The following is an 84,380-nucleotide window of genomic DNA, read 5'->3' as shown; positions in this document are numbered from 1 at the left end:
GTCTCACCTGACGAAGTACTTCAAAAAGCAGAAAACCTGAAAAACGATGGTTTCGAATTTTTATCGTTCATAACCGCCGTGGACTATCAGGATAAACTTGACGTGATATACCAAGTACACTCCATTAACACTGGCGAGGATAGAATTTTTAAGGTCAGAGTTGATCCCTCGAACCCTGTGTTACCATCTATAACTCCAATATACAAGGGTGCAAACTGGCATGAACGAGAGGTATATGATCTCTTTGGTGTTAATTTTACAGGTCACCCCGATCTCAGAAGAATTCTTCTCCCTGACTATTGGGAGGGACACCCATTGAAAAAGGACTATGCCATGGATACCTCAAGGCTGCCGTACCGTCCGCTAAGAAAGGAGTATGAAGCTTGGAAGGAAATGTTGAAGAAAGGATAATAGAGCGCGAATTCGGTGAACTGGCCCTTAACATGGGCCCTCAACACCCTGCGACCCATGGTGTCTTCAGGTTGAAACTACACCTGAGGGGAGAAACCGTTTTAAATGTCGTGCCGGATATAGGGTACCTGCATCGTGGAGTGGAAAAGCTCTCGGAGACACTCGATTATGACATGCTACCCCCTATCTACGAAAGGGATGACTATCTTTGCCCCACCGCAAATTCTCTTGCCTTTGTACTCGCTGTTGAAAAGCTCGCAACCGTAGTGGTTCCAAGGCGCGCTAGCTATCTCAGGGTCATCACGGCTGAGCTACAGAGGATAGCCTCACACCTCGTCGCAATAGGTACTTTCGGGCTCGATTTAGGAGGGTCAATGGGTGGGGGGACGACGCTATTTCTATACTGCTTCAGGGATAGGGAGAAGGTTCTTGACCTGATGGAATCCCTAACAGGCACGAGGTTTCATACAAACATGAACCAAATCGGGGGGGTGAGGTACGATGTATATCCAGATTTTGCTAAGGAGGTTATGGGCCTAAAACAATATCTGGAGAAACTGGTAGACGACTATAGATCTATGCTTGAGACCAACCCCATCTTCCTCGAGCGTACCAGGGGTATTGGTATAGTTACGCAAGAGCTGGCAAAAGAAGTAGGAGCCAGTGGTCCTGTGATCAGGGCCACGGGGATACCTTATGATATCAGAAGGAACAAGCCATATTCAGCATACGACGAATTTGAATTCAATATTCCCGTTGGAACCATGGGCGATGTCTTCGACAGGTATCTCGTAAGAATACTTGAAATCTCCGAATCATTGTCAATCGTTTCTCAAGCCTTAGAAGGCCTTCCTGAAGGACCAATAAATTCCAGAAAACCCCTTAAGAGCGCCCTCCTCTTGAAGCCACCAAAGGGGGCAGAGGCATATGCTGCCGTTGAATCACCTCGTGGCGAGCTCGGGGTTTTCGTCGTATCCGACGGGACTTCGAAGCCTTACAGGTTAAAACTGCGCTCACCATCTTTCTCGAATCTCGCGCTTATTTCGGAGATTCTACCTGGGAACCTCGTGGCGGACGCAGTGGCTATTCTTGGCTCCCTAGATCCCGTATTCGGAGACGTAGACAGATGATTTTCATAAAGGGATTTCTGGAGAGTGCAATACTATTGGGTGCTGTAATAGGTATTGTAGCATATCTAACCTGGCTTGAGAGAAAGTTTGCCGGGCGCATTCAGTCTCGCATCGGCCCTTATCTGGTTGGCCGACCCCACGGCTGGCTTCAGCCAATTGCAGATGGTTTAAAACTGATTGCAAAAGAAGACATCGTGCCTGCAAAGGCAGACGGGCTACTATTTAACTTTGCACCCGCATGGATCCTAGTCGTTAGCCTTCTGGGTTTCGCTTTTCTTCCAATCACAGCAAATTGGGTCCTAGTAAATATGGATCTCGGACTTCTTTACTTTACAGCTATCGGCTCGCTGATCGTCATTGGTGTATTTTCCTCTGGTTGGGCTTCCAATAATAAATATGCATTACTTTCCTCTCTGAGATCAGCGGCACAAATTGTAGCCTACGAGATACCGTTACTGTTTTCGCTACTGGTGCCTGCGATACTCGCCGGGTCGCTTGATTTTATGGATATAATACAGGCCCAAAAAAGTTACTGGTTCATTACCTTTCCGGTTATCGGACAGATGTCCTTCCTTATCTTGCTCCTCGCAGCACTTGCGGAGAGCAACCGCATGCCATTTGATCTGTCGGAGGCAGAGTCTGAACTCGTCGCAGGTTTCAGCATAGAGTATTCGGGCATGAAGTTCGCATACTTTTATTTGGGTGAATATGTTCATCTTCTGGCCGTGTCGCTGCTCGTGAGCATACTCTTTTTCGGGGGCCCTCTAGGCCCTATTCTTCCCGGTTGGCTATGGATGACAATTAAGACCATGGCTGTTTTTCTGGGTATCTTATGGATAAGGTGGAGTTTTTTAAGGGTTAGAATAGACCAGCTGATGATGTTTAACTGGAAGATTCTAACGCCTTTAAGCTTTATAATACTTCTTTTGGCAGGTCTATGGGTAAGCCTAAAGGCAGGAATGTAAACGATATGTCGAAGAAGGTAAGCAAGATCAGATTAGTTGAGGCCATAATGTTCTCATTGTGGATAACTCTCAAAAACATCTTTAAAAGGCCTGTTACCGTACAGTATCCAATCGAGAAGAGGCCCATTCCCGAAAGATGGAGAGCAGGAACATTCGCCTTAACTACTGATAGGGAAACCGGAGAAGAAAATTGTATTGGGTGTAAGCTTTGTGAGAGAATTTGCCCATCGGACATTATCATAGTTGAATTAGAAAAGCATAGTGGTCGAGGATGGGCAAAGAGCTTTATTTTAGACCTCCAAGCCTGTATCCAATGTGAATTGTGCGTTCAGGTTTGTCCTACAGACGCGATAGTAATGCTTCGCGGAATGGCAACCCCCGTTGTCCTAAGAGAAGATTTTATACTTGATAAAAAGAGACTTATGGAAAATGAAAAGTTATTTGAAGCGGCGTGGGCGACCGGGATAAAATTGCAAAAATTACACGAGCCCAAGAAAGCCGAGGTCAAATTGTGAAGTAAGAAAGGGTACTCTACAGGATGCATGATACATGATGCAGGATGCAGGATGGAGATAGAAATCCGGATCGTGGATCATGAATCGTGCATCTTATTATTCGTATTTTGAAGGTTAAGATATAATCCGACATTAGAGTTAACGTAAGATGAGGAGGATGGATTCGACAAAATGTCTGGGCAAAGCATAATCTTTTTTATACTCGCTCTGGGCCTATTATTTTCTTCCGTAGCGTCTGTGTCCTCAAGGCGTATTCTGAGGAGTGCTATCTTTTTGGCTGTGGCATTAATATTCACAGCCTTACTTTACCTTTTGCTAGGTGCGGAACTCCTAGCTGGGATACAGATACTTCTATACGTGGGTGGAATAATTACGTTGATAATCTTCGCGCTTCTTATATCTGAAAAATTGGGTAACGACCAATCAGAACCAACGCATCGTAATATTATTCCTGCAGCAATTGCTTCTGCTGTCCTGCTTTTTATTCTTCTTTTTTTCACATACAAATCGCATAGGATTAGTACCTTATCAACGTCAAGTCCCTTGGGTGAATTCGGTGCTTCAGGAAAGCTTTCAGAATTAATTTTTAAAGATTGGGTTCTTCCGCTGGAAGTGCTATCACTACTCTTACTTGCAGCAATCATCGGGGCGTTGGTTATTGCGCGTCGAGAACAAAAACAGGAGCGTCAGCAATAACCATGACGCTCTATCACATATTGTTTCTGTCATATCTTGTTTTTTCTATCGGTCTCTTTGGAGTACTGAGTAGAAGGCATGTTGTTGGAATACTCATTGGCATTGAACTGATGTTCAATGCCGCAAACCTTGCCATTGTCGGCATCGCATGGACTATGGGGTTATTAACAGGTCAAATAATAGCACTTTTTGGAATAGCTATAACCGCAGCAGAAATAGCTGTGGGACTAGCACTTTTCTTGCTCGCCGAGCGCCTTAGTAAAACTGTTTATGCCGACGAAATTGACTTGATGAAAGGATAAAAAATGCTTTCTCAGCCACAAATCCTGTTAATTTTAGTTCTTCTCCCGCCATTCATTTCCTTTGCGCTTAATGCATTAATCCCTCCCTTGAGGAGGAATAGAAATGTATCTTCCGGTCTGAGTATTATTGCAGTACTTATCTCTACGCTATCCTCTGTAGTCTTGCTTAAGATTAATCCAAGGGCTGAGTTTATATTCGAATGGATTCCATTAAATATCTTTTCAAAAATTGAATTCGGCTTCTTTACCGATCCTGTTGTATTAATAATGTTCTTTATTGTTTCCCTCGTTTCTCTGGTCGTACAGGTATATTCACTTGGCTACATGAGTGAAGAATCTCCCCCAAGCCTGGGCAGGTACTATACCTTCCATTCCCTTTTCACATTCTCGATGCTCGGGTTCGTGGCTTCTTTAAACCTCTTACAAATTTATATCTTCTGGGAACTGGTCGGGCTTTGCTCCTACCTTCTCATAGGCTTCTGGTACACTAGGCCAGAAGCCTCAAGGGCAGCTGTAAAGGCCTTCTGGGTCACCAGGTTCGGGGATGTTGGGTTTGCTATTGGCATGGTATTGCTATGGGGAGCTACGGGCACCTTCTTCCTCCCAGAACTCTTTGTAAAAGCCCCAGATATTTCAAAGCAATTAATTACGGTATGCATGTTTCTAATTCTTTTGGGGGCCATCGGGAAAAGCGCTCAGTTCCCGCTTCATGTATGGCTTCCAGATGCGATGGAGGGACCAACCCCTGTGTCTGCTCTTATACACGCCGCGACAATGGTTGTGGCCGGTATTTATCTAGTGCTGCGTCTCTTTCCACTGTTTGAATTGACACCAGATGTCCTCGTTTCCGTACTATGGATAGGAACAATAACCTCCCTACTGGGTGCGAGTCTTGCTCTTGTTCAAAATGATATTAAACGAATTTTAGCATATTCAACGGTTTCGCAGATTGGCTATATGTTTGCTTCCCTTGGCACAGGTGGAAAGGGTATAGCATTCTTTCATCTTTTTACACACGCCTTTTTCAAGGCCCTGCTTTTCCTTGCTGCAGGATGCATAATCCACGCAGTCCATGCGAATAACATATGGGAGATGGGCAAGTTGAGTAAAAGGATGCCACATATAGCCATTCTATTTCTCATAGGCTCATTGTCTTTGTCTGGAGTATTCCCCTTCGCAGGCCATTTTTCAAAAGATGAGATTCTTATGTGGATGCATATAAAGGGCTTTGATATACACTTTTTTATCCTTCTTATAACAGCCTTTCTTACTGCGTTTTATATGTTTCGTGCCTTTTTTGTTGTTTTCTTTGGAAATAGAGAATCCTCACAAGAGAGTTTGAGCAAAACACCATGGATAATGAGCCTCCCTATGTGGATTCTTGCTATTCTAACAATGTTCGCCGGTTTTGGAGCGTCCACATTCTTTAATTTTTTGGGTTACAGACTCGAGGAACACCATACCCTGCTGGAATATCTCCCCCTCATAGTCTCAATCTCAGGAATTGTTTTAGCATGGTCCTTTTATCAGGTGGGTTATTTTAGCCCCGCCCGTGTCTACAGCATACTATCACCGTTTGCATTGGCGTTGGAAAGAAAATTTTGGATAGACGACACCTACGTGTGGATCTATCGAAACATTTTGGATGGTCTATCGAGCTTATGCGGATGGTTCGACAGGTATATTGTAGATGGTTTTGTAAACCTTATAGCATATTCCGCCAAATTGACCTCACAAAGATTAAGAACTATACAAACAGGCCGTACTCAAGATTATCTTTATGGGATTATAATAGCGATCATATTGTTTTTCATCTTGTCGCTATTGACACCATACATTGGGAGAACCCTAACCGAAAAAGAGAGTTATAAAGAAATTCAAGGCCCGACCATCATAAGAGGATGGGGGGAATATGACAACTGAATCCATTCCGATATTGTCAATTATAGTACTCTCCCCGCTAATCGGGGCCATCATTCTTATCTTTCTGCCCGATAGGTTTCAACTTGGTGTAAGGCTGACAACACTGTTCTTTTGTTCCATTTCCCTTTTGGCATGCCTCTATACCTTCGGGACCTACAATGAATCTACAGGCGGCTTTCAATTCATCGAGCAGTTACCGATAGTGCCAAGCATTGGTTTTTCTTATTATCTGGCCGTAGACGGGATCAGTCTGTCTCTGGTCCTTTTAACTTCTATAATTCTTATCACCGGATTTTTCGCTTCCTGGAACATACCCATGAGGAGAAAAGAATTTTATATATTGTTGCTCCTTCTAGCCACCGGGGTTTTTGGTGTATTTGTATCATTTGACCTGCTCTTATTTTTTCTCTTCTATGAACTAGCGGTACTTCCCATGTATTTGTTGATAGGGATTTGGGGGACCTCTGCCAAGGTTATTCCGAAAGGTATTTTTGCAAATGCAATAAAGATGACTGGGCTAGGGAGCAAGGAATACGGCGCGATGAAGCTTACCCTTTATCTACTCTTAGGCTCCGCATTTATCCTCGTTGGATTTTTTGGACTCTATATTTTCTCAGGGCTCCAAACATTCAACTACACCATACTGGCGGATTTCGGTTTCAGTAAGACAGCACAAAATTGGGTACTGATCCTTTTCTATATCGGATTTGGAACGCTTGCAGGGGTATGGCCCATTCATACCTGGTCCCCGGATGGACATGCGGCCGCACCAACAGCTGTATCGATGATGCATGCAGGTGTGCTCATGAAACTAGGTGCTTACGGGATAATCCGCATAGGAATGGGCTTACTCCCTGACGCTGCGGAAACGTTTTCTCCATTGATTGGGACGATAGCAGTGATAAACATTGTCTACGGCGCCTTTGGAGCAATGTGGCAAAGAGACCTCAAATATGTCGTGGCATACTCATCCGTATCCCACATGGGCATAGTATTACTTGGTGCGGCAACCCTGAATGAAATGGGTCTCAATGGATCCATCTTTCAAATGTTCTCGCATGGAATAATGACAGGACTTTTGTTTGCTCTCGTCGGGCTAATCTATGAAAAAGCTCATAGTAGAGAAATCTTAAAGATGGGGGGTTTTGCAACGGCCATGCCTGGAATTGCCACTTTCTTTTTGATTGGTGCATTAACCTCATTGGGGTTGCCTGGTCTGAGTGGCTTCGTTGCCGAAATACTCGTATTCTTAGGAGCCTGGAAGTCTATATACTCGTGGTGGCTCGTTCCGGCCGTGCTGGGTGCTTTCATCACTGCGGTGTATGTGTTGAGGGTTTCGAAGTGGATATTTTTCGGACCGGCAAGGGAAATTGGATCACTTAAAGATGCAGTTGGTTTTGAGTGGATTGCTCCGACTGTTCTTTCGGGGGTTCTGATATTACTCGGGATATATCCTAAACTGCTTCTAGATCCGATAAACAAGAGCATTATACAGTTTCTAGATATTTTTGCGAAGTAAAAATATAAGGATGGCGTAAATGTTTAAACCATTGCTTTTGGAATCTATTCTAACTTTTGGAATCCTATTGATCTTTTTTTTGGACCTATTCTTACCAAGGGACAGGAAATTGATTTTAGGTGTCTCAACACTCATCTTATCATTAATCGCATTCGTGCTTAGCCTTTCACTAGATCTCCAAGGGACAATCTTATCACAAACCTTTATCAACGATTCATTTGCTATATCCCTAAAACAGATCTTTCTTATCTCAACCATAATAGCGGTCCTGGGTTCAATTGACCATGTTTCAAAATCCCAAATGGGAAGGGAGGGTGAATATTTTCTGCTCCTGTTATTTTCCCTTGTTGGCATGATGATAGTCGTTTCTTCAAGGGAACTGCTTTTGTTATTTGTAGGATTCGAGCTAATGAGTATCCCACTATATGTACTCGCTGGTTTTTCAAAAGAAAACCCAAGGAGCGCAGAGGGAGCAATAAAGATATTTTTATTTGGAACAGTATCATCTGCGCTGTTACTTTTGGGAATTGGTATTTTCTATGCACTCGCCGGAACCACATCTTGGTCTACTCCGGGTTCGTCAATGGTCATTGCGGATTCGATGGGATCACTTGCCCTGATACTTTTATTTTCTGGTTTTGGATTTAAAATAGCCGCATTCCCCTTCCAGTTCTGGGTTCCTGATACATATGAGGGTTCCCCAACCCCTTTTGTCGCATTTCTTTCAGTTGCACCAAAGATCGCAGGATTTGGAATACTATTTCGTTTCTTATTCGAAGCTCTGGATCCCCTTTCCCACAGCTGGACCATGTATGCATTCTGGATTGCTGCATTCACCATGATAATAGGGAATATGCTCGCGTTGCCTCAAAAAAATATAAAACGGCTGCTAGCATACTCAGGAATCGCACATATCGGCTATATACTCTTGGGATTAGCCACCGGGACATTGCTTGGTCTGGAAATGAGTGTTTTCTATTTTGTATCGTACCTATTTGCAAATATGGGTGCTTTCCTCGTGGTTGAAGTTGTAAATCGATCCGATGGAAATGACGAAATTGACTCCTTTAAAAACCTTTCTCGTCGTTCACCCTTTTTATCTCTCGCAATGATAATATTTTTACTTTCACTTGGAGGAATTCCTTTCGTTGTAGGTTTTTGGGCGAAGCTCTACATATTCTTAGCTGCAGCCAGGGCGGGCTACTTAACCCTCGTATTCCTGGGTGCACTCATGACTGTTATAGCGCTTTTCTACTATCTAAACATCGCTAGAAAGATGTACATAGATGAAGGTGACACAAAAATGAATTCACCCATACCAATACCGATTAATCTGTTATTAAGCATTGGCATCTGCGTGGTTTTTGTAGTGTTACTTGGTTTCTTTCCTCAAGGGGTCGTTCTGTTCTCAAAAAAAGCTGTCTCTTCTTTCGCCAGTTCAGGCAATATAGTCGACCACACCCTCCGTCAGGTCCTTTCCTCTATTGGGATGTAATCCCTTCTGGCGCGGCCGAGATATATCTGCCGAGGTCTTGCAATCTTTCTATCTTCATCCTGGAGCATCTCCTTCCATTGAGCCAACCAACCGGATGTACGTGCTATTGCGAATAGAACTGTAAACATGCTTGTTGGAAGTCCCATGCTCTGATATATCAATCCAGAATAGAAATCCACATTAGGATAGAGCTTTCGTTTCACAAAGTATTCGTCTTCAAGGGCTATTCTTTCCAACTCCAATGCGATGTCAAGCAATGGATTCTTACCAGTAACTTCAAAGACCTCATGGGCTATCTGTTTGATTATTCTTGCTCTCGGATCATAAGACTTGTAAATCCGATGTCCAAACCCCATTAATCTGAACTCACCTTCCTTAGCCCTTTTTATGTATTGTGGAATTTTATCTTTAGATCCTATCTCTTGCAGCATATTGAGAACTTCCTCATTCGCACCACCATGTAGTGGCCCATAGAGTGCAGCGATCGCAGCCGCAGTAGAGGAATAAGGATCTGGAAGCGAGCTCCCTACACCTCGCATGGCACTTGTACTACAGTTTTGTTCATGATCTGCATGAAGAATAAACAATATATCTATGGCTCTTTCTATTACGGGATTCGGCTTATATTTTGTTTCAGTCATCTTAAACATCATATTCAAGAAATTGCCCGTATAACTGAGGTCGTTGTCTGGATACACGTATGGTTGGCCTACTGTGTGTCGATAGCAGAATGCAGCAATCGTCGGCATCTTTGCAATTAATCTGTGAAGCTGGATCTCCCTCAATTTAGGATCGAATATTTCTTTTGCCTCAGGATAAAAGGTTGAAAGTCCGCCAACCGTTCCCAAGAGCATGCCCATAGGATGCGCGTCGTAGCGGAAACCATCCATGAATTTCTTTATATTTTCATGTATGAACGTGTGATGTGTTATGTTATAGACCCACTCTTCGTATTCTGACGTCGAAGGAAGCTCCCCGTGAAGAAGCAAATATGCGACCTCCAAATAATTGCTTTTTTCCGCCAGTTGCTCAATCGGATACCCACGATATGATAGAATTCCTCTATCTCCATCTATGAAAGTTATCGTGCTCTTACAAGAGGCGGTATTACTAAAAGCCGGATCGTAACTCATCATGCCAAAGTCCCCCTCTGAAACCTTAATTTGGCGAAGATCGATTGCCCTAATAGTATCCTGTTCTATGGGAATCTCGTAAGTTTGACCCGTCCTATTATCGGTGATAGTTAGAGTTTCTTTAGACACTTGTCTTCCTCCTTCTGACGTGCGATTTATTAACTGAAATCACATATCCACTGACTCAACACCCATGTCGTCATGAAAATTGATACGAATGCCAGCTGACTAATGAAGTAAAGAAAATACCTAAAATTATTGAATTTTCAATCCTTTCAAAAAAACTTTAAGTCATTCAATTCATCAAGCAACTAGCCACTAAATCCTTATAGGCATAGGAGTAAAACAGCCAATGAATATAAACAAAGCAATCAGGCTGAAAAACTTTCTCTTTCCATCAAGCTGAATGTCGTCATACATTGTCGGAGGATGCTTTGTGCCCATGAACGTCAAAAGAACCGCCCACATTAACCATCCCGCCCATCCCTCGAAGTCAAATATATCTTTGTAGTTATACAGAGTTGTAGCATTTAAATCAGACTGAAAATATTGAATTATCGGCTTTGTGCCTATACCGAACAAAAGAAGGACTAGGATAATAATGATCGAGGTTCTCTGGTGCCACTTTTTCGAGAAAATAGAGTACATAATATGTCCACCGTCAAGCTGTCCGGCAGGTATTAAATTAAGCGCAGTTACAAATAGACCGATCCAACCCGCAAAGGCCACCGGATGAAGAAGAAGATCATAACCCTCCGGAATTTTACCGATTATACTGTCTGAAATTAAAGAAAATATCAGAGGAGAACCAAGCGTAAGTCCATGGTCTAACGATTTGCTGGTTGTCTCAACCACTGTTGATAGCTTTATGCCGACAATAATAATGGGAATAGCCGCGATTATTCCAGCCAGCGGTCCGGCTATTCCTATATCAAACAATGCTCTTTTTGTAGATATAGGAGATTTGATCTTTATGAAAGCACCAAATGTACCGATGGGAGATATAAAGGGCGGAGCAGGGATAAAATAAGGCGGGGTGATATTGACTCCATATTTCCTTCCATACAAAAAGTGCCCCATCTCATGTGTACCAAGAATGAAAATAAGGGCTGCAGAAAACGATATCCCGCTAGATATACTTCCACCCTGAAAAAATCCGGAAATGAAAGTCGTAACAAGGGTTACAAAAAACAATATTACATGTACTTTCTTGATCATGATTTTATTTTAAGAAGTGATGAGAGTTTGAAAATTTACTGGTCGTAAATATAACTAAATCGTTTCAAATTTTAAAGATACATACTGTATAAAATGAAATTTTAATTAAAGAATACTAAAACTCCAACAAGGCTGGATCGATCGATTCAACTATATCACTCAAGTAACCCTTAATCTCACTTAATTTCCTCTCGCCTAGTATCTTAGATCGCACATCCACTAAAAGACCTTTATTTATTCCTTTAGATAAAAATCTTATGACCGGTGCACGAGAAGGAGAAACGCTGAGATTACTATAACCGAGCGAAACCAATGCCAGTGCACCGGTAGGCGTTCCTGCCATCTCTCCGCAGATTGAGGTCTCCTTTCCCATGGACGCCAAGTTCTGAAAAATATCGTCGAGCATCCTCAGAACTGAAGGATGAAATTCAGAATACAAGTGGCCAACTACATTCGAGTTTCTGTCTACGGCCAAAAGGTATTGGATTAAATCGTTAGTGCCAACAGACACAAAATCAATCAAGTCTTTGTAATCATTAAATTGATAAAGCATGCCGGGTACTTCCATCATCACCCCCAGCTTAGGTAATTCCGAACTAATTATTCCAACTTCACTGCCTATCTCTTCAATCAGACTCCTTGCTGTTTCGACCTCCCATATGTTAGATATCATGGGAAGAAGAATTTTGATGACGTGACCTTTTTTTGCAGTTAATAAAATCGCTCTGATCTGTTCGCGAAAATGTTCAAGGTATTCCATTGAGAATCTTATCGCTCTAAGACCAAGCAGCGGGTTTTCTTCTTTTGGAAAATCAAAATATGATACGGTCTTATCAGCACCGATATCAAGTGTTCTGATCGTTATGTAACCCTCAAAATGTTTTGCTATATTTTCATAGATACCTATCTGCTCCTCCACCATTGGCCATTTTTTAAACTGGGCAAATGTAAATTCTGTTCTATAAAGACCAACATCTCGCATTTTGTGCTGCTTGGCTATTTCTACATCAATCGGAAACGCTATATTCGCAGAAAGTTTTATGGGGAAATGATCACTATCACTGCTTGCCCCCTCCCTTTCAATTAATTGTTTTAAGCTGATGAGCTTTCGATAATTGTTCTCATATTCAGTTATGAGACTATCGTCAGGGTTTGAGAAGATAAATCCCGTTTTTCCGTCCACAATGAGCCTGTCGCCCGGTTTTAGCAGGTTACAGATATTGTCAATCCCCACGACGGCGGGAATCCCAAAAGACTTTGCAATAATAACAGCATGGGAAGTCTCCCCTCCCTTTTCAGTGATTATTGCCGAAACCTTATCTTTACCTAGCATTGCCAGGAATGAGGGACCGAGATCATGTGCAACGATTATAGAACCATCACTGATTCCATGTGATAAATGTTCTTCTCCCTTTGACTTCATAAGATCATGTAGAATCTTTTCTCCGATGTCACGAAAGTCTTGAGCTCGTTCCTTTAGGTATCTATCGTCAAGCTTTTCAAAGTGCTCTGCTATCGATTCTATTCCTTCTACAACAGCTTGCTCGGCTGTGATCTGTTTCCCCTCGAGCTTTTCTAAGATAGTGTTTCTAAATTTAGAATCCTTCAGTATCAATAACTGAGCCTTGAATATATCTATCTCACTATCAGATAATATGCTTTTTGCTTTAAGATCGTTTATGAGGGTCTTCAAATCATTCTCTACATTTAAAAACGCTTTTAGCAGACGTGATCTTTCTTCTCGTACGGAAGAAGAGGGTAGCTTATCGGTTTGTAAATGTTGAAAAAGGCCTCTAAAAATGTACGCTTTCCCATAAGCGAATCCACCGGAAACACCCTTCCCCTGATAAGTGATCGTTTCATGTTTAATCATGGAAGGTGGTTTAATCCTTTCGAGTCTATCGGCAACTTCTAGGAGTCCCGCAAGCCTTGAAGCGATGATCTGAAATAGTGTCTCTTCCGCTGGATTTATTAGCCTCTTCTCTTTTGTCTGACCCACTAAAACACCCAAACACTTGTTTTGAAGAATGATCGGAACACCTATGAAACTTTCAAATTCTTCCTCGCCAATTTCTTCAAAATATTTATAACGAGGGTGTCCAGAGGCCGGCATGGCAATCAATGTTCTTCGTGTTTCGTAGACCAGTCCTGTAAGGCCCTCTTCGGGCTTTAAACTTACGGGATTCCCAGGATCTATATTCAAACCTCTGGTAGATCGTAATAATAGTTCTCTGTTGTTATCATCCCAAATGTAAACCGAGACAACATCGAAGTGAAGCGAATCGCTAATCTTATTGACGACACCATTTAGTATGGTGTTCAGTCCAACCGCTTGATTTACGAGATCGCTGATTTCATGAACAATTTTAAGATGGTAATCTGCCCTCTCGATTGCTATGTTTTCTTTCATAAGACTGTGACCCAAAATAAGACCCGATGACAAGTAATCTGCGATTCTACAAAAATATTATACCGAAAAGATTTATTTAATGTATCACATCCAAAACCACTGGGAGTGCACACAATAATAATTAACTAAAGTGCTAAAAGATGGAGATAACAAAAATCTGATACTCAAGAGAAAGTTGTAAAAAGCATTGACATATTTTAATAGGTGTTATAATTAACAAACCTCTTTTATCTATTGATTAATACACCGTTGTAAGATTCACTAAATAAATTTAACTCGTACAAGAACGGTGATCAATTATATATCAGCAGGGAGTATAGTATGTTCATCAATAAATTAACAGCAATAGTAATTGAGAAAACGATCATTACAGATGTTCTCATGGTGATTAAGATTAAACCGAATTCTTCGTTTGTTTATAGACCAGGCCAATATTGTACGGTTGGTGTTAACGGAACCGAAAGACCATATTCTATAGTTTCAGCACCATATGAAGAATACCTAGAGTTATTTGTTGAGTTAGTACCAGACGGCACTCTGACCCCAAATTTATGGAACGTCAACTCTGGGGACATGATTAACATCCGACCAAGGGCAAAGGGAATATTTACCCTTGAAAACAATTATGACAACCATTTCATGCTAGCAACAGTTACTGGAGTAGCTCCCATACTAAGTATGATAAGAGATTCATTACACCATGGCTTGAATTCACATAGATTTTATATAATTCATGGAGCAAGTTTCGAAAAAGAACTTGCATACAGGAGTGAACTGGAGAACCTATCAAGGATACACGATAATATCTTTTATATACCTACACTTAGCAGACCCCATGATCCCGAAAATAATCGTTGGCAGGGTGAGACAGGCAGGGTTAATACCATTTTTTATAAATACATAGATAAATTTTCTCTCGATCATGAGAATACGGTAATATACGCCTGCGGGCACCCCGGAATGATAGAGGATGTTAAGGCACAGGCAAGGGAGATAGGATTCAGGTTCAAAGAGGAGAAATACTGGAGGGATTAATTACTGATTATTAACATCTTGAGGAATTCACTAATAAGTTAAAGATTTAAAATAAATATCCCTGTAGCAAGCTATAGGGAATCATCAAGTTGAATTTGATAATCACCAATTTCCCATTGATTACCATACTAATTGATGCAAGTTTAAGCAACACACTTATCGAAACAACAGTAAATAATTCAGAAAAACTATCATAATTGCTTTCCGTTAATCATACTATCTTCGGGAGCAAAAAAACTTGCTTCCTTATCGGATCGGCCTTAACTACCGTTAGCTTCAACGGCTCTCCTTCGTTTAAAACGAACTCCGAACTAAGAGAGATCGGTACTTCCATAAGGTAATCCGGAAGATAAACAGAAGCACCGGAGCCAGTCACAGAGCTAATTATCCCCTTTATATTTTCTCCCTGAAGGCTTCTTATGTGTTTAAATACCCAGTACCTTTCTCTTGATTTTTCAACCATCTTTTTTTCACGAAGCCCAAACTCGATGAAATGGAATACGCTCTCGAGCTCTTCTATTGTGTAATACAACCCATTCCCGTCGAGATAGCTCGATAATTGCCTTTGCAAAACCAAATCGAGATATCTCCTGATGGGAGAGGTTACCTGCACATAGACGTCTAACCCCAGTAACATGTGCGGCTCCGGTGAGTTTCCAATTCTTGAGGACCTGAGAAATCTCACCGCCTTCAAAGGAAACAATGGATCTTCTTCGTCAAGTTCCCTAGCTTCTTGAGATATAGGATCTGGTTGCGAGCGAAAGATCGCAGGGATGTCATTTATCTTGAAGAACCTCGCCGCAAACCAATTCATAAGAATCATAAACTCGGTTACAACTCTATGGGCTGTCGTATTCATATAATTCTTTCTGATTTCTATATTACCATTCTCATATAACTTAATTTTCAGATCGGGAAGCTCCAGTATAAAGGCACCCGATTCCACTCTTCTTTTTCTGAGTTTAAAGGCTATATCGATTAGTTTGGAACCATGCTCATATCCGGATAAGGTTTCTTCCGCGTTTTTGTAACTGAGATTCCGTTTTACACGGATTTTCGATTTGGTAAACCTGTAATGCTTAATTTTTAAATTTTCGTCAAATAAGACTAGGAGTGAAATTGCTTTTTTCGGGGATCCCTCTGTAAGGCTGAATTTAGTTCTCACCAATTCAAGCGGGAACATGTGTATATCTCCTTCAGGAAGATAAATTGTTTCACCTCTACCCTTTGCCTCTTCATCTAAACGACTCCACCTGGGCACATAACTAGCAACGTCAGAAATGTGAACTCCAACAATAAATCCTTCAGAGACTCTCTGTATTGAAATAGCGTCGTCTATATCAAGCGTACCCTCATCATCAATAGTGAATGTTTCAAGACTAGTTAGATCCTCTCTTCCTTCAAAACCGGTATTATGATTTATTATCGCTGAAACTTCATCAGCTATCCGTTCTGAAAAACCGGACTTGAGACCCAGTCTCTCAATCAAAGGATCTTCATCTTCATTCCACTTTCCGGCTTTTATTAGAAATTCGACTGCGTCTTCTATACTTCTTATACCTATCTCGGAAAGAAATGATTTGGCGTCGGCAGATTTTTCGTATCTGTCAAGATACACTACATATCCCTTGATCAGCTCAAGGTATCTTTCAATATATTTCGGTTCCGCCCTTTCACCATCTAAGCCTTTTATGATACTCCTTGCCCATTTTACGGCGACTTCACGTTCAACAAGCTTCTTCTTCTCGGTCTCCTTACGCTGAACCGTATCTTCTACTTCCCCAGCTGTTCTGGGCGTATAACCGCCGCTGTCATTATTACTGAAATAAATGTCATCTTTTTCGAGTGCCCAAAAAAGCAGAAGTACCTCATCGTCACCAATGTTACCACTGTTACTTTCACCGAAATAAATATGGATGATTTCCTCCAAGGTTAAAGGATTTGATGATTCATAAACAAATTCCCAGAGTGTTCTTAAATCTACTGTTGCTTTGTGATCATCGAGCTGTTTCCTGATTGCCCTAAGTCTGAGTTTTTTTTCTGAAAGACTCGATTCATTCTCACACTTAATCCCGGTTGATAGTACTACCCTTTTCATATCAAGATCCAACTCATTTCCGTCTTCTGTAAGTACTGATAGCTTCTCGGCAACGTTTTTCCTTGCCAACCCCAATGAGAGATCCTTTCTTTTTCTGAATATAATCACTTCATTAACAACAGGCATCTTTCTAATCATCTTCCAATCTCATAACAATCATTTCTTGCTTATTGAACTAAGAAGATTCTTGTGCATAGAACATGTTGCACTTCAAATCTTAAAAAGAAAGTGAGGATTTATACTCTAATGCAACCCTTACAAAATCTCTAAAGAGGGGGCTTGGATTTATTGGTGTAGACTTGAATTCTGGGTGAAACTGACATCCCACAAACCAAGGGTGGTTGTGTAACTCTATTATTTCCACTAATTTTCCATCCGGGGAAAGACCACTAAGAACCATACCATTTTTCTCAAAAATTTCCCGGTATTCATTATTAACTTCGTACCTGTGTCTATGACGTTCAGATATCTCATCCGTCTGGTAAGCGCTGTGTGCCAGTGTCCCTGATTTTAACGAGCAAAGGTAAGCACCAAGCCTCATGGTACCACCTTTATCTCTTATAGACTTTTGTTGTTCCATGAGGTCGACCACCGGGAATGGTGTATCAGGAGCAAATTCTATCGTATGGGCACCAGCCAGCCCACATATATTTCTTGCATATTCAACTATCGCCATCTGCATACCTAGACAAATTCCGAAAAAGGGCACCCTGCGTTCTCTGGCAAACGTCACTGCCTGAATTTTACCTTCGAAGCCCCTCATACCGAATCCCCCAGGAACCAAAATTCCATGCACGTCACGAAGCAACGATTCGGTTCCATTTGATTCTATTTCCTCAGAGTCCACATATTTAATATTCACTCGTGAATCATTTGCTATACCACTGTGCGATAATGCCTCATGCAGACTCTTATAAGAATCATTATGACTTACATATTTACCTACAACCCCGATCGTAACATCGGACTTCGGGTTTTTGAGTTTTTCAACTATCTCCTTCCATCTTTTAATATCTGGCTTTCTGGTCCACATATTCAACGACTCAACTATTATTTCATCAAGTCCTTCCCTGTGAAAAATTAAGGGGACCTCGTAAATCGTATCAACATCTTTTGCAGTTATGACAGCTTGAATCTTTACATTGCAAAAGAGGGCTATCTTTTCTTTTATAACGTTTGGAAGAAATCTATCGGTTCTGCAGAGAAGGACATCCGGCTGAATTCCAATCTGAAGCAAGTCCTTTACACTATGCTGCGTTGGCTTGGTCTTCAGTTCTCCCGCTGGAGCGACAAAAGGCACATACGTAAGATGAACAAAGAGTGTATTCTCCCGTCCCAGGTCAGCCCTTAACTGCCTGACGGCTTCAAGAAACGGGAGACTTTCTATGTCTCCTACTGTTCCTCCAATTTCTACAATTACAACATCGACATCTATTGCTATATCCAGTATACTAGATTTTATTTCATCTGTTATATGTGGAATTACCTGAACGGTAGCACCTAGATATTTCCCTTCCCTTTCCTTGGTGATTACAGAATAATATATCTGCCCAGAAGTAAAATTGTTCTTCCTTGTGAGATTTGCATGAGTAAAACGCTGATAGTGTCCAAGGTCTAAATCTGTTTCTGCACCGTCATCGGTAACATAAACTTCGCCATGTTGTAACGGATTCATGGTACCCGGATCGATGTTCAGATAAGGATCAAGTTTTTGAAGTGTTACCCTCAATCCACGACTTTCAAGAAGAGCACCAATCGACGCTGCTGCGAGACCTTTCCCAAGGGAGGACATCACACCGCCAGTCACAAAAATAAATTTGGTCTTTTTCATAAGGCCTTATGCAAATAGTGAAGTAAACCGCCACCGTATAGAGTAACTAACATTAATATATTCAATACTAAAAAATCTTGCAAATCGGTATATTTGACCTGAATCAAATCACGATATATTCAAAACAGGATTGGAGATTAGAGACTATGTACATAAAAGCTTCTTGAGTTCTCTTACAGCCTGAGCCCTGTGGCTTATCTGATTTTTTTCATCTAAGGTGAGTTCAGCCATGGTTTTATTTAAATCTGATAAGAAGAAGACAGGATCGTAGCCAAACCCGCCAGTGCCTCTAGGCTTATGAAGAATCATTCCTTCGCACTTGCCTTCAGCTATCGCCTGTCTTCCATCTGGGAACACCAGAGCAAGGCTACATACGAACCAGGCCTTTCTATTGGGTTTATTGACCAGTTCCGAGAGCAGTTTCCCAATGTTTTCTTCATCGCTTGATCTGTCTCCTGCAAATCTTGACGAAAAAATCCCCGGCTTACCCTCAAGGGCGTCGACTTCAAGTCCGGAATCATCGGCCAGACATATTTTATTCGTGAGTATACTTATATGACGCGCTTTCTTAAGGGCATTCTCCGAGTATGTGTTCCCATTTTCGATTATATCGGATACAGAATCCAACTCACACAATGAGGACATTTTCTTCACGAGGCCTCTTAGTAGTATTTTGAATTCTTTGATCTTTCCTGCGTTTCTAGATGCAAGTATGACCTCATCCAGCATGATTGCAAATTTATCCGAAAGATTTCTCTCTCTACTGAGAAATAACCTCTTTCTGTCTTGTAATGATCCTTTTAATACCCTTTCCTGCAAGATTCAACATTATATCCAACTGCTCTTTGCTAAATGGGCCTTTTTCTGCTGTACCCTGAATCTCGACTATTTCCCCCGAGCCAGTCATTACGATATTCATATCTACCTCAGCAATTGAATCTTCCTCATAGCAAAGATCTAGTATAGGTTTACTATTCAGCAAACCCACACTTACGGCAGCCATAAAATCATTAATTGGGTTTTCACTTATGAGACCCTGTTTTAATAAATGAAAAATTGCATATGTGAGAGCAACAAAGGCACCGTTTATCGAAGCAGTTCGTGTTCCGCCGTCAGCCTGAACCACGTCGCAATCGAGTATAATCGATCTTTCTCCGAGCTTATTAAGATCTACGACCGCTCTGATCGACCTTCCTATTATCCTCTGAATCTCCTGTGATCTACCACCCACCCTGCCCCTAACAGAATCCCGGATTGTCCTCGTTTTTGTGGCTCTAGGCAACATCGAGTATTCGGTAGTTATCCACCCGGTACCCGTTCCTTTGAGAAAATTTGGAACCCCTTCCTCTACAGATGCCGAACACAACACCTTTGTATCTCCCATTTCGATAAATACCTCACCTTCTGCGTACTTCATATTTCCTCTAGTTATTCTTAAGGGCCTTATTTCATTCCACTTTCTTTTATCTGGCCGCATGATTCTATATTCCCTTTTACACGATATAACTTGTTCTAAATCATAACATATTAGTCTGGCACACATCATAATATCTGTGTGTTTGTAGTATTCGTAATCAAGGCACAGACGCACGATTTCGCGTCTCTACAAGAGATTAATTAATATAATAATCATGCCCCTGGGAACTTCTAATAAATAGATAAAAGTACGAGATTAGTGCTGGTGGAGGCGCTGGGAATCGAACCCAGGTCCGAGAAAGAGCTTCACCCAGCTTCTACATGTTTAGCCCAGCCTTATATTCTCAAAGTGAAATCTCCGATGGGCAGGATTTTCACTTCCAGCTTGAGAATTTGTTTCGTCAGTTTATGTCTCAAGCACCAACAACCAACTAACCCGTCTATTCGGCGCCTCATAAAAACCCAACGGGTGAGGTTTTTAGAGACGTCACAGCTCTATTTAGGCTGCGAGTGCATTAATTGGTTCGGCACTTTTACGTGCTCTGCCAGTTTTACGAGTTAACAGAAGCTCGACATGCAGCTCAAGCTATCCCATTCCCCGTCGAAGCCATTTCGCCCCCATTTCAATGATCCATGATACAGGACAAGAAACCTTAACTAATCTTACATCTTGTATCGAGCATCCTGCATCAAAATATTTCCATTTATGCTAATTAATATTCTACCTAATTACTTGAAGAATAAACAACTTCAGTAGCGTCTCTTTAAAGCTTTTTCAACTTCTCTTTCTGCGTCGCGGCGTTTTATATCCTCACGTCTGTCAAACGATTTTTTCCCTTTTGCAAGGGCTAATTCTACCTTAGCAAGACCATTAGTAAAATACATCTTAACCGGTATCAATGTATAACCTCTTATCTGTGTTTTTCCGATGAGACGATTGATCTCGCCTCTATGAAGTAGCAATTTCCTATCCCTCTCCGGTTCGTGATTAAATCTGTTTGCACTTTCGTAGGGAGCTATATAACTGTTGATTAAAAACAATTCTTCGCCCCTTACGATTGCAAAGCTCTCCTTAATACTCGCCTTTCCATCGCGTAGAGATTTGACCTCTGAACCCTTTAGTTCTATTCCGGTTTCATAGCTTTCCTCAAGAAAGAAATCTCTATGCGCTTTGGGATTCTTACAAACAATTTTTTGCATAACACTAATATAATGATTGGATTCTTGAATTCAATTTATCGATTTTTCGGCGACTTGAATATCACACCTATCGAGAAAAATACTATCTATGAAAGACCGGTTTTTAAAAGCCAGAGTTAAAATGCAGATGTGTTCCCGGAACGTACTAAACGGCCTTTTCATTAAAAATGGTAATGTTTCATTCCTGATTCATTACATAACAGCCCATACAAGGATCAGCCACTCCATTTGCTAGTATAGCAATATTAACAGCGAGTTACAAATATAAACTAATGTATATTCTTAGATATTAGTCGAATCAAAAAACCTTGTTACTATCCAATAACAACGTGACGGGCCCTGAATTTATCAGATTTACATCCATAACCGCCCCGAATCTACCTGTTTCGACCCTCAACCCCTTTTCTTTTATTTTTTCTACAAAAAGATCATAGAGATTCATTGCCAGTCCCATAGGAGCGGCTTCATCAAAAGATGGTCTCCTCCCCTTCCTGCAGTCACCATACAACGTAAATTGGGAGACCACCAAAATCTCACCCCCTTTATCCATAATTGACAGGTTCATTTTTCCCGCATGATCTTCAAAAATCCTTAAACCCAAAACCTTCTCGACCAGGTATTCGACGTCCTCAATTGAATCACTACTCTTAACCCCCAATAGCAGAAGTAATCCCTCCCTGATCTTTCCCACTAGTTCCCCGCCGACTTCTACTCGAGCCTGTTTAACCCTCTGAACAACCAGTCGCATGTAGTTACACCTGATTGAATAGGAGTAGAATATCCAGATAAGAAAGCTTAATTAGCACATAAGATATCAGTTTCACGATATTTTCATATCTATTGTTCGCCCTCTCTAACGATATTTAATAGTTTCTCAACGCTTCCATCAGTCGCTACAGATGATAGATAAGATAATATTTCGGAAAGCCTATCTGAACTTTTAAACCTCAATCGAATTTCTAGATCATTACCCTCATAAAATGGTGAATGAAATATTCCGATATCCTTAGGAAGATTAAATCCCGATAAACATGTCTTATAGTTTTCTTCAACCTTACTCAAGGTAGGGTATCTCAATGATCTAAGTACATGCCTAAACTCGTTCTTTCCTCCGGATCCGCCTATTTCAGATAAGATGTGGTCAATTACGTCACCTACGGACGTTTTGTCCCTTGAAGCCACCGCCAGTAGCTCTCGAATTATTTCTCTCGTCTCATTGTTGTTAAGTTTAAACCTATCGAAAATACTCCCAAAAATTTCTAGTCTTTGATTCCCCTCCACTTCAGTCAGCAAGACTACCTGCTCTAAAGAGACCTTTTGCGCATAGTAAGCTTCCCTAATTTCACTCTCTAGCCCAGTCAAAGACATGTATCCTTCTAGATTTTTCCTTGTAGCTCCGATTCCGATCATTGGAAGGACTTTCCGAATTATGTAATCATCATTCAAACCGCACAAGTATTTAAATTTGAAAATTAATTCGGCTTTATCGATATCAGTGAATCTTTGTTGATTGTCATAAAACACAAATTTTAGACAATCCTCACAGGACAATTCATCCATCTCATATACACCGGATGGAATTTCATCATATCCAAGCCGCTTACAAACGTTAATCCTTTTCCATCCGCATATAATTTGATATTTGTCCCCATTCCTTCTTAATGACGGCGGATTTATTACCCGAAGTTCCTTAATTGAATGTTGGATATTTGTGTGATCTTCTGAAGAACCAATCCAGAACGTCTTATCGTGAAAGTCTAACGCTGTTAATTGGACGGCTTCAAACTTCATTTAAAAGAGTGTGATGACACCTATAGAAGTTCCTATTATACTCAGCGGAGCCAAATCTACGGCAGTGTCTACTCCCTTATCAACCTTTTTAAGTGTATTCTGCGCATCAAAGTACAGGGATTCGTCGTTTACAAGCTTACCCAACGTCCCCTGTCCACTATTAATCTTTTTCAAAACTGAGTTAAGATTCGTAGCAGCTTCATTAGCCTGATTATAGAGCGAGTCGTCATTGAGCAATTTCCCTAACGTACCCTTTGAAGTGCTCAAGCTATCACTGAGCTTGGCGAGGTTTGACATTGCTGACTTGGTTTCATCAAAGAGAGATGGGTCAGTCACAAGTTTTCCCAAAGTCCCCTTTCCTTCCTTTACGGATGATGAAATGTCATTGATATTAGCTAAAGCCCCTTTCGCTTCTTCATAAAGGGAATCATCTTTCAAGAGCTTCCCAAGTGTTCCTTTCCCCTCTGACAGATCTGCGAGGACTGAATCAACATTATTTATGATCTTGGTAATCTGTTCCTTGTTTTCACCTAATACATCAAACGCTGCAAATGCCGAATCCAAAGAGCTAACAGCGGACTCCACCTTTACGAGGATCTCATTGATATCTGCCGGTTCCTGACTCGCTATAACTGATCCAGGGACGGCCACAGGGCTTTCGGGAGACCCGAATGAAACGTTAACATAGCTAGTTCCAAGAAGACCTGTGAGTCTTATTGTCGCTACAGAATCTTCTTTAATAACAACCCCTTTTTTAACACTCATAATAACCTCTATCCTGTTATCTGCTATTTTGATCTTTGAGACAGTACCGATGTCAACCCCGTTAAGCTTAACAGGATTATCTTCCCTGAGCTCGTCTACCGATTGAAAATATGTTTTGAGTGTGTACTCACCGCCCAGAAACGGTATCCCTCCAATGAATTCAAATACTGCTAGAAGAATCAGCAAACCTACTACGAAAAAGACGCCCACCTTAAACTCTGTACTCATGACTTATTACCTCCCTGTGGTCTTTCAAACTGCTCTCTTGTAAATGTTTGAACTATCGGATTTGTACTCTTTTCTATATCCTCAGGTGACCCCACCGCTATTATCTGCCCTTCACTTATGAGAGCGATTCTATCCGCGATATGAAAAGCTAAATCAATATTATGTGTGACAACTATCTGAGTAACCTCCACGTGCTCTCTAAGATTCAAAATAACATCACCAATGGTTCTGGTCATCATCGGGTCAAGCCCAGTCGTAGGTTCATCATATAGAATAAGTTCAGGATTCATCACTAAAGCTCGAGCTATAGCAACCCTTCTTTTCATACCCCCACTTAACTCATTAGGCATACTGGTTTCCTTACCGTCTAAACCAACAATTGATAGAGAATCAGAAACGATTTTATCTATCTTGTCCTCATCCCTGAATATCTTATGTTCCCTAAGATAAAGGGCAACATTCTCTTTTACCGAAAGTGAATTAAAAAGTGCAGAAGACTGAAAAACCATCGCTATCCTGTGTTTTTTACTGAAATCTGGGCTATTAATATCCTCGCCATTGATGTAGATGTTTCCAGAGTCGGGTTTCTCCAGTCCGATAATATGCCTGAGCAATATAGTTTTCCCCGCCCCACTCTTACCCAGGATAACAATAGTTTCTCCTGGTTTTATATCGAGGTCTATCCCCTTTAAAACATGGTTATCCGCAAACGATTTTTCTAACTTTGCTATTTTCACACCTACAGCTATGCTTCCTAAATATTGATGTAGAAAATTTTCATTCTCGTTCAATTCTTCAGCATCAGGAAGCTGTTGTTTTATTACCATTGTCTTTTAATGTTAATCTAATCCAACTGCGATTAAAAGCCTCGAAATAAAATAATCAGAAACCAAGATTGATATAAACGATAACACTACTGCTTTGGTAACCGAAGTCCCGATTTCCCTGGGCCCACCCTTTGTCTTAAGTCCAACATAACAACATACAATAGATATAATTACTCCAAATATCATTGCCTTAATTAAGCCATTAAATATATCTAACGGTTCTATTAGTTCAGAAAGATTTCTATAATAGATCTTGAAAGAAATGTTTATCTCTGGATTTACTGCCGCAACTATGGCTCCACCAAACCAGCCTATAAGATCCATATATATCACTAATATGGGAAGAGCGATCATACTCGCAAGAAATCTCGGCATCACTAGAAAACGCACGGGGTTAATGTCCATGGTTTTGAGGGCGTCAATTTCTTCGTAAACACTCATAGAACCTATCTCTGCAGTCATAGCGGATCCGACTCTACCCGCTACGAGAATTGAAGCCATTACTGGCCCCAATTCCTTCACCAGTGACAGACCAACCAAACCGCCGATGTTTTCTTGAACACCAAACTGCGCCAGGGTTGGTCCTGTTTGTAAAGCGAGAACAGCCCCAATAAAAAGGGCAATTAGCGCTGCTACGGGAAGGGTATGATTTCCTATCTCGCGAATTTGAGCGAATACCTTTTCACGATTACCTATAGCAGCTTTGCACCAAAAGAGGCTTTCTATAAAAAGTGTGAGAATTTCACCTGTGGTTTGAAAAAAGGTAGTTATACTGTTCACTTATTTCCTCCGATTTATTTTCCTCTTTCTCCCCTGAACTAATAGTGATTGGAACGAATAGAAACTTTAATTTCCTTTTCAGACCCATATTTTGATAGCCAAAAAGACCGCCAAAAAAATGTGTTTTAGATCCTTCTACTGCACGAGTATAAGAGAATATCGGGATGATTGGCTGTAAAATTACGTTAGTACTTTCCTTGTTGTATTCTGTTCTGAACGTATTCCACAGAAAAGAAGTGACAGTCCTCCCATCACTATATTTTCTCCATTCAAAAAAGCGCCAGAGACGTGAATAATTTCTTTCCAGCCCGTCGACACCAAAAACCAAGGGTTCCAATAGTGAAATAATCTGGAGTGATCGATTTCCGTCTTTATCTCTTCTATAGCTGAAAAGGGGCCAGAGATCGATTCTCCTACCACCCGTACCACCCTCAATTATTGGCTCATCTTTAATATCCTTGTAAAGAATCAATAAAACGGATTTACTGTCTCTTCTATAATCTTCAAGTGTTACCGAACTGTACCTATAAAGTGGCCAAAGTATAAATCCATCACTGTCCTGATAACCTTCGGCTCTTGATTCCTTTTTGTTCTCCGAATAGAACGGAACTACTCTTCCACTCCCTCTTTCTCCAATGTAATTGGCATAAAAGGGGAAGAATCTATTCCCCTCCCTTGTACCCCTTGTGAACCCGATAAATGGCCAAGGTGCACTTAATTGTGTGAACCCCTTTTTTTTATCTTCAACATAATTGAAAAAAGGCCAAAAGTAAGTCTTATTCGTGAAATCAGGTGATTCAAAGCTTGTATAAAAAGGAAAGATTGAAAATGTATTTCTCTCCTCGCCATAAAAAACCCTTTTTCTAGAGATAATGAAGGGCCAAAGTGCAAACTTCTCGTCCAGCTTTTCCTCCTTTTTTCTATAACCAAAAAGAGGCCAGAATCTGAACCCGCTTTGTCCGCCACCTTTATAATAGGCAAAAAAAGGCCAAAGAAAACTACTGTTAATCTCCTCACCCTCTCTGGTCTGCAGAAATAAAGGGAAGAGAACAAATCTGATCTCATCCTTATAAAATTTGTTTTTCATATTTCCAAAAAATGGGAAAAATGCAAAGTAACTATTCTCTTTATTTTCAGCCCACTTTGAGAATATAAATGGGAATAGATTAAATTCTTTCTCATTAAATCCATTCTTTGTTTTTTCAGATTCGAGATAAAACAAGTACACAAGAAGCTGGAATCTCCAATTATCGTCCCTCCTATCATATGTTGCGATGGGATAAACTATATCAAACTCGCTTGAATTCTTTTCTCTATTGTTAATAGAATAAAAAAAGGGACGAAATCCAAACTCTGTCGCTTCTTCATTTTGCCTTGATGTTATAAACGGTCCTAGAGCATTTGTCTCTTGGGTATGAGTTTCTGGATCACTTTCGATACTTAATAACGGACCTAAATGAATGCCTTCAACACAAAAAGAAATATCAGCAAAAACAGATAAGGATAACAATTGCAATGATAGAATGATAAACCGTTCGAAAACTTTATTAACCCTCGGCATTTTAAAATTGTGTTAATTTGTAAGATAATCCCCATCAAAAAAATTTATACATAAACACGAGGGACTCTTTTACCAGTTATTGACAAAATTTCATATGAAATTGTCCCAGCCCACCGTGCCACGTCTTCAACCGTTACCGACTCATCTCCAAAAAGAATGACTTCATCGTCTTCTTTGATTCCAGGTACATCCGTTACATCTATGATTGTGAGATCCATACATACCTTCCCCACCACAGGGGCACTATAGCCTTTTGTTGATACCTTAGCACGATTAGAAAGGGCCCTCATATAACCATCGGCATAACCAATTGGTAATATGGCAATAACTGTAGGCCTCTTTGTAACAAATGTACCACCGTAGCTTATAGGGACGCCAGGTGGAACCTGTTTTATCTGCATCACCCTCGTCTTTAACTTCATGACAGGGCTTAATTTAACCTTTTGATTAATGCCGGAACCATATAGCATTATTCCCGGCCGCACAAGATTCAAGTGCGATGCAGGGAATCTCTGAATAGCCGAACTATTCGCTATATGAAGGTACTTCGGAAAAACACCTGCCTGATTTATGATGGAATGAATATCCTTAAAAATTCGTATCTGTCTCAGAGTGTACTCGACCAGTTCCATATCGGCATTTGAAAAGTGGCTAAATAGCCCTTCCATCTTTAAATTCTTCAAGCGAAGAATTTCATCCATGAAGCCATGAAGCTCGTCAATCCTTACTCCGAGCCTCGTCATTCCTGTATCTATCTTTAGATGATAGCCCAATCGTATACCTAGCTTGCTTGCGTACTCATTAAGGATAGATGCAATTTGGAGTGAATAGATAGTAGGCGTTAATTCACTCTTAACGACGTTTTCAGCTTCGTTTGGATCGATTCCAGCCAAGACTAATATGGGTGCTCTTATACCCGATTCCCTAAGCTCTAGAGCCTCATCGACCGTTGCCACACCAAACATTTGGGAACCACACAATTCGAACAGAGCTTTACTCACTGCTATCGCACCATGTCCATAAGCATCGGCTTTGACAATTGACACGATACTGGTCCCGTTACCAATAAGCTTTTTAACATGAAGAAAATTTGATTTGAGTGAATTAATATCAATTTCAGCCCAGGTCGGTCTCATAAAGTATTATCGGTATACACCAATTCCACTCTTAATAAGTTTGTTATCAGTCAAGGCTAATAAAAACTTCCTTAGCGTCTTTTGATGTAAGTCTTGATACTGTGGTAATAAGATCACTGAATCTCTTGAGCGTCTTTGGAGATTCCCTCCCCGTTAAATCTATCAGTACAGAATATATCTTAAATTTAAGCTTATGCTTTAATTCTAAGAATCCCTTTAACCAGTCCTCACCAACATCACACTCCCCATCCGTAATAAAGACAACATCACCTCTTTTGAATTTCGATAGATTTAAAAGCTCTGACGCCTTATCGAGTGGGTCCTGAAAATCAGTTCCCCCTCCAGGAAAATATTCAGCTAGTTCAATTATATCATTTTCCGACATTGCCCAGCCATCTCTCGCCCTTGACTCGAAATACCTTAGTGGCGATCCCTTCGATGAATATACTATTACTCTGAACTTTCTCCTCTGCCTCTTTGCAAAGTAGAGAAGTGTCACGCATACAGCCTTTGACCAAATCTCCTTGTCTCCAGACATTGACGAGCTCCCGTCTAAACAGACTATGAGAGGCCCCCTGCCTTTTTCTAATCTGAGATAATATTGAAGGAGCTTTTGTTCAATAAATCTTTTCATAAAATCTTTCCTGAGATGCTTATGACTTAATGTTAATAATTCGGAAGGTATTATACGACCAAGATCATACCCGTTGGAAACATTATAGACTTCACTACCTGTTTTTGACCAAACCTTAGTTCTAGAGGTCAACATTTCCTCCTTAAGGCTACCAACCATATTTGAAAGCTTTCTTAATTTCTCACTTTTAATTAATTTGGATGCGAGATCAATTTTTTCCCCTAAGGCTTTTTCTACCGGAATCCCCATCGAAGACCCCCACCCTTTTATTTCATCTTCAGCCTCTTCGACCCTATCGCTGGCAATAACCAGAGAGGATTGTATTTGTTTTTCAATTTTCTTATCGAGCTTAGCAAGTATATCCTTTTGCTCTTTAATGAGGTCTTTAAGCTCTCCCTCTATAGCATTGACCTTAAAATCGGCATTCTTTTTTTCATCCTTTAATTTCTTATTATTTATGTTTTTTAGAGATTTGGCTTTTTCAATTTCTTCCCATGTCTTCACCTGTTCTTCATAATCATTATGGCTTTGTACAGCTCTACTAATTTCCCACTCTCGGAGGAGTGTATTTTTTGAAATGCCTTCATCAGATTTAATCCATTTAATCAATTCCTCACCTAGTATTAAGGTCGCAGCTGCAGACTTAAATCCGTCAAGCACTGTTTCCTCCCTCAGATTTTTATAAGCTTCACTCGAATGAGCTATTTCAATTATCATTCTTCCCAATGTAAAACGTTCATTATCCACGTCTCGCGGTATTGTGAGTACATTTAGTTTGAAGAAGCTAGCAAACAGATCCAAAACCAGGGATCGAAAGTCAGGTAAGAGATTTGAACCACGATCAATCAGATTTTTTAGTTCTTTAGATGTACCCTCAAGCTCTGAAAATAATCTTCTATCATATGAGTCGGTTTCTATTATTTGCGATGACGTAAGATTATTCACTTGAAGTAAGGTAACACGGCAGCCTAGATGTATCAATAAAAATTAATCATGATAAAATAATGCGTCGATCGATAAATCCGATATTTGTTTGAATTTTCATGGAAATAAGTAACACAGAAATAAAGGCTGTAACCGTTATCAGCATGATAATGGGACTCCGGCTTTTGGGGATTTTCTTCATTCTACCCGTTTTTAGCGTATACACCATAAACTATCCGGAAGCAACCTTAACTCTTACAGGTATTGCATTTGGCATATATGCACTTTCGCAGAGCCTTTTGCAAATACCCTTTGGTTGGGCCAGCGATATTTTCGGGAGAAAACCCATTATCATAATAGGACTCTTATTGTTTTCTTTTGGTAGTCTTTTGTGTGCTATGGCTGCAAGCATAAATCAGTTGATTCTGGCGCGTGTGATACAGGGAAGTGGTGCAATTGGAGCTGTAGCAATCGCTGCGCTAGGTGATTCGACACGGCCTCAAATTCGAGCCGAGGCTTTTACAATCACTTCAATCATAATCGGGGCCTCCTTTATCGTTGGTCTGATATGTGGCCCTTTTGTTGCCGCTAAACTCGGCTTTAAGAGTCTTTTTTACACGCTTACACTGTTAGGTCTTATTGCTCTGATAGTTACAGTCTATTATTTTCCTAAAATCGATGACCATCCTGAAAATAAACAAAAACCAAGTATTTTAACACTTATTAACGAAATAGAGCTGCAAAGAATTTACCTTGCTTCATTTGTTAATTCGCTTATTTTAAATTTTTTCTTTTTTATTTACCCACTGAGTTGGATCTCACTTGGTCTAGAAAAATTAAAACTGTGGAAGATTTATCTTTTGATCCTTCTGCCAAGTGTTCTAATAATCTTCCCATATATCAGGCATGCTGAGAAAAAAGGCAAATTACAACTACCCACGAGACTCGGATGGGCCATATTGCTAATTAGCTTCTTATTATACCTATTCGCTGGAAATCATAACTGGATACTGTTCGTTTCAGGCACAGCACTTTTTTTTGGATATACACTTTATCAGTCTGTTCTTCCCGCCTTTTTAACAATGAGAGCAGCTCCGTCTAACCGTGGCGCAGCAAGCGGGTTTTACAATCTATCAAATTTTTTTGGAGCATCCCTAGGAGGAATGCTCGTCGGATATCTTTACCATATGAGTCAGTACATACCATTGGTTCTTGGTTTACTGATTATATTACTATGGGGATATATTGGGTTGCCCAACCAACCGTCTAAAATGAAGGATTAGATTTGACATTTAATTTTTTAATTTTCGAGAGCATGGATTATTCATTAGTTTTGAAACTGCATTCGCCTTTAACAAAATCACGGTATAATGGATTAATAAGATCTTAGCTATGATTGGCTGATGCTTAATTGACACCTTATATTATCCAATTAAACTAACATTCAAGATGCGAATCCTTAAAGTCTAATTTCCTGATTAAAGCCTACATTTTACTCGTATTCATAATATGACAGATTCAATCATCAATCTCAAACAATATAAATTCGAACAAGCTGCAAGAGATTTGAGATTAAAGCTAATAGATTTTTCTCATCGTACTCAGATACAGGCTCAGATCGGTGAGGCTTTCTACATCTGGAAGAATGACCCCGAGCTTATTGAACAAGATTACGAAGAAGAAGATATCAGCGACATCACATTCACTAAGTTCTTTGATTGGTTCATATACGATTTCAAACTAATAGATATTGGTAAAAGCGTAATCGAGCTTTTCTATGAACAGGAGGGTGATTCGCTATCCAATTTTGAAAAATCCATACTGAGAGATTGGTCAAAAAGCGCATTTAGTTATTATGATGTAGAACAGATAGCTACAAATGAAGGATGTAACATAAGAGACATATTTACTGATGAAGTTATATTTGTAATTGATAATTCTGCTTCCAAGCAGGTTAAGATCTCCGACATAGTCGGGGCAAGACTTATAACGACCGACAAAAATACTTATTTTTCGGGTGTATTATCAGTTTATCGCCAAACATTTAAATCGTTCATTATTGACTTTTATAATCGAGAATTTAAAGAGTTTAAAGAAACATTTGGAAAAAAATCTAGCCATTATGATTTCTTAAAAAATTGGGGCTTTCTCATTGGAAACTATTTAGAGCATATATTGGAGCATTCTCGTTTTCTAACCACTGATGGAGACGAGCTGGTTTTTGCACGGGCGGATTACAGTTTTGCTGATTTTAATCTCGTTGTATCAAAGATCAGGAAAGTCATGACGATACAAGAAATTAGTGGCGGGTCAGACGAACTAAGAGTTTTCGTTTTATCTAACATAGAGAAAAAAAATGTGAATACGATAATCGAGGTTGAAGTTGGAAAACTCGCAATTCAAGCACACTCTGTAGATTCTTTAGACAGAGCAAAAACATTCATAGAAAAAAAATTAAAGGGGCTAATTACGCATAAAGGTGATTCAACGAAACATCCAGATTCATTAATAAATGATAGCTGGTTGGTGACAGCTAAGCTTAAAAAATTACCATTCGGAGTCAGAAACAAGAAGAAAATGGATAGAATTCTCGACGAATACTACGAAGATTGGATTGATGAACCTATTGATGCCCTCAATGGCGAGTCCCCAAGAGAAGCATTAAAAACAAAATATGGAAGAAACAAATTAATCTCAATATTATCTGAACTCGAAAAACTGTATCAACATGCGAAAAAGATGGGTGAACCTTACTACGATGTTAAAAAACTACGAAATAAACTCAAGCTTTAAATTGTCTTAGATTGTTATCCTTCTCACTATAGAGAAAAACCAATACCAATACAAGTAAGGTTGCGAAAGAGATCTGAAGGACTATTACTGAACCTAATTTGAGATAGGCAAATAATGGACTGATGTACCGAATAAGCCACCCAGCAGCTATATCGCCAAAGGCTGAAATATACGATGCCACGATAATGATTAATTTCCACAAATTATTAATTTTCGAAAAGAGTATTAGATGATTGAGAGTAACCAGAATAATAGCCATCGAAAAGAAATGGAAATGAGACTCCTCTAATAACCCCAAATAGCTCTTTGGTTGTCTGAAACTCTCTTCTGATCCTCTATAATAATCAACTATCGATTCATAACTAAACCCGATTTTAAGATACAGAAGAAGATTGGTTAGCCAGAGAAAGAGAAAGAAGACCAAGGTTAGAACTACAATCAGCTTCAATAACGTGTTATTTCTTATGTCGTTGGAAATAAAAAATTTCATTTTAATTCCTTTCGCTTAACAGCCACCTCGAAGACTGCTAAAACCCTCCTAATCGAATTGAGGAGCGAATTCGATGTTATAGTTGCTCCGGTAATATTAGGTATGCCCTTTCCAATCCTAAGGGAGTCATTAAGAGGTTTATCTTGGAAGAGATCGATCCAATTTTTTCCAGGCATGTAATCAGGTGGTTCAAAAAAGGCCAATATCTCAGTCATTCTGTGAGTTCCGTCGGGATTAATAACAATTAGAACAGTCTCTGTCATTGTCCTTAAGCGATGGGTATCTATTACGGCATACCCTAGGGTTTCATCCCCCATTTTCCCCACATAAAAGACATAAAGTTTCGATTCCAGTTTTGTCTTTGCAATTGACTCGATTTCCAAAGTCTGTTCCTTATTTATAAAGATGTTTTTTTTAATTATCCGGTCTGCGGCCGGAAAGGCCAGTTTTAAGGCCTCCTCTCTTTTCATAAAAACCTTGGCAATTACAAAGGAATTAATTAAAAAGGTAAATAGGATCGAAAGTGGTAGAAGAGTGTTTAACATTTAATCAATGTTCAGGATTTTAGGAGGATTGGCCTATGATCTATTTCTCTCTTAACACCCGCTTAATTTAACCTGAATTAGAAAACATATCCAAGTCCTATATTAAATTGGTTATTGGCCGTACCTGCCTCGTTATCATTCCATTTATAGTCAGCTTTGATGACAACCCGTGGTATTGCCTTATAATTGATCCCAAAGGTTACATTCTGACGGTCATTGGCAGGGTCGTTGAAGAATTCGTTAGGAACTCTAAATTGGGTATTTAGTTTTTCATATCTGATAAAAGGGGCGAAGTATTGGAAATATTGCCCAAAATCGGCAAGGGATAAAATATTGTATGCCCCTACTATGTACCAACCCCATTGTTGGCTTCCAACGGATTCATCGCCCACAAAACCATTGTTTGCATTGATTAGAGCCGCATCATCTAGAAAAGTCCAAACCAGGAGGCTTCTTCCCTCAAATCCTCTATATTGGACTTGCACATCCCCTTCATACATCTGGAAAAACCCTTTAATTTCCCTTCCATTAAAGGGAGAATCGGGATTATTGACCGTCTGATTCTGACCTGTATTTCCGAGAAATATTGACCCACCAAACTTCAATCCAGGAAATGGATCATATTCAATCCTGCTTACGAACGCCACATTATTCGCAAGGGCCCTGTTACCATTCTGTCTTGCATCCCTGTTGCTCGAAGCGGTAAAACCCCTGGAATCGAAGCTGTTCATTACATAGGCCTTATATGTTAAACTCCCTGGTACAAACTCGCTCAATCCACCAAAGAGACCAACTCCCACCTCCCTCCAGGTAGTTGGGATTATAAACCTCTCGACGTCTGGCCTTAATACCCCGTAAAAAGTCGTTGGCTCGTGAACCTCATTGATTATACCAAAAGGAGCTAATACTAAACCTCCCCTTAGATTCGCCTGCTCAGTAAGGAGAAAATCCAGATAGGAAAATTCAACTGAAACTTCACCGGCCTGACCGTTTAGGTTTTCTTCTGTGCTACCATGCTCAAACTCTATCTCTGAGTTAAATATGATTCTGTCATTAAATTTATAACCGAAATAGAGCACGGCCCTTAGGGCATCGAGTGTGTTATCCCCGTCTCCCGGGAATTGACCAATTATTTCACCATAACCGCCGATTGAAATTCCCTGATTTGCTTTATAAACCTTAGAAGCGGCAGGCCCCATTCCAAACACCTGCTCATAAGTAGGCTCCTCGACAATAGCAGCGGATTTGATGTTATCTATTTCCTCGGCTAATACATTTAATCTCTCTTCAATCTCCTTTAGATTGGCATCACTTTCCCCCGTAGACTTGAGTTTTTGAACTTCCTCTGTAACGGACTTGAGCTTCTCCTCAAGCTCTTTTATTCTTTGATTCTGTGACGAATCCTCGGCAATGAGATCCAAGGAAAAAAGGAATAACAAAGCAATAAAAAGAGTAATAACCTTAGAAAATTGCGTATTCATATCCAATTATATGAACGCTTACCATGATTCTCCATACTTATATTGATAATCATTATCAAAATCACGTTATCATAATACACCTAATTGTCAATGCTTAAAAGGACCGGAAATACATTCTCGGATCTCGTTACTCCGTCGATAAACTAATTCATATTCATCGGAATGAAATTGCTGTACGTTTGCTATATTTAACATTTTGGATTCCAATACTCGATAAATACCGATTATCAAAACACCTCTTTTATGAACAGCAAAAGGAGAAATAATATCGGTAATCGGATTATGAGGTAGAGTTTTTCATTAATTATGTTAATGTTTTTCCATAACACTTAAGATAAAACACGATATATGCGCGTGATAGTAGCAAAGCCTAGGGGATTCTGCGCGGGGGTAGATCGGGCAATTGAAATAGTAGAGCAGGCACTCGATATATACGGTCCTCCTATATATGTGCGTCATGCAATAGTCCATAACAAGAGGGTAGTAGAATCTCTTAAAGAAAAAGGAGTCAGGTTTGTCGAAGACCTCGACGAGATTGAGGACGAAGACGCGCGAGTTATATTTAGCGCCCACGGTGTTAGTCCCTCCATATTAGAGGAGGCAAAAGAAAGACGACTGGAGGTCGTTGACGCAGTCTGTCCATTGGTGACAAAAGTTCACAATGAAGTAAAACACTATGCGGACTTGGGATACACGATTATCCTGATTGGACATAGAAATCATGTTGAGGTTATTGGAACAAGCGGTGAGGCCCCTGACAAAGTTGTAGTTGTGGATTCATTAGAGGAAGCAGAAGACCTTTCGGTACCCGATCCCGATAAAGTTGCTTATGTCACACAAACGACATTGAGTGTAGATGACACAAAGGATATTGTTGAAGCACTCAAGAGAAGGTTTCCTTATATAATAAGTCCGTCCAAACTTGATATATGTTACGCAACTCAGAATAGACAGGATGCTGTAAAAGAGCTTTCAAAACTCGCCGATATAATTTTCATTATGGGTTCTCCTGAGAGCTCCAATTCCAATCGACTCGTCGAAGTGGCAAAGTCAACTGGAGTCAAAGAAGCATATTTGATCGAAGGGGCGAATAATCTTAAACAGGACATGTTTCGAGATGATATGGTTGTCGGTCTAAGCTCAGGGGCTTCAACCCCTGAAACGGTTGTCCAGGAGGTCATTGAGCGTTTGGTGGAATTCGGTGCTGATAGTATTAGAGAACTCGATGGGAAGGAAGAACATACAAGATTCCCCTTTCCAGATTCATTAGAATTCAACTGATCCTTTAAAGCTCTAAAAAACAATAGATAGATAATATACAGTCAATTCAAATAACTATATTCAACACACCATATTCCCCACGGCTCTCATCTATATCTTTCAACTTGTCTTGTACTTTCAACCTGGAAGTCCCGGCGCGACTGTCATCTCAAGAATATTAAGGATTTCTGATTAAATTCATTCGAATTTTAAAAGGATATGGGATGCAAAAAGCTTTAAAAGGTAACATTTGCGGATATACAATGTGTTGAAATTAAAAGGATTTTGTTGATATACTTATGAAGTCAGTCGTTCAAATATGTGAATAAATCGAGGAGTAATATAACATAGAATGAAAACAGTAAAAATTATTTCATTTGTAATGATCTCGGTTATTCTTATGGTAACGTCTGTGTATTCACACCACGACTATTCATCTAATCTAGAAGTTGTTTTAGAGCCCACGTTTCATTGCGCAGCAGATCACCTTCATATTCCAGGAAAGGTTGAAAACAAATCAGATAAAGCTATAGGGAAAGTAAAAGTAGAAGGTAGAGCGTATGATAAAAATGGAAACGTTATTTCGTCAACTACTTCGTGGGTGATGAGCGACAGCATTTTGCCGGGAAAGTCTGCCCAATTTGATCTTGAATTCCTTGATATAACAGGTCCTGGGCACTACAAGGTGAAGAGTTATGACGTAAAAGTCATTGAAGTTCAATAGTCGTGTACTTTAAAATCATTATTTGGTGGAGGAAAGCTTTGCTAAAATAGTTTGGTTTATACTTCCCTCATTATATATTTATAAAATAGAACCTCTTCAACAACAACATTGGTTTGAAATCGTGAGCTTAAGGTGATGGCACCCGTAAATTAACTAGTGCATGACGAAAATTTTGGAATCTGACTGAATTACTACTCCTTTTAACTTGTCGTTAACTTAAAGAAAATGTGAAAAAATGAAATTAACGTTAAAGTTTTCTTAATCAAACATGGTCAATAAATTGTGTAGCTCAATCATGTTGTTCATTCTAGAAAACCACTGAAATGAAAAAAATAAGAATCGCTGCGGTCCAGATGTGCTCGAAACAGGATCGTAATAAGAATCTAGAATCCGCTTTAAAACTTATGGGGCAAGCCGTAATAGATGGCGCTCAACTAATTGCGTTACCCGAGAATTTCTCGTTCATAGGAAGTGAATCGGAGAAGATCAAAATGGCCGAGAATTACAAGAATGGACCCAGTGTTAAGTTTCTTGAGAAATTCGCCATCGAGCATGGTGTAGCAATAATTGGAGGCAGTATCCCCTTAAAGACAGCTAGTAAGTCAAGGGTTACAAATACGTGTATAGTATTTGATACGAAGGGGCGTGCCGTAGCTCGCTACGATAAGTTACATCTTTTTGACGTCTCACTGGATGATGAGAACACATTTGAAGAATCTCAATATATAAAATGCGGTGATAGTGAAGTAACTGTAGAATTGTTTGGTCGGATTATGGGTCTTAGTATCTGCTACGACCTGAGATTTCCAGAACTATATCGCGCTTTGGTGTTACGGGGTGCAGAAATTCTATTCGTACCTTCCGCATTCACCCTGTATACAGGTAAGGACCACTGGGAAGGCCTTCTACGTGCCCGTGCCATAGAAAACCAATGTTATGTCGTTGCCCCAGCACAATATGGTAAACATAGCTCGCGTCGTATATCTTATGGCAGAACAATGATCATAGATCCTTGGGGACAGATTCTATCACAGTGCCAGGATAGGGAAGATGTCATTACTTGCGAGATAGATTTTGATTTTTTAGATAACATTAGAAAAAGACTCCCATGTCTTGAGCATATACGCAGGAAAAAGTTCTTTTCACAGTAGATTGAAGAAGTAGTTCAAAAAAGCTATGAAATCCGAAACATAAATCGATGCTAAAAATATACAATGGAGAAGCAATGTTATAGACTATACGAAATTAAAGGCGAATGTATTGAGCGAAGATTTAACAAGTCAACTTAACGAGAAAGCAAACGAGCTGTTTGAAAATCTTATCACGCCTATTTTCAAAGAGCTTATCGAGGAGTATAACGGAGAAAATGGATTTGAAGTAAAGGTCGTACCCGATAGACCCGCAATAATGGGCATAAAAAAGCACAAGTCCATTATGATTAAGCATCCCGACGGAATGGAGATGATTGTTTGCCTTTATTGGGTTGAAGGGCATGACAAGATCGTTGCTGAAAACATCATGATGGTTACATTGAATAAGGCCTTTAACATCTATGAAGTGACAAAAGATGATCTGAAAGAGAAAATTAAATTTCTTGCGGGTTTGGAAGGATGATACGATTTCTATTTCTATATTATTATTGTAACCCAAGAAGGGATCGGTGAGCTCAAGCTTAGACGGGCTTAGCTGGAAAATCGCTTTAATCTAATCGAATAAGGATAGGCTAATCCATCTTGACACTATTTCCATGGTGAAAAGGGGTTATAAGACCTTTAATTCAAGTCAACTGTGTTTATATTAAAAATAGATAGGAGGTGATAATAATGACCAGATTAATGATAGAAAAAAAACATGGTAACATTCCTCACATGGAGTATTTCTTCGATGAAATAGCAGAAAAATTGGCCATCAGATGTCCAAACACAAACAATCTTGTTTATGTGGAAGCCATAAGAAGGGCTCACAGTGAACATAGCCCTTTCGTCGATGTCGTTTACTGTGAAGGTTGTGGGAATGTGATACAAGATGAAGAAGAGCATCTAAATCGCATAAACAAAATTTACTACCACCATTGATAATAATACAAATATTCGCTCAGTGAAGTGACTTCACGTGGGGTATTAGGCATTAGAGCTAAAAGCGTTTAATCCTTTTTTACCTGGAAGCGGAAAAATTCAAGAGAAAAATTTCAAACAACCTGATTATCGGGTTTTTCTAATTATCCATGCAACAACTACGTGTTACTCCATAAAATAAAAGGCCAGTTTTTCTGGCCTTTTGGGCAACCTCTCAATCTTGAGAAGGTTCTTGCCGCTTTTAACCCCATACCCAATAATAATATAGTCCTTCTTCAACTAATTTCCAGTCCTAAACAGTATTTTTATTAAATCAGGTACAAAATAGTTTGTGCACATTTTTAAGAGGAATCGATTGTCTACGATATTATTTTTTTACTATCAAATTTGACTGAAACAGCGAATATTCATTTAAGTTCCACAAGAACATTACTTCGGCGTTATTAACAATTTTAAATCCTCATATTATTTATCACTCATAGGGTACAATTTTGCATGGAGGACTTGATATGCACGAAATTCATTCACCTCTACCAAACCCACGGGATAAGTTTGTAACCTACCCTGGATACATATTCCAAATATCCAGGAAGTTCCTTTTGAAGCGTACTGTCCTCTAAGGCAGTCCGAACCACAATCAAAATAATTGATAAAACTGCTGGAATAAAAGCATCTGAGGCTTCGATTCCACCGCGTTCATCTTCAACTAATTTCATGTCCATTACATTAAGATCAAACCTCACCTCCACTATAAAAAAATCACCTTCCTCCATACTCTAGATTTTGAAAAAATTAGATTCATCAAGTCCCTACGACGGAATATAAGATATGTTAATCAACGATCAAGGTTTACCGTTTGCAACTATTTATTTGAAAAGAGAAGGCATAAGCCATGATTGATCAAAGATATTCTTTCGCTATCGTATCAAACAACTATCGGCATCGCAATAGTTCCTTTACTATCGTTTTTGGCATTGAAAGGGCACTCTAAGATAGTTTCGCCCTTAGTAACGACTGGAATCAATGTATTAAACCGTACCATGGGTTCTTTATTGGTTTGCGTAGGTATCCAATTCATAGTTCTAGGGATTTACGGCTTCCTTACGGATGAGACATATTCAAGGCTAATCATCGGATTAATTAAGAGGGTTTGGACTGGTTCTTCATCAAATTAGTACCTCAAAAAATCATAAGACCTAGATCCAATGACTATATTCACCCGATCTTTTTTGGTAAATATACGGTCATGCACCTGACCCTTTATAAATCACGATTGCCATATGATCACTGAAGTCTGAAACAGGCTTAGCCGAAATTCCATCTTCTTAAATTCAAAACGATTTTTCCTCGTCGCCTTTTGCGTCGAATCTTGCTTTTAGTCTATCTGAAGGTATTTTAAATGGTATAGGCAAATGGAAATATTGGCTCCCTTTTTTTTCTGTTTCTTCGTTATGGCTTTTGTATTGGTTCTTGTGCTTAATGCAAGGTAGACGCTTTCATGATAGCTACTACTGTTGTATTAAGTAACATAATATAGCTAGAAGAAAAGATGGTTAGCAGTACAGGAAAATTATACTGCATTTTTGCTGTCTAATTGTTAGTTAGCTGTCTCTACTGAAAGGAGGTGCGTAATGCCTGATATGTCTGGTGCTCCCATGTGGCCATTCGGGCCATTTATGATGCTAATTTTTGCAGTCTTAATCGTGATCCCGTTTTGGTTCATCTTTGGCAAAGCAGGTTACTCCAAGTGGCTAAGCCTTCTGATGGTGGTACCTGTCGTTAATATCATCACGCTGTATGTTGTTGCTTTCTCAGCGTGGCCCAGCCTCAGGAAGGAGTAGCTCGCATGCTTGCCTTTTATCTATAGTGGTTAAAGTTTAGTCAGACCTGTTCGTCCTGAAGCCCTGAGCTTTGTCGAAGGGCACTTTTAGGTCGGTGTGAACGTGATTATCCTTCGATGAACTCAGGATGATCAGATACTTGTCTTGTAAACAGCTTACTTCAGGGAGAGAAAATGCGGTATTTAGTTCTTAGATCGGTGTATGGATGTCCGATTGATCCACCGGATTAACCGGGATTATTTCTCCTGAAATCTCACAAGTATTTGCTACTGTATTGTAGATTGTTCCATATTTTTCGAGATTGCGGCGGAGAAGATCTATTCTTTGTGGTGATTCATTTGTATATAGAGTCAGTTCATATTTAATCGTAGTCAGACGTGGCGGAGGTTCCTCTCGTACACCGTGTACCTTTATAGAAGCTTTGTTATAGGCAAATTTTAGCCTCTCCGAGAAACGCTCGACGTTCTTCAAAATACATGCGGCAAATGCGCTCAGAAATAACTCAGCAGGGTTAAAGAGATACTCGCTTTGTCCGGGTGATGAATCGAAGTAGATTTGTGCCTCCTTAGTTCGCACCGTAGAGACGTTTGGCACCACCTGCTCTGCTTTTACTTCATATTCCATACCCATATTTTGAACCTCCTATGCTACCGCTGTCTAAAATAATCTGAAAACTCATCTTAATAAACATAACCTTCTGATATTAAAGAGTTGATATTGAAAAATTTTTATAATCTTGGACCCGGAGGATAAGTTGTGTGATTGTTTCGGGGATAGATTGATAATCGATATGTTTCCAGAAAGGATATTCATTATCATTGCATATCTAAAACGACAACAATCATACCAGAGAATGTCCCTATTATTAGAGTAAGTTACGCACATAAGTTTTTTTTCGTGTGTCAGAATGTATGATTTCCTGACGGTAGGTATTTCCGATCTGATCTGATTCCTTTTTAATTTCCTTCTTATATCGAAAATTTTTAAAATATAGTTTCAGCCTTTGCTTGAGGGAGGTTAAGCATAACCAAGTAACATAAGGACACTATTGCCTCACATAAAAATCTATTTGAAAGTTAATTCGTTGCCTCACCAGAAATATACTCTAAATCCTTTTCATTTTCTTCATTTTTGTAATTCTGTTTGTGATTTCTTTTTTTTAAATTTTCTTTTGCTGCCAACTTTCTGAGTTTAATTTGTAGTGTGGTTATCTGTCTTCTCAGTTCTGCCGGATTTAGTTTAGCATACTCTTGGTTTAACTTTTCCTTTTTTTCTTTCTCCCCCAGGGGTGCTTCTAACACCCTCTGGTATGGTGTCCTTGGCTGGTCATACCTCTTTTTCACCTTGCTTCCCACCCGAATCTTTTCCTCCAGTTTCATCACCGGCTGGAAGTAGTTAGTATATAGCCTTAAGCGGGAATACAGTTGGTTTAACAGTCGTAGTTGCTGGGGAGTATCGTAACGATGATAACCCACCCCACGCCTGACCACTGAGTAGTTCTTTTGCTCTACGTAGCAGTTATCATTCTTCCGATAAGCTCGGGCCCTGGTAAAAGTGATCTTCTCCTCCTCGCAATAACGATAGAGATGATCGTTTATAAACTCTGACCCATTGTCTGAATCTATTCCCAAGAGCTTAAAAGGTAAGCGCTTTCTTATTTCCTTAAGTGCCTCAAACACCCACACCCGGGCCTTGTTCTTAACCGCCTGGGTCTCAGTCCAACCGGTGCATACATCGGTCATATCCAGGGTCTGGATATAATCCCCACTGGGGTCTCCTCCCTCGTGCCCCACCAGGTCTATCTCTACAAAACCCGGTCTTTGCTCATCCCACTCAGAGAAGGTCCTTATCGGTATCTGATGCTTGAGTAATGTGCCCGGCTTAGTCCTGGCTCTTTGGCGAAGGGACCTTTTCTTACGCTCCGGAGCTAATACTCTGTCTATAGTGGCGGCAGAGATCTTAGACAATTTCTCTCTGACGGTCTTATCCAGCTCTATCTCCTTATACTTCTCCAAGACGGGAATGACCTCCTTCAAGGCTGGCTTAAGTCTCTTACCGCATATAAAACCCATGATCAGCCATACCCTCTTCAAAACCCTAACTACCTGCTCATCGTAGGTCCTGTCCCTGGTCCTCTTAACCCTCTTTCTACAGTCCCCCACCAAAACAGTGTTATTATTGATCCTCACTCTCCGGCCATGATTCCTTAACAAAAAAGCGGCGTAACAGCGATTATACACGGTCAGTTGTGTGTACTCTCCAAGGATGGTGCCTTTCTCCTTTTTAGTGGCTTTCTGATACCTCTTCGCCACTACTGCAGTGACCGATCTTCTTTCTTCCATGGTTAGCCTCATCTATGCCTCCCGTTATCTTTCTAGGGGGAGACTATTTTGAATAGATTCTTAGATGAGGCAACGATTCTTCTTCAAATAGATTTCTGATGAGTCAATGCGAGGACTTGACAATTTAGGAAGCGTAATTATAATTGGCATATGCTTATATTGGCATACAGGCATATAAGTTGGGGATAGGGATATATAAAATGATTCACGCTGATATTTTTAAATCATTGGGGGACGAAACCAGATTGAGGATCGTTAATCTTCTACTTGCATGTGATTCACTTTGTGTTTGCGAAATGGTAGATACTTTAAAAATTCCTCAATATCAAATATCCAAGCATCTCATGATTCTTAAGAATTCCGGTGTGGTTGATGTAAGAAGGAGAGGCACCTGGTCATATTATTGTCTAAAAAGAGACGGTGGGTTAAACAAGATGCTTTTCTCCTTCCTGAAAAAGTTCTTAAATAGTGAAGACCTGGAAAAAGATAAATCTAATCTTGAGTTTCGACTGTTGATACGTGAGGAGGGAAAGTGTGTTGTTGGTTTTGTTGCTCAGAAAGAACTATCGCGAATGATCGATAATAAAAGGAGAATTCTTCTGAAAACCTAAGGATGTATAGTGATTTTGTTTTGTATCCATAATGTCATTATGAATCAAATATGTCTTGAAAGTAAAGTTCATGGTCTTGTGATTGCATGTATTTCAGTAAATGGTAAGGCTCAGAAATAATAAGCTAATTGAATATTCAAGGAGGGTTAGTCATGACTGAAAATAAATCGATTTTGATAGAGATTTTCGATCCCCCTATGTGCTGCCCGGGCGGTCTTTGCGGGCCGACTATCGATCCGGCGTTACTCGATATGAATGAAGCCATTCTGAATATTTATAAAAAGTTTAACGGAAAGATAGAGGTAGAACGTTATCTGCTCTCGCAGCAAGGACCGAAGTTCATACAGAACCCGCAGATTCTTTCATTGCTAAAATCTGGAGGAGTTAATGTTTTACCTGTGACTTTGGTGAACGGAAAGGTGGTAAAGCAAAAGGAGTATCCTTCCTATGACGAGCTAGTCGAGTATGTTGGAGGGTAATTGAATGCGTAATACGGAATATATCTTTTTTTCAGGCAAGGGAGGTGTTGGAAAGACAACGATGGCCTGCGCTACAGCAGTCCATTATGCAGAAAGCGGTCTCAAAACCCTGATCATTACGACCGACCCCGCTTCGAATCTGGCTGATGTATTTGAAAGGGAAATCGGACATAAAATAACACCACTTGGAATACCAAATGTTTGGGGAATGGAAATTGACCCGGACAAAGCGACAGAAGAATACCGCGAGCGTATCCTCGCTCCTATGCGTCGGGTAATGCCTGACGATGTTATGAAAGTCCTGGAAGAGCAGTTCAACTCACCCTGTACTACGGAGATAGCCTCGTTTGACCGTTTCGTTGACTTTATAGCTGGTGACTCGTCTGAGGGAAATGGGAAATATGATGTTGTGATTTTTGATACTGCTCCTACCGGTCACACCATCCGTTTGCTTGAGCTTCCTTTGGATTGGAGCAGGCACATCGAGGAGAGTGCCAAAGGAAGCGGTAATACGTGTGTAGGACCTGTTGCGAATATTCAGGCAAACAAAAAGAAGTATGATGAGGCAATAAATCTTCTCGCTGACCCGAGCCGAACTAAATTCGTTTTTGTCTTGCAGCCAGATAAAACATCAATTTACGAGACAATAAGGTCCTCCGATGAGCTGAATACAATCGGTGTTAAAAATATCGAGCTTATTGTTAACGGAATCCTTCCAGAGGAAGTCTGTGAGAATGTCTTTTTTAATAAACGTTATGAAATGCAACAAAAACACCTCAAAAAAATCAATGAGATTTTCCCTGTGCCAAAAAAGCACGTTTATCAGAGAGATGGTGAGATAAAGGGAATTGCAAGACTTAAAAATATTTCAAACTCCCTCTACGAGTATGATAGGGATGTAGGCGGATTTTCCTTTGGGCATGAAAGCGGATCAGAGTTAAAAACAGGCTTTGATACTTTGGATTCAGAATCGGTGATGAATTTGATTACTCCTCAAGGCCAGACTAAATCGATCTTTTTTACGGGTAAGGGAGGTGTAGGTAAAACTACTATATCGTGCGTAACTGCTTTCCATCTGGCAAGCAGGGGACATAAAACACTTCTCCTTACTACTGATCCCGCTTCGCACATTGGCGAAGTTCTTGAGCAGAAAATTGAGGACACTGTCAAGAAGGTGGAAGGTGTTGGTAATCTCTGGGCTGTTATCATTGACCAGGAAAGGGCCGTAGAAGAATACAAGGAAAAAATTCTCGAAGACGCAAGTACGAAATACTCGGATGATATGTTGGTCGCAATTCGCGAGGAGCTGGAATCACCCTGTACGGAAGAGATGGCTGCATTTGATAAGTTCATGACTTATGCAGAGAGCGACGAGTACGATGTAATCGTATTTGATACCGCTCCGACCGGTCATACATTGAGGCTTCTTGAGCTTCCATTTGATTACAGCGAGCAGGTAGGTTTGATGGTGGCGACAACAGAGAAAAGCGAAGGGGTAAAAGGAGAGACACAGAAGCGTCTCAATCGCATCATAAACAGGATGAAGGATCCGAAGCGTTCGGTCTTCGCTTTTGTGTTTTATCCTGAGTCCACTCCTGTTATTGAAGCCTATCGTGCAATGAAGGATTTAAAAGAAGCGGGCATACCGACTCAGTTTGTTGTTGCCAATCAGGTTCTAATGCCTGAATACTGCACGAACGAATACTTCACTCGGCGCCGTATGATGCAGGAAAAATATATTTTCCATGCAGAGGAGCTCTTCAATTTGCCTATGATAATAATGCCGCTTGCCGATGATGAGATAAGAGGGATTGACAGTATTAAGCGTGCTGCCGAGGAATTATTTGGATCAAAGCCAGTTAAAAGAGACAAGGAGGCAGCAAAGTGATTTACGAATATGAATGTAATAATTGCGGAGAAACATTCGACGTGTGGGCTACACTCGCGGAGAAGGAAAAAGGAATCAAACCGGTATGTCCGAAGTGCAATTCTGACGATACTTATCAGGTATTGGGAAGTGTGAACGTTGGAATTGGCAGTAAATCTGGAGCTAGAGGGGGCGTGCCTCCCGGTTGTGGGCCATTATCGGGTGCGGGGTGCTGCTAGTTGTGGAGAATGACAGGATTGTAAAGGTTCGTATTTTCGCTTTTCCTATCGAGGGATGTGATGAATCCAAAACGTGGAAAGCCGCTTCTGAGATGCTTGCGAGGCGCCTGGATAAAAGATACGGACACCGTGTGGAAACAGAGTTTATTGAGATATTTTCTCCTGAATCCTTCGAATTTCCCGAGATTCTTGAATTAATACGGAAAGAACAGATTACTCCACCCATTATCACAATAAATGGCAAGCTTATTCATAGCGGTGGAAAGCTATCGGAAAGAGTGATCAGAGAAGGGCTTGAGAAACTGGGAATTTCTCAGGTTATGCCGATTGGGAGTAGAGGTTAAATTGAGTTTAGAGAGGACGACTTATCATGAGTGAAACAAGAAGATTTAATCTTGTAAAAGAGTTTGCAATATCGGTAGGGGATTCCACTCAGTTTCGGAGATATGAAGAAGCGATGAATCAGATTCGCAATGATAAGAATGCCTGGCGCATGCTTACAGAGTATGATAAAAAGCTTCAATCTTATCAGATGATCAGTTTGTGGAACGGAGCCTCTAGTGATGACCTTAAAGTTATTGAGCAAGTGAGAGTTGAGCTTCTTAGTAATCCTACCTTAAGAGAGTATTTCCAGGCACAGGAAGAATTGCTTCATATGCTTCGAGAGTTAAACGCCTTGATAAGCCGTAGACTAGGCTTTGATTTTGCCAGTATGATGCAATCGGGAGGCGGATGTTGTTAAAATCAGGGAGAAAGACTATGATTGACGAACGCCTAAAATCAGTTGTCGAAGAATTGATTGTCTACCTGGATAACTCTGATTCAGTTAAGGTATTTAATAACTCAAAAAGGGAATTCGAAACAAACCCAGCGCTCCTCCGACTGAGCAAGGAGTTTGCACGGTTATCACAAGAGTTCCATTCTAAGCAAGCACAGAAAACTCTCGCTCAGGAAGATATCGATAGGATCAGAGATCTTAGGCAGAAGATAAATTCCCACCCCGTCACACAACGTCAGGCTCAATCACAGCAAAAATTAATGGCCGAGCTTCTAGAATATAATAACCTAATCAGCAGCATCTTGGGGTTTGATTTTGCGGCAGCTATTTCGCCTAAATCCAGTTGTTCTTAGTTATAAACACACAAACCTACCTTGAGTTTCAAATCTTGAAAATCTAAATTCGGACTTATTGTTACTTGAAATAACGTCTGGAATCAGTTGAACATAGGAAATAAGGAATCTATGCGATAAGCAGAGCTAAGGCATCAAATCAAGTTTTCGGGAGTAGAACAAGGCTGTCTGGATTGTTTAAGCATAATTGCTTCTTAGTCCGATGGCCTTACAAATTTATGTTTTTTTGCGCCAACCCAAACCGGAAATCCATTTTCATTACAAAGTCTTAAAAACTCCTTGCCCCTTTTCACCTCGGTTGCAATTATAGACGTCCTTCCTTCACAATTAATTCTGGAACCTTTAACCTCAACTTTACCTTTTGGTTCAATCTTGATATCTTGCCTATCAATATACCATCCAGGACCCAAGTGAACAGAGATTATTTCGTTATCCGTTTTTACTGTCATATGTACCCCATGGAACATTTTCTTAATTAGAGTAATTCTCTCAATGCTTATCACTTCTCCACTAATGTTCTCCATTGTTTTGGGATCACACACCATGTTATTTTTAACTTCCATCTCTGCCTCGACCCAGTCATCCAGAGCTTTGCCATGTTCTTTACCTCTTTTTTCATAAATCTCGTATGCCTTTTTCTCGATCATTTCATGAAGAGTGCTTCTATCTAATTTAACTTTTCTCCTTGGATTATTAAGGTTTTCTTTTCCTGCCATGATAACACCTCCTTATCTTTAATTCTAGTTTATCACTGCATAGTTAACTTAGCCATAAATGGATACCATCCTCTACCACGAATCCAGATCAATATTCTTCCCAACCCATACATCTGGTTTATTTTGTAAGAAAAGATAACCAAAAACCATGCATAAAAAGAAGTGAAAACAAAATCGATCACTATGGATAAAGTAATTTATAAAACAAGCTTTTCTGTTCTCCACCCTACCCTCTTTTAATCCGTTAAATTTAAATATCACTTAATTACTGAAGACCCTAAGGTTCAGGACTAACTCTGTCAAACGCTGAAGTGGTTATATAATGAGCTTTTATTCTCATTACTTACCACATTTAAATTTATAATTTAAATTCTACCAATCAACCGGCGGATGCAACAAACAAAATGAAGTATTACCTATTATTTTTTCATTTTATGCTAAAATTCCCTGATAGTAAATAGAATTTTAATTTCAAAAATATCTGAAGGAGGACATGTGAGTTGAGTATACAAAAATTCAAGGCTATGGTCGTTAGAGAAACTCATGATAAAAAGTATATAAGAGAAATCACCGAAAAGTCTATAGATGAACTACCTGAAGGAGATGTATTGATCCAGGTTAAATATTCGTCTTTGAATTATAAAGATGCGCTTTCTGCGATTGGGAATAAAGGTGTTACAAAAAATTATCCACACACGCCGGGGGTTGATGCTTCTGGAATCGTCGAGAAGAGTAAGAGAACTGATTTTGAGCCTGGTGAAGAAGTCATTGTACATGGCTACGACTTGGGCATGGATACGTCGGGGGGGTTCGGGCAATACATAAGAGTTCCGGCTGATTGGATTGTGAAACTTCCAAGCGGGCTAACTTTAAAAGAAAGTATGGTTTATGGTACGGCCGGATTCACCGCAGCCCTTTCCGTTTTTAAGATTCAAGAACATGGGATCGATCCCGAAAGTGGGGAAATATTGGTTACAGGCGCAACGGGTGGAGTTGGTAGTATCGCAGTTGCCATCCTTGCTAAAGTCGGTTATCAGGCGGTTGCATCAACAGGTAAGTTAGACGAAAGGAATTTTCTTATGGACCTGGGAGCAAAAGAAGTAATAAGTAGAGATGAAGCAAGAGATACGACGAGTAGACCGCTTCTGAAGGGTCGCTGGGCGGGAGTCATCGACGCTGTGGGTGGAGACATTTTAGCAACTGCAATTAAATCTACTAAACCTGGAGGGATTGTCACGTGTTGCGGCAATGTTGCTTCTCATGAACTGAATACGAATGTGTACCCTTTTATTCTGAGAGGTATTAGCCTCGTGGGTATAGATTCTGCGAACTGTCCGATAGATTTGCGCAAGAAAGTGTGGCAAAAAATTGCAAACGAATGGAAACTGGAGAAGCTTAGTCAGCTGACTTCTGAGATTTCATTGGAGGAATTGGGCACTAATATAGAACTCATGTTGCAGGGAAAGCAAAAAGGAAGAGTTGTAGTAGACTTGTGGAGATGAAGTATAATGGCTATTGGAGTCGGTAGCTAGCTTTTTTATGATTAAAACTTCAAACGTGAAACTATTTTTGTAACACAAAATTAATATATATAAAGATCAAATTTGGAGGTAGGCGAATATGAAGAGATTGATAGCAATTCCGATAGTTAGCTTCTTCCCGATGCTCTCAATTCCACTTTTCAGCTTTGCGGATGATTTTCTATTTTCTAACGGTAGTCAATGGGGTTTCAGTACAAGTCCCAGCGCAATCCACTATAGCCTCAACCACGGCCACTACATAATACAGCAACATGGCAATCATCTCTTTGTACACAAATTAAATCAGGGACATCACGGACATCATTTTCAAAAAAATCATTTCAATAATCCTCACAACCGGAGACTTCATTTTTTCAATAATCGTTAAATATCATAGATAGGTTCCAGACATTTTAGCAAAGATGATGTCTTTCCCCTCTTTTTTAAACCCTCCATTTGTAAATCTACAGGTTCTTAGGTACACTTTATGTCTAAAGTCTATATAAAGTTGTCGGCTTCGTAGGTAAATAGTTTCTTCTTCTAGGGTAACCGGCATTACTCTCCAAACAAAAAGAAGACTTATTTTCCCCTCCTTGGACGAATAACTGAAAAGACAAAAAAATCATAAGTGTCCAGTTATTGGACCAAGTTGGAGGTTTAAGTTGAAGTTTGAAGAATTTTATTTATCAGAAGGCGTTTCCAAGGCAATAAGGGAGATTGGACTAAGCACTCCCACCCCTGTTCAGCAGGAATCAATTCCACAGCTTCTAAGTGGAAGGGATTTAATAGGCCAGGCTCAGACTGGCACCGGCAAGACGTTCGCCTTTGCCATACCGATTGTTGAAAAGATCAATCCTTCGGAAAAGGTGGTTCAGGCAATAGTGCTCACTCCGACCAGAGAGCTAGCGCTTCAGGTCGCAAAGGAATTTGAAAAAATAGGAAAACATAAGAAGACGTATGTAATTCCCGTTTATGGTGGTCAGCCTATAGGTAAACAGCTGGCTCAGCTCAGGAAAGGAGTTCATATCGTGGTGGGAACCCCCGGGAGGGTCATTGATCATATAAGGCGCGGTACGTTAAACCTCCAGTCCGTACGTTTTGCTGTACTGGATGAAGCGGACCGGATGCTCGATATGGGATTTATCGACGACATGAAGTTTATCCTTGCCCAAATCCCGAAAAACTGTCAGAGAATGATGTTCTCGGCCACAATTCCAGCAGAGATCTCTTGGCTGGCAAAACGTTATATGAAGGACCCGGTAGAGGTAAAGATCTCAAAAGATACGCCTACGGTTCCCCAAACCAGTCATAAGTTTTATGTTGTTACGGAGTTCGATAAGTTTAATGTCCTCTGCAGATTAATTGATTCAGAATTGGACGGGTTACTTCTTGTATTCCGTAAGACTAAGACAGGTGTAGATGATCTGGCGACTGCACTTAACAGAAAGGGTTATAAAGTCCGAGGGCTTCATGGGGATTATTCTCAAAGAGAGCGAGAAAAGGTTATGAGGCTCTTTAGAAACGGACAGGTTGATATTCTAATTGCCACCGATGTCGCTGCAAGAGGGCTCGACGTTAGTGGTATTACGCACGTAGTAAACTATGATATTCCTCAAGATCCCGAAAGCTATATACACAGAATAGGAAGAACAGGTAGAGCCGGTAAGGAAGGCATGGCCATCACCTTTATTACTCACTGGCAATATACCGAGTTTAAGAGAATACAAGCATTTTCAAAGGTTAAGATTGAGAAGGCAAACATTCCATCTGTTACAGATTACGATCGTGTTGCTAGAGCGTAAGGGTCTAAAGTAATTGAATTAGGTCAGAATTTTGATTGGCAGTTGCCTGAATAATTTCATCATTCACTAAGGGCACTCTAATACTTGCCTATATCCGTATATAGACTTCATCCCAAGGTAACCCTATTCCTGCCGAAAATTAAGCCTATTCCCGCTCCTCTTACGAAGTTGATCTAAGGTAGTATGGGAGTTCAGTCGTGTTATCAGTTATTGCCAAATCAATCTGTTCTTGTGTTACAACGTTTCATTTCATTTTCCGTTTCTCCAGTTTTTCCATCGCGATTTCTCGCATGCGAAACTTTTGGAGCTTACCGGTTACTGTCATGGGAAATTCCTCCACAAACCAGATATATTTAGGTATCTTGAAGTGAGCAATCTTACCCTTGCAAAATCCCCTCAGTTCATTCTCGGTTGCCGTTTGTCCCTCGTGTAGCTTAATCCATGCCATCACCTCTTCGCCGTAATATTCATCCGGCACCCCAAACACAGCAACTTCCGCCACTTTTGGGTGAGTAAAGATATAGTCTTCAATCTCTCTTGGATAGATATTTTCCCCCCCGCGAATAATCATTTCCTTCAACCTTCCTGTAATTTGCACGTAACCCTCGGAATCCAGTGTACCCAGATCACCGGAATGCAGCCAACCATGATCGTCAATGGCTTTACGGGTTGATTCCTCATCTCCATAATACCCGAGCATAACGTGGTACCCGCGGAAACAGATCTCACCAACCTCACCAAGTGGCAGGGTCCGTCCAGTATCAAGATCTACCACCTTGACCTCCTGATGCGGCAAGTTTCTACCTACGGTCTCAGTGCGCCGCTCTAATGTATCATCACGTGTGGTTAAATGCGTGATCGGTGAAGCCTCGGTTTCTCCATAACCTATAAGTATTTCACTGCAATGCATATCCTCCATAACACGCTTCATAAGGGCCGGCTGGCAAGGGGCACCCGCCATTATTCCAGTTCTGAGGCTAGATAGATCAAACTCTTTGAATTGGGGATCCTCCAGTTCGGCGATGAACATGGTCGGTACCCCGTGTATGGCCGTACACCTCTCCTGTTCTACCCCTCTGAGTACAGATAGCGCATCAAAATGCTCACTGGGGATCACGATGCAGCCGCCTACAGACAAACAAAGCAAATTGGCAAGTACCATGCCAAAGCAATGATAGAATGGAATGGGTACCACGAGACGGTCAGTCTCGGTAAAATGCATCGCAAGAGAGGAGAAATAAGCATTATTAAGGATGTTGTGATGGGTCAGGACAACAGCCTTGGGGAAACCGGTGGTACCCGATGTATACTGGATATTAATTGGGTCGTCGCGGTCAAGTAATTCTGTCGCCGCCCGAAGCCTCTCAATTGTTACCTTTCCGCCCTCGGCAAGCACTTCCCACCAGGTGAGAAAACCGGCGTATGGGCGCTCTGTTCCATCGGCGTCATCCGGGTTGTAAATAACTACACTTCTCATAGCTGGGAAATCCTCGTTCTTCCACTTCCCGGGAGTCTTGGATTCAAGTTCCGGGATAAGCTCTATAATCATGGACACGTAATCACTGGTGCGAAATTTTGGGATCAGAAATAGACCCTGCACATTAGCAAGCTTAAGGGCATGGGCCAATTCTCGGCTACGATTGGCCGGATTTATGTTGACCAGGATAGCACCTATGCTCGCGGTAGCCATTTGTAACAACAACCATTCAATATTGTTGGTAGACCAGATGCCAATTCGATCACCTTTATTGAAACCAATGCCCAAAAGCCCACGCGCTAGGTTATCTACAGCGTTTGCAAGCTGTGCATAGGTTAATCGTTGATTCTGGAGTATCGAGACGACTGCTTCTCGATCTGAAAATCGTTTCACCACATCTGCAAAATGCTCAGGGATGGTGGCACCGAGCAGCGGCTCAAGACCGCCTCGATGGAAATAGCTTTTTAGCGTACCTGTCATATGGGTTGTAGATAATTGTCTGGCAATCCCCTTTGTCAACTGGTACCGAATGAGCTTCTCTCTAAGTCTTCCCAATACTCATCTACCTTTGCCTGAAGCTCTGCGAGCAATCTCTCGTTTCGCTCTGGTTTAAACAGGTGGGCAAACCTCCCCTGTCTCCTCAAATACTCTTCAATAGGTATTCTCGGATAGGGCTTTTTCGTGTGTACCACTTTACCATTCACGTATTCTTTTAAAGGCCACACGCCTGTTTTTACAGCAAGCTTTCCAATCTCTATACTCTCGCTCGGATCGAAATCCCAACCTGTTGGGCAAGGTGCAAGGGTAATTATCATACGAGGGCCTCTTAAGTCCTTAACCTTTTCAATTTTACGCGCAAGGTCAACTGGCTCGCTGCCTATTACAGTTGCCAAGTAGGCAGGCTTATGCGCAGCCCATATGGAAAACAAGTCCTTCTTGTATCCGACAAAACCGCGGGGACCTTTGCTTGTTGCCGTCCTTGCCGCATGCGGTGTTGCACCAGAGTACTGTTGCCCAGTGTTGCCATATCCCTCATTGTCGTAACAGATGTAAATAAAATCCAGATCCCGTTCCATAGCGCCTGATGTGGCAGAGAGTCCCATTCCATAGGCAGCACCATCACCTGTCAGCACCACGACATCCAGATCCTCTTCGGGCGTAATACGATTTTGTTCCAACAGAATATCCAACGCATCACGAATCCCCTGCGCTCCAGCGGGCGCAGAAGCCATAGACGTGTATAGCCAGGAGCCCCTAAACGGTGTGAATGGATAAACGGATAGTAGTGTCATGCAGCCTGCGGCATTTACAAATACAGTCTTTCCACCCAGGATGTCATAGATCACGTGAAGCGCCTGTAACCCACCGCAACCGGCGCACATAGGGGTTCCAGTACCCAGCAGGTGTGTGGAGGGCAAATCCTTCATCCGTCTAAATGCAGTTTCGGTTTCGCTCATGGTTTTTCTCCAAGTTCTTGACGCTCAACGTGGGCTACCGCCTGCAATTTTCTGATCTCCCTGAGTTCATCACGGTTATATAGCAACCTGGGTGGAGGCGTTTTACCTGAGTCGACTGCCCTGCGTGTTACCTCCGCCATTTCAAAGAATTCTTCGGCAGAGATATCCCGACCGCCCAGACCACCGATAAAACTTGCCAGTATTGGTGGGGCTCCCTTCTGACCATAGAGGACAGATGCCAACTCGGAATGTAATACTCCACCTTTGCCAATAGACAGGTTCTGATCAATTACAGCAACACCTCTTTTGCCAGCAAGCAAGCGCTGCATATGCTCCGCCGGGAAGGGACGTATCAGTCGCGGACGTAACAACCCTACTGCTTTTCCAGCGTCTCGCAACCGGTCAATGGCGGCTTTCGCTTTGGTAGCGAAGGAATCCATCATAACAAACAAAATATCAGCATCCTCAGATTGATAAGACTCGATCGAATCATGTTTCCTTCCGAATTGTTGCGCAAATGCCTTTGAAATTTCGTCGTACACTTCAAGGGCATTCAAGGCGGCAAGGTGCATTTCATAACGAAAATAAGAGTAAGGCGAACCTCCTAGTACAGCGACTGCCTGACTCGTAGGCGTACTGGCACGAAATACAATGTTCTCAGGATCAAAAGGTGGCAGAAAAGCATCCACAGCACCGGCTTCCGGTAATTCCACAGGCTCACGGGTAAATGAAAGATAGAATCCATCCATATTAACGATGACGGGTAAGCGTACTCGTTTATCTTCTGCCAGGCGGAAAGCCATCAGGGTAGTGTCCAAAACTTCCTGACAGGTAGCACAATGAATCTGCAGAAACCCAGAGTCGCGCGCCGCCAATACGTCGTTATGGTCTGGTTCAAGGGTGATTGGTGAAGACAAGCCACGGGATACATTTATCAGCACAAAAGGTGTTCGCCAACCGGCAACTGTATAAACCATTTCCATAGCATATAACAATCCCTGACTCGATGTCGCGCTTAACACCCGAACACCGGTGGCAGCCGCACCACCGGCAGCTGTAAGCATGGAGTGTTCGGATTCGAGCATCACAAGGCGACCAGCCATTTCCCCGCTGTCTATCCAGTTGGAAAGGGTCTCAATTATCTCTGTCTGCGGTGTGATTGGGAATGCAGGTATATAGTCTACCCTTGCCAAACGCCCCCCCCACGCTGCGGCCCCGTTGCCTGTGAGCAATGTACGAGTCATGATTTTAGCCCCCTAGATGTTCCTTTACCTCGTGTTCCCAAATCGCTTCGATTGCATGTGATGGACACTGAGCCACGCATATCATGCAGCCCTTACAATGATCATAATCGATCTGTGGGCTGCCACCCGCAGTAACCAGGATGGCACTATCCGGACAGAATGTGCTGCAAACCCACCAGCAGCGCTTACAGCGGTCGTAATCGATCACGGGGCGCAGCGTGCGCCACAAGCCCGTTTTGACCTCCACACTGGTAAGACCTGCATGGATCGCCGGAGCAGATTTACTTGCCTCTTCAAATGGCAAATCCACCCAATCTGGAGGGTTATAATTAGCCGCTGAAACATCTTCGCCCTCCATTACGCAACCCGAATGATCACGCATCAGTTGGAAGGCTGATTCTGCCCTCTCAAGATTTTTATCGACGATCTCTGCTCCTAGAGTCGCAAGTTCGGCACGGATAGCCTCTGCCAAAGAGTCACGCGAAATTACCCCTAACAAAGAAGCCGCAGCTCCCGCGCAGGCCGCTCCAATGAACGGCTGTTCCGCGCGGGCTTCTACCTTTTACGTTCCAGGCAGAATCAATATCTTCGATTGAATATTCAGACGGTCACTCCAGGTTTCCGGCGACTCATGACTGCTGATCAATAAGACAGTTCTATTGCTAATACCCCTCAGTACACCAGCAGCGGGCACAGGCACCAAGGTGTCATCCGCAACTATAACCAGGTCGGGGCGCTGAATTATACCACGCTCGTTAATGGGGTGTCTTGAAGCGCGAACGTATGCAAAGATGGGGGCACCACGCCTCTCTGCGCCGTAGAGCGGTGCATCCTGAACTTCAAAACCCTCAAGAAAAAAGGCCGTGCTCAAAACACGACTAGCCGTCTTTATGCCCTGTCCGCCTCTCCCGTGAAATCGAATCTGAAACATAGTCTTTTTCCTTGCTGCCTATACAAAATTGGGTGCGGATGAAAAGGATGAAAAACGCCGGAAACTCATCGCCTTCTTAACTCTTTTCAACGCCAGTTCCAAAGCTGCTTGTCGCGGCAATATACTGTTATTTGCAGCATATTCCAAAACCTGTCTAGTATTTCGCCGTAACTTCTCTTCAATGACACTGAACGCCTCCGACTCACTCGCACCCCTGTACTCCATTGCCGCACAGATCACCCCCCCAGCGTTGGCTATGAAATCGGGCACGCAGACTATGTCCTTCTCCGCTAGAACCTTTTCGGCGCCAAGTGTTATCGGTATATTTGCTCCTGCTATCACTAGCTTTGTCTTGAGGCGTTCTACATTGTTCTCGTTAATAGCATCCGGGCGCGCGGCAGGGATCCAGACATCGCATTCTACATCGATAATGGCATCCCGGTCAATTGGATACCCACGTGAATAATTCGATACACTGACCCCCTCAGCCTTGAGCTCAATCAATTCATTTACATCAATACCATCTGGGTTATGAATGGCACCTTTTGAGTCTGCGGCCGCCACCATTACCGCACCCCTCTCAGCGAGAAAGCGCGCAGAATGTTTGCCCACTGCACCAAATCCCTGAACAGCGAAACGAGCATCTTCTAATTTTAACTCGCAGAATTCCAGGGCTACCTCAGTGGAATGCATGAGACCCCAGCCGGTTGCACCTATTTCATCAAGCGGTATACCACCAATCTCACGGGGCAAGCCTACGGCTCTCCCGATCTCGTCATTCACCCATGCCATGCATTCTTCGTCTGTCCCCATATCTGGTCCGAATATGTATTCCTCATCATTGCGCAATGCCTTTGCAAGACAGCGTATGAGCTCTTCTTTCTCGGCCTTTGGCATATTCGGATCTCCAAACATTACCGATTTGCCGCCCCCGTGATGAAGATCAGCAGCGGCATTCTTCAAGGTCATTGCTCGTGCTAGACGGTAACACTCCTCGGTGCTTACATCAGGCGCCAGGCGTAGGCCACCGATTGAAGGTCCTCTAGCCACGTTGTCAACAACCAAGATCGCCTTCAACTGAATCGAAGGCTCATAGACGTGGATGATCTTTAGCGGCCCTATGTCATCGCCATATCGGAATAAATCGTTCTCCGTCCTCATCTTGAGTTATCCCTTTTTACAAACTATATACACCTTTACGCTGCAAAGCACATGCCAATGTTAAGAGCAATCTTTCCAAACAATTTCAGCATGTTAGGAACTAGTCAAGAATTGAGCAGGATATGAGATGTACGATAATCTTACAACAAAACTGTACGCGGTGATGTTTTACATTTCCAAATAGCTGAGAAAGCTTTATTCAACTTCGGTTTAAAGTCCCCGCTTTTACCGGTTGATCTACTCTGAGCCCCAAAAGTTTTACCACCATTCTTAGACAACCCGACAGTTTTCCCATAAAGTCTTTGATATCAATCGGATTGAAGGATTTTGGGGTCATGCTAAAATGAGGTTAGCCAGATTTCGAGCAATTAATAAAGCTACGTTTTATTTACACTTGAAGGAATTTGCGTTTGGGATTAATTATAGAAGGAGGAATATATATCAATTCTTACTGAGTAATTTCAAAAACTATCCCCAATTCTAGTCATCACCGTTTTGATTAATATCATGGCTTACCTTAAGTACCTTGCATTCTTTCTTCTATTAGGCTCTCATCTGGCATATGCGTACCCTTTATGTGAACTGGATGTCAACATAGATGTTTCAGATTCCACAATCGTTGAGAAAATGAAAATAATTCCAGATAAAAGGCAGTCACTCGTATTAACCACAAAGAATTTAAACATTATAGAAACTGATAAAATTTCCTATTCGCAAAATCTAGACGAAATAAGAATAGAAGGCGATAAAAATGATCATATTATCATAGAGTTTACCGCTACGTTTAAATACAATTCCTCTCAGAATTCTGTTGTTGACAATGGTGTATTCCTAGTGGGCGACTGGTATCCGCACTTGGGCACTCCTTGTTACTATAAACTGTCGGCCAAACTGCCAAAAGGATACTTAGCTGTTTCGGAAGCTGAGCAAATCGACGAAGTTAAGGGGGATAACGACACTGCATTTAAATTTAGTTTCCCCCATCCCCTCGATCACGTACATCTTGTGGCCTCCAATAGATTTGTTGCAAATAAGGAAAAGCACAAGAACATTGATATCTACACATACTTTTTTGTGGAAGACGAAGGCTATTCAAAAACATACCTCGATTATTCCAAGAGATACATTGATCTATATGATAATTTATTTGGTGAATTCCCATACAAAAGGTTCTCGATTGTTGAAAATACTTTTCCTACAGGATACTCGATGCCAACCTTTACCCTCCTTGGCAGTAGCGTTATAAGGCTTCCTTTTATCGTTGACACTTCTTTGGGACACGAGATCCTTCATCAATGGCTTGGAAATCATGTGTATGTAGCCTTTGAGAAAGGGAACTGGAGCGAAGGCCTTACAACATATCTAGCAGACCATTATTATGAGGATCAGAAGGGAAATGGATCCGACTATAGGAAAAATCTTTTAATAAATTATCAATCATTCGTAGATCAGAATAACGATTTCCCATTAAAAGATTTCCAAGGAGTCTCGGACAAAAGATCTAGAGCCATTGGCTATGGCAAATCTGCAATGGTTTTTCATCTCCTGAAGCGTGCTGTAGGTAAACGCAACTTTCAAAATTCCATAAAAGACTTCATCTCTGAAAATCAGTTTGAAATAGCAGACTGGGATGATATAAAAATGAGCTTTGAAAAAATGAATAACAAAGATCTGGGTTGGTTTTTCGATCAATGGTTAAATAAAAAAGGATTGCCCGAGTTAGAAATAAAGAACACAAAACTTAGTCATGAAAACGGTCGCTACCTGCTTGAGATCGAGCTATCGCAAAATGAAAATGTTTATCAGTTCGATTTACCGGTATCAATCTATTCCGCTGATCATACAAAGAAAAAGCAAATTCTCAAACTTACGAAGGATGCAGAAACATTTAGAATTAATTTAGACACTGAGCCTCAAAGAGTTGTTATAGACGAAGATTACGACGTGCCAAGAAAGCTTTCAGAGCCTGAATTTCCACCGGTCATATCGAGGATAATGGGCGAGAAAAGAATTATCTTCGTATTGGAAAGAGATGAAAAAGCAATATATCAGAAATTCATTGATTTGTTTAACGACAAAGAGATAGAATTTAAAGCATCAGAAGAGATAGATATCGATGACTTAAAATCCGGTACTTTAATTGTACTAGGAAAGGACATTCCGCTTATAAAAAGAATATTTGGAGGAACTGAACTAGATGAGGAAGGCTTCAACGTCATCGTGAAAGAAAACCCGTTTGATGAGCAAAAGGTAATAGCCCTCGTCAACGGGGAATCAAAGGAAGAAGTAGAAGCAGCAGCAAAAAAGATTACCCATTACGGCATTTACTCAATCCTAAATTTTAAAAATGGAAAAAATGTGACGAAAGAAATAGCCCTATCTGAAAACGGAATTAATGTTAATAGAAATGAAATTGAGAAAGAAAATTCAATACAAAGTGAATTAGATTTGGAGAACATAGTCGATCATATTAAGGATAAAAAGATCATTTATATCGGGGAAGAACATGACCAGCCCGCACATCATATGACTCAAGTGAAGATAATAAAGAGGCTTGCCAAAATAAATAGAAACTTAGCCATAGGAATGGAAATGTTCGAAAAACCGTTCCAGCAATTCATGAACGACTATTCAAGTGGACACATAGACGAAAGACAATTCCTGAAAAAAACGGAATATTACAAGAAATGGGGCTTGGATTATAGGCTTTACAGGCCTATTATCGATTTCGCAAGAGAGAACAACATCCCTGTCGTCGCATTGAATGCTGAGAGCGAAATTGTAAAAAAGGTATCTGAAGACGGTGTCCTATCCTTGACCGACGAAGATCGCAAAAGGATTCCTGCCGAGATGGACTTCTCCGACGGAAAATACAGGAGGCTGCTAAAAGAAACCTTCAAGTTCCATCCGGGATCAGAGGGAAAAGATTTCAACCTCTTCTACCAGGTTCAAATACTTTGGGACGAAACTATGGCGGAATCCATCTCTGAATTTCTGAACGAAAATCCAGATTACCAGATGGTGGTTTTAGCTGGAAACGGCCACCTCATATACGGTTACGGCATACCAAAAAAAACATACAGAAGGAATGGATTTCAATACTCAACAATATTAAATGACGAGGAAGATGGCGATGATGTTGCTGACTTCCGGATCTTCCCCGAAGTGCTAGGTGCAACAGAATCCCCTAAATTGGGAATTCTCGTAGATAAAGCTAGTGAAGAGGTTAAAATAAATGGCTTCGACGAAGAAAGCATAGCAAAAAAATCCGGCTTACAAAAAGGCGATAAGATTTTCTATTTCGATAACAATCCAATAGACTCTATAGAGGACCTTAAGATAAATCTACTCTATAAAGAAAGGGGAGATACAGCCTTCGTCAGAGTTTTAAGAGATGGAAAAGAACAGACATTCGAAGTAAAGTTTTGAATTCAAAGACCTAATCTCAAATGATTGACCAAGTCCTTTTCAACTCATTTATGTAAAGTATAATTCCAATTAAGTAATGTCCTTCAATTAAATTTTTGCGCTTAATCCTTTTGTGTTAGCCATCACTCATTTCAGTAAACGGCTTGCCATGCCAATCTTCATAAGCGACAACCTTAATATCAAGGCACAAAAAAACCAATGCAGCAGCCTTCAAGCACGTTTCTGTCAAGTGCGATCGCGATGAGTATGCTCAATCGCTTAAGATCCCGCATTCGTGGTGTCGTTTGTCGAGACATTTAAATTAATGTTTAGGCTCCATCACAAAATGGGAGATAACTCGGAAAACGATCGTGTAGCTACCCTTGCTTATGGGATTAGTGTCAATTAGGTTTTCAATTTATTTTCCTTTTCTGGAGATTAACTCTTGGTATAATACATGCTAAATTTAATGATAGAGTAAATATATGTTGATAAAGGAACTCATGACTCTTAATCCCGTGAGCCTCTCGCCCGATGAGAGCATCAACGGTGCTTTTCAGACACTTTTGAAGCACCACTTCCGTCAGGCCCCCGTGGTTGAGAATGGAAAACTAATCGGCATTGTTACAGACAGAGATCTCCGTATGGCAATCGTTCAAACTTATGTAGAGTCAAGTTTAAATGTGCGAGATGTGATGCGTTTCGATCTCGTCACAATATCTGACGATGCGGAGGTGGAAAAGGCGGCTCGAATAATATGTGAGAAAAAATTCAATGCCCTTCCTGTCGTTTCGAGTACCGGGGATCTGGTTGGAATTATAACCACCTCGGATATTCTCAAATGTATCCTGAATCTTTAATTGACAGTAGACGAGGGAATTCCTTCGCGGAGTTACTACTGAGCAAAATCAATGGGCTCGCATCAATGACACTAGAAACTCTATAGCAATCTGGAAGAAACGATCAACATGAAGGAGACTGTTTAATAGTGTTTGACTGAACCTTAAATTCTTATATATTTTGAAACAGGTTTATAGGGATAAATCACTATTTGAGATAAGGGACGAAGGGCAATTTTGTAAATGGCTTCACAAATAGTAAATCTTTTAGGGATTGTCCAAATCAAATAATATAGTAACAACCATTTGCATATCATGCCAAATACTAGGTCCATCTTTAACTCTGTAGCAGAAAACTACGACCTGCTCAATACAATTTTCAGCCTAGGTAGGGACAAGCGATGGAGAGAGAGATTGGCTAAAGAAATAGAAGGTACTGATTATGTCCTTGATATTGCCACTGGCACTGGTGAGGTTTTGATTGAGATTTTAAAAAATAATAACCAGAGGAACGCTATTGGTCTGGATCCCAGCGCTCAAATGTTAGTTCTCGGACAAAAGAAAATAAACTGCATTGGCTTAAACAAGAAAATAAATTTTATACGAGCGGTTGGTGAAAGCCTACCATTCAGAGATGATAGTTTTGATGCGATCACCATAGCCTTTGGAATAAGAAATACAGTAGACCCTCTGAAATCATTAGAGGAAATGAATAGGGTTTTAAAACCAACGGGTAAATTGGGAATACTTGAATTTGCAGTCCCAAACAATAAAATTTTTGGGCCAATATATATGTTTTACCTTAAACGAGTTCTACCGCTCGTAGCATCGGTCTTCAATAAAAGAGAGGAGTATCAATATCTCGGTGATTCGATTTCAAAATTTCCGGACAGAGACAACTTTATTGGCCTCTTAAAAGAAGCCGGATTCCTCTTAGAAAAATCAATAGAGTTAATGATTGGAACGGTAATTATATATATAGGCATTAAAAAGAATCGAGCCTTTAGCTAAGTCAAAGATTTCATATAAATCTTTTTTGTTATTACACTCATACTATAATGATCGACTACCGGTCTACAATATTGCAAATCATACGTTAAAGGATCATGTAGTCTCTCGTTTTCTATTTTTCTTAATTCCGGGATGTATTTTTTGATATAGATACATTCCGGATCATATCTCTTCGATTGTAATTCCGGAATGAAACTCCCTGCAGCAAGCTACAGGGAATTCACTAGTTAAACCTGACTTCCTAAGTACTTGGAAAAGCGTAGCATAGCTGAAACATAAGGATACCAATTATTCCTCTGTAAGATCTTCAGATTATCATGTTATGGAAGTTATAAGAATGTCAGCTTTCCGTTCTTTTATCTCCTCTCCCTACTTTTCAGAAAGTACTTTAGTATCCTCACCGGTGATAAGTCTGGCACCGCGTTTTCGAGTAAAGTAATTCCAAGCCCATTGAATAAGTACCAGAACTTTATTATCAAATTCGATAAGATATTGAATGTGTATAAAAATCCAGATCAGCCATGCAAAAAACCCGCTGAACCGAAATCTACCAAAGTCTGCTACCGCGGCATTTCGTCCTATGACAGCAAGGCTTCCCTTGTTTTTATACTTGAATGGAGGTAAGTTCCTTCCTCTAAATCGGCTTTCCAAGAGCTTTGCTACATAGAGCCCTTCCTGCATGGCGACGGGCGCTACTCCCGGAAGTGGCCTCCCATCCTCATGGCTGAAATTCGCGAGGTCTCCAATAACAAAAATGTTGTCAAAGCCAGGAATGCTGAGATCCGGTTCGACTATAACACGACCTGCACTATCCAGTTTTCCGCCAGTACGTCTGGCAAGTACCTCACCCAGAGATGATGCTTTTACTCCCGCAGCCCATAGTATCGTCTTAGCCTGAATCGTTTCTTCTTTTCCATCTTTAGAGAATGTGACGAAGCTTTTTTTGATACCAGTTACCATCGCATTCTTATTCACCGTAATTCCTAATCGTTCGAGTGATTCCTGGGCCTTTATCGAAAGCTCCTCCGGGTATGTAGGCAATATCCTATCCGTTCCTTCCAACAAGATTATCTCAGTCTCGCATGTATCAATATGTCTAAAATCATTTCTTAATGTACTTTGAGCCAGTTCTCCAATTGCACCTGCGAGTTCCACACCGGTCGGCCCCGCTCCTATTATCACGAACCGCATCCACGATTTCTGTTGAGCTATATCAGCCTCTCGCTCTGCTGCCTCAAACGCAAGAAATATACGATGACGAATATCAAGTGTGTTTTCGATTGTCTTTATACCCGGGGCTATCTCTGCCCACTCATCATGACCAAAATAATTGTAAGTAGAACCAGTCGCAACTATCAGTGAATCGTAATTTAGCTCGCCGTCTCGGAACGTGATTCTTCTGTGTTCCGGGTCTAAATCAATTACCTCTGCCTTTATGACCTCGATATTCTTATATTTTCGCAATACCGCTCTGAGTGGTGAAGCTATATCACCGGGTGATAGTCCTCCAATCGCAATTTGGTACAGTAACGGTTGAAACAGATGGAAATTTCGCTTATCAACGAGAGTTATCCTCACGTCGGTTTTTCCAAGAGCCTTTGCAGCGTATAATCCACCAAATCCACCTCCTATTATTACTACATGGTGCTGGTTCGTTTCTGTCTGATAGAACACTTTATATTTCCCCTTTTACAATCTGATCGTGAATCACAGTATCTCAAGATTATGAGAGAAGTAATTTCTGGCCCTGTGAGCAACCGGCGGGAGTAATCTAGTTATGGCGAAAGACGCTCTATAATCCAGCCCTCCCCATCGACTTGCCTGTACTTCAATCGGTCATGGAGTCTATTTGGCCTACCCTGCCAGAATTCAATTGTAGAATGCCTGAGTCGATAACCAACCCAATACGGGGGTCTTGAAATATCACGACCTTTATATAAGGCCTCTAATTCACTAAATCGATGATCGAGAGCCTCTCGGCTGCTAACGACCCTACTTTGATTTGATGCCCATGCCGCAAGTCGACTTCCTCTAGGTCTAGTCTTAAAATATGAATCAGCCTCATTATCTGAAATCTTCTCAATAATTCCTTCTACACGGACCTGTCTTTCGAACAAGGGCCACCAGAATACAATAGCGGCTTTAGGGTTTTGTGAAAAATTTTCGCCCTTTCTACTTTCTCGGTTCGTATAAAACACAAACCCTTCGCTGTCAACATCTTTAAGAAGCATCATTCTCGCGGAAGGCTTACCGTCTTTTGTCGCCGAAGCCACGGTCATAGCATCCGGCTGGATAGACTTAGACCTGAATGCGTCTTCATACCATTTCCTAAACTGAATGACGGGATCCGGATCCATATCTATTTCCCTAAGTGCACCGAGTTTATGCGCTCCTTTCTTGTTCGCTTTATCCACTGGTAAACTTCTCCCTATTTTCAAGCCATAAATTTCAAGAATAATAAGAAGTTTTTGAAATATTAAACATACAACACAGAGGAGAAGATGTTTTGACAGACCGAATAATCATTTTAGGATTACACTAATCATCCGCCACAAACAACTATTGTATCAGACCTTCGGTTTTCCTAACAGATTCCTAAGAGATGCTTCTAAATCAGTAAATTGAAACTCATAGTCAGTCGACAACAACTTAGATGGTATCACTCGAGTACTTGAAAGCAGGGTTTCGTCAGCCATTTCACCGAATAATGTTCTTAATAGTAGAGAAGGCATCGTAAAAAAAGTAGGTCTATTAATCACATTCCCCAACGTGTTTGTGAATTGCAGGTTTGTAACCGGTTTCGGTGAAACTGCATTTACAGGCCCTTCAAGAGAATCGTTTTTGATGGCATGATAAATCGCTCCAATCACATCATCAATTGAGATCCAACTCATGTACTGGCCCCCGCTGCCAAGCTTTCCCCCTAGACCCATACGAAACGGGAAAAGCATTTTCCCCAAGGCGCCGCCACGTGGGCTTAAGACAACTCCCAACCGTAAATTAACCACACGAATACCGGCTTTCCTCGCTATTCCTGTAGCTGCCTCCCATTTCTTGGTGACGTCAGCCAGAAATCCCTTTCCTGGCTTACTTTCTTCTGTTAAAATCTCCTCACCGCGATTACCATAAAACCCGATGGCAGAAGCACACACCAACACACTTGGTTTCTTCTCAAGCTTGGAAAGCGCATTACATAAAAGCCCTGTGCTCTTAACCCTGCTGTCTTCTATTTCGGCCTTTTTTTCATCTGACCATCGGCCGGCGACATTTTCTCCACTCAAATGTACTACCGCTTCGAATCCCTCAAGTTTCGGTACCTCGATCTCACCTTTTTCGGGGTTCCAGTATGAATCATTCTCCCCAATTTTTAATTTATCACGTTTAAGACAGGATATATTGTGTCCACCAGTTGTGAGAAACGGAATCAGCGAAGCACCTATCAGTCCCGTTGAACCAGTTATCAATATTTGCATAGATTTTACTCCGTACTTCTTATGCATTTTTATATCTTTCATAAGAGTACCATGACGGTATTCAAAAAAGGTTTCAAGCTTTCTGATTACCAACTCATTCCCAAAGAGTTCACCCAACGCCCCAATGGGTAATAAAAATTTAACATTATCCTCCATGAAACATGCATTTGGGCCATCAGGAACAAATGAGTGTGTATGTTCCCAATGTCTAAAAGGCCCTTTAATCTGTATGTCACAAAATTGCTTTTCTTCTTTATAATCCCTGTGCTCGATTAACCAAATCATTGGAACTGGTCCTATCTTGGTTCTTATAATGACCCTTGAACCATCTTCTATTCCATTGCTTCTCTCTAAGAACTCGACAACCTTCCATGGGGGGGTCAGCCTTTCAAATGCCCCTGCGCGTGTATGCCATTTAAATAGATCTTTAGCAGATGTTTTGATACGTGACCGATAAGTAAAGCTTTCCATGTTTGTATTCCATTAATATAAACGATTAATAAAAGATTAATGTAGCAGAAAAAAATAGTTTTTTGATAAATTAGCTAAACTAAGCCCAGTTCCTTCGCTTTTTCAATGATTTCCGCAGCATGAGAATCAGCTTTAACCTTCTCCCATATGTACCTGATATTCCCTGATTTATCGATCAAGAATGTCTCTCGCTTTGCAGAACCGAACATACTCTCAACACCATATGCCTTAACTATATTTTTACCCTTGTCACTCAGGAGCGGGAAATTGAGTTCATATTTGTTTTTAAAATTCTCATGAGATTTAACTCCATCCGTGCTCACCCCCAATACCTGAATTCCATACTTCTCAAGATCCTCCATACCATCCCTGATTGAACATGCTTCTTTGGTACAAGTCGGCGTATCGTCCTTGGGATAAAAATAAAGTGCGACTATTTTTTTGTCTCTATAATCGCTTAGGTTTATCTTTTCTCCTCCGTAAGTCTCGGCCTCAACGTTCGGTGCCTTTTGTCCTACTTTCAATTTATCAGGCATTTGAGGAAAACCTCCAATTTACTTTTCAGATTTAATATCTAACATATGATTCATAGGCACCAATCTTGACAACTCTGACATGTGTCATTCAAGAATCTAATCTTGACGCTATGCACAGTCAAAAATATCAGGAAATCCTTCCGAACAATCCCTCTAATACTTTATATCTGTAATTAAATATATCTATTACCTTTTTATTTACAACTAAATTGCCAACTAGGCTCCCAAAAAATCCAAATGGCATAACGTAATGAACAGAATCCTGCATTTCAATTCCATTGGGAATAGGTCGGAAGTGGTGCTCGTGATGCCAGAAACGATAGGGACCGAAGCGCTGTTCATCTACGAATAAATTTGGCTTATCTAAATGAGTGATCTCGGTGATCCATTTTACTGGAATACCAAGAATCGGACTTACATCATACGTCATAATCATGCCTGAATACATCTCTTCACGTATTTCAGAGGTAATTTTTAGAGCCAACCATGGAGGAGTTATCAGTTCTAAATTCTTGGGATTAGAAAAAAAATCCCAAGCTTTTGTTGTAGAAATTGGCAGTTTCTGAATTATGTTAAAACTGAAAAGGGTCATGATTTAAGAGAATAAATAATCTATTTAATGTTATTTAAAGGCAAATCGTTAGTAACACGCCTGGGTTCAGAAATGACTCTCTCCCCTACCTGGTCAGCAATTCTTTTTAACATCCCACTGAAAATTATATTATGAAGTGGTTTTACAGAATACCAGTAGATAATTCCCACTAGACCACTTGGTATAAAACGAGCTATCTGGTGCAGTTCTGAATGATTATTGTCAATCTGACTAATATAGAAATCCAAAATTGCCGAACCCGGCAGTTTCATCTCAGCCTTTAGCAGAAGTCGCTTATTAGGTTCAACTAAATAAATATTCCAAAAATCAATATAATCTCCGGGCGTTAGTTTATTTGGATCGGTCCTTCCAGGTCTCAGCCCTACTCCACCCACGATCAGATCTAACAATCCCCTTAACTTCCAGAGCCAGTTGGCGTAATACCATCCATTTTTACCCCCGATCCTGAGTAATGGCTCCCAAATCCTATCAGGGGTCGATTCTAGTACAACAGCTCTGTGGTCTTCAAAAATCTTTCCACCAGCCCATTTAGGATCACCATTGAAACTCCATTCTACATGTTTCAACATTGTACTCATATCATTATGATTTTCCCCTATCAAATTATGTTGAGACTGGTCTAGCGCCAAACTTACTGCCTCACGACAATCCAGAAGGTCTTGGGGGATAATTTCCCTAATCCGGTTTTCCTCACAAATAACCTTATTACTCAGCCCCTCTGCAAGCGGACGTCCCAAAGAAGCAGGAACCGGGGTGACGAGATGAATCCAATAGGAGCTGAGTTTTGGAGTAAGCACTGGTACCGAAATAACAAACCTTTTTCCTAATTGGGCTTCATCGGCGTATATATCCATCAGATCACGGTAGGTTAATATCTCCGCTCCTCCTACATCATATGTCTCTCCAGTCGTTTCAGGTTTTTTTAGACAGCCAACGAGGTATGTGATAACATTCCTTATTGCGATAGGTTGACATTGAGTATGGACCCATTTTGGAGTTACCATTATCGATAAACGTTCCACTAAATAACGTAAAATCTCAAAAGAGGCGCTGCCAGAACCTATGATCATGGCTGCCCTCAGGATGGTTACCGGCACGCTACCCGATTCAAGAATGTTTCCGACCTCTTCGCGTGATTTTAAATGTTTACTCAAGTGTGGACTTTGCCCTCCCAATCCCCCTAGATAAATAATTCTTTCGACACCACTCTGCTCAGCGGCCCAAACCATATTCAATGCAGCCTGTCTGTCCGTATCGGTAAAATTTTTCTGATCGGGATCCATGGAGTGAACAAGATAATATGCGTACCTACAACCCTCACAGGATTTTTTTAACGTTTCTCTATCAAGCGCATCGGCTTCACAAATATCAACTGATTCGTGATTAGACCAAGGCCTTTTTTGCATATTGCCCTTTGTTCTACCTGCTGAACGGACTAAATAACCATCTTCAATTAAAAAAGGCACAAGTCTTGCCCCTACATAACCTGACGCTCCGAGTACCAGGACTCTTTCACGCATAAGGAATATTTCTCCTTGAACTATCGCTATTAAATCGTACGTCACCTAAAGCTATCTTCGCTGCCTCTTCTGCCTTCATCCTCTATAGCCAACCCTGAGAAACGCTCTAGGACTCTACCGGCAAAAAATCCCTTAGTCTTCCCGATGGCTGTGCCATCTTCGGAATTGGGAAATAACTTGACATCCTTTATCCCGCAAGATGGTGTTCTGCTCTTTAATATAAACCCATCAACTTCCTTCAGTGATTTCAGATAGTTATCGGCAAAACTCAACATTTTTGATGAGATATCCCTGCCAGTCGCAGGCTGAAGTAGTCTCTTTTCTTTACCCTGGGATATAACTCTTATCGGATCTCGAGGGACCCCGAGACCTATTTCAACCTCTGGACAAACAGGTTTAAAATCAACGTATGGCTCAATTTTCTTCACAAAACCATCCGGAATCACCTGCCCGTTGTACCTGCATGCTTCGAACTCAAGGCATTTGCTCAGAACAACTATAGGCTTGGGAAATTTTTGCATTGAAAGCAGTCTGAATTTAAGTCGGTACTTAGAAATCTAATTATCAATTTCCATTCTAAGTCTAACCAGATTTTCCAATCTTGTCATCGCCGCCCTCTTATCCCCTTATGAAGACACGACCCCTTTGACTTTAGAAATGCAATGTCTAAAATCGTAGAGAAAACTTTTTAGACTCTAGTAAAACTACCCCATCCAATACTCACATAATTAATTACTTTATAGTAATTATGAGTTGCTATATTAATGATTATCAAGAAATCGTTTTAAATATACTGAAAATTTAATTAGTTCTAAAAACTTTGGGCAAGCTTTTTAATTTAGATGAGTTGGCAATCGATGATAAAAACAACTCATAGAAGTCAAAATCATGGGACTCCATCACATAATTTGTTATTGAAACACCTTGTTTGGAAATGATCATGCGATATGCTGGCAAACAAAAGGATCTTGCTATATAAATTCAAAGGGGGATGCACACCCTTTTGGTGCCAGGCTTCATATGTTCTATATATATATGCACCGCCGAAAGTGATGACCCCCGGAAAGTCAAATAATTAAGAAGTAACACAAAGAAAAGCTTTCCCTGTGATTCGGATGAATTCGTTAAGATATTAGGAGGGATGGAAACTCAGATATTACATCACAGACCACAGGGACGTCCGACCATGAAAACAGAGTTAAATAAAGGACGCCTTCCCTATAGCCCTTAACCATTATCAAAACTCTCCATAGTTAAATTTTTTTGAGCAATTGACACTTCTAGTCTTGACCCCCTATCCTCTCGTTTTTATCCGAACCAGTTCAGCGCTCAATTCCCGGATTCGGTGGGACATGGTTTGCACAATATGGTAAGCCAGCGATGGGTCCTCTTGGATCCTGCGGAGAAAGTTTTTCTTCTCCACTGTGAGCACCCGTACCTCGCCTATGGCACGAACAGTGGCAGAGCGTACCTCACGCTCAAAGATAGCCATCTCACCAAAAAAATCCCCCTCATTTAAAACCGCCAATCGCACCTCCTTGCTTTCCTTCTCTTGAAGTACCTCGACCTGTCCCGCCTGGACTATATACATACAATCTCCTGTCTCTCCTTGGCGGACTATGCTTTCACCATGATGATACAACTTGCCCAAAACACCTGTGTCCATAACATCCTCTACTCATTGTCTTCTCTCGTTAAAGGGTATCACCGAAATGGCCATGTCCCAGAGAAAACGACTCAGAAAGAAGGGGTGAAAGGTGCGAATTAAGATTTCACGATAGGGTGCGCTTCCTGTGAACATATCCCACAACACGGTGCTCATGCGCCGGCTCCGACCTTCCTTCTGTTGTTCGCTGGAGACCATACGCAAAACGGCGCGGCGAGCAAACTGTCTCTTCTGAATCTGGCGGGTAAATGCAAAGACCATCTTCCCGATCATGTTATCGATACTGATAGCCTGGCAGGTCGGCCTGAAGTACCGCTTGAAATCGTTAACAGATATCCCATGAAAGACAGCGGTCGTGGCGGCAGCCTTAGCGGTGCGGTAGGCAGCCCCGATTCCATCCTTATATAATCTGGTTACTCCGCTATCCCCAATAAACACGATTCGATTGGCATAAGGATTCTCGGCGCCGTGGATATTTATGTATGGCGCACACTGACAAGAACCTTGCTCCCAGTGCATGTTCGAAGGCAGACACTCCTTCACCTCAGGGGTATCCAGAACCGATTGTATCAGAGACGAATCTATATCCTCCCCCAAAAGGCACAGAGACACGTAGTCACCCTTTGGTACGAGGGCAGCAAATTCTAATCGAGGTATGTTGAGCAAAAAGACATGCATGGAGCTACCAACATACCTCGCCACCGTTTCTTCGCCCAGGTAATATTCACGGATAAAGGTTTTAGTAGTCCGCGGGAGTTGGTAGTTTAGGCCTAACCCTTGGAAGAGCTTGAGGGTGCCTGAATTCACCCCTACCGCAACTGCCAGCAGGTCATATACATGTGTCGCCCCCTCCCGTGTCCTGATTTGGGGCTTCCCATCCTCCAAACTGACATCAACTACCCGGCCGCGTATCAGATGCGCCCCCTTTTCTACGGCCAGTTTTTGCAAATAGCCATCGAAGCTACCCCACTTTATCTCCTTTACGTCCCGTGGACCAGAGCCACGGTACACCGCTCCGATCCTCTTCTCCTGAAGCGGGGTATCGATACGAACTTTGCCAACATCCGTGTGCAGGATATAGGAGTCAATGCCTCTTTGTATTACCGTCGGGGGCAGAATAATCCCTTCAACGGCCAGATTTTGTATTAGAGTCTCGGATATTATCCCTCCGCACATGTTGCATCCCGTGGGACCCGGAATGGAAAAGTCTCGGGAATCGTAGATATCTACATGGATATCCATATCAACCATTCTTGAAATGTTCAGAAGGAAATAGCTAAAAAATGACCCCGCAGGCCCACTACCAATCACCGCAACGCGCGAATCATCGTCCAACTTAAGACTTGGACATGCTTCTTTTGACCATGCTGCAAGCTTACTTCCAAGAGCACGTCTCTCTGTGATCCCTATCACCTTGAATTCCTCCACTCTATTTAGGAAAGGTAATACAAATTCTAATTATTTACGCACATTAGTTGTCACTGAGCGTTGGAAAAGCATTCCACCTATAGTATCTATACATTCAGCAACTTATCTTGTCAACGAGGATTTCCTACAAATATAGGAGAAAATTGATGATCTGGTTTCTCGAGTCGATGAAGGACGCCGTATTGCTTAAAGGGTTGTATAACTTTTTGATAGATGGGTTTATAATTTGGTATAATTGTATAACAAGGAAGTTTGCTCTAATTAATTTTTAAATGAAACTCTGATCTTACCATAACCAAATAAATAAGGGGGTAATAACGGCATGATTAAAAAAATATTAATGATCGTTGGTGATTATGTAGAGGATTACGAGGTAATGGTTCCTTTTCAGGCGCTATTGATGGTGGGACATACAGTCCACGCAGTTTGTCCTGATAAAAAAGCGGGTGAAAAAGTTCGGACAGCAATTCATGATTTCGACGGTGACCAAACATATAGCGAGAAGCCAGGCCACAACTTTACGCTCAACGCAACCTTCTCAGAAGTGAGACCGGAGGATTACAATGCGCTGGTCGTTCCCGGCGGGCGTGCACCGGAGTATATCCGTCTAAATGAGAATGTATTAAAGTTTGTCCGCCACTTCGCTGAAACAAATAAGCCCATTGCAGCAATCTGCCATGGAGCACAGGTCTTGGCGGCTGCTGGTATACTCGAAGGGAGGAGTTGCTCTGCTTATCCGGCAGTGGCACCCGACGTTAATAATGCGGGTGGTGAATTTGTAGATATACCGGTAGACAAGGCTCACGTGGATGGCAATCTTGTCACGGCGCCAGCCTGGCCCGCACACCCCGACTGGTTAGCAAAGTTCCTCGAAATATTAGAGACAAAGATAGAGCCATAGGAAAAGATAAAGCGGTCACCCGTAAACATTAAGTAGTCGTATCTGAACCCTTGGCATCTATGCCAATATCTTCTATTCTATCTTTTTAATCAATCGCTCCAATCTCTTTTTTTAAAGACACTATTTATCTTTCTGTCAAAAAGAAATGTTCTCTCTCCTCTTACCTCAGGAGGTCATTTGCTAGCCCTCGTCTTTAGATATAAATATTCGGACTTTTGGAAGCTGATAAAATAACCCAAAATCACAACAGTTATTTGTCAATTGAAGCGGTACGATCCCCACTGGTTTAGTCTTCTTCTTTATTAAGCCTGCATACCTCTGTGATACCACAAAAAGCAAATGGATTATACAAGCAATTTATGTATTCCGTTTTCCTAAAAGCTGAGTTTTATGTGTAAACTAACACAAATTCTACCGTGTATTTTTACACTATAAGACAAAGCTTTAATATAGTTCAATGCCAATTAAATCATAACTTCCTGTACAAATTTGATAAATTTAACCGCAAATCGTATTAAATCGGCTGGTATAAATATTGCACCGCTCTATTAATATGATGAAACCTTAATGACGTTTGAGGGGTTTATATACTAAAATGAGATAGTTGGAGCACTAAGATATGAAGAAATTCCTTTTAATTGGGTCCTTTTTAACGCTTTTTCTGATTCCGGCATCATCAATGGCACGGACAAATGTCTTTCTAAGCTTTGGATTGGGTATCCCGGCACCTCTCTTTGTGGCTCCCGCTCCAGTTTATATCGCACCCTCTCCATATATTGTCCAGCAACCTGTGATTGTGCAACCCGCTCCAGTGATAATTACCCCCTATGGGCCGTTTTTTAAACATAGGATCAAGCATCATGAAATAGAAATCGAAGACTATGATGATTACGACGATTAGAGAATCATACATATGAGAACATGCGACAGAAGCCTTTTTAAAATTTAGAAAGCGTAAGTAGTGAAAGACCGGATTTACGGACCGTTGATATTCAATAATTAATCAATGCATTGCCAACTAAAATAACCGATAACCGATACAATAAGTATCGGACACTGTTTTCCAATACTTTTATACTAATCTCATTTATTTTATGTTTAGCCACGACCTTAATTCATTCACCCATCATTATCATTCTTCTAAGAACCGCCGTAAACCTTTCTTGGCCCCGCCTATCCAGGGCTCTCCATGTGCGAATAGTAAGTGATCAAATTCGGTTTCAAGAATCGATAAGAAGACTTTACGCAAACCATTTTAAACTCCTTCTGGATCATCACCCATCAGATAGTCGGGTACAAAACCCAACTCATCATCATAGCGCACGATCGCATCCCCAATAGATATTATTCCGTCGGATACTGGAATATATAGAGCCGTTTCCTCCGGGCATAATACCCCGACCTCAAGAGCGAATACATTTCCAGGTAGTTTATCTCCGTGATTATATGGCGTAACCAGTTCGCCCTTTGTGAACTCATGCAGCCCATCTTTGTGGCACCAGACTTTAGCCCTAAATGCCTTAGTGAATCGTCCACTGTGACGATAATGGTGCCTGTTTGTCAGGTAAATGTGCTTGGGTCTCTTGTATTTTTCAAACCACTTAATGCCCTCTTCCGGAACTCTGGGGTCGATCAATATTGCCGGATCAGTAGAATTTATGTAGTAAGAGTGGACATCCTGTTCGATACCTTCGTGAAACGTTGTCCAGTGAAAAACGCCGGGAAGTATTTCTTCCATAATTATAACTTTACCATTGAATCTGCCGTCGCAAGAAGATTATGATGTAACTTAATAAAAGTTAAGAGAGTTTTGAAGCACCAATTTAACTACTAATTCTAACGTCATCAAAGTCACTGAAACGTTTTATTTAACGCAGAGTTTAATATCTATGAAATAACGCTGAGGAGGAAGTTATGAAAAAGCTAATATATCTTACGATTGTTGTTTTACTAATTTCCCTGGCCAATCCAATCTTAGGCGCCGCAAAAGACAAATTTAATCACTATGGGAATCATAGACACCATCATAAACACAATGGCCATCATTTTCATAATAAAGGTCAGTTTGGACACAATAGCCACTACTTTCCCTATAGAAATTATGGCTATTACAAACCAAATCCTTACTATGGAAATCACTATCCGTATGGAGGCTACAGGTATTATAGGCCTTATTTAAATTTTGGTGATTATAAGCCGTATATACCATACGGATACTCCGTTCCTTTTTACTATTCTTATCCCCCGTCATTTTCGCTGCTCTTCGACTTTTAGCTTAAAATTCCCTTGATGAAAGGCGTCAAATTCACTCATTTAAAAATAGGGGTATTCCCCTCTTCTCTATGAATTCCTTGGATACAGAATAAATGAGATTGTCAGACTAGATTCAGCTATCAAACTCAATGTTTCACTCATTTGGATGCTCCAACAAACGTCTTGCAATCAGGAACATCCTCCTCTCTGCCTATAATATCACCCTGACTCTTCAACAGATTGGCAAAAATACCCTGGAAGTCATTCTCGACCAAGACTTTATCGATACGTAACTTACAAGTTTCGTGGTTTAATGTTCCATCCACATTTAAAATTACATCATGGTCATACAGTACGAATTCGTATGGTTCACTCAAGACCTGCCGGTTCTGTAGAACTGCTCTACCGAAGACATGAGATTTACCTGTTTTGTTAGGTTCTATCGTTACAGTCTTAATGTATCCTCTTCTTTCGTTACCAAGGCAGTATTCCTGGCAGAACTGACCTACCAATTCATCTAATTCAGTCTGAACAACGACCCGATCTGTGATTTCGTTACCAACTGAAACGACAGTCGATAAGTACCAGATAGTGAGGAGAGAAATAGAAATTAGGAGTTCGTTGGAGACTCTTATCATCGTTTGTATGATTACACGAATTGAGAATAAAGCAATGTTTATGATTCCTCATAAACAGCAATGCCGTTTATGTGTGATACCATCATAATTTATTCACAATGAATCCAGTTGCTAATGATGAATAAGACGACAAGTCCCAATTTGCACTGTTCTTGGAAAATATGGAGTTGTCTGGAGAGTAGTGTTAAAGGGCATACCTAGAGTAGGATACGCCCTTCATGAAATATCAGAATCTTATTGCTTTTTGTGCTTCTGGATCATTTCCTGTTTATGCTGCTCTTTTATCTGATTAAGTTTCGTTATTTGATCCGGGGTCAGAACTCCTCTTATATCGAGTTTCATCTCCAACATAACTTTCTTCATCCTATGCTTGGTATCCCACATTTCGTCATACGCCTTAGTGATCTCGTCTCTAGTTGAATCGGGATTTCCCATGGCCTGCTTAAAGGCTTTTCGTTTCTCGTCGACTCCAGGTCTCATCTCTTCAAGCTTCCCTTTGTATGTAGATGAAATCTCATCTATCTCCGTTTTCTGCTTATCATCAAGCTTAAGCTCTTCAACAATCGATGGATCTTTCCACCAAAGCCACTTACCATGGCCTTTGCCATGTTGGTAACCATATGCACTAAAAGCAAATAGAACCAGTGGAACAATCGAAAAAAGTATAAATCTTTTCATTTTTACTACCCCCTTGATTGTGTATTTTATAATTGTAACTTAGAAATAAGAAAAAGGTTTCAATAGTTTTCTATAAAAAAAGCCGGAATGACTATCTTTATGAGATAGACTTTAAAATCTACCAGTTTTCCGATTTGAATATACAAGGGAAATGAGTCTTTTTTTACAGGGGAATTACAGGTGTCATAACTTCATGTGCTTTTGCGCAAATTCCTAACTAATAGTTTTAATACCAATATTGAGATTATAAAGTCAAGAAGTGACACGCATTAACTTTAGCGGCACACGTCTCCATATTGCATTTGTCGGATGTTCGATTTCACCTACCGCCTTGAAATATTATTTAGGTTTTTGAGGTTTCGCTCTGGATTCCAAAAAACCCAATAACTCCTGAACCTCTTTGGGAACACTCATATCATCGAACGAAATACTATTTCTTTCTTCGTTTTTCTCAACCGTAATAGTGTATGTTCTAAGATCTCGTGCATCCCTGGTAATTAACTTTTGGTTGCCTTTGATATTACTCTTTTTTACCAGTGAATGAAGCGCCTCAGCTTCCTCAAGGGGCAAAGATTCTGTATCAAACTCACATCCCCTAATTAACCCAGCATATCCACCGGACTGTTGAAATCTTACTCTCATCTGCTAGATACCCATTATTTTTTTAAATTCCTCTAAACGGATATACCGACGGCATTCCATGCAGCCCTGACGGCCTTTTGTTCTTTACTTCCATTTCCAAAGTCAGAACCCGCTACCTGGTAAGTCGTTTCGGCGGCTTCTTGAAACACACTGTACCTGTTAAGTTTTCTGAGAGTTTTATACCAGATCGAGCCTGCTTTCTCCCATGCATATCCAGCTATTTCAACGGCCGTAAGAAAAAACGCATGATTTGGGATACCAGAATTGATGTGGACACCTCCATTGTCAAGCCATCCTGTGAATTTGTCCTTCATGTGTTTTGGTTGAGGATCGGTGCCCAGAATCGGATCATCTTCGTATGCCTTCTCACCTTTCATAGTTCTTACAGCCTTAGCTTTTAATCCTGGCCCAATCAAATCATCACCGAGTAGCCAGTCGGCTTTCTTTGCTGTCTGCTTCTTACGCCATTGTTTAACCAAAGATCCCATCACATCCGCAAAATGCTCATTCAGAGCCCCTGGTTCGTCCTGGTATATAAGATTGCTTTCATACATCACTACACCATGTGTAAATTCGTGGCCCGCAACATCCAAAGAGTTTGTATATCTTAAGAATATATCTCCATCACCATCACCGTAGATCATCTGCTCACCATTCCACATTGCATTATTGACGTTTTCACCGATGTGGACACTTGATATGAGAGACATTCCATTTGCATCGATAGAATTACGATCGAAATTCTTCTTGAAAAAATTGTAGATATGTCCTGCATTATCATATGCTTCATTTGTGGCAGGGTCCTTAACTTTCCTCTCTCCCTCCTCACGAGCAAGCTTTCCTGGTAAAGGAAAATACTGGTTCTTTAAATCATAAACAAGGCGATGCTTACGAGCCCTTGGAGATGGTACTGCAGCCATAGCAGGCATCATAGAAAGTGTGTTTCTTACGGCACGAGCCTCAACTCCAACTGTTATCGCATTAATGGCGAGACGCCTAATCTTGGGGTCAGGAGACTCCGCTATGCGCTCGACAATATATGGTGGAAGAAAACAATGAATCGGATTGACAATATCGTTCATGTCGTCACCCCCGAATATTCAACTATGCAATGAATAAACCTTGCATGACACAAGAAGTCGCACGCCAAAAAGAGCTGTACTTTATTCGGGTAGCATTAGCTGTTTTTAGAAAACATAAGACCTTTCCCATACAAAGCATTTCACAGGCTTATCTTTCATTCCGTATAAAATTATATCTCCATCGATCATACTACCCGGTATTCTTCATTCCAGCGGCAATCCCATTTATACTGAGCTTCAGATTATCAATCAGATCGGACTCTTCTCCAGGTCCATAATCACCCTTGCCCAGCCTTCTCAAAAGTCCCACCTGAATGTAGCTGAGGGAATCAATATATGGATTCCGAAGTTCGATGGATTTCTGAAGAAATGGATTATAATCGAGTATCCTCTGCTGATTTGTGATTTGAAGTATTATCTGTTCTGTCAGTTCATGTTCACTTCTTATTCTATCGAATAAACGTCTTCCCACCTCCCGCGGCTTCACAAGAAAAGAGTATTCCAGGGCAATCCACATATCGGCTTTCGCCAGCGTCATCTGAATATTATCAATGTGAGATTTAAAGAAACCCCAGTTTTTATACATATCCTGGAGGATATTGAGATTTTTGTCGGGGTCTTTTTTAATAAATCCAGCAAATGCCGATCCGACCGAGTACAAACCCGTGATGAGGTGACGATTCTGAGTCCAGCTAAAAACCCATGGTATAGCCCTAAGATCTTCAATGCGGTCACTCGTCTTCCTCTTGGCAGGGCGTGACCCTATACCCATCTGAGCAATTATGGAGATAGGTGTTGCCTGCCTGAAATATGTATAGAAATCCGGATCTTCATAGACAAGGGCTCGCCATATACGCCTAGCGTTATCCGCAATCTCTTCCATTACCTCTTTCCACTCTGGCTTTATCGCTTCTTGCTTAAGACTGGTAAGTATCACGGCAGTAGTCACAAGCTCGAGGTTATCCCTAGCTATCTCCGGTAGTGCATAGTTATTGTAGATAACCTCTCCCTGTTCCGTAATTTTTATGATGCCGTCTACCGTTCCAGCCGGCCGTGCTAAGATGGCTTGGTTTGTCGGACCTCCTCCTCTACTCACAGTTCCGCCTCTCCCGTGAAAGAGTCTATGCCTGAGCCCAAATTCATCCGCAGCCTGTTTTAATGATATCTGAGCCTTGTAGCTTTCCCAGCTTGCCGAGAGAAGCCCTCCATCCTTTCCGCTATCTGAATAACCTATCATTACCTCAGAAATGTTTCCCCTCGCCGCGAGGTGCCTTCTATAGACGGGATTAGAATAGAGATTCCGCATAATTTTCGGCGAGCGCTTAAAATCCTCAATAGTTTCAAATAAAGGCACGACATTCATCATACTAACTATGGTGTTGCCATCGGCAAAATATAGTCCCGATTCCTTTGCAAGGAGAAGGACCTCCAGCGCGTTGCTCGCGCAGTGGGTCATGCTCACGACGTAGGTGTCAATTGCCTCTGGACTTATATCTTCAAGGCAACGACCTACACACCTTAAGGTTTCCAATGCTTCGCTTGTTTCTTCGGATAGTTTTAGCCACCGTGGAATAAGGGGACGGGGATTATTTAACTCCTCGGAAAGCCAGCTCACCCTTTCATCTTCATCCATGTCAAAATATTTAATCAGGCCCAGCCGCTCTGTAATTTCTGAAATAGCATTAGTATGAAGCGAGCTGTGTTGCCTGATGTCAAGCTTTGCAAGATGAAAACCAAATATATCGACCTGACGGATAAGCTTCTTTAACCTAGAATCGGCGAGACGTTCTCCCTTATTTTCTCGTAAGCTTTTATCGATAAGATGTAAATCATCCAGTAGCTCTTCCTTAGTCGAATAACAATGACCGTTCGTAGCTTCCGTAGTTTCATTCGCAATAATAGTGGTAACCAATTTCTTGCGTATGTATTCTAGCTTAATCCTGTAAAATTCAACGGGATTTTTAATATCTAACTCTTCCGGTATTAAATTTCCGTCTCTCCTGATGGACTCGATCAGATCCGGGTTCACGGGCACTATCTTGGCTGAGGAACTGAGCTGACGTTTTATTTGTTCTATTGCTTCAAGGTATTTCTCTAGAGCAAGCGTCTTTTGCATACGCATGACCTCATATGTCACCTTATGGGTTACGAACGGATTCCCATCCCTGTCACCCCCAACCCATGACCCAAACCTTATAAAGCTCGGAATATCAACATTCTTTACTTTATAATGTTCGTTTATCCGATTTCCCAATTCTTCGTACATCTCCGCAATGGCGTCAAATATGGTTTCCCTGAAGTAGTAATGCACGTTTCTCGCCTCATCGAGTGGGGATATTTGATACGGTGGAACTTCCTCTGTCTGCCATAGACCTGTGATTTCAGCGGTTAATTCGTTTTCAATAAAGCTTCTTTCAGCCGAACTTAGAACGGGATTTTCAAACTCTTTCAAGAGATTTGCTATATGGCGATACTTTTCAAGTACTATATGCCGATTAACCTCTGTCGGGTGGGCAGTAAGAACAAGCTCGATGGACATCCTTTGAAGAAGCTCAATAAATTTATCAAAGTCAATCTTTTCTTTAGCAAGTTGGTTAAATAGACTTTCTAATGATCCTTCTTCCGAATCCGTGATATCAGAAATGTACCTGTATTCACGGCTCCTTCGGATTCGATGATTCTGTTCTGCAATATTTACCAACTTGAAATAAGTCGTGAATGCACGGGTTATATTGTATATCTCCTTATGGTCGAGAGAGCGTATTGTCGATACAAGTTCCTCTTTATGATCGCGCACGTAATTCCTTCTCATTTCTTTCGTAAGGAACCTTATTTTCTCCACAATATCAAAAATTCTTTCTCCCTCCTGTTCTATAAGAACCCCACCGAGAAGGTTTCCTAGGAAACGGACATCACTCCGCAGAGGCTTTTCTTTATCAACCTCATTGCCCAATACCAACATATCATCATGCATTCTTACTTGACCTGTTTGCTCCCTATTATTTATCTTTAAACTGAATATATCATTTATCTTCGATATCTCAAATCCTATCAAACTTGTAACGATACCTATGACGCAAGTTATACGCCAAAAGAATCGAAGATCTTGTTTTGATATTCTCTTACTTCTTCAAAGTCTAAAAAGTAATGCGGGGCGCTGAGAATGGGAAGGTCAATGTATTGCTTATACGCATCTATTTTTTTTAGGACTTCGTCGGTATTTCCAACTACTGCAAATGTATTTACCATCTCATCTGTTACACTCCTGAACATGGAATCCATATCCCCACTAAAATAAGCGTCCCTTATCTTTTGAGTTTCCCTCTCAAACCCGTGAAGAAGGAAAGGCGGTCGATAAGTCCTGACAGTTGCATAGAAGGCTATGGTCCTCTTAGCAGCCTCTTTTGCATCACTTTTCTTTTTTGAAATTGCGCAAGTAATTATTGAGGCTTTCTGAAATCTGCGGCCTTCCCTTCCAGTTCTTTCAAAACCCTCTTTCAAACTTTTGTTTACAACTTCTTTTATGTATCTCAAGGAGCAGACAACATGCCCCAGATAACCATCAGCCACCTCTGCGGCAGCCCGTATCATATTACCACCAACGCCTCCAAGAAAGATTGGAATGCTTTCCCGATAAGATTTAAAAGGCCTGTGATAACCACTTAAATTCACATTATAATATTCACCTTCAAATTTAATGGGGTCATGCTTTTTAGTGTCACCTGTTATGAGTCTAATTAACTCAATACACTCTTTTATTCTTGTTACTGGCTTGCCATAGGCTAAGCCGTGAAAATTTTCATTTGTACGCTTGGCGCCAGAGCCCAATCCCAAAATTAATCTTCCTTTAGATAACTCATCTAAATCCAGAGCACTCAAAGAAGTTATAAGAGGGCTGCGTGCGAATGCTAGAGAAACTGCAGTACCCAATCTTATATTTTTTGTAGAAAGAGCAGCTACTGAAAGCTGCTGAAAGGATGTTCTATATAGTTCAGTAGCCCAAACCGAATCAAAACCAGCCGCTTCGGCATTATGAGATAGATCAACTATGTCAGATATATTTTCTGCGTCAAGGATTATACCTACTCTTCTCATTGTATGCTCTTAATTATACAGTGAAGCTTCCCCACCACAGGTGGGGGCTTCTTAAAAAAGATTGAGTTGCTTGGCACTTACCTCCTCATGCTTATGATACTCTATGTACTTACGTATCACTTCCACCCTTACCTCATCCCCTACTGTTCTTACAAAATATCCCTTCTCCCAAAAATCACTCCTCCACAGCTTGAGTTCCTTCTTTATCTCAGGATACTGATCAAATATTACCGACGCCGATATACTCTTCAACATCACTACCACCTTTGCTATCGATAAACCCGGTGAAAACGAAAGAGAAATATGCACATGATCCGCCAATACGTCCACCCTATTTTTCAGGATTCATAATACAAGGGCACCCTATGTGATGGAGAGATTGAAAAAGGTTTTGAAAAACTCAGGGGATGATCTGGAGAAGGGAGCTATTGTTGTTGCGGAAGAGTCCCGCCATCGTACCAGGCGTTTACCAATTGGTACAAAAGGAGCAGAGTGATGGAAGCTTGGTATAAAGTAATAACACCAAGAAAAAAGTCCAAGAAGGGCGATCTTGTGAACGCCTCTATTGGGAATCCACTCCGCGACCGTCATTCCCGAGGACCGTTATCGGGAATCCATAAATATGTCATCGGTAGCCCTCAATACCCCAACCGTTCATCCTGAGTTTCATCGAAGGGTCGAAGGGCCTGTCCTGAGCTTAATCGAACAGATCGCAAGGGTTGTCATTCCCGAAATCCGTCATCGGGAATCCATATTGTATTTTTCCTAATTCCTAAATCTCTAATTTCGTATTATAATTAATTCCTTCCCATGTGCGACCCAGTGCTACTAGCCGCAATCCTCCACCTACGGTCATTCCCGAGGACCGTTATCGGGAATCCATAGAGACGTCATTGCGAGTACTTCGACTGGCTCAGTACAGGCTCTAGCGAAGCAATCTCCTCTTTTATCGTCATCGTCCTTCGACCTACCTGCACTGAGTATAATCGATGTACTC

The 84,380-nt window shown here is 41.0% G+C and carries 81 protein-coding genes and 1 other RNA gene; 35 read left to right on the top strand and 47 right to left on the bottom strand.

All coding sequences use genetic code 11. The features are described 5' to 3' along the window. The 9 genes from VGA95_10480 to VGA95_10440 all read left to right on the top strand — a co-directional run. A partial coding sequence (locus VGA95_10480; GenBank protein HEX9666966.1) for an NADH-quinone oxidoreductase subunit C occupies positions 1-411 on the top strand: 411 nt, incomplete at its 5' end. Positions 412-443: 32 nt separating this feature from the next. After that, a complete protein-coding gene (locus VGA95_10475) occupies positions 444-1,541 on the top strand; it encodes an NADH-quinone oxidoreductase subunit D (protein HEX9666965.1) in 1,098 nt (365 codons plus the stop codon). After that, positions 1,538-2,506, top strand: a complete 969-nt coding sequence (nuoH, locus tag VGA95_10470; protein ID HEX9666964.1) for an NADH-quinone oxidoreductase subunit NuoH — start codon at positions 1,538-1,540, stop codon at positions 2,504-2,506. Before VGA95_10475 ends, nuoH begins: the two co-directional genes overlap by 4 nt. Next, positions 2,479-3,021, top strand: a complete 543-nt coding sequence (locus tag VGA95_10465) for an NADH-quinone oxidoreductase subunit I (GenBank protein ID HEX9666963.1) — start codon at positions 2,479-2,481, stop codon at positions 3,019-3,021. The genes nuoH and VGA95_10465 overlap by 28 nt, the downstream gene beginning before the upstream one ends. Before the next feature lie 171 nt (positions 3,022-3,192). Beyond that, a complete protein-coding gene (locus VGA95_10460; protein HEX9666962.1) occupies positions 3,193-3,717 on the top strand; it encodes an NADH-quinone oxidoreductase subunit J in 525 nt (174 codons plus the stop codon). Between the two features lie 2 nt (positions 3,718-3,719). Then, a complete protein-coding gene (gene nuoK / locus VGA95_10455; GenBank protein HEX9666961.1) occupies positions 3,720-4,019 on the top strand; it encodes an NADH-quinone oxidoreductase subunit NuoK in 300 nt (99 codons plus the stop codon). 3 nt (positions 4,020-4,022) lie between these two features. After that, positions 4,023-5,942, top strand: coding sequence for an NADH-quinone oxidoreductase subunit L (gene nuoL / locus VGA95_10450; protein HEX9666960.1), 1,920 nt, complete (start codon positions 4,023-4,025; stop codon positions 5,940-5,942). Then, complete coding sequence (locus VGA95_10445; protein ID HEX9666959.1) at positions 5,932-7,461, top strand: NADH-quinone oxidoreductase subunit M; 1,530 nt, start codon at positions 5,932-5,934, stop codon at positions 7,459-7,461. The genes nuoL and VGA95_10445 overlap by 11 nt, the downstream gene beginning before the upstream one ends. Before the next feature lie 19 nt (positions 7,462-7,480). Next, on the top strand, positions 7,481-8,956 hold the full coding sequence (locus tag VGA95_10440) for an NADH-quinone oxidoreductase subunit N (protein ID HEX9666958.1): 1,476 nt from the start codon (positions 7,481-7,483) through the stop codon (positions 8,954-8,956). Here VGA95_10440 and VGA95_10435 read toward each other — a convergent pair. The 3 genes from VGA95_10435 to ptsP form a co-directional block, all read right to left on the bottom strand. Beyond that, the gene (locus VGA95_10435; GenBank protein HEX9666957.1) at positions 8,929-10,218 is read right to left on the bottom strand and encodes a citrate synthase; all 1,290 of its coding nucleotides are present in this window, start codon (positions 10,216-10,218) and stop codon (positions 8,929-8,931) included. The two genes, VGA95_10440 and VGA95_10435, sit on opposite strands and share 28 nt — an antisense overlap. Before the next feature lie 189 nt (positions 10,219-10,407). Then, the gene (locus VGA95_10430) at positions 10,408-11,307 is read right to left on the bottom strand and encodes a site-2 protease family protein (GenBank protein ID HEX9666956.1); all 900 of its coding nucleotides are present in this window, start codon (positions 11,305-11,307) and stop codon (positions 10,408-10,410) included. 115 nt (positions 11,308-11,422) lie between these two features. After that, the gene (gene ptsP, locus VGA95_10425) at positions 11,423-13,717 is read right to left on the bottom strand and encodes a phosphoenolpyruvate--protein phosphotransferase (protein HEX9666955.1); all 2,295 of its coding nucleotides are present in this window, start codon (positions 13,715-13,717) and stop codon (positions 11,423-11,425) included. A 321-nt stretch (positions 13,718-14,038) separates the two neighbouring features. Between ptsP and VGA95_10420 the strand changes: the two genes are divergently transcribed. Then, positions 14,039-14,752 (top strand): FAD-binding oxidoreductase, encoded by a 714-nt coding sequence (locus tag VGA95_10420; GenBank protein HEX9666954.1) that lies wholly within the window; start codon positions 14,039-14,041, stop codon positions 14,750-14,752. A gap of 211 nt (positions 14,753-14,963) precedes the next feature. Here VGA95_10420 and VGA95_10415 read toward each other — a convergent pair whose 3' ends face one another. The 14 genes from VGA95_10415 to VGA95_10350 form a co-directional block, all read right to left on the bottom strand. Beyond that, positions 14,964-16,988: an RNB domain-containing ribonuclease gene (locus tag VGA95_10415; protein ID HEX9666953.1), complete on the bottom strand. Its 2,025-nt coding sequence runs from the start codon at positions 16,986-16,988 to the stop codon at positions 14,964-14,966. 79 nt (positions 16,989-17,067) lie between these two features. Beyond that, positions 17,068-18,681: a CTP synthase gene (locus VGA95_10410; protein HEX9666952.1), complete on the bottom strand. Its 1,614-nt coding sequence runs from the start codon at positions 18,679-18,681 to the stop codon at positions 17,068-17,070. 144 nt (positions 18,682-18,825) lie between these two features. Then, positions 18,826-19,410 (bottom strand): XTP/dITP diphosphatase, encoded by a 585-nt coding sequence (locus tag VGA95_10405; protein HEX9666951.1) that lies wholly within the window; start codon positions 19,408-19,410, stop codon positions 18,826-18,828. Positions 19,411-19,441: 31 nt separating this feature from the next. Beyond that, positions 19,442-20,158 carry a ribonuclease PH gene (gene rph / locus VGA95_10400; GenBank protein HEX9666950.1) on the bottom strand — a complete coding sequence of 239 codons (717 nt, stop codon included), beginning with the start codon at positions 20,156-20,158 and terminating at the stop codon, positions 19,442-19,444. A gap of 202 nt (positions 20,159-20,360) precedes the next feature. Beyond that, positions 20,361-20,717: a transfer-messenger RNA gene (gene ssrA, locus VGA95_10395) on the bottom strand. A 130-nt stretch (positions 20,718-20,847) separates the two neighbouring features. Further along, on the bottom strand, positions 20,848-21,297 hold the full coding sequence (gene smpB, locus VGA95_10390) for an SsrA-binding protein SmpB (protein HEX9666949.1): 450 nt from the start codon (positions 21,295-21,297) through the stop codon (positions 20,848-20,850). Positions 21,298-21,595: 298 nt separating this feature from the next. Beyond that, positions 21,596-22,045, bottom strand: coding sequence for a D-aminoacyl-tRNA deacylase (dtd, locus tag VGA95_10385; protein ID HEX9666948.1), 450 nt, complete (start codon positions 22,043-22,045; stop codon positions 21,596-21,598). Positions 22,046-22,134: 89 nt separating this feature from the next. Beyond that, positions 22,135-23,088 carry a ParB/RepB/Spo0J family partition protein gene (locus VGA95_10380; protein ID HEX9666947.1) on the bottom strand — a complete coding sequence of 318 codons (954 nt, stop codon included), beginning with the start codon at positions 23,086-23,088 and terminating at the stop codon, positions 22,135-22,137. Further along, a complete protein-coding gene (locus VGA95_10375; GenBank protein ID HEX9666946.1) occupies positions 23,089-24,081 on the bottom strand; it encodes an MlaD family protein in 993 nt (330 codons plus the stop codon). Beyond that, the gene (locus VGA95_10370; protein ID HEX9666945.1) at positions 24,078-24,908 is read right to left on the bottom strand and encodes an ATP-binding cassette domain-containing protein; all 831 of its coding nucleotides are present in this window, start codon (positions 24,906-24,908) and stop codon (positions 24,078-24,080) included. The genes VGA95_10375 and VGA95_10370 overlap by 4 nt, the downstream gene beginning before the upstream one ends. Before the next feature lie 12 nt (positions 24,909-24,920). Continuing rightward, on the bottom strand, positions 24,921-25,688 hold the full coding sequence (locus tag VGA95_10365) for an ABC transporter permease (GenBank protein HEX9666944.1): 768 nt from the start codon (positions 25,686-25,688) through the stop codon (positions 24,921-24,923). Next, complete coding sequence (locus VGA95_10360; GenBank protein ID HEX9666943.1) at positions 25,651-27,249, bottom strand: hypothetical protein; 1,599 nt, start codon at positions 27,247-27,249, stop codon at positions 25,651-25,653. Before VGA95_10360 ends, VGA95_10365 begins: the two co-directional genes overlap by 38 nt. Positions 27,250-27,293: 44 nt before the next feature. Then, positions 27,294-28,385, bottom strand: a complete 1,092-nt coding sequence (gene alr / locus VGA95_10355) for an alanine racemase (protein ID HEX9666942.1) — start codon at positions 28,383-28,385, stop codon at positions 27,294-27,296. 46 nt (positions 28,386-28,431) lie between these two features. Beyond that, positions 28,432-29,964, bottom strand: coding sequence for a VWA domain-containing protein (locus VGA95_10350; protein HEX9666941.1), 1,533 nt, complete (start codon positions 29,962-29,964; stop codon positions 28,432-28,434). A 98-nt stretch (positions 29,965-30,062) separates the two neighbouring features. Between VGA95_10350 and VGA95_10345 the strand changes: the two genes are divergently transcribed. Both VGA95_10345 and VGA95_10340 read left to right on the top strand, forming a co-directional pair. Further along, positions 30,063-31,226, top strand: a complete 1,164-nt coding sequence (locus VGA95_10345) for an MFS transporter (GenBank protein ID HEX9666940.1) — start codon at positions 30,063-30,065, stop codon at positions 31,224-31,226. A 226-nt stretch (positions 31,227-31,452) separates the two neighbouring features. Continuing rightward, the gene (locus VGA95_10340) at positions 31,453-32,736 is read left to right on the top strand and encodes a hypothetical protein (GenBank protein ID HEX9666939.1); all 1,284 of its coding nucleotides are present in this window, start codon (positions 31,453-31,455) and stop codon (positions 32,734-32,736) included. On the opposite strand, the gene VGA95_10335 is transcribed toward VGA95_10340, so the two are convergent. The 3 genes from VGA95_10335 to VGA95_10325 all read right to left on the bottom strand — a co-directional run bounded on the left by VGA95_10335 (position 32,726) and on the right by VGA95_10325 (position 35,252). Further along, entirely contained in the window at positions 32,726-33,226 is a 501-nt protein-coding gene (locus tag VGA95_10335) for a hypothetical protein (protein HEX9666938.1), read from the bottom strand. The two genes, VGA95_10340 and VGA95_10335, sit on opposite strands and share 11 nt — an antisense overlap. After that, the gene (locus tag VGA95_10330; protein ID HEX9666937.1) at positions 33,223-33,696 is read right to left on the bottom strand and encodes an FMN-binding protein; all 474 of its coding nucleotides are present in this window, start codon (positions 33,694-33,696) and stop codon (positions 33,223-33,225) included. The genes VGA95_10335 and VGA95_10330 overlap by 4 nt, the downstream gene beginning before the upstream one ends. 152 nt (positions 33,697-33,848) lie before the next feature. Next, positions 33,849-35,252, bottom strand: a complete 1,404-nt coding sequence (locus VGA95_10325; GenBank protein ID HEX9666936.1) for a hypothetical protein — start codon at positions 35,250-35,252, stop codon at positions 33,849-33,851. Between the two features lie 348 nt (positions 35,253-35,600). On the opposite strand from VGA95_10325, the gene ispH reads away from it, so the two are divergent. From ispH to VGA95_10300, 5 genes are all read left to right on the top strand, one after another. Continuing rightward, entirely contained in the window at positions 35,601-36,533 is a 933-nt protein-coding gene (gene ispH, locus VGA95_10320; protein ID HEX9666935.1) for a 4-hydroxy-3-methylbut-2-enyl diphosphate reductase, read from the top strand. 331 nt (positions 36,534-36,864) lie between these two features. Then, a complete protein-coding gene (locus VGA95_10315; protein HEX9666934.1) occupies positions 36,865-37,236 on the top strand; it encodes an FxLYD domain-containing protein in 372 nt (123 codons plus the stop codon). Between the two features lie 323 nt (positions 37,237-37,559). Beyond that, positions 37,560-38,387 (top strand): carbon-nitrogen hydrolase family protein, encoded by an 828-nt coding sequence (locus VGA95_10310; protein HEX9666933.1) that lies wholly within the window; start codon positions 37,560-37,562, stop codon positions 38,385-38,387. Between the two features lie 109 nt (positions 38,388-38,496). After that, positions 38,497-38,850, top strand: coding sequence for a hypothetical protein (locus VGA95_10305; protein HEX9666932.1), 354 nt, complete (start codon positions 38,497-38,499; stop codon positions 38,848-38,850). Positions 38,851-39,059: 209 nt separating this feature from the next. Further along, positions 39,060-39,311 carry a hypothetical protein gene (locus VGA95_10300; protein ID HEX9666931.1) on the top strand — a complete coding sequence of 84 codons (252 nt, stop codon included), beginning with the start codon at positions 39,060-39,062 and terminating at the stop codon, positions 39,309-39,311. Positions 39,312-39,841: 530 nt separating this feature from the next. On the opposite strand, the gene VGA95_10295 is transcribed toward VGA95_10300, so the two are convergent. Further along, positions 39,842-40,033 carry a hypothetical protein gene (locus VGA95_10295; GenBank protein ID HEX9666930.1) on the bottom strand — a complete coding sequence of 64 codons (192 nt, stop codon included), beginning with the start codon at positions 40,031-40,033 and terminating at the stop codon, positions 39,842-39,844. Between the two features lie 174 nt (positions 40,034-40,207). Here VGA95_10295 and VGA95_10290 point away from each other — a divergent pair, with 174 nt between their 5' ends. Both VGA95_10290 and VGA95_10285 read left to right on the top strand, forming a co-directional pair. Further along, on the top strand, positions 40,208-40,486 hold the full coding sequence (locus VGA95_10290; protein HEX9666929.1) for a MarC family protein: 279 nt from the start codon (positions 40,208-40,210) through the stop codon (positions 40,484-40,486). 456 nt (positions 40,487-40,942) lie between these two features. Next, positions 40,943-41,152, top strand: a complete 210-nt coding sequence (locus VGA95_10285; GenBank protein HEX9666928.1) for a hypothetical protein — start codon at positions 40,943-40,945, stop codon at positions 41,150-41,152. A 189-nt stretch (positions 41,153-41,341) separates the two neighbouring features. Here VGA95_10285 and VGA95_10280 read toward each other — a convergent pair whose 3' ends face one another. Next, positions 41,342-41,776, bottom strand: a complete 435-nt coding sequence (locus VGA95_10280; protein HEX9666927.1) for an OsmC family protein — start codon at positions 41,774-41,776, stop codon at positions 41,342-41,344. A 452-nt stretch (positions 41,777-42,228) separates the two neighbouring features. Next, positions 42,229-43,506, bottom strand: coding sequence for a transposase (locus tag VGA95_10275; protein ID HEX9666926.1), 1,278 nt, complete (start codon positions 43,504-43,506; stop codon positions 42,229-42,231). Positions 43,507-43,637: 131 nt separating this feature from the next. Between VGA95_10275 and VGA95_10270 the strand changes: the two genes are divergently transcribed. The 7 genes from VGA95_10270 to VGA95_10240 all read left to right on the top strand — a co-directional run bounded on the left by VGA95_10270 (position 43,638) and on the right by VGA95_10240 (position 47,821). Then, complete coding sequence (locus VGA95_10270) at positions 43,638-44,105, top strand: metalloregulator ArsR/SmtB family transcription factor (GenBank protein HEX9666925.1); 468 nt, start codon at positions 43,638-43,640, stop codon at positions 44,103-44,105. 152 nt (positions 44,106-44,257) lie between these two features. Continuing rightward, positions 44,258-44,584, top strand: coding sequence for an arsenite efflux transporter metallochaperone ArsD (arsD, locus tag VGA95_10265; protein ID HEX9666924.1), 327 nt, complete (start codon positions 44,258-44,260; stop codon positions 44,582-44,584). 4 nt (positions 44,585-44,588) lie between these two features. Beyond that, positions 44,589-46,472: a TRC40/GET3/ArsA family transport-energizing ATPase gene (locus tag VGA95_10260; protein ID HEX9666923.1), complete on the top strand. Its 1,884-nt coding sequence runs from the start codon at positions 44,589-44,591 to the stop codon at positions 46,470-46,472. Next, positions 46,469-46,690: an FmdB family zinc ribbon protein gene (locus VGA95_10255; protein ID HEX9666922.1), complete on the top strand. Its 222-nt coding sequence runs from the start codon at positions 46,469-46,471 to the stop codon at positions 46,688-46,690. Before VGA95_10260 ends, VGA95_10255 begins: the two co-directional genes overlap by 4 nt. A 2-nt stretch (positions 46,691-46,692) precedes the next feature. After that, positions 46,693-47,034, top strand: a complete 342-nt coding sequence (locus tag VGA95_10250; protein ID HEX9666921.1) for a hypothetical protein — start codon at positions 46,693-46,695, stop codon at positions 47,032-47,034. A 26-nt stretch (positions 47,035-47,060) separates the two neighbouring features. Beyond that, complete coding sequence (locus tag VGA95_10245; protein HEX9666920.1) at positions 47,061-47,432, top strand: YlbF family regulator; 372 nt, start codon at positions 47,061-47,063, stop codon at positions 47,430-47,432. A 17-nt stretch (positions 47,433-47,449) separates the two neighbouring features. Then, on the top strand, positions 47,450-47,821 hold the full coding sequence (locus VGA95_10240; protein ID HEX9666919.1) for a YlbF family regulator: 372 nt from the start codon (positions 47,450-47,452) through the stop codon (positions 47,819-47,821). A gap of 194 nt (positions 47,822-48,015) precedes the next feature. Here VGA95_10240 and VGA95_10235 read toward each other — a convergent pair whose 3' ends face one another. Next, the gene (locus tag VGA95_10235) at positions 48,016-48,537 is read right to left on the bottom strand and encodes a DUF2934 domain-containing protein (GenBank protein HEX9666918.1); all 522 of its coding nucleotides are present in this window, start codon (positions 48,535-48,537) and stop codon (positions 48,016-48,018) included. Positions 48,538-49,037: 500 nt separating this feature from the next. Between VGA95_10235 and VGA95_10230 the strand changes: the two genes are divergently transcribed. From VGA95_10230 to VGA95_10220, 3 genes are all read left to right on the top strand, one after another. Next, positions 49,038-50,039, top strand: a complete 1,002-nt coding sequence (locus VGA95_10230) for a YhdH/YhfP family quinone oxidoreductase (GenBank protein ID HEX9666917.1) — start codon at positions 49,038-49,040, stop codon at positions 50,037-50,039. A gap of 118 nt (positions 50,040-50,157) precedes the next feature. Then, on the top strand, positions 50,158-50,445 hold the full coding sequence (locus tag VGA95_10225; GenBank protein ID HEX9666916.1) for a hypothetical protein: 288 nt from the start codon (positions 50,158-50,160) through the stop codon (positions 50,443-50,445). 274 nt (positions 50,446-50,719) lie between these two features. Then, positions 50,720-51,859 carry a DEAD/DEAH box helicase gene (locus VGA95_10220; protein HEX9666915.1) on the top strand — a complete coding sequence of 380 codons (1,140 nt, stop codon included), beginning with the start codon at positions 50,720-50,722 and terminating at the stop codon, positions 51,857-51,859. 244 nt (positions 51,860-52,103) lie between these two features. On the opposite strand, the gene VGA95_10215 is transcribed toward VGA95_10220, so the two are convergent. The 6 genes from VGA95_10215 to VGA95_10190 all read right to left on the bottom strand — a co-directional run bounded on the left by VGA95_10215 (position 52,104) and on the right by VGA95_10190 (position 58,129). Beyond that, a complete protein-coding gene (locus tag VGA95_10215) occupies positions 52,104-53,891 on the bottom strand; it encodes an AMP-binding protein (GenBank protein HEX9666914.1) in 1,788 nt (595 codons plus the stop codon). Then, on the bottom strand, positions 53,852-54,793 hold the full coding sequence (locus tag VGA95_10210; protein HEX9666913.1) for a thiamine pyrophosphate-dependent enzyme: 942 nt from the start codon (positions 54,791-54,793) through the stop codon (positions 53,852-53,854). The genes VGA95_10215 and VGA95_10210 overlap by 40 nt, the downstream gene beginning before the upstream one ends. After that, on the bottom strand, positions 54,790-55,986 hold the full coding sequence (locus VGA95_10205; GenBank protein HEX9666912.1) for a pyruvate synthase: 1,197 nt from the start codon (positions 55,984-55,986) through the stop codon (positions 54,790-54,792). The genes VGA95_10210 and VGA95_10205 overlap by 4 nt, the downstream gene beginning before the upstream one ends. Positions 55,987-56,041: 55 nt before the next feature. Beyond that, a complete protein-coding gene (locus VGA95_10200; GenBank protein HEX9666911.1) occupies positions 56,042-56,536 on the bottom strand; it encodes a 4Fe-4S binding protein in 495 nt (164 codons plus the stop codon). Positions 56,537-56,599: 63 nt separating this feature from the next. After that, on the bottom strand, positions 56,600-56,968 hold the full coding sequence (locus VGA95_10195; protein ID HEX9666910.1) for a 2-oxoacid:acceptor oxidoreductase family protein: 369 nt from the start codon (positions 56,966-56,968) through the stop codon (positions 56,600-56,602). Between the two features lie 18 nt (positions 56,969-56,986). Further along, positions 56,987-58,129 carry a Glu/Leu/Phe/Val dehydrogenase gene (locus tag VGA95_10190; protein HEX9666909.1) on the bottom strand — a complete coding sequence of 381 codons (1,143 nt, stop codon included), beginning with the start codon at positions 58,127-58,129 and terminating at the stop codon, positions 56,987-56,989. A gap of 507 nt (positions 58,130-58,636) precedes the next feature. Here VGA95_10190 and VGA95_10185 point away from each other — a divergent pair. From VGA95_10185 to ubiE, 3 genes are all read left to right on the top strand, one after another. Beyond that, entirely contained in the window at positions 58,637-61,558 is a 2,922-nt protein-coding gene (locus tag VGA95_10185) for a ChaN family lipoprotein (protein HEX9666908.1), read from the top strand. Positions 61,559-62,022: 464 nt separating this feature from the next. Beyond that, the gene (locus tag VGA95_10180) at positions 62,023-62,397 is read left to right on the top strand and encodes a CBS domain-containing protein (protein HEX9666907.1); all 375 of its coding nucleotides are present in this window, start codon (positions 62,023-62,025) and stop codon (positions 62,395-62,397) included. Positions 62,398-62,691: 294 nt separating this feature from the next. Beyond that, positions 62,692-63,387 carry a bifunctional demethylmenaquinone methyltransferase/2-methoxy-6-polyprenyl-1,4-benzoquinol methylase UbiE gene (gene ubiE, locus VGA95_10175; protein HEX9666906.1) on the top strand — a complete coding sequence of 232 codons (696 nt, stop codon included), beginning with the start codon at positions 62,692-62,694 and terminating at the stop codon, positions 63,385-63,387. Positions 63,388-63,756: 369 nt separating this feature from the next. Here ubiE and VGA95_10170 read toward each other — a convergent pair whose 3' ends face one another. From VGA95_10170 to VGA95_10130, 9 genes are all read right to left on the bottom strand, one after another. Further along, a complete protein-coding gene (locus VGA95_10170; protein ID HEX9666905.1) occupies positions 63,757-65,061 on the bottom strand; it encodes an NAD(P)/FAD-dependent oxidoreductase in 1,305 nt (434 codons plus the stop codon). A 101-nt stretch (positions 65,062-65,162) separates the two neighbouring features. Further along, complete coding sequence (gene pdxH / locus VGA95_10165) at positions 65,163-65,801, bottom strand: pyridoxamine 5'-phosphate oxidase (protein HEX9666904.1); 639 nt, start codon at positions 65,799-65,801, stop codon at positions 65,163-65,165. Positions 65,802-65,954: 153 nt separating this feature from the next. After that, the gene (locus VGA95_10160; GenBank protein ID HEX9666903.1) at positions 65,955-67,331 is read right to left on the bottom strand and encodes a TIGR01777 family oxidoreductase; all 1,377 of its coding nucleotides are present in this window, start codon (positions 67,329-67,331) and stop codon (positions 65,955-65,957) included. Between the two features lie 74 nt (positions 67,332-67,405). Further along, complete coding sequence (locus VGA95_10155) at positions 67,406-67,867, bottom strand: peroxiredoxin (protein ID HEX9666902.1); 462 nt, start codon at positions 67,865-67,867, stop codon at positions 67,406-67,408. Between the two features lie 127 nt (positions 67,868-67,994). Continuing rightward, positions 67,995-68,459: an SRPBCC family protein gene (locus VGA95_10150; GenBank protein HEX9666901.1), complete on the bottom strand. Its 465-nt coding sequence runs from the start codon at positions 68,457-68,459 to the stop codon at positions 67,995-67,997. A 20-nt stretch (positions 68,460-68,479) separates the two neighbouring features. Continuing rightward, entirely contained in the window at positions 68,480-70,000 is a 1,521-nt protein-coding gene (locus VGA95_10145; protein HEX9666900.1) for an SDR family oxidoreductase, read from the bottom strand. A gap of 41 nt (positions 70,001-70,041) precedes the next feature. Further along, entirely contained in the window at positions 70,042-70,521 is a 480-nt protein-coding gene (locus VGA95_10140) for a DUF523 domain-containing protein (GenBank protein ID HEX9666899.1), read from the bottom strand. A gap of 773 nt (positions 70,522-71,294) precedes the next feature. After that, a complete protein-coding gene (locus VGA95_10135) occupies positions 71,295-71,666 on the bottom strand; it encodes a cyclic nucleotide-binding domain-containing protein (GenBank protein ID HEX9666898.1) in 372 nt (123 codons plus the stop codon). A gap of 12 nt (positions 71,667-71,678) precedes the next feature. Further along, entirely contained in the window at positions 71,679-73,079 is a 1,401-nt protein-coding gene (locus VGA95_10130) for a hypothetical protein (protein HEX9666897.1), read from the bottom strand. A 337-nt stretch (positions 73,080-73,416) separates the two neighbouring features. On the opposite strand from VGA95_10130, the gene VGA95_10125 reads away from it, so the two are divergent. Together VGA95_10125 and VGA95_10120 are read left to right on the top strand one after the other, a co-directional pair. Then, the gene (locus tag VGA95_10125) at positions 73,417-73,995 is read left to right on the top strand and encodes a DJ-1/PfpI family protein (GenBank protein HEX9666896.1); all 579 of its coding nucleotides are present in this window, start codon (positions 73,417-73,419) and stop codon (positions 73,993-73,995) included. 619 nt (positions 73,996-74,614) lie between these two features. Continuing rightward, positions 74,615-74,896, top strand: a complete 282-nt coding sequence (locus tag VGA95_10120; GenBank protein ID HEX9666895.1) for a hypothetical protein — start codon at positions 74,615-74,617, stop codon at positions 74,894-74,896. A gap of 354 nt (positions 74,897-75,250) precedes the next feature. Here VGA95_10120 and VGA95_10115 read toward each other — a convergent pair whose 3' ends face one another. Then, on the bottom strand, positions 75,251-75,733 hold the full coding sequence (locus VGA95_10115) for a hypothetical protein (GenBank protein HEX9666894.1): 483 nt from the start codon (positions 75,731-75,733) through the stop codon (positions 75,251-75,253). 176 nt (positions 75,734-75,909) lie between these two features. Here VGA95_10115 and VGA95_10110 point away from each other — a divergent pair, with 176 nt between their 5' ends. Next, positions 75,910-76,269: a hypothetical protein gene (locus VGA95_10110; GenBank protein HEX9666893.1), complete on the top strand. Its 360-nt coding sequence runs from the start codon at positions 75,910-75,912 to the stop codon at positions 76,267-76,269. A gap of 137 nt (positions 76,270-76,406) precedes the next feature. On the opposite strand, the gene VGA95_10105 is transcribed toward VGA95_10110, so the two are convergent. From VGA95_10105 to tnpA, 7 genes are all read right to left on the bottom strand, one after another. Next, a complete protein-coding gene (locus VGA95_10105) occupies positions 76,407-76,886 on the bottom strand; it encodes a hypothetical protein (GenBank protein HEX9666892.1) in 480 nt (159 codons plus the stop codon). 234 nt (positions 76,887-77,120) lie between these two features. Next, positions 77,121-77,564, bottom strand: a complete 444-nt coding sequence (locus VGA95_10100; protein ID HEX9666891.1) for a Spy/CpxP family protein refolding chaperone — start codon at positions 77,562-77,564, stop codon at positions 77,121-77,123. 339 nt (positions 77,565-77,903) lie between these two features. Further along, complete coding sequence (locus tag VGA95_10095) at positions 77,904-78,206, bottom strand: protealysin inhibitor emfourin (GenBank protein HEX9666890.1); 303 nt, start codon at positions 78,204-78,206, stop codon at positions 77,904-77,906. Positions 78,207-78,238: 32 nt separating this feature from the next. Next, positions 78,239-79,288: a M4 family metallopeptidase gene (locus VGA95_10090; protein HEX9666889.1), complete on the bottom strand. Its 1,050-nt coding sequence runs from the start codon at positions 79,286-79,288 to the stop codon at positions 78,239-78,241. Positions 79,289-79,478: 190 nt separating this feature from the next. Then, the gene (gene ppc / locus VGA95_10085) at positions 79,479-82,262 is read right to left on the bottom strand and encodes a phosphoenolpyruvate carboxylase (protein HEX9666888.1); all 2,784 of its coding nucleotides are present in this window, start codon (positions 82,260-82,262) and stop codon (positions 79,479-79,481) included. 107 nt (positions 82,263-82,369) lie between these two features. Further along, on the bottom strand, positions 82,370-83,383 hold the full coding sequence (locus VGA95_10080; protein HEX9666887.1) for an LLM class flavin-dependent oxidoreductase: 1,014 nt from the start codon (positions 83,381-83,383) through the stop codon (positions 82,370-82,372). A gap of 51 nt (positions 83,384-83,434) precedes the next feature. Then, positions 83,435-83,704, bottom strand: coding sequence for an IS200/IS605 family transposase (gene tnpA / locus VGA95_10075; GenBank protein ID HEX9666886.1), 270 nt, complete (start codon positions 83,702-83,704; stop codon positions 83,435-83,437). Between the last annotated feature and the right edge of the window lie 676 nt (positions 83,705-84,380).

This window comes from Thermodesulfobacteriota bacterium (assembly GCA_036397855.1).
Classification (GTDB): Bacteria; Desulfobacterota_D; UBA1144; order Nemesobacterales; family CSP1-2; genus DASWID01.
Note: the sequence above shows the minus strand (reverse complement) of the source record. Positions and strands in the feature narration are given on the sequence as shown.

Excerpts from the sequence above, each read along its gene's own strand:
- VGA95_10195 (HEX9666910.1), bottom strand. The coding sequence starts at position 56,968 with ATGTTTCAGATTCGATTTCACGGGAGAGGCGGACAGGGCATAAAGACG.
- VGA95_10420 (HEX9666954.1), top strand. The coding sequence starts at position 14,039 with ATGTTCATCAATAAATTAACAGCAATAGTAATTGAGAAAACGATCATT.
- VGA95_10275 (HEX9666926.1), bottom strand. The coding sequence starts at position 43,506 with ATGAGGCTAACCATGGAAGAAAGAAGATCGGTCACTGCAGTAGTGGCG.
- VGA95_10145 (HEX9666900.1), bottom strand. The coding sequence starts at position 70,000 with ATGCGTGAAAGAGTCCTGGTACTCGGAGCGTCAGGTTATGTAGGGGCA.
- VGA95_10120 (HEX9666895.1), top strand. The coding sequence starts at position 74,615 with ATGAAGAAATTCCTTTTAATTGGGTCCTTTTTAACGCTTTTTCTGATT.
- arsD (HEX9666924.1), top strand. The coding sequence starts at position 44,258 with ATGACTGAAAATAAATCGATTTTGATAGAGATTTTCGATCCCCCTATG.
- VGA95_10210 (HEX9666913.1), bottom strand. The coding sequence starts at position 54,793 with ATGAGCGAAACCGAAACTGCATTTAGACGGATGAAGGATTTGCCCTCC.
- VGA95_10460 (HEX9666962.1), top strand. The coding sequence starts at position 3,193 with ATGTCTGGGCAAAGCATAATCTTTTTTATACTCGCTCTGGGCCTATTA.
- ppc (HEX9666888.1), bottom strand. The coding sequence starts at position 82,262 with ATGCATGATGATATGTTGGTATTGGGCAATGAGGTTGATAAAGAAAAG.
- VGA95_10415 (HEX9666953.1), bottom strand. The coding sequence starts at position 16,988 with ATGATTAGAAAGATGCCTGTTGTTAATGAAGTGATTATATTCAGAAAA.
- VGA95_10295 (HEX9666930.1), bottom strand. The coding sequence starts at position 40,033 with ATGGACATGAAATTAGTTGAAGATGAACGCGGTGGAATCGAAGCCTCA.
- VGA95_10110 (HEX9666893.1), top strand. The coding sequence starts at position 75,910 with ATGAAAAAGCTAATATATCTTACGATTGTTGTTTTACTAATTTCCCTG.
- VGA95_10155 (HEX9666902.1), bottom strand. The coding sequence starts at position 67,867 with ATGCCTGATAAATTGAAAGTAGGACAAAAGGCACCGAACGTTGAGGCC.
- VGA95_10285 (HEX9666928.1), top strand. The coding sequence starts at position 40,943 with ATGCCTGATATGTCTGGTGCTCCCATGTGGCCATTCGGGCCATTTATG.
- VGA95_10160 (HEX9666903.1), bottom strand. The coding sequence starts at position 67,331 with ATGGAAAGCTTTACTTATCGGTCACGTATCAAAACATCTGCTAAAGAT.
- VGA95_10465 (HEX9666963.1), top strand. The coding sequence starts at position 2,479 with ATGGGTAAGCCTAAAGGCAGGAATGTAAACGATATGTCGAAGAAGGTA.
- nuoH (HEX9666964.1), top strand. The coding sequence starts at position 1,538 with ATGATTTTCATAAAGGGATTTCTGGAGAGTGCAATACTATTGGGTGCT.
- VGA95_10335 (HEX9666938.1), bottom strand. The coding sequence starts at position 33,226 with ATGAAATTTTTTATTTCCAACGACATAAGAAATAACACGTTATTGAAG.
- VGA95_10095 (HEX9666890.1), bottom strand. The coding sequence starts at position 78,206 with ATGAGAGTAAGATTTCAACAGTCCGGTGGATATGCTGGGTTAATTAGG.
- ptsP (HEX9666955.1), bottom strand. The coding sequence starts at position 13,717 with ATGAAAGAAAACATAGCAATCGAGAGGGCAGATTACCATCTTAAAATT.
- smpB (HEX9666949.1), bottom strand. The coding sequence starts at position 21,297 with ATGCAAAAAATTGTTTGTAAGAATCCCAAAGCGCATAGAGATTTCTTT.
- VGA95_10125 (HEX9666896.1), top strand. The coding sequence starts at position 73,417 with ATGATTAAAAAAATATTAATGATCGTTGGTGATTATGTAGAGGATTAC.
- VGA95_10360 (HEX9666943.1), bottom strand. The coding sequence starts at position 27,249 with ATGCCGAGGGTTAATAAAGTTTTCGAACGGTTTATCATTCTATCATTG.
- VGA95_10330 (HEX9666937.1), bottom strand. The coding sequence starts at position 33,696 with ATGAAAAGAGAGGAGGCCTTAAAACTGGCCTTTCCGGCCGCAGACCGG.
- VGA95_10105 (HEX9666892.1), bottom strand. The coding sequence starts at position 76,886 with ATGATAAGAGTCTCCAACGAACTCCTAATTTCTATTTCTCTCCTCACT.
- nuoK (HEX9666961.1), top strand. The coding sequence starts at position 3,720 with ATGACGCTCTATCACATATTGTTTCTGTCATATCTTGTTTTTTCTATC.
- VGA95_10235 (HEX9666918.1), bottom strand. The coding sequence starts at position 48,537 with ATGGCAGGAAAAGAAAACCTTAATAATCCAAGGAGAAAAGTTAAATTA.
- VGA95_10325 (HEX9666936.1), bottom strand. The coding sequence starts at position 35,252 with ATGAATACGCAATTTTCTAAGGTTATTACTCTTTTTATTGCTTTGTTA.
- VGA95_10100 (HEX9666891.1), bottom strand. The coding sequence starts at position 77,564 with ATGAAAAGATTTATACTTTTTTCGATTGTTCCACTGGTTCTATTTGCT.
- VGA95_10180 (HEX9666907.1), top strand. The coding sequence starts at position 62,023 with ATGTTGATAAAGGAACTCATGACTCTTAATCCCGTGAGCCTCTCGCCC.
- VGA95_10410 (HEX9666952.1), bottom strand. The coding sequence starts at position 18,681 with ATGAAAAAGACCAAATTTATTTTTGTGACTGGCGGTGTGATGTCCTCC.
- VGA95_10240 (HEX9666919.1), top strand. The coding sequence starts at position 47,450 with ATGATTGACGAACGCCTAAAATCAGTTGTCGAAGAATTGATTGTCTAC.
- VGA95_10080 (HEX9666887.1), bottom strand. The coding sequence starts at position 83,383 with ATGAGAAGAGTAGGTATAATCCTTGACGCAGAAAATATATCTGACATA.
- VGA95_10300 (HEX9666931.1), top strand. The coding sequence starts at position 39,060 with ATGACCAGATTAATGATAGAAAAAAAACATGGTAACATTCCTCACATG.
- rph (HEX9666950.1), bottom strand. The coding sequence starts at position 20,158 with ATGCGGCCAGATAAAAGAAAGTGGAATGAAATAAGGCCCTTAAGAATA.
- VGA95_10475 (HEX9666965.1), top strand. The coding sequence starts at position 444 with ATGGGCCCTCAACACCCTGCGACCCATGGTGTCTTCAGGTTGAAACTA.
- VGA95_10380 (HEX9666947.1), bottom strand. The coding sequence starts at position 23,088 with ATGAAGTTTGAAGCCGTCCAATTAACAGCGTTAGACTTTCACGATAAG.
- VGA95_10260 (HEX9666923.1), top strand. The coding sequence starts at position 44,589 with ATGCGTAATACGGAATATATCTTTTTTTCAGGCAAGGGAGGTGTTGGA.
- VGA95_10345 (HEX9666940.1), top strand. The coding sequence starts at position 30,063 with ATGGAAATAAGTAACACAGAAATAAAGGCTGTAACCGTTATCAGCATG.
- VGA95_10115 (HEX9666894.1), bottom strand. The coding sequence starts at position 75,733 with ATGGAAGAAATACTTCCCGGCGTTTTTCACTGGACAACGTTTCACGAA.
- VGA95_10375 (HEX9666946.1), bottom strand. The coding sequence starts at position 24,081 with ATGAGTACAGAGTTTAAGGTGGGCGTCTTTTTCGTAGTAGGTTTGCTG.
- VGA95_10405 (HEX9666951.1), bottom strand. The coding sequence starts at position 19,410 with ATGCTGGATGAGGTCATACTTGCATCTAGAAACGCAGGAAAGATCAAA.
- dtd (HEX9666948.1), bottom strand. The coding sequence starts at position 22,045 with ATGCGACTGGTTGTTCAGAGGGTTAAACAGGCTCGAGTAGAAGTCGGC.
- VGA95_10370 (HEX9666945.1), bottom strand. The coding sequence starts at position 24,908 with ATGGTAATAAAACAACAGCTTCCTGATGCTGAAGAATTGAACGAGAAT.
- VGA95_10225 (HEX9666916.1), top strand. The coding sequence starts at position 50,158 with ATGAAGAGATTGATAGCAATTCCGATAGTTAGCTTCTTCCCGATGCTC.
- VGA95_10190 (HEX9666909.1), bottom strand. The coding sequence starts at position 58,129 with ATGAGGACGGAGAACGATTTATTCCGATATGGCGATGACATAGGGCCG.
- VGA95_10090 (HEX9666889.1), bottom strand. The coding sequence starts at position 79,288 with ATGAACGATATTGTCAATCCGATTCATTGTTTTCTTCCACCATATATT.
- VGA95_10245 (HEX9666920.1), top strand. The coding sequence starts at position 47,061 with ATGAGTGAAACAAGAAGATTTAATCTTGTAAAAGAGTTTGCAATATCG.
- ubiE (HEX9666906.1), top strand. The coding sequence starts at position 62,692 with ATGCCAAATACTAGGTCCATCTTTAACTCTGTAGCAGAAAACTACGAC.
- VGA95_10135 (HEX9666898.1), bottom strand. The coding sequence starts at position 71,666 with ATGGACACAGGTGTTTTGGGCAAGTTGTATCATCATGGTGAAAGCATA.
- VGA95_10440 (HEX9666958.1), top strand. The coding sequence starts at position 7,481 with ATGTTTAAACCATTGCTTTTGGAATCTATTCTAACTTTTGGAATCCTA.
- VGA95_10430 (HEX9666956.1), bottom strand. The coding sequence starts at position 11,307 with ATGATCAAGAAAGTACATGTAATATTGTTTTTTGTAACCCTTGTTACG.
- VGA95_10340 (HEX9666939.1), top strand. The coding sequence starts at position 31,453 with ATGACAGATTCAATCATCAATCTCAAACAATATAAATTCGAACAAGCT.
- VGA95_10150 (HEX9666901.1), bottom strand. The coding sequence starts at position 68,459 with ATGACCCTTTTCAGTTTTAACATAATTCAGAAACTGCCAATTTCTACA.
- alr (HEX9666942.1), bottom strand. The coding sequence starts at position 28,385 with ATGAGACCGACCTGGGCTGAAATTGATATTAATTCACTCAAATCAAAT.
- ispH (HEX9666935.1), top strand. The coding sequence starts at position 35,601 with ATGCGCGTGATAGTAGCAAAGCCTAGGGGATTCTGCGCGGGGGTAGAT.
- VGA95_10315 (HEX9666934.1), top strand. The coding sequence starts at position 36,865 with ATGAAAACAGTAAAAATTATTTCATTTGTAATGATCTCGGTTATTCTT.
- nuoL (HEX9666960.1), top strand. The coding sequence starts at position 4,023 with ATGCTTTCTCAGCCACAAATCCTGTTAATTTTAGTTCTTCTCCCGCCA.
- VGA95_10280 (HEX9666927.1), bottom strand. The coding sequence starts at position 41,776 with ATGGAATATGAAGTAAAAGCAGAGCAGGTGGTGCCAAACGTCTCTACG.
- VGA95_10185 (HEX9666908.1), top strand. The coding sequence starts at position 58,637 with ATGGCTTACCTTAAGTACCTTGCATTCTTTCTTCTATTAGGCTCTCAT.
- VGA95_10310 (HEX9666933.1), top strand. The coding sequence starts at position 37,560 with ATGAAAAAAATAAGAATCGCTGCGGTCCAGATGTGCTCGAAACAGGAT.
- VGA95_10140 (HEX9666899.1), bottom strand. The coding sequence starts at position 70,521 with ATGCAAAAATTTCCCAAGCCTATAGTTGTTCTGAGCAAATGCCTTGAG.
- VGA95_10445 (HEX9666959.1), top strand. The coding sequence starts at position 5,932 with ATGACAACTGAATCCATTCCGATATTGTCAATTATAGTACTCTCCCCG.